Source organism: Streptomyces endocoffeicus (assembly GCF_016741935.1).
Classification (GTDB): domain Bacteria; phylum Actinomycetota; class Actinomycetes; order Streptomycetales; family Streptomycetaceae; genus Streptomyces; species Streptomyces endocoffeicus.
The window spans coordinates 114,560-227,331 of sequence record NZ_JAERRG010000014.1; the positions used below are offsets into that span (position 1 = coordinate 114,560).

The following is a 112,772-nucleotide window of genomic DNA, read 5'->3' on the forward strand; positions in this document are numbered from 1 at the left end:
CGCCTCCTTCGTGTCGGCGGGGCCGGGGGCGGCGGGACGGCGACGGCGCAGCGGCGGCGTGACCCCGAGGCGCTTGGGGTCCAGTCCGGACCACGAATGGCCGTTCCCGAAGAACGGACGGCGGGCGAGGATCGTCATCAGCGGCTTGGTGAAGAGGAACACCACGGCGACGTCGAGCAGCGTGGTGAGCCCCAGGGTGAAGGCGAAGCCCTGCACCTTGCCGACGGTGACGATGTAGAGCACCGCGGCGGCCAGGAAGGACACGAAGTCGGACACCAGAATGGTGCGCCGGGCCCGCGGCCAGCCGCGCTCGACGGCGGGGCGCAGCGAGCGGCCCTCCCGGATCTCGTCGCGGATCCGTTCGAAGTAGACGATGAACGAGTCGGCGGTGATACCGATGGCCACGATCGCGCCGCAGACCGCAGGCAGGTTCAGCGCGAAGCCGATACCCGGGCCGAGCAGCACCATGATCGTGTACGTCAGGATCGCGGAGACGCCGAGGCTGGCCATGGCCACGAGGGCGAGACCGCGGTAGTAGACGACCAGGTAGATCACGACGAGCGCGAGGCCGATGGCACCGGCGATCAGACCGGCGTCCAGCTGCTCACCGCCGAGCGCGGCGGAGACGGTGGTCTCGTCGGCGATGTCGAAGGACAGCGGGAGCGCGCCGAAGGACAGCACGTTGGCCAGGTCCTCGGAGCTCTGCTGGGTGAAACCGCCGGAGATGGTGGCCCGGCCACCGGTGATGGCGCCCTGGGTGACCTCGGGGTCGGAGACGACCTCGCCGTCCAGGGCGATCGCGAAGCGGTTCTGCGGGGACTGCTGCTTGGTCAGCTCACCGGTGGTCTTGGCGAACTTCTTGGAGCCCTTGCTGTTGAAGTCGAGCTGGACGATCCAGCCCGCCCCGTTCTGGCTCTCGAAGACCGCCGAGGCGTCGTCCACGTCGGTGCCCTCGACCTCGGAGGGGCCGAGGACGAATTTGGCGTCGCCCTTCTGGCTGCAGGCCAGCACCGAGTCGGTCGGCTTGGCGTTGGCCGCCTTCTCGGCCGCCGCGGCGCGTCCGGCCGGCTTGGTGCAGTCCAGCTTCGCGAACTGCTTGGCCAGCTCTTCCTGGCCGCTGGAGCCCGAGGGGCTCTTGGACGGGTCGGGCTTCGGGGTGTTCGACGGCGAGGGGCTCCCGCTGGGCTTCTCGTCGGCCTTCAGGCCCTTGGAGAGGGCCCGCCCCTGGGTGCTGGGGCTGGCGGAGGAGGACGAGGAGGCCGATGACGAGGCGGACGGCGTACCGGACGGCTTGCCGCCCTTGTCGTCGCCCTTGTCCTGGCCCTTGCCGCTGGCGCTGCCGGACGGGCTGGGGGTGGAGTTGGGCTTCTCGGGGGTCTTCTGGCCGCTGGTGGTCGTGACCACCGGCCGGAAGTAGAGCTGGGCGGTGGTGCCGACCTGCTGCCGGGCCTGCTTCGCGTTCGTCCCCTTGGGGATGTTCACGATGATGTGCTTCTCGCCCTGCGTCTGGACCTCGGCCTCGGACACACCCAGACCGTTGACCCGCCGCTCGATGATCCCCACGGCGGTGTTCATGTTGTCCGTGTTGATCGCGTTGGGCTTGCCCGGCTGGTTCTTGGCCTCCAGCGTGAAGCTGGTGCCGCCCGCGAGATCGATGCCCAGTCGCGGCGTGGTGTGACCGGAGACGAACATGCCTCCGGTCAGCGCCGCGATGGCGATCAGGATGACGGCCAAGGGGCGCCCTGGCCTGCCCTGTGACCCGGAGGACCTGCGGCCCTTCTTCGGTGCTGCCACCTTCTCGTATCTCCCTGTCCAACCGCCCCGCATCGGGTGTGCGCGGGGCGGCCACGAAGTCTTGTGGGGACAAGCCCCCGCCGGAGCCTAGACCGTCCAGGGAACCGCGGCGCACCGATCGAGGGCGCGCCGCGGTTCCCGGATGACGGACTTACTTCGCGTCGGTGCCGCCGTCCCGCTTGTCGTCCTCGGAAGTGCTCGCCGCGGCGGCGGCGTCGTCCTTGCCGAGATCGATCTTCTTGACGTCCGTCTCCCCTGCCTCGTCGTCCGCCTCGTCGGCCGCGTCGGCCTTCTCGGCCGCGTCGTCGCCGGCCTGGTCAGCCTTGTCGGCCTTCTTGAACTCGACCTTGTCGGCGGACGAGTCGGCGTCGGCGGCCTCGGTCAGCGAGGAGGCGTCGTCGGGAACGACAGGGGTGTCGTCGGCGTCCTCGTCGGGGTCGATGCCGTGCACGACGCGGTTGTACTCGTCGTCCGGCAGGACGGCTCCCACCGCGTTCTTCGCGTAGATCGCGTGCACGCCCGGGGCCACCTCGAGGAGGACCGTGTCGTCGTGGACCTCCTTGACCGTCGCGTACATGCCGCCGATGGTCCGCACGCCGGAACCCGGCTGCATCTCATTGCGCATCGACTGGGCCTGGCGCTGCTTGTTCTTGGCCGAACGCGTCATCAGGAACATGGCCCCGATAAGCACGATGAACGGCAGGAGAGTCACGATATTCACGGGACGGAAATTCCTTCGCACGACCGCGGGGAGCGGCCTGGTCTACGGGGATGGGTATACCGCACAGTGAGCGGACGGCATACGGACGGCATCGGCGGAGTCTAAGCGAGCCCACGCCAATGGAACAACGCCCGGCGCGGTACCGGGGTTCCTGACCCCGCCATTATTGGTCCTCTACGCCATGATGCAGGGTAAGCGAGCGCTTATGCCTTGCCGCGCCCCGTCCGGCCCGTCATGGCACGTCATGCGCCGTCCTGCCGCGGCCCCGGCTCGTCATGTCCCGAAGAGGCCCGCCTGACCACCGGCGGCGGTCTGCGGCGGTGGGGTGAGCCCCATATGCGCCCAGGCCGCCGGGGTGCCGATCCGCCCCCGGGGGGTACGGGCCAGCAGCCCCTCCCGGACCAGGAAGGGCTCGGCGACCTCCTCCACCGTCTCACGCTCCTCCCCCACCGCGACCGCCAGGGTCGACAGGCCCACCGGCCCGCCGCCGAACAGCTTGAGCAAGGCGCTGAGCACCGCCCGGTCCAGCCGGTCCAGACCGCGCTCGTCCACGTCGTAGACGGCCAGGGCGCTGGCGGCGATCTCGCGGTTGATCACGCCGTCCGCCTTGACCTGGGCGTAGTCGCGCACCCGGCGCAGCAGACGGTTGGCGATCCGGGGGGTGCCACGGGAACGGCCCGCGATCTCGGACGCGCCCTCGGGGTCGATGGTCACGTCGAGCAGCCCGGCGGAGCGGTGGACGACCCGCTCCAGCTCGACCGGGGCGTAGAACTCCATATGGCCGGTGAAGCCGAAGCGGTCGCGCAGCGGCGGCGGCAGCAGCCCGGCCCGGGTGGTGGCGCCGACCAGCGTGAACGGCGGCAGCTCCAGCGGGATGGCGGTGGCCCCGGGCCCCTTGCCGACGATGACGTCGACGCGGAAGTCCTCCATCGCCATGTAGAGCATCTCCTCGGCGGGCCGGGACATCCGGTGGATCTCGTCGAGGAAGAGCACCTCGCCCTCGGTGAGGGAGGAGAGGATCGCGGCCAGATCGCCCGCGTGCTGGATGGCGGGGCCCGAGGTGATCCGGATCGGGGCACCCATCTCGGCGGCGATGATCATCGAGAGGGTGGTCTTGCCCAGTCCGGGCGCGCCGGAGAGCAGCACGTGGTCGGCGGTGCCGCCGCGCTGCCGGGCCGCCTTGAGCACCAGGTCCAGCTGCTCGCGGACCCGCTCCTGCCCGACGAACTCGCCGAGGTCCTTGGGGCGCAGCGCGGCCTCCACCGCCTGGTCGTCGCCGTCGGCGTCGGCGCCCACCAGCCTGCCGTCCGCGCCGGACAGGGCGTCGTCGGCGGTGGCCGGTGGGGTCTCGTCCCAGTTCACTGCGTTTCGCCTCGCGATGTCGTCTCAGGTGGTGCCGCCGGGCGCGGCCTGCCGCGGCCGCGGTGGCTCACCGTGTGCGGTTCAGGGTCTGCAGGGCGGCCCGCAGCAGCTGAGCCACCTGGGGCGTACCGCCCGCGGCCACCGTCTCCTCGGCCCGCGGGGTGACGGCGGCCACCGCCTCGTCGGCCTCCCGGGTGGCGTAGCCGAGGCCGACCAGCGCGGTGTGCAGCTGGTCGCTCCAGCCGGGGGCGGCCGCGGAGCGGGCGCCGGGCACGGCGGAGGCGATCGGCTCGCCGAGCCGGTCCTTGAGCTCCAGCAGCAGCCGCTGCGCCCCCTTCTTGCCGATGCCGGGGACGGCGGTGAGCGCCTTCTCGTCCCCGGTGGACACCGCGAGCCGCAGCGCGTCCGGTGCGTGCACGGCCAGCATGGCCTGGGCCAGCCGGGGGCCGACCCCGCTGGCGGTCTGGAGCAGCTCGAAGACCTGGCGCTCGTCGTCGTCGGCGAAGCCGTAGAGGGTCAGCGAGTCCTCGCGGACGACGAGGGAGGTGGCCAGCCGGGCCGGCCGGCCGACGCGCAGCCCGGCCAGGGTGGCCGGGGTGCACTGGACCGCCATCCCGATTCCGCCGACCTCGATCACGGCGGTGTCCGGGGCGACGGCCGCCACCGGACCGGAGACGAACGCGATCATGAGGTACGGCCTTTCGTGGTGCGCGCGCTGCTCGGGGTGCGGGCGGGGCTCGGCGGGCGGGCGGGACTCGGCGCACGAGCGGGGCTCGTGGTGCGGTGGGCGGCGACGGCCTGCTGGAGGCGGTTGGTCGCGGGGGCCCGCCAGATGTGGCAGATGGCGAGCGCCAGCGCGTCGGCGGCGTCGGCCGGTTTGGGCGGTGCGTCCAGCCGCAGCAGCCGGGTCACCATCGAGCCGACCTGCGCCTTGTCGGCGCGCCCGGATCCGGTGACGGCCGCCTTGACCTCGCTGGGGGTGTGCAGCGCGACCGGCAGCCCGCGGCGGGCCGCGCACAGCATCGCGACGGCGCTGGCCTGCGCGGTGCCCATGACGGTGCGGACGTTGTGCTGGCTGAACACCCGCTCCACGGCGACGAATTCCGGCCGGTGGGCGTCCAGCCACTCCTCGATGCCACGCTCGATGAGGACGAGCCGGTCGGCGGTCGCGGCGTCCGCCCCGGTCCGTACCACCCCGACGCCGAGCATCCGCAGCGGACGGCCCGCGACCCCCTCGACCACGCCGACGCCGCACCGGGTCAGCCCCGGGTCCACGCCCAGCACACGCACCGCGCCCCTCCCCTCACCGCGCTTCGGTCATCTGTTCCTGCGCAGGCTAGCGGCTGCCGCCGACAACGCCCGCGGACAACGCCGACGGGCCGGTGGGGTGCTGCCCCGCCGGCCCGTCGGCGTTGACCGAAGGCGTCGGCCGCCGTGCCGATCCGCCGTCAGGCGTCCACCTTGGCCATGACCTCGTCGGAGACGTCGAAGTTGGCGAAGACGTTCTGCACGTCGTCGCTGTCCTCGAGAGCGTCGATCAGCTTGAAGATCTTGCGCGCGGCGTCTTCCTCGAGCTGGACCTGCATCGTGGGCACGAAGTTGGCATCGGCCGAGTCGTAGTCGATGCCCGCCTCCTGGAGGGCGGTGCGGACCGCGACCAGGTCGGTGGCCTCGCTGATGACCTCGAAGGACTCACCGAGGTCGTTGACCTCCTCGGCGCCCGCGTCCAGGACCGCGCCCAGTACGTCGTCCTCGGCGAGCTCGCCCTTGGGGACGATGACGACGCCCTTACGGTTGAACAGGTATGACACGGAGCCCGGGTCGGCCATCGAGCCACCGTTGCGCGTCATGGCGACGCGGACGTCGGAGGCCGCGCGGTTGCGGTTGTCGGTCAGACACTCGATGAGGACGGCCACGCCGCTGGGGCCGTAGCCCTCGTACATGATCGTCTCGTACTCGGCGCCACCGGCCTCGAGACCGGCACCACGCTTGACCGCGCTGTCGATGTTCTTGTTCGGGACCGAACTCTTCTTCGCCTTCTGGATGGCGTCGAAGAGCGTCGGGTTGCCCTCCGGGTCGGCACCGCCCATCCGGGCCGCGACCTCGACGTTCTTGATCAGCTTCGCGAAGAGCTTGCCGCGCTTGGCATCGATCACGGCCTTCTTGTGCTTCGTCGTAGCCCATTTAGAGTGGCCGGACATCCGCCTGTCTCCTTCGCGTAACCCATTGCTGTACGAACGCCTGAGATCCTACCGGGATCGGCCCAGCCCGCGGCGAGGTCTCCCACCGCCATCCTCGACGGAGCGCTACGCGCGCCGCACCATCTCGACGAAGAGTCGGTGGACCCGGTGGTCGCCGGTCAGCTCGGGGTGGAACGAGGTCGCCAGGACATTGCCCTGCCGGACGGCGACGGTGTGCCCGTCGAACGTCGCGAGCACCTCGGCACCGCCGCCCACGGACTCGACCCACGGCGCGCGGATGAAGACCCCCTCGACCGGGCCGTCCTCGATGCCCTGGATGTCGACCTCGGCCTCGAAGGACTCGTTCTGACGGCCGAAGGCGTTACGGCGCACGATCATGTCGATGCCGCCGATGGTCTCCTGGTCGTCCCGGCCGTCGAGGATCTTGTCCGCGAGCATGATCATGCCCGCGCAGGTACCGTACACCGGCATCCCGGCCCGGACCCGCTCGCGCAGCGGCTCCAGCAGCCCGAAGATGACCGCCAGCTTGGACATGGTGGTCGACTCGCCCCCGGGGATCACCAGGGCCGCGACCTCGGCGAGCTCCTCGGGCCTGCGGACCTGCCGGGGGGTGGCCCCGGCCGCGGTGAGCGCGGCGAGATGCTCGCGGACATCGCCCTGGAGGGCGAGCACACCGATCACGGGGGCGTCGGGGGTGGACGCCGGTATGGACGACGTAGTCACGGAAGCGAAGACCTCTCGAACGTCAGGGGCACCACGCGCCGGGCCGCTGGGCCGGGGCGCGTGGTGCCATGTGGTGCCGTACGGGCGCCGGTTACCAGCCGCGGCTGGCGTAGCGCTCGGACTCGGGGAGGGTGTCGCAGTTGATGCCGACCATGGCCTCGCCGAGGTTCCGGGACGCCTCCGCGATGACCTTGGGGTCGTCGTAGAAGGTGGTGGCCTTCACGATCGCGGCGGCGCGCTTGGCCGGGTCGCCCGACTTGAAGATGCCGGAGCCCACGAAGACGCCCTCGGCGCCGAGCTGGCGCATCAGCGCGGCGTCGGCCGGGGTGGCGACGCCACCGGCGGAGAACAGCACGACCGGCAGCTTGCCGGTCCGCGCGATCTCGGCGACCAGCTCGTACGGGGCGCGGATCTCCTTGGCGGCCGCGTAGAGCTCATGGTTGTCCAGGCCGCGCAGCCGGGCGATCTCGCCCTTGATCTGACGCAGGTGGCGCACGGCCTCGACGACGTTGCCGGTACCGGCCTCCCCCTTGGAACGGATCATGGCCGCACCCTCGGCGATCCGGCGCAGCGCCTCGCCCAGGTTGGTGGCTCCGCAGACGAACGGGGTGGTGAAGGACCACTTGTCGCTGTGGTTGACCTCGTCGGCCGGGGTGAGCACCTCGGACTCGTCGATGTAGTCGACACCGAGCGACTGCAGCACCTGCGCCTCGACGAAGTGGCCGATCCGCGACTTGGCCATCACCGGGATGGAGACGGCGTCGATGATGCCCTCGATCATGTCCGGGTCGGACATCCGGGCCACGCCGCCGTCCTTACGGATGTCGGCAGGCACCCGCTCGAGGGCCATGACCGCGACGGCTCCGGCGTCCTCGGCGACCTTGGCCTGCTCGGGGGTGACGACGTCCATGATCACGCCACCCTTGAGCTGCTCGGCCATACCGCACTTGACGCGGGCGGTGCCGGTCGCGGGGGCGTCGGAGTTGGACGTGCTGGCGGGCGTGATGGACACGGTTTGACCTCACTCGATAATGAAAAGTGCGATGAGCCCATCGTAGGGCCGTTCGATACCGATACATGACCCGGCCATCCGGTCCAGGTCACGAGCGTGTGTGCTACACGAATGACAAAACCGCGTCGAGGCGGGGAGCGGCAAGGGCCAATCAAAGGCCGGTGGCTCGAACCGACCGGTGAATCCTCGGTACGCGAAGGCTCGGTACGCGAAAGGCGGTCGCCCCCTCGGCACAGGGCCCCTCAGCGCTCGGCTTCCTCGGTGCCCGGCACCCGCCCGAGCGCCGCCGGCGGCTCGTCGTCCATCTCGAAGGCGAGCGGGAACGGAGCGTGGCCCGCCAGCCGGAACCAGCGCACCGTCCGATGGCGGCGCAGCGCCCGCGCCGCGCGCACCGCGTCGTTGTGGAACCGCCGGGCCATCGGCACCCGCCTTACCGCCTCCGTGAGCTCCCCCAGCGCGTCCTCGCCGCCCGGCGCCACCCGTACCGCCTCGGCCTGGGCACTGTCCTCGAAGACGGCCCGCAGCGCCTGGCTCAGCTCGCTCTCGGCGACCTCGCGCTGCTCCTCCTCGGACTGCCGGGCGGCGTGCGCGGCCTGGTACAGCACGATCGAGGCGGCGGGATCGAGCACTCCGGCGGTGCCCAGCTCCTGGGCGACGGAAGCACGCCGCAGCAGCTGCGCGTCCAGCGCGGCCCGTGCCGCGTCCAGACGGCTGTGCAGCCGGTCGAGGCGTCCCGCGGTCCAGCTCAGATAGACGGCGATGACGACCAGTACGACCGCGATCCAGATCAAGGTGCTCACGGCCCGCCACGCTACCGCCTGCCGCCCCCGGCGTCCGGAGCGGAGCCCTCAGCCGGGGCCGCCGCGCGCGGCGGTCCGCGGCGCCTCCGCGTGGAGCCATCAGCCACGACGGCGCCGCAGTCGGCCGACGACGCATCGCGACACTTCCCGCGGAGCGCTCAGGCCCTGTCCGGCAGATCTTCGCGGGCCCGCGACACCTGGCACGGCGCCCCCAGCTACCGCTGGGAGGTGCCCGCTACACCAGACGCCGCGGGCCCCGCGGCGTCAGCCGCTGATGTCACAGGCGCGAAGATCCGCCGGACAGGGCCTAGTCCCTCGCGAGCCCCAGCCGTGCCCACAGCCGCGTACGGTCGTCGGCGGCCACCGACGCCGCCCCGTCCGTCACCGTCTCGTAGACGGCGAGGACGTCCGCCCCCACCGTCGACCAGTCGAAGCGCCGTACGTGCCGGCTGCCCCGCTCCCGCAGCTCGGCCAGCCGCTTCTCGTCGCCCAGCAGCCGCACCGCGGCCGCCGCCAGGGCGTCGGCGTCCTCGTTGGCGAACAGCTCACCCGCCGCTCCCCCGTCCAGCACCTGGGCGAACGCGTCCAGATCGCTGGCGAGGACCGCGGCGCCCGCCGACATGGCCTCGACGAGGATGATGCCGAAGCTCTCGCCGCCCGTATTGGGCGCGATGTAGACATCGACGCTGCGCAGCAGCCGCGCCTTGTCCTCGTCGCTGACCATCCCCAGGAACTCCACGCGCTCCCGCAGCGGCGCGGGCAGATCGGCCACGGCCTCCTTCTCGTCACCGCGCCCGGCGATCAGCAGCCGCGCCCCGGGGCGGGCCTCGAAGATCTTCGGCAGGGCGCGCATCAGCACCGGCAGCCCCTTACGGGGCTCATCGATCCGGCCCATGAAGCCGATCGTCTCCCCCTGCCACTCCTCCTTCGGCTCGGCGTCGGCGAAGAAGTCCACATCGACGCCGTTGGGGATGACCACCGCGTCCCCGCCCAGGTGCTCCACCAGCGTCCGGCGCGCGTACTCGCTCACCGCGATCCGCGCGCTGATCTTCTCCAGCGCCGGCTGGAGGATCGGATACGCCGCGATCATGGCCCGGGAGCGCGGATTGGAGGTGTGGAACGTCGCGACGATCGGCCCCTGGGCCGCCCAGCAGGCCAGCAGCCCCAGCGAGGGCGAGGTGGGCTCGTGGATGTGGATGACGTCGAAGGCGCCGTCGTGCAGCCAGCGGCGCACCCGCGCGGCCGACAGGAACCCGAAGTTCAGCCGGGCCACCGAGCCGTTGTACGGCACCGGCACCGCGCGCCCGGCGGAGACCACGTACGGCGGCAGCGGCGTCTCGTCGTCCGCCGGGGCCAGCACGGAGACCTGGTGGCCGCGCCGGATCAGATGGTCGGCCAGATCTCGGATATGGAACTGGACGCCGCCTGGGACATCCCAGGAGTACGGGCAGACGATCCCGATCCTCAAGGCTTCTCCGTTTCAGGGCGCCCAGGGCTTCCGGGGCCCTCGGGACTTCCCGCGCTTCCGGGACCGCGGTCCAGGTCCGCGAGCCACAGCCGCTGCAGCATGTGCCAGTCCTCCGGGTGCTCGGAGATCCCCGAGGCGAAGGCGTCGGCAATCTCCTGGGTCATGACGGCGGTCCGCTCCTCGCGGTTCCCGTCCCCGGGCGCCTCGACGGGCGGATGCACCCGCCCCCGCATCACCGGCGACTCGTCGTACCAGAGGGTCACCGGCAGCAGCAGGGCGCCGGTCTGGAGGGCGAGCGCGGCGGGCCCGGCCGGCATCTTCGCCCGCTCGCCGAAGAACGACACCTCCACGCCCGAGGCGGACAGATCGCGGTCGGCGACCAGGCACACCAGACCGCCCGAGCGCAGCCGCCGCGCCAGCGTCCCGAAGGCGCTCCCGCCCTGGTGCGGCAGCACCTCCATGCCCAGCCCCTCGCGGTAGGCCACGAACCGGTCGTACAGCGACTCCGGCTTCAGCCGCTCCGCGACCGTGGTGAAGGGCACCCCCAGATGGGTGGTCACCCAGGCCCCGGCGAGGTCGTAGTTGCCCATGTGCGGCAGCGCCAGGATCACGCCCCGGTCCTCGGCGAGACCGTCCACCAGATAGTGCACGTCCTTGACGTCGAAGCCGCCCCGTATCCGCTCCGGGCTCCACGCCGGAAGCCGGAAGGACTCCATCCAGTAGCGCAGGTACGAGCGCATGCCCGCCCGCGACAGCTCGGCCAGCCGCCGGGGCGAGGCGTCCGGCACCACGCGCGCCAGGTTGGCCTCCAGGCGCAGCACGCCCTTGCCGCGCCGCTTCCACGTCTGGTCGGCGATGCGCTGCCCGAGGCGCACTGCGACCGGCTCCGGGAGCTTCTTGACCACGCTCCAGCCGAGTCCGTACAGCGCGTCGGTCAGCCTCTCCTTCACCGCGCCTCGCCCCCCTGGGGCACCGTCCGCTCCCCGGCGTCCGCCTCGGCGGCCTCCCGGCGCACCGTCACCACCCGCTGGACGAGGGTCACCGCGCTGCCGACGGCCACGATCCACAGCGCGATCGGGAGCAGGATCTCGATATGGGGCACGCCGAACTTGTGCAGCCCCGAGAGGCCGCACGCCACCAGCGAGATCACCAGCCGCTCGGCACGCTCCACCAGCCCGTTGACGTTCACCGGCAGGCCGATGCTCTCGCCGCGGGCCTTGGTGTACGAGACCACCTGGCCGCTGGCGAGGCAGAAAATCGTCACCGCACACAGCACATTGTCGTCCCCGCGGCCCGCGTACCACAACGTCAGACCGCCGAAGATCGCGCCGTCGGCCACCCGGTCCAGCGTGGAGTCGAGGAACGCCCCCCAGCGGCTGGAGCGCCCCAGCTGCCGCGCCATATTGCCGTCGACCAGGTCGGAGAAGACGAACAGCGTGATGACGACGGTGCCCCAGAAGAACTCCCCGCGGGGATAGAAGACCAGTGCGCCCGCGCACACGCCGGCGGTGCCGGTAAGGGTCACCGCGTCGGGGCTGACCCCGAGACGGATCAGCAGAGCGGCGAACGGTGTGAGAACACGCGTGAAGAATGCACGCGCGTACTTGTTCAGCATGGCCTTCCCGGGGGGTCGAAACGGGCCGGGTGGTCAAGAGGCCACCGGCGCGCCCATCGTAGCCAGGCCCCGGAGGGGCACCGTGCACCTGTCGGACGGCTCCGCGACCCCGCGCGTGGTACGGCCGCATGTGTGACGTATGGACGCACCGTTACAGGGGTGGAAAGCTCGAAGTATCGCAAGGTGTCGACCGGGAGGCGAGACACATGGGCGAGAAGATGAGTACACACCCAGGGGCCGCCGGAAGGGCAGTGGCGGCCGACCGGCCCAGCTCCCTGCGGAATGTGGTTCTGGTCGGCCACAGTGGGACCGGAAAGACGACGCTGGTGGAGGCCCTCGCACTGGCGACGGGCGCGGTCAACCGGGCAGGCAGGGTCGAGGACGGCGGCTGTCTCTCGGACTACGACGATATCGAGCACCGGCAGCAGCGTTCGATCCAGCTGTCGCTGGTCCCCGTCGAATGGGGCGGGATGAAGATCAATCTCCTGGACACCCCGGGCTATGCCGATTTCGTCGGGGAACTCAGGGCCGGTCTGCGAGCGGCGGACGCGGCCCTTTTCGTTGTCTCGGCCGCCCAGGACGCCCTGGGCATCACCGGGGCCACCCGCATGATCTGGGACGAGTGCGCCGCGGTCGGAATGCCGCGGGCCATCGTGATCACCCACCTCGAAGCGGCCCGCGCCAGCTTCGAGGACATGACCGAGCTGTGCCGGGACAGCTTCGGCGGCGACGACCCCGACGCCGTGCTGCCGCTGTACCTGCCGCTGCGCGGCGAACCGGAGCCGGACGGGCACGCCCCCGTGACCGGCCTCATCGGGCTGCTCACCCAGCGGGTCTTCGACTACTCCTCGGGGGTGCGCACCGAATCACCGCCCCGGGAGGACCAGCTGCCGCTGGTCGAGGAGGCCCGCGGCCGGCTCATCGAGGGGATCATCGCCGAGAGCGAGGACGAGACCCTCATGGACCGCTATCTCGGCGGTGCGGAGATCGACGTCAAGACGCTGATCGAGGACCTGGAGAAGGCCGTCGCACGCGGCAGCTTCCACCCCGTGCTGGCGGCGGCGCCCGCCGCGGCGGGGTCCAAGCAGGGCCTGGGCACCGTCGAACTGCTGGACCTGGTGACCGGCGGCTTCCCGTCCCCGCTGGAGCGCGAGACGCCCGACGTCACCACCCCGCAGGGCACCGCGCGCCCGCCGCTGAGCTGCGACCCGGACGGTCCGCTGGCCGCCGAGGTGGTCAAGACCTCATCCGATCCGTATGTCGGCCGGATCTCCCTGGTGCGGGTCTTCTCCGGCACCCTCCGCCCCGACGAGACCGTCCATGTGTCCGGACACGGTCTGGAGGACCGCGGCCATGAGGACCACGACGTGGACGAGCGGGTCGGTGCCCTGTCCGCGCCCTTCGGCAAACAGCAGCGCACCCTCCCCCAGGCCATCGCGGGCGATCTGGCGTGCGTGGCCAAGCTGACCCGCGCCGAGACCGGGGACACCCTCTCGGCCAAGGACCAGCCGCTCCTGATGGAGCCCTGGCAGATGCCCGATCCGCTGCTGCCGGTGGCCATCCAGGCGCACAGCAAACCGGACGAGGACAAGCTGTCGCTGGGCCTGTCCCGGCTGGTCGCCGAGGACCCGACGATGCGTCTGGAGCAGAACCCGGACACCCATCAGGTGGTGCTGTGGTGTCTGGGCGAGGCGCATATGGACGTCGCGCTGGAGCGGCTGCGCAGCCGGTACGGCGTCCAGGTGGACGCGGTACCGTACAAGGTCTCGCTGCGCGAGACCTTCGGGGCGAAGTCGGCCGGGCGCGGCCGCCATGTCAAGCAGTCCGGAGGGCACGGCCAGTACGCGATCTGCGAGATCGAGGTGGAGCCGCTGCCGGAGGGTTCGGGCATCGAGTTCGTGGACAAGGTCGTGGGCGGCGCGGTGCCCCGGCAGTTCATCCCGTCCGTCGAGAAGGGCGTGCGCGGCCAGGCCTCGCGCGGTGTCGCCGCCGGGTACCCCCTGGTCGATGTGCGGGTCACGCTGCTGGACGGCAAGGCGCACTCGGTGGACTCCTCCGACGCCGCCTTCCAGACGGCGGGAGCGCTCGCGCTGCGCGAGGCGGCCGCCGACGCCCGGATCGACCTGCTGGAACCGGTGGTGGAGGTGGGCGTGCTGGTCTCGGACGACTATGTCGGCGCCGTCATGAGCGATCTGTCCGGCCGGCGCGGCCGGGTCGTCGGCACCGAACAGTCCGGCGGCGGACAGACCTTGATCAGGGCGGATGTACCTGAGATCGAGATCGGTCGGTACGCGGTCGATCTGCGATCGCTTTCGCATGGCACGGGGCGGTTCAGCCGCTCCTACGCCCGGCATGAGCCGATGCCCCACCAGCTGGCCGAGCGGATGCGCGAACAAGTCGCCGCGGAGGCGTAGTTCACGACCCGTCCGTGGGGTAGTCCACGGCCCGTGCATGGGGTGGTCCACGCCCCGTGCACGGGGTGGTTCACGCCCTGTCCATGGGGTAGTTCACGGCCATGTCACGGCCCGTCCGTGGCGTAAGTCACGGCCCGCCCGCCCCAACCGCGCCGGGGCGGGCGGACCTCCGCCGTGGGCCGTCCACCGGCGGTTCCGCGGGCGGTCTTCTCCACGAGGGTTTTCCACAGGCCGCACACGCCCTGGCGACAGGCGGTGCACACCCCGGATACGCTGAGGTCGCAGCGCAAGAGCGTGCCGTATTGGGGGCGTTGGTGACGGACGGATTCGACTTCAGTCCCGGGGCGCAGGTTCCCCTGTCGGGAGCGGCGGGACAGACAGCGGCGACGCAGGCCCTTGCGTCGGCCGCCTACCGCGACGACCCCGTGGCAAAGTTGCTCGACGCCAATTCGGAGTGGACGGTCTCGGAGGTCAAGAAGCCGAGGATCTCGCTCTTCGAGCCGAATCTGGGCGAGGCGTTCGCACGCGCCGTCCAGACCAGAATGCTCGGCGGCGGCCGGGGCCAGGTGATCCAGTCCTTCGGCATAGAGCCCCAGACGGTGGTCGAGCACTGTCTGGCCGCCAACCGCATCCGCAAGACCCGTGACGCCCGGCTCACCGCCGTCATGGTGATCTTCGGGCTGCTGTTCCTGCCCGGAGTGCTGCTCTGGCTCGGCGCCTTCCAGCTGCGCCGCTCGGTCGCCGGTGCCCAGGACAAGCGGATGGGCGCGCTCGGCACGGCGCTGCTGGTGGCGCTCGGCGTGATGGTCGTCATCTTCCTGATCAAGCTGCCCTTCGGGGGCTTCTGGGGGATCTATCTCCGGGGCGTCGTGGTAGCCCCGATCATCGGCTGGTACATCGCCAAGCAGATCTGCGAGCGCACCGCCAAGGACCTCCGGGACTCCTGGGGCGGGCTGCTCTCCGGCGGCGGCGTCGGCGCCAAGGTGCCCGAGACGGTGCCCAACCACCCGGGCCAGACCGCTGCCGAGGAGCTCCGCAAGGCGCTCCACAAGCTCACCGCCGAGCAGCACAGCAATGTGGTCTTCTACGCCGGTCCCAAGGGCATATTGGGCATGGGCACCCGCTGGGGCAGCTGGCAGCTGGCCGAGGACCTGGTCTCGGCCGATCCCGACAAGGAGATCGACCCCTTCCGCAGCTGGGACGTCATACGGGCGATCCATGACCAGCTGCGCATGCTGGAGCGCACCCCGCTGCACACCGGCGGCTTCCCCACCCCCTCCGTGCGCCACTGGGTGGTCTCGCCGATCGGCGAGGGGGCCAAGGCGGTCGAGCGCGGCGGCACCTCCGAGGAGGAGGGCTTCCAGATAAAGGGCGTCGATCTCCAGCGGATCTGCGACACGCAGCAGTTCGGCGCCGGTGACCGGCACTATCTGGGTGTGCAGTTCGTGCTCTGGGACGGCCAGTTGGTGATCACCCTGATGATCACGGTGACCCTGCTGCACAAGACGCTGCGGATCGAGGTCACCGGGCATGCGCTGGGGCCGATACATCCGCTGTTCCACAACAAACCGTCGGCGCCCAGCAAGACGGTCGCCAAGACCTTCCGGTTCTGGGAGACCAAGTCCATCCCGCTGCCGCTGGTGAACACGAAGGAGGTCGTGCGGCTGACCGCGCGCGCCCCCTTCACCTGGTACCCGCCGATACTCGACCACCTCGGGGGCAAACTGGTCCTGCCCGAGCCGTTCGGTCTGCGGCACGCCTGGGCGGACAAGCCCTGGCGCCACCGCTTCATGGCGGACGACGCGCTGCGCGCCGCCACCCCCGTGCTGCGGGTGGTCCATGAGGCGGCCATCGGGGTGCTCAAGCACCACGGTGTGGACACCGAGCGCTTCGGCAACCGCTCGCTGGCCCTCAGCGGCCAGGTCCAGGACGTGGCCCCGAAGAAGGCCGATCTGTACGACGCGTAAGGGCACGACGTGTCGGGGCACGACGCGTAAGGCAGACGCAACGGGTCGGGCCCTGGCCACACGGCCGGGGCCCGACCCTGAGCGGCCGCTAGGCCCCCGGCCGGGGCCAGGCGTCGGCGAGCAACCGGCGGGTGTCGGCGAGGAGTTGCGGCAGCACCTTGGTGCTGCCGATCACGGGCATGAAGTTGGTGTCCCCGCCCCAGCGCGGCACCACATGCTGATGCAGATGCGCCGCGATCCCGGCACCGGCCACGGTCCCTTGGTTCATGCCGATGTTGAAACCGTGCGCACCCGAGGCGGTACGCAGCGCGGTCATGGCGGCCTTGGTGTACTCCGCGAGCTCCACCGTCTCCTCGGCGGTGAGGTCGGTGTAGTCGGCGATATGCCGGAACGGGACGACCATGAGATGGCCGCCGGTGTACGGATACAGATTGAGCACGGCGTAGACGGACTCGCCGCGAGCGATGATCAAGCCGTCCTCATCGGACTTCTCCGGAATGGAGCAGAACGGACAGCCATCGCCCGCGCCCGGGCCGGTCGGCTTGTTCTCCCCCTGGATGTAGGCCATCCGATGGGGCGTCCACAGGCGCTGGAACGCGTCAGGCGTCCCCACTCCGATCTGCTGTTCCGGCTCACTCGTCATGCGGGCCAGCATATTCGCCCCGCAGGGGTGAGGAAGAGCCGAGGGGCGGCCCTGGTCAGGGCCGCCCCTCGGAATCCTAGCCTCCGTGGAGACCGCTACTGGATCAGACCTGGATCCGGCGCTCCACGGCGTCGGCGATCTCGGTCAGCGCCTGGTCGATCGGGATGCCGTTCTTCTGCGAGCCGTCGCGGTAGCGGAAGCTCACCGCACCGTTCGCGACATCCTCGTCACCGGCGATCACCATGAACGGGACCTTGGCCTTCTGCGCGTTCCTGATCTTCTTCTGCATCCGGTCCGAGGACGAGTCCACCTCCATCCGCAGACCCTTCGCCTTGGCCTGCGCGGCGAACTCCTCCAGGTACGGCACATGGGTGTCGCCGATCGGGATGCCGACCGCCTGGACCGGGGCGAGCCACACCGGGAAGGCGCCCGCGTAGTGTTCCAGCAGCACCGCGAAGAAGCGCTCGATCGAGCCGAAGAGCGCCCGGTGGATCATGACGGGCTGCTGGCGGGAGCCGTCCGCGGCCGTGTACTCCAGGTTGAACCGGGCCGGCTGGTTGAAGTCGACCTGGATGGTCGACATCTGCCAGGTGCGGCCGATCGCGTCCCGGGCCTGGACCGAGATCTTGGGGCCGTAGAAGGCCGCGCCGCCCGGGTCCATGACCAGCTCCAGGCCCTGCTTCTCGGCGGCCTTGCGCAGCTCCTCGGTGGCCTCTTCCCACTGATCGTCGCTGCCCATGAACTTGTCGGAGTCGTCCCGGGTGGACAGCTCCAGATAGAAGTCGCTCAGGCCGTAGTCGCGGAGCAGGTCCAGCACGAAGGTGAGCAGATTGTCCAGCTCATCGGCCATCTGCTCCTTGGTGCAGTAGATGTGCGAGTCGTCCTGGGTGAAGCCCCGGGCCCGGGTCAGGCCGTGGACGACGCCGGACTTCTCGTAGCGGTAGACCGTGCCGAACTCGAAGAGCCGCAGCGGCAGCTCGCGGTAGGACCGCCCGCGCGCCCGGAAGACCAGGTTGTGCATCGGGCAGTTCATGGCCTTGAGGTAGTAGTCCTGGCCCTCGAACTCCATGGGCGGGAACATGCCGTCCATGTAGTGCGGCAGATGGCCGGAGGTCTCGAAGAGCTTGGCCTTGGTGATGTGCGGGGTGTTGACGAACTCGTACCCCGCCTCCTCGTGCCGCTTGCGCGAGTACTGCTCCATCTCCTTGCGGATCACACCACCCCGGGGGTGGAAGACCGCGAGGCCCGAGCCCAGCTCGTCGGGGAAGGAGAACAGGTCCAGCTCCGCGCCCAGCTTGCGGTGGTCGCGCTTCTCGGCCTCGGCGAGGAAGTCCAGGTACGCCTTCAGCTCGTCCTTGGTCGGCCAGGCGGTGCCGTAGATCCGCTGGAGCTGGGGGTTCTTCTCGCTGCCCCGCCAGTACGCGGCGGCGCTGCGCATCAGCTTGAAGGCCGGGATGTTGCGCGTGGTCGGCAGGTGCGGACCGCGGCACAGGTCCTTCCAGCACAGCTCGCCGGTCTTGGCGTCGAGGTTGTCGTAGATGGTCAGCTCGCCCGCGCCGACCTCGGCGGACGCGCCCTCGGCGGCGTCCGCGGCCGATCCCTTGAGCCCGATCAGCTCCAGCTTGTACGGCTCGGCGGACAGCTCCTCGCGCGCCTCCTCGTCGGTGACCGCGCGGCGGGAGAACCGCTGCCCCCGCTTCTGGATCTCCTGCATCTTCTTCTCGATGCGCTTGAGATCGTCCGGGTGGAACGGGGTCTCGACGTCGAAGTCGTAGTAGAAGCCGTCCTTGATCGGCGGGCCGATGCCCAGCTTCGCCTCCGGGAACAGCTCCTGCACCGCCTGGGCCATCACATGCGCGGTGGAGTGGCGCAGGATGTCCAGACCGTCCTGGCTGGTGATCTCCACCGGCTCGATCTCGTCGCCCTCGGCCGGCCGGTACGCCAGGTCCTTGAGCTGCCCGCCCACGCGCACGGCGACGATCGAGCGGTCGCCGGTGAAGAGGTCCGCCGTCGTAGTGCCCGTGGCCACCACGCGTTCTTCCCGCTCGGAATCGCGTTGGATGATCACACGGACGTCTGACACCGGTCTCTCCTGACTGATGGATGGCTCCCCGCGGCGAATGCCGCGCAGCGTGAATCGTACCGAGCCGACGGGCGGGACCGCGAAACGGTTGTGGACGCCGCCAGCGCCGCCGTCACCGCCCGGGGTGACGGCCGCCGGACGCCGTCACCGCCCGGGATCACGGTCACCGGACGCCGTCACCACGCGCGAGGGCCGTCGGACGGACGCCGTCACCGCCCGGGGCGGCCCCCGCCCGACGCCATCACGAGCTCGGGCGGCGGCGGTCAGGGGCCGCCGCCGCACGCCTCCTCGAAGAAGTCCAGGTTCTCCTGGAGCGACTTGACCAGCCGGTCCCGCTCGGCCTCGTCCACCTGGACCGGGGTGACGCCGCCGGCCCCGCTGAGCCGCCGGAAGCCGCCGCGGCTCTCCAGCCGCCCCCGCACCCGGATCGGCAGCCCCACCAGATGGGCATGGCCGGCGATGCGGTAGTCCTCCTCGTCCAGGGTGATCCGCACCTGCGCGACCTCCGCCCCGGAGAGCACCCGCAGCCGTAGCGTCCCGGGACCGCCGGGGCCGGTACGGCGCAGCCGCACCACCGCACCGGTGAGGCACACGGGAACGGACGGCTCATCCCGGACATAGCGGACACCCGCCTCCCTTAACCCCGGGAGATCGCCGGGCGAGAACTCCACCGGATCGGGCCGGGCGGCGAACCCCGGCGGCGGACCGGCGGCCGGTGACCACTCCAGCGCCACCCGCGCCCCCTCCGTGCCCTGGACCAGCCCGATCACCGCCTCGGTCAGCTCCCGGCTGGCACCCGCCGCGACCGCAGCGTCATACGCCTCCATGCCGCCGGTCGTCCGGTGGTAGTCGGCGGCGTCCCGGAGGGCGTACAGCGCGCGCAGCAGGGTGACGGCGGTGGCGCGGCCGTCCTCCTCGACGGGCACGAAGACGGTCAGCTCACGGCCGCCGGACTCGGCGCCCGGGGGCCCGGTCAGCACCCGCTCCAGGGATGCCTCGGCGGCGCGGCGGTGCCGGGCACCGTAGTAGCCCGCGCGGCCGCGGGCGGCGAGCGCTCCGGCCAGCAGGGTGTCCCGGGCGGCGGCGCGCAGCCGCTCCTGCGCGGTCCAGGCGGAGGTGCCGCCGGGGGATTCGGGCACCTCGCGCCGCCAGCGGATCTCGTCGCTGGGCACGGCGAGGCCGGTGAGCACCTCGCGGGCGGAGGGGGCGGCGCTGCGGCTGAGCGCCATCAGCGCCTCGCCGAGCAGATCGCCGCTGTCGGGGAAATCCCGGCTCTCGGGCACCAGCAGGCTGGTGCCTCCCGCGAGCCGGCCCGGCGGGGTCCAGCGGGCATAAGCCCCCGGGGTGCCGCCGCGGCGGCGCCAGCCGTGCCGGGCGAGCAGGGCGCCGAGGACGGCCGGATCCACCTCGTCGGGGCGCGGGACCGACAAGGGTGCCGGGTCGTCCTGGGGCCATGGTCGGTCCATCACGGTCTCCCTCCCGCCCCGACCCGGGTCATGATCTCGCAGAGCGCGCGGTCGTCGAAGATCCGCGAGGTCGGGATCCGCACGGTGGTCCGGCGGCGGCCCGTGACCGCGTGGCCGGCCAGATTGATCCAGTAGCAGCAGTGGCGCAGGGACAGGCGGTCATGCCCGGCTCGCAGCCAGTCCTCCTGGCCGCGCGGCACGATCATCACCACGAGGATCTTGTGCACGGAGACCGGGCTGCGGGCCAGCTTGACCAGGTGGTCGTTGTCGAGCGTGAAGGCGAAGGTCGGCCCCGGAGGGTCCGGCGCGATCTGGTACGTGGCCTTGAGCTGCACCTTGATGGTGACCTCGTCGTCCACGGCGTGGCCGCGGGCGCTGTGGCTGACGTGCCAGTCGATGCCGTGGTCGGGGAAGGGCTGGGCCAGTGAGCAGCCCGCGGCGGCGGCCACCGCGTGCAGATAGCCCACCTGAAGGGTCTCCATACAGGCGGTGGTGGCGATTTGGCCACGCACGGGAGGTGATCCGCTCAGGGCAAGGCCGCTCGCCGTCGGGGCCGGGTCGGGTGTTGCGAGCGTCATGTCCGTGACGCCTTCCGGTCGTCGCCGGCTTCGTACACCTGTGTTGTCTCCGCGTCAGGACCTCGGCAAACAGCGGCGGTTCGAGGTCCTCCCTCCGGGTATCACCTGGTCGGGGCGGGATCAGATGTCATCGAGGGGAAATGCACGAGGAGTTGAGGCCATGCCGTCCTGGTTCGAAGGGCCGCTCGCCGCCTTTGACACGGAGACCACGGGTGTCGATGTCGAGCATGACCGGATCGTATCGGCGGCCCTGGTGGTGCAGCGTGGGACCGGAAGTCTGCCGGAGATCCGGCGCTGGCTGGTGAGTCCGGGCGTGCCGGTGCCGCCGGCCGCCACCGAGATACACGGTCTGACCGACGCTCATCTCCAGCGGCACGGCAGATGGCCGGCGCCGGTGGTGGACGAGGTGGCGCGGGCGATAGCGGAGCAGGTCACCCGGGGCACCCCGCTGGTGATCATGAACGCGCCGTTCGATCTGACCCTGCTGGACCGGGAGTTGAAGCGGCATCGCAACTCCAGTCTGGCGGGCTATCTTTCGCTGCGCTCCATGACCGTTCTGGATCCGCGGGTGCTGGACAAGCATCTGGACCGCTATCGCAAGGGCCGCCGCACCCTGATCGATCTGTGTGAGCACTACGGCGTGGAGCTGACCGGCGCGCATGACGCGGCGGCGGACGCGGCGGCCGCACTGCATGTCGTACGGGCGGTGGGCCGCCGGTTCGCCTCCCGTCTGGAGACGCTCACGCCCGCCGAGCTGCACGCCCGCCAGACGGTCTGGTACGCGGCGCAGGCCCGGGGGCTGCAGGCGTGGTTCGCGCTCAACGGCTCGGACGAGGTCTGCGATCCGGCCTGGCCGCTGCGGCCGGACCTGCCGGCCGCGGCCTGATATTTCGAACCCGGCGCGCGCTCGACCACTCGGGTGTGGCGTCAGACCCGGCGGAGCGAGAAGGGGTGGCCGGCCGGGTCGGAGTAGATCCGTACGTCGCGCAGGCCACCGTTGTTCTTGGTGTCCAGCGGCCGCGCGCCCAGGTCGACGACCTGGCGCTCCGCGGCGTCCACGTCCTCCACCAGCAGGTCCAGATGGGCCTGCTGGGAGTCGTCCGGCCGTGGCCAGCTCGGCGGGGCGAAGCCGTGGTCCCGCAGGAAGGCCATCCGCGATCCGCCGGGTGCGACGATCTCGACCCGGTCGGGGGTGGTCAGCGGCTGGATCTCCGCGCCGAGCACCCGGGCGTAGAACTCGGCGAGCTCTTCGGGTTCGGCACAGTCCAAGGACAGGACGGCTGCGGTCGCGACGGCCATGAGTTCCCCTCCACATCGTCACCCACGGAAGCTCTATCCGATTACCCCGCTCCTGGCCGTACAAGCACACAAACATGAGGCCGGGCCGCCTGCTGGCGGCCCGGCCTCATGGATGGTGGGCGATACTGGGTTCGAACCAGTGACCTCTTCGGTGTGAACGAAGCGCTCTCCCACTGAGCTAATCGCCCGGGTTGTTCTCTTCGGGGTCTCCCCGGCGGAACGACCTGAACAATACAGGTCGCGACGGGTTTGGTTCAAACCGCATTTCCGCCGGAAGGCCCGGATGCCGGACCGGAAGGCCCGGCGGCCGGACCGGGCGGCGCCCCGGCCGGACCGGCGGGCCGCGCGGCGAGGTGCGCCCGCAGCCCCCGCAGCCCGGAGCGCATCATCAGGGCGTGGTTGGCCCGGAAGACGGGACGGCCGGGGAGCGCGAGCCGGCGCAGCAGCGGCTTGCGGGCGACCACCTCCTGTTCGAAGAGGGCGCGGGTGCCGGTCCCCTGGGGCAGCACCGTCCAGCGCGCCCATCCCTCCAGATCGCCCGCGAAGCCGATCTCCAGCACGCCGTCCACCGGGTCCTGGCGCGCCTCGCTGACGATCAGCCGCAGGTCGTACGGGACGAGGGAGCGGAAGCGGGCGGCGCCACTGCGCTCGTCGATCCGCCGGACCTCACGGACCTGGGGCCACCACCGCGGATAGTCGTCGCCGTTCGCCAGCACCGCGAAGACGGCGGCGGGCGGAGCGTCGAGGTCCCATCGGCTGCGGAAGCGGTAATGGCACCAGTCCATGCCCTCAAGTGTGGTCCGGCCATGACGGCCTGGCTAGCCCGGCAGCTTGTCACCGACGAGCGCGAGGTTCTGGATCGCGGCGAGGCCGTACTGCGCGCTGGCGTTGGTGCTCACCCAGGCCGCCTCGACGCCGGGCTCCAGCACGTCCGGACCCTCCACCCGCACCGACTTCCAGCTGATGGTGGCGTCCGGGTAGCCGTCGCCCTCGTGGTATTCGGTGAACTTCTGCCAGGCGCGGGCGGCCAGCTTGTCGTCCTTCAGCTGGACGGCGGCGTAGGCGTCGAGCCGGGAGTGGCCCTGGACCAGGATCAGCGAGCCGAAGTCGGTGCCGTAGCGGGCCTTCTGCTCGGCCTTGGTGGCGTTGAAGTAGCGGCAGTAGTCCAGCCATGCCTCCTTGAACTTCGGCAGGTCGATGAGGTCGATCACCTCGGCGCAGACCTCGACCAGGCCGAAGACCGCGGACAGATGGGAGACGCTGACCTTGGGCCGGTCGGCGATGGCGTACTTGCCGGTGTCGAGGTCGTACAGCCCGCTGCCCTGGACGAAGCCGTTGGGCTGGGCGGCGATGGTCTCCATGGTGGAGCGCAGCCGCGCCTCGGCCTTCTCAGCCTTCGGGCCGCGCCGCTCCCATTCGGTGAGCCAGGCCCCGGCGAGGCCGCTCCAGTCGGTGCCGAAGCCGATGTCCAGGGCGTGCGGATCGGGCTCGTAGTCGGGGTCGTCGCGGACCTTGCGCTGTGGATCGAGGACGAGGAAGGTCTCGTCGGAGTCGACGAGGGCGTGCATGATGTCGCCGATCCGCTCGTCCGCGGTGAGGAAGTAGTAGTAGCGGCGGTACAGGGCGGTGGAGATCCGCTGCTGTTTGGCGCTGTCGGCGAAGTGCTGGACGCCGTGGCGGGTGCCGAGCCCGGCCCATTTGCCGAGGTGGTAGGCGTCGACCTCGCCGGTGTGCCGGGTCATGGATTCGGCGAAGCGGAAGATGTCGGAGCGGCCGGAGCGCAGATAGGCCAGCCACAGCCACAGGTCGGGCGAGAGCTCGGAGTTGTCCCAGGCGTAGCCGCCGACGTCGTACCGCCACTGGTGCCGGTCTCCGTCGTAGGTGTGCATGATGTCGCCGTAGTCCCAGAAGCCATACCAACGGCGCTGTTCGACCTGGCCCTTGTGGTAGTCGAAGAGGAAGTCCAGCCGGTCCTCGACCTTCGCCTTGGCGGGGGTGGCGCGGTCGACGGGGGCGAAGAGGCCGCCGAAGACCTTGGCGCGGACCAGGTCGGCGGGGCCGGCGGCCAGTTGGGGCGGGGTGCGCACGGCGGCGGCCTGCCGGACGAGGGTGTCGGCGTCGGGGGTGGCCGCGTTGGCCCAGAAGGTGAGTTCGCTGGTGCGGGCGATGCCGTACGGGGTGCCGAAGCCGGGCTCGTAGTCCTCGTAGGTGATCTCGAGGCCCTCGAGCTGTTCTGGGTAGGTGTCCTGGCCCATGCCGTCGTGGTAGAAGCGCAGGTCCATGGGCTGGGCCTCGGGCGACCAGAGCCACAGGGTGACCTCGGCCTCGTCCCCGGCGGCGCCGCGGATGTCCAGCTGGGCGGGGAACTTCTCCCAGAAGTCGCGCAGTCCGAAGGAGAGTCCGCCGCTGACGCCGCCGACGTAGCCGAAGCCGCTCGCCCGGCCGCCGCCGCCCGCCGCGATCCAGCCGTGGCCGGGCTTGGTGCGCTTGCGCAGGGTGAAGCCGTCGGCGGAGAGCTGGGCGAGGGTGTAGTCGCCCCAGGTGGGGATGAGGTGCAGCCGGGAGGTGACGCGCTGGTCCCAGCCGGCCGGGTCGGGCAGCTTCTCGCCCTTGACCTGGGCGGTGCGGACGCCGGCCCCGGGGTCGCGGCGCAGCCCGGTGACGCCCTTGACGGCCTCGGTGAGGAATCCCTTGCCCTCGCCCGCGATGCGGATGTGGCGGTCGTACGCCTCGTCGCGCATCGGCACGGAGAAGCGGACGCCGAGGCCCCGGATGAAGTCTTTGTTCTGGTCGCCGTCGAACGTGATCGTGTGCACCATACGGAACGACTCGGCGCCCGCGTAGAAATAGAGCCGGACGCTGAAGGGGAGCCAGCCGCGGCGGCCCTTACGGTGCTTGCCGTCGATGCGGACCACGGCGCGGACTGGGCCCTTCTGCTCGACCCTCGCCCCGCTGATCTCGCCGTCGAACCGCTCCCACTCGGCGCGGCCGTGGTCGCCGTCGTCCACGTCGCCCTGGCGGAGCAGGACCAGCCGGCCGTCGCGGGCGATCTCGGTGGAGCCGCGGGTGACGGAGCGCACGAGCTGCTTGCCGTCCTTACCGATGACGGCCTTGATGACCCCGGTGTCGACGGTGATCCTGCCGCCGCTCTCGGAGACGGTGACCTTCTTGGCGGGTGCGGCGGGCGTGCCGGTGGTGAGCCGGTAGGCACTGCCGGTGAGGCCCTCCCCCGCCGCGTGGGCGGTCCACTTCAGCGAACCGTCGGGCCAGTAGGCGGTGGCCCAGGTCTGCAGGGGCACATGTGTGCCGTCGGCGGTGGTCAGCGCGAACGTCCGGTCGCCGGGGTGGGCGCCCTTGGGCCAGGGGACGCCGAAGGTGGAGCCCGCGGCCGCGCCCAAGCCGCCGTCCTCCAGCCAGGTGATGTCCACGGGCTCGTCGGCGGCCTTCTCGGCGGGGCTGTCGGCGGCGGCCTTCGGGGCGTTGTGGGCGAGCAGCCAGGAGAACGGTACGGCGGCGCCGGTGGCGGCCGCGGCCTTGAGGAGGTTGCGTCGAGGGATCGGGGGCATGTCCGGTTCACCTTTCGTACGGGGGCAGGTGCATGACATGAGTCGGCGGAGGAGGCGCCGGGGCGGGCGGCGCCTGGGGAAGAGCGATGCCTGGCCAGAGGGCGATGTCTGGCCAGAGGGCGATGCCTGATCAGGCGGCAATACCTGGTCAGACGCGGGCGCGGCGCTCCACCGCGACCGCGCAGCCCGCGAGGGCGCCCGAGGCCGGGGCGATCAGCGGCAGCATCTGCCAGGCGGCGACGGCGAGTACGGCGAGCCCGCCGATGAGCAGCAGCGATCCACCGGGGTCGGCGGTCAGCCCCTGGCGTGCGGCGGTACGGGCGGCGTCCGGCCATGCGGTTCCGGGCCGCCGTAAGGCCGCCGTCCGCAGCCCGAGGACGACCACCGCGAGCAGGCCCGCCACGCTCACGGCGATCAGCGCGGGCCCGCCCGGCAGGGCCCCGGAGCGGGCCACCCGCAGATCGAAGCCGAGCAGCGCGAGCGCCGCCCACCACAGCAGGGAGAACCGCCAGCCGCTGCGGGTCGCCTCCCGCAGCCCGGCCAGGAAGTCCCGCCAGGTGGACCGTTCACCGTCCAAATGGCGGCCCAGATGCGCACAACCGGCGGCGAACGCGGGCAGCAGGGTGATCACCGGCAGGGCGGCGAGCACCACCCAGACGCCGGTCAGCAGGCACTCGGCGAACAGCGCGAAGCGCAGCCGGCCGTGCGCAGTGGGCCTTACGGCTGCTCCTCCCCGGGCTTCCGGCCTGGCGGCTCTGGCGGCTCCGGCGGCTCCCATGGTCTTTCCCATGACGGCCTCAGCCCTTCAGCCCGGAAGTCGCCGCGCCCTCGACCAGATAGCGCTGGAAGGCCAGGAAGAACAGCAGCACCGGCAGCAGGGCGACCATCGACATGGCGACCATGCCGCCGTAGTCGGCGACGGAGTCCTGGTCGATGAAGAGCTTCAGGCCCATCGAGACGGTGTACTTGTCCGGTTCGTTGAGGTAGAGCAGCGGCCCGATGAAGTCGTTCCAGGACCAGATGAAGGTGAAGATCGCGCTGGTGATCAGGGCCGGGCGGCACAGCGGCAGCACGATGTTCCAGTAGATGCGCAGATGGCCACAGCCGTCCAGCCGGGCCGCCTCGTCCAGCTCCCGGGGCAGCCCGCGCATGAACTGCACCATCAGGAAGACGAAGAAGGCGTCCGCGGCCAGGTACTTGCCGAGCAGCAGCGGCACATAGGTGTTGATCAGGTCCAGCTTCTGGAACAGGATGTACTGCGGAATGATCAACACCTGGAACGGCAGCAGCAGGGTGGAGATCATGAGCGTGAACAGCGCGTTGCGCCCCGCGAAGCGGATCCGGGCGAAGGCGTACGCGGCCAGCGAGCAGGAGAACAGCACGCCGATCACCGAACCGACCGCCAGCAGCAGCGAGTTGGTGAAGAAGGTCGAGATCGGCACGTCCGCGATGCCGTCGCTGAGCCGGCGGTAGTTGTCGGTGATCGGATCGGTGGGCAGCAGCTGGAGGCTGCCGACGATCTGGTCACCGGGCTTGAACGAGCCGCCGATCACCCACACCACGGGGTAGAGGATCACCGCCAGCACGGCGAGCGCCCCCACATGCCAGATGACCGAACGCACCCGGCGCCGCCCGACCACCACAGAAGCACTCACCTGGCATCCTCCTCGTAGTGCACCCAGCCGCGCTGGGTCTTGAACAGCACGGCGGTCACCAGGCCGATGCCGAGCATCAGCATCCAGGCCATCGCGGCGGCGTAGCCCATGCGCAGATTGTGGAAGCCCTGCTCGTAGAGGTACCAGCCGTAGACCAGCAGGGAGTCGCCCGGTCCGCCGGTGTTGGTGCCCGACCCGGCGATCACCACCGCCGAGGTGAAGACCTGGAACGAGTGGATGAGCTCCAGCAGGAGGTTGAAGAAGAGCACCGGCGAGATCATCGGCAGGGTGATGGACCGGAACCGCCGCCAGCGACCGGCCCCGTCCATCTCGGCGGCCTCGTACAGCTCGCCCGGCACCTGCTTCAGCCCGGCCAGGAAGATCACCATCGGGGCGCCGAACTGCCAGACGGTCAGGGTGATGAGGGTGGGCAGCGCCCAGTCCGGGTCGCCGATCCAGCCTCCGACGTCCCACCCGAAAAGACTCATCGACTTGTCGACGATCGCGTCGTCGTTGAAGACCGCCCGCCAGACGACGCCGATGCTCACACTGGCGCCGATGAGCGAGGGGGCGTAGAACGCCGAGCGGTAGAAGCCCTGGCCCTTACGCGGCTTGACCAGCAGCAGCGCCACGGCGAGCGCCGCCGCCAGCTTCAACGGGGTGCCGATCAGTACGTACTTCAGCGTCACCTGGACCGAGGTCCACCAGCGGTCGTCCTCAAAGAGGTCCTGGAAGTTCTTGAACCCGATCCACCGGGGCGAGTCGAAGAGGTTGTAGTCGGTGAACGCCAGATAGAGCGAGACGAGCATCGGGCCGAGCGTGAGCAGCAGGATCCCGACGCACCAGGGCGTCAGGAAGAGATAGCCCGCGAGGGCCTCCCGGCGGCCCTGGCGCCGCCCCGCCGCCGGGGCGGGGCGGGCGCCGGGGGCGGCCTTCTCGGGGGTCGTCCCGCCGGGAGGCCGCACTCCGTCCGCCGCACGCGTCGTGGTCGGTGTCACGGAAGCTCTCCTCACGAGCCGAGCGCGGACTCGGCCTCGCTGAAGAACTGGTCGACCGCCTTGCCCATCGAGGTCTGCCCCAGCGCGACCTGGGTGTAGATCCTCAGGAAGGCGGCCTCGGCGACATCGGCGCCGGCCGGATGCGGGGTGATCGGCTCCAGCTTGGCGCCCACGCTCTTCTCATACGCGGCGATCTTGGCATCGACGCCCTGGGGCTGGTAGGCGTCGTACTGGGCGGTGGTCGCCGGGATGCCGCGGTTGTAGCCCATGATCTTGCCCACCTCGGGGTCATGGGTCATGAAGTCGATGAACTGGGCGACTTCCTTGGGGTGCTGGGTGCGGGCGGAGCCGCTGAGCATCAGCGAGGAGAGGTACTGGGCGGTGCGCTTGCCGTCCGTGGTCGGGATGGGCCCGAGGTCGAGGGTGGTCTTGGTCTCGGCGGCGAAGCGGACCAGGAAGTTGTCCCAGGTGAACTCGGAGGCCGACAGATCGGCGCTGATCGACGCCTTGGGCTTGGCCTGCTCGGACTTCTTGCCCGGCACCAGTTCGTCGGCCTTGGCGTGCTGCTGCCAGCGGCCCCACCACTCGGTGAGGTCGTCCTTGGTGAAGCCGAGCTTGTCGTCCTTGGTGAAGAACGCCTTGCCGTTCTGCCGCAGATACAGGTCGTAGAGATACATCACATTGGCGTTGTCGCTGGCACCGTAGAGCGTGTTGTCGCTTTTGCGCACCTTCTTGGCGGCCGCGAAGAAGTCATCCCAGGTCCACCCGTCCTTGACGGTCACCCCGGCCTTCCGATACGCGTCCGGGTTGTAGAAGAACGCGAAGGTATTGGCGCCGACCGGCACCCCAAGGAGCTTGCCGTCGATATCCCCGGCCTTCTCCAGTCCGTCACGGAATCCCTTGAGGCTGAGATTTCCGGCGTCGGCCTGACCGTTCAGATCCAGCAGAAGGTTCTTGTCGCCGTATTTGCGAAGGAAGGCGTAGGAGTTCTGGAAGACGTCCGGGGCGTTTCCGCCCGCGGCCTGGGTATTGAACTTGCTCCAGAAGTCGGTGTATTCGGAGAAGTCCGTCTTGACCTTGATGTTCGGGTGTTCCTTCTCGAAGAGCCCGACCGTCTTCTGGATCAGCTCCGCGCGGTCCTTGGCGCCCCACCACGAGTAGCGGATGGTCACCTTGCCGCCCCCGGAACCGCTTCCCCCGCCACAGCCGGTGGCCAGCAGCCCCAGCGCGGCCACCACGACCGCGGCCGCCCGGACCCCTCTCGCCCTCGCCGTCCATCGCCCAGCACCCATGACACGCCCCTCCCGGGCAGGTCGTCCGACTGCCCCCGCTAGTTTGAAACGTTTTAGGCAAGCGCTTGCCGGGACAAGTTAGGGACCAATGAGGCGTACGTCAACGGTTCGGACAGGATCACTCAGGATCGAGGTGAAGCGCTTCGACGAAAGCGCTTGGGAAGACCGTGCCGACCACCCGGCACCGAACACCTTCGGACATGCGACAACGCCGAGGGCCCGGAAGGCAGATGCCTTCCGGGCCCTCGGTCCAAGGTGGGCGATACTGGGTTCGAACCAGTGACCTCTTCGGTGTGAACGAAGCGCTCTCCCACTGAGCTAATCGCCCTGGCGCACGCCCAACATTAGCGCATGCGGGACCGTGCTCATGACCAGTCCTACGACGCCGGGCCGCTCACTGCTCGATCTTCCACGGCATCACGACACCGAACTTCCACACATAGGCCGACACCGCCACGGCGCAGATCACCACCGCGATCGTGGTCAGTATGAGATTGCGCCTGCGCACCCTCGGATCCAGGGCACGGTGGGCCGCCTCGGTGACCTTGCGCTTGGTCCAGGCCAGCACCAGCTGGGCCCAGACGAACTCGGTCGCCCAGATCGCCATTCCGGCGAAGATCACCAGCCATCCCGGGCCGGGCAGGGGCAGCAGGATGACACCCAGAACCACGACCGCGAGACCGACGATGAACACGCCGACCTGCCAGCTCAGGTGGAGCGGGCGGGACCGCTTGATGAACCGCGGCGCCCGGGAGCCCCATACCGGCCCCTTCTTCGGGTCATCGCCCCCCGTCGCGACCTGGGACCCCGCCTCGCCGGCCCCGTGTCGCTCGTCACTCTCCGCATTCATGTGACCCAACTTACCTGATCGTTTGAAGTCACCGGAACGGCGGTAGTGGCCGGCCTGGAGCTGGGCCGCATGAGCTACCAGAAGAGCCGCAAAACGGTCAGAGGGGTTTACAACGGCACCGTAGGTGGCATGTCGATTTCGCCGACGTGCGAATCCCCGAGCGCACACTGAGCGAAAGGCCCTGGCGCTTATGAACACCACGGTCAGCTGCGAGCTGCACCTGCGCCTCGTTGTGTCGAGCGAATCCTCACTGCCTGTACCCGCGGGCCTGCGGTATGACACGGCCGACCCTTACGCCGTGCACGCCACCTTCCACACCGGAGCCGAAGAGACGGTCGAATGGGTGTTCGCCCGCGATCTTCTCGCCGAGGGTCTGCACCGGCCCACCGGCACCGGCGACGTCCGGGTGTGGCCGTCCCGCAGCCACGGCCAGGGAGTCGTCTGCATCGCCCTGAGCTCCCCGGAGGGGGAGGCACTGCTCGAAGCCCCGGCGCGGGCCCTGGAGTCGTTCCTGAAGCGAACCGACGCCGCGGTGCCACCCGGTACCGAACACCGCCATTTCGACCTCGACACAGAGCTCTCCCACATCCTGGCGGAGAGCTGAGACCCGGCGAGAGCTGAGCGCTCGGCCGTCCGACTCGGGGAGACGGCGCGAGCCGGGGCGCGACCGCATCACGTACCGACGATCCCGACCATGGCAATCCCGACAACGGCAGAGGCAGGCGACGGTGCCGTCGCCGCGGCAGCGCCCGCGGTGACGGCACCGTCGCATGACCGCTCGGCACCATCGCGCGACCGTCCGGCACCGTCGCATGACCGCCCTGGGCCGCCTGGTGAACGTCCGGGGCCCGGCGGGACTAGAGTCGGGCAGATCGAGGGCAGCCCAGGGGCAGCCGCCGACCCAGCCGGCCAGGGAGCCAATCGTGCTGATCAACCACGACACCCGGTGCGCGCTCGACGCCGTCGTCGATCTGGTGAACACCGCGCCCGAGGGCGCGGACCAGGACGACCTCGCCGATGTCGACGCTCTGCGCCGGTTCGTCGGGCGCAATGCCATCAGCGACATCGGCACGCTCGGGGAGCGCGACCTCGCCGCGGTACGGGCCGTACGGACCCAGTTCGCCGAGGTCTTCGCGGCGGCCGGGAACGAGGCCGCCGCCCGCCGCACCGCGGAACTGCTCAACGCGATGATCGCCGCGGCCGGCACCACGCCCCGGCTCACCGACCACGACGGCTACGACTGGCATGTGCACTACTTCGCGCCCGGTGCCTCGCTGGCCGACCACCTCGCCGCCGACGGCGGGATGGCGCTGGCGTTCCTCGTGGTGGGTGGCGAGCGGGAGCGGCTGCGCCGCTGTGAGGCCCCGGACTGCCGCCACGCCTTCGTGGATCTGTCCCGCAACCGGTCCCGGCGCTACTGCGACAGCCGCACCTGCGGCAACCGGCTGCATGTCGCGGCCTATCGCGCCCGGCGCCGCGAGGCCGCGAGCTGACCGTCCGCGTACGGGGGTCGGAGGCCGGGCCGGGCCCCGTCTCACCATCGACCGGCGGTCACCATCGGTAACCGGACGGGCCGCCGCCTCACCACCGGTGGAGGTCGTGGACGGCGGTCACGAAGAGCAGGGTGCCGATGAACGCCAGGAACAGCATCAGCGGCGGCTGCGAGAGGGCGAAGAGACAGCCACGGGTCTCGTCGCTCGGCGGAACAGGGGGTCCTTCGATGGGGGATTGCTCCCCGGGCGGTGATTGCAACATCTCGCGGAGATCATGACCCAGCCATGAGCCCGCCTGCGACCGGTGATCGTTTTTTGATCGGTCGCTTGTCAGATCCCGTGCTTTTTGAGTATGGCCTCGATGTCGGAGAAGTCATCTGTGCCAGAGCTCGTTCCGCCCTTGGTCTTCGGCTTCTGCGACGCCTTGACCCCGGTGGCTCCCCGGCCGGGCCCCAGGGCGGGCTCCGAGGCCCCCGCGGACACCCCGCCGGCCCGTTCGGCGGCGGCCGCCGCGCGGCGCTCCTTACGGGTGCCGCCGGAGCGGTGCTCGACCGCCCGCGTGATCATGAACAGCGCCCAGGAGACGCCCAGCAGGCCGAAGCCCAGCCAGATGCTCGGCTTGAAGACCAGGTCGGTCAGCCAGTCCAGGATGCCGGTCATGGCCAGGCCCAGCGGGATCAGGGCGTAGGCGGCGATCCGCGTCGCCGCCAGGAACCGCTTGCGGTAGGCGGTCAGCCCGGCGATGCCCAGACCGGCCGCGGACAGCGCGGCGCAGATGGTGTCGGTCAGCATCGTTCCTCCCGCGAACTGGGCTTCCGGTAAGTCCATCGTGCACCCCGTAAGGCGGCCGGGGCCATGGCCCGAGCCCGGGATCAGGGACATCTCCGGGTATGGATCAGGGTCCGGGGGCTGGAAGACTGGCCTCATGAGCCACACCGACCCCTCCCCCCGCCCCGTGCTCGACGTCTGGTGCGAGTTGCAGTGCCCCGACTGCCGTACCGCCCTGGGCGATCTGCGCGCGCTGCGCGACCGCTTCCAGGACGCGCTGGACATCCGGCTGCGCCACTTCCCGCTGGAGCGCCACCGGCACGCCCACGCGGCGGCTCAGGCGGCCGAGGAGGCCATCGCCCAGGGGCGCGGCTGGCCGTTCGTCGAGGCCGTCCTGGAGCGCACCGAGGAGCTCGGGACCCGCGGTGAGCCGGTGTTGGTGGAGGTGGCCCGGGAACTGGGGCTGGACGCCGAGGAGATGGACACCGCGCTGGTCGACGGCCGGCACATCCTGATCGTGGACGCGGACCAGGCCGAGGGCCGGGCGATCGGGGTCACCGGCACCCCCACGTATGTGATCGGCGGCGAGCGGCTCGACGGCGGGAAGAGCCAGGAGGGGCTGCGGGAGCGCGTCGAGGAGATCGCCGCCCGGCTCGTCGCCGAGCGGTCCTGAGGCGCTGAAAGCCCTGGAAGCCCTGGAAGTCCGCGGGACAGGCCCTTAGAGCAGCGGCTTGTACAACTGGTACTCGATCGACTCGTAGCCCAGCGACTCGTACAGCCGCAGCGCCGGGGTGTTGCCGCCGAAGACGTGCAGGCCCAGGCTGTGGGCCCGGTGCGCCAGGCTCGCCCGCTCGGCGGCCAGCATCAGGGTGCGGCCGTGTCCGTGGCCGCGGTGCTCCTCGGCGACCTCGACGGCGTAGACGTACGCCTCACCGCTCTCGGCGGCGTCGGGCTCCCCCTCGCGCAGCGCGATCCAGATGGTGCCCACGTCCGTGCCGCCGTGGGCGAGGACGCGCAGCAGGGCCGTGGGGGTGTCCGGGCCCTGCGGCAGCAGCTGCGCGTAGTCGGTGTCCGCCTTGGTGTCGGCCTGCTGCCGGGTGAGCCCGCGCGCCAGCAGATCGGCGACGTATCCGGCCCGCTCGTGGGCGTACCACGCCGGGTAGTCGGCCTCCGTAAGGGGACGTATCGCGCTGCCCTCGGGCAGCTCGGGCGGGTCCGTGAGCCGCTTGAGCATGTTGCGGCCGCGCTCGCGGTAGCCGAGCGCGGCCGTGAGCCCGAGGGCGGTCGTGGCCGAGGCGGGGACGCTCACCATCAGCTGGGTGCAGCCCCAGCCGCGCAGCACCTCCTCGGCGGCGAGCGCGGCGACCGTGCCGCGGCCCCGGTGCCGATCGGCCTCGTCGATGTGCAGCTGCTCGATACGCCCGGCCGCCGGGCCCAGGCGGGCATCGGTGGCGAGGCGTACGGAGCCGACGGGGCGGCCGTTGACGCACACCTCGTACGCGCGGGCACGCCCGCCGCCGTCGGTGTGCCGTTCGGGCGCGGTGGGCCGCAGAGTGGTGGTCACGAAGGTGTTCTACCGGCCCGCCGGGCGATCGTCACCCGTTTTCCGGCGCGGATCCGCCGCGACCGGCCGGTCAGGTCCCTGGCTTGCCCACTCACGGCCCGATGGTCCCGCCGCCCGCTCAGGGATCGATGCCGGCGGCGGCCCGCTCAGGGGTCGATGTCCCCGCCGCCCGCTCAGGGGTCCATGCCGGCGGCGGCCCCGTCAGGGGTCGATGTCCGCGGCCGCCCGCTCGACGAAGATCCGCAGGGCCTCGGCGGTGACCGGGCCGGGGGCGCCGGGCAGGGTGTGGCCGTCCACGCGGTGGACGGCCTGTACGTCGCGGGTCGTGGAGGTCACGAAGACCTCCTCGGCCCGGTACAGCGTGTCCAGCGGCAGATCGGTCTCCTTCGCGCCCACCCACTCCAGCACCAGGGCCCGGGTGATCCCGGCGAGGCAGCCGGAGGAGAGCGGCGGGGTGTGCAGCTGGCCGTCGAGGACCACGAAGACATTGGAGCCGGTGCCCTCGCAGAGCGCGCCGACCGTGTTGCCGAAGAGGGCCTCGGTGGCGTCGTGCTCGCGGGCGCGGGCGAGCGCGACCACGTTCTCGCCGTACGAGGTGGTCTTCAGACCGGTGAGCGCTCCGCGCTCGTTGCGCGCCCAGGGGACGGTGACCACGGCCGTGGCGTCGGGCCTGCGGGCCGCCTCGACCAGCGCGACCACCACGGTGGGCCCGGCCGTGCCCCGGTCGGAGCCGAGCGGTGAGATCCCTCCGGTGTAGGTGATCCTCAGCCGTCCGAACGCCACGGGGTGGGCCTTGAGCACCTCCTCGCAGCCCCGCCGCACCTCGTCCAGGTCCGGCTCGGGGAGCCCCAGGCCCGCGGCGGAGCGGGCCAGCCGCCGCAGATGGCGGGTGAGGGCGAACGGCTGCCCCTCGGTGGCCTTGACGGTCTCGAAGACGCCGTCGCCGACCGTGAGCCCGTGGTCGAACACGGACACCATGGCGCTGTCCGGGTCGCAGAGGGATCCATCGAGCCAGATGGCCGGTTTCATCGCGTCGCCCTTCCCATCGTCTGCTGTACACCCGTCGTCTGCTGTACACCCGACGCTACCGCGAGCAGCCGGGCGGCCTTGAGTTCCGTTTCGTCCCATTCGCGCTCCGGGTCCGAGCCCCAGGTGATGCCCGCCCCGGTGCCGAACCGCAGCACGGCCCCGGCCGCGCCGCGGTCGATCCAGAAGGTCCGTATCCCGACCGCCAGCTCACCGGTGCCGCGGTCGGCGTCGACCCAGCCGATACCGCCGCAGTACGGGCCGCGGGGCACGGTCTCGAGCTCCTCGATCACGCGCAGCGCGCTGGACTTGGGCGCGCCGGTGACCGAGCCGGGCGGGAAGGTGGCCGCGAGCAGTTCCGGCCAGCCGGCGCCGGGGGCGAGTTCGCCCCGCACCGTGGAGACGAGGTGCACCAGACCGGGGTGCGGTTCGACCGCGCACAGCGCCGGGACGGTCACCGAGCCGGTGGCGCAGACCCGGCCCAGGTCGTTGCGGACCAGGTCCACGATCATCACGTTCTCGGCGTGGTCCTTCTCCAGCAGGTCCTCCGGGGCGCGGCCGGTGCCCTTGATGGGGCCGGACTCCACGGTGCGCCCGGTGCGCCGCAGGAATAGCTCGGGCGAGGCCGTGGCGACCTCCACCCCGTGTCCCGGCAGCCTTACGGTGCCCGCGTACGGGGCGGGGTTGCCCAGCGCCAGCAGCGCGGTCAGCGCGTCCACATCGGCCCCGGCCGGATCGGGCAGCGGTGCGGACAGCACCCGGCAGAGGTTGGCCTGGTAGACCTCGCCGGCCGCGATCCGCCGCCGGACGGTGCGCACCCCCGCGGTGTAGGCGGCCCGGTCCAGTGACGAGGTCCACTCCCCCGCCGTGGGACCGCGCCAGCCGCCGGGCGCGGGCGGCGGCACCGGCTCGGTCCGTACGTCCCCGAAGCGAGCGCAGACCAGACGGCCCTCGAAGTCCGCGACAACGGCCCAGAAACCCTGGGTTTCCAGGGCCGACGGGTCGCTGGTGACATCCCGTAGATCGGTGGCGAGCAGGCCGCCGAAGCGGGCGAGCGGGGGCAGGTGGTGCACGGTTGCGAGTCTATGGTGCCCAGGTCAGGGCGGCCTCGGGAGGGAGTGCGGCGCGCGAGCAGGGCAGCACGCTGCGGAAACGGAATTTGAGCTGGCCCCGGAATCCGCTAGAGTTCAACACGTCGCCGGGACGCGGAAGCGCCCCGGAGAAACGACACCTGCGGACGTGGCTCAGTTGGTAGAGCATCACCTTGCCAAGGTGAGGGTCGCGAGTTCGAATCTCGTCGTCCGCTCGGTGTGGGGGTTTCGACCCCCACGGCTGGTGGAGTGGCCGAGAGGCGAGGCAACGGCCTGCAAAGCCGTCTACACGGGTTCAAATCCCGTCTCCACCTCGGACGATTAGCTCAGCGGGAGAGCGCTTCCCTGACACGGAAGAGGTCACTGGTTCAATCCCAGTATCGTCCACTCGGATCCTCACGGATCCATCCTGCGCGATTAGCTCAGCGGGAGAGCGCTTCCCTGACACGGAAGAGGTCACTGGTTCAATCCCAGTATCGCGCACGCAGTCCTGCGGACGATTAGCTCAGCGGGAGAGCGCTTCCCTGACACGGAAGAGGTCACTGGTTCAATCCCAGTATCGTCCACATCGATCGGCGGAGGGCCGGAGCGAAAGCTCCGGCCCTCCGGCGTTTCTCGGACCAGGAAGCTTCTCAGGACGAGAAGAGCATGTGCCCGAAGCCGCGCTTGTGGTGGCCGTGGTGGCCGCCGTGGTGCCCGTGCTGCGGAGCGCCCCAGGCGGGTGCGGCCGGGTACGCCTGCGGGGCACCGGGCGGGGCGGGCGGCATCGCTTGCGTCCACTGCGACTCAAGGCGGGTCAGCGCCTCCAGCTCCCCGTAGTCCAGAAAGATCCCCCGGCAGCCGCTGCACTGCTCTATCTGCACGCCATTGCGGTTGTACGTGTGCATCGGCGCATGGCACTTGGGACACTGCATGGTCCGCTCAACTCCTCATGCTTCTGACAGAGCGCGCCGGAACATGCGTCCGGACGCGTGGACTTCACCCTACGGCCTCATCCCGCGGCCTCCATGAAGTGGGCGATGCGGACGGACGCCTCCACCATCGCCTCCTCCGCCTCGTCCAACGCCCGTCCGGCGGCAGCCGCCTTGGCGAGCGCGAGCGCGGCGGTCTGGACGGTGAGGGCACGGGCGGGCACGTCCAGCCGCGGCCAGGGATCGCGCTCCCCCGCGGCGGAGCCGCCCGCGGCCCGGTACGCCCCCAGGAACCGCTCCCAGTCCTCGGCGGCGAGCAGCCCGGCGGCGTACCAGGCGGCGGGGCGGGCGAGGTCCCACGCCGGGTCGCCGAGGCCGAGGTCGTCGATGTCGATCAGCCGCCAGTCGCTGGCGCGGTGGCGGATGAGCTGGCCGAGGTGGAGATCGCCGTGGCAGAGCCGGTTGTCCTCGCTGCCGGCGCCAATGCCAACGCCGTTGCCTTCGCGTGGGTCCACGCGGTCGCCGCGGTCCCGGCCTTCCACGCGGTCGCCGCGGTTCCGGCCTTCCACACGGTCGCCGCGGTCCCGGCCTTCCACACGGTCGCCGCGGTCCCGATGATCCGGGCGGCCCACGCGATCCTTACGGTCGATACGGTCCATACGGTCCACACCCCGGGCCCAGCCGGGCAGTCCGGCCCAGGCCCGCAGCACGGCCCGGGTGGCCACGCTGTCGGGAAGCGCCGCCGCCCGCAGCCGGTCGATGGCGCGGGCCGCCTTGACCGGGCCGCGCATCGCCGGGAGCGGGCCGGGCAGTTCGGCGACCGGTACGGCGTGCAGCCGGGCCAGCAGCTTCCCCGCCTCGCCCCAGGGGGCGGCGTCCGGCGCGTCGGGTGCCACGGGTTCGCCGTACGGCCAGAGGGTGACCTGCCGCCCGTCGGGCAGCGCTCCCATGCCGTCGACCGGCGGCAGCAGTATCTCCGCGCACCGGGGATGGGCCGCGACGCCGAGCCGGACGGCCAACTCGGCCGGGTCCGTACCGGGCGGATGCGCCTTGGCGACGACGTGGCCGCACCGGACGACGGTGCCGTCGGGCCGGTCGGCCAGGACGGTCACCTCGGCGGTGGCGTCGCGCTGGGCCCGGCGGAGGGCGGTGACGAGCTGCGCCGCGGTTCGGCTCACGGCTCCCCCCATGTCATCGGCTGCCCCGGGATCGTAGCTCCTGCCGGGCGGGCTGCCGGGGCTCGGGCCTCCTGGTGTCGGGCGATCACCCGGGCGCGAGCCGCACGTTCCCCCACCCTATCTGGGTTACAAACTTTGAACTCTGTAACCCATGGCGGTACGTTTCGACGGCATGGACACACAACACACGGGAACCGACGCGCCGGAGGACCTGCCGAGCAACTGGGGCCGGTGGGGCGAGGACGACGAGCGCGGCACGCTCAACCTCATCACCGGGGAGGCTCGGGCCAGGGGCGCGGCGGAGGCCCGCACCGGGCGGTCGGTGTCACTCGCGCTTCCGATCCGGCCGGCGCCGCTCATCAGCGGCCCCTTCGCGCCCTCCACCCAGGACGCCTCGCCGGTCCAGCAGATGATGGTCTACGTCGGTTCCCCGGCGCCCGCCACGGCGGATGTGATGCTGGTGACCAACCACCACCCGCGCTCGACCCACCTCGACGCGCTGGGGCACACGATCCGGGACGGGCGGGTCTATCCGGGGCGGCCCGTGGACGAGGCCGTGACCCCGGCCGGTGCCCGGCACGGCTCCACGGCGGCGTACGCCGCCGGGATCGCCACCCGGGGAATCCTGCTCGACCTGGCGGCCGACGGCCCGCTGCCCAGTGGTCATGCGGTCACCGCACGGGACTTCGAGGCGGCCGAGGAGCGCCAGGGCGTACGGCTGGAGTCCGGGGACGCCCTGGTGGTGCGCTGCGGCTGGCCCATGACACCCGACCCCGACCGGCCGATGCCGGGGATGAGCCTGGACGCGGTGCGCTGGATGCACCGGCGCGGCGTGTCGCTCTACGCGGGCGACATCGGCGACGCGCACCCGGACCTGGACCCCGCCTGCCCCTCGCCGCTGCACCGGGTCGCCCTGCCGATGATGGGCCTGCCCCTGATCGACGCCGCCGAGGTGGACGAGCTCGCCGCCGTCTGCGCGAAGCTGGGCCGTTATGCTTTCCTGCTCACCGTGGCGCCGCCGCGTATCCACGGGCTGACCGGGGTGCCCGTCAACCCGCTCGCGGTCTTCTGACGAGCCACTAGGAGGAGAGGAACTGGCAGTGAGCGAGCAGTCGGTGCCCGCCGCCGGAGCCGGGAGCCACGCGGAGCGGTTCGTACGGAACGGCGAGCCCTGATGCGTTCGGGCCCCCTCGACGCCGAGACCATCCTGACGGCCACCGAGGACGTGCTGCGCCGCCATGGACCGGCGAAGGCCACGGTGCTGGACGTGGCGCGGGCTCTGGGAGTCAGCCACGCCAGCGTCTACCGCCACTTCCCGTCCAAGGCGGCCCTGCGCGAAGCCGTCACCCGGCGCTGGCTGGGCCGGGCGCGCGACCCCCTCGCGGCGGTCGCGGCCGACACCCGGCAGGCCCCGCCCGAGCGGCTCCGCACCTGGTTCACCACGCTCTTCACCGCCAAGCGGACCCTGTTGTCCGAGGACCCGGAGCTGTTCGCCACCTACCGGGTCCTGACGGCCGAGCACAGCAGCGCGGCCGCCGACCATGTGACCGCCCTGATCGAGCAGCTGCGCGTCATCATCGCCGACGGCGTCACCAGCGGGGACTTCACCTCCCCCGACCCCGCCGCGACGGCGCGAACCGTCTTCGCCGCCACCATGGCCTACCACCACCCGGCGCACGCCCCCGAATGGCAGGCACCGGGGTCCGAGGCCGCCTTGCGGTCCATCTGCACCTTGCTCATCGACGGCCTGCGCCCGCGCTGATCCCCGGCGAATGCGTGGCGGAACCGGACCATCCGCTACCTGGCAACCGTCCACCTCGCCGCCATCAACCGATGGCTCAGGCCGAACGGCTCTCCTGCCACCGCTGTACCGCCGTTTGCACCGCCTCTTCGTCTTCGACAGCATGGGCGCCGGACGCACCCGCGGCACCGAGGATCAACTCACCGTCGGTGACCAGAACGCCACCGGCCCACGGGACGAAGTCGCCACCGTAGAGGTGCTGGATGCTGTCAACGATCCCCCCGGGTAGCTTGATCTGACCGGAGGGCCGCAGTGCGAGCAGTGCGGTGCGCGCCTTGGCCACGGCGATTCGGCTGGTCATAGGCATACCACCATCGCCCCGGCGCAGGACGATCACTTCTCCGGCAACGTCGACAACCGCCACCGCGAGCGGAGGGAACCCGCGCTCCGCACCGACCTCCAGCGCGGCTTGCACCAACCAATCCGCCTCGGTCAACGTGAGCCCAGGAAGGCGTGGAGTATCAGACACGAGCGCGAAACTAGCGGCGACAGCCCCGGCGGTCAAAGCAATTGCCCTCCCTCCATGCCCGGCAATCATCCACCTCGCCACTGGACAGGCGGAAGGAGACTCAGCGCCCGGTCCGGTTGACTGGTTCCCGCTCAACTCGGTTAGATCGCCGGACAAATCTCACTCGCTCGCACCGAGAGTCCGCGCAAGCGCGTCGAGGGTCACGTCGACGATGACACGCAGCTGCTCCGCGCTCGTTCCGGCTCTGCTCATGACGGCGAGGGACTGGTTCACGGCCGCAAGGTGGGTCGCGAAGGACTCGGCCGCCTCGTCGTCCAGCCGACCGGCCTTCAGCGCGGCGCGTAGCCGGGCGTGCTGGAAGCCGATCGCCTCCCGCGCACGCGCCGCGACGCTCGCGCTCAGCACTGGGGTCGCCATGACAGTTTGGGCCACCAGGCATCCGTCGGGCAGACCGGGGTCCGCGATGCGCTCCAGGGTGATGTCGAAGAACGCCCGCGCGGCCGCCAGAGGCCGGTCGGCGGCGCAGGACAACGCGGCGTCGTACTTGTCTCCGTAGCGCCTGGTGTAGCGCTCCAGGCAACGCATGAAGAGCGTGTCCTTGTCACCGAGGGAGGAGTAGATGGAGCTGCGGTTGAGCCCGGTCGCCCGGGACAGGTCGTCCACCGACGTGTCCGCGTAGCCGGCCCGCCAGAACTGGATCATCGCGGCGTCGAGCGCCGCGGCGATGTCGAACTGCTTCTTGCCTGCCATGCAGGCACCTCACCTCCCTCCTGCTCCGCCTTCTCAGTGGAGACCATCATTCCATCTTGAACTAATCAGTTCAAGATGGCTTAGGGTGAAGGCGTGATCATGCCCGGATACCCCGCGAACCTCGCAGCGCAGCGCCACGCGCACCGCGTGCTGTCCACCGCGCTCGTGGGCCTGGCCCTCGGCCGACGCGCGGAATCAACCAGCGCGCCTGACATCTCCGGCAGACCGTCAACACACCTCTCACCAGTGGAGGAGAACCATGAATGACCCCGCAAGCGCCCCCCGCGACTGCGGCAACCCGGTCCGCGACCTGCCGCTGCCCGACTTGGCCGGTTTCACCCACCGTTGGGTCGACGCGGGCGGCGTCCGGCTTCACGCGGTGGAAGGCGGTCAGCCGGACGGTCCAGCCATCGTGCTGCTCGCCGGGTTCCCTCAGACCTGGTGGGCATGGCGCAAGGTGATGCCGAACCTGGCCGACCGATTCCACGTCATCGCGATCGACCTGCCGGGCCAGGGCCACTCCGAGCGCCCGGACATCAGCTACGACACGCACACGGCCGCTGCGCACGTCCACGCCGCGGTCAAGGCGCTCGGAGTCTCGACATACTGGCTGGCCGCCCACGACATCGGCGCGTGGGTCGCCTTTTCCCTCGCCTTGAAGTACCAGAGCCAGCTGCGTGGCCTGGCACTGCTCGACGCCGGCATCCCGGGCATCACACTCCCTGACGCCATCCCGACCGACCCCGAGCAGGCGTGGAAGACCTGGCACTTCGCCTTCCACCTCGTGCCCGACCTGCCCGAGACACTGCTCGCCGGCCGCGAACGGGAGTACGTCAGCTGGTTCCTGAAGGCGAAGACCCTCTCCTCCGACACCTTCGACGACGCCGAAATTGAGCAATACGCCGCGTCCGTGGCCGCCGACGGCGGTCTCCGCGCATCCCTGGCCTACTACCGGGACGCCGCCGAGTCGGCGCAGAAGAACCACGAAGCGCTGGCACAACAGCGCCTGACGGTCCCGATTCTCGGGATCTCCAGCAGCCACGGCTCCATCCCCGACATGGCAGCTTCCATCAGGCCGTGGGCCGACCGCGCCACCGGGATCGTCGTGCCGGACGCAGGACACTTCATCCCCGATGAACAGCCCGATGCCGTCGCTGCCGCGCTGACCGACTTCATCACCGAAGACGACTGAGGGTACGGGGCCGCCCTCGCCGCTCGCCGACTGAGCGACGAGCAGGTGACGAGCGTCGACGTCGACCCCTACCTGACCGAGGCCGTCCGCAAGCGGCCTCGTCACGGCCGAGAAGGACCAGGACGGGGGCGCGACCGGGCGCGTCGAGTGGGACCGGGCCACGGCGGCCGGGAACGAGCGGCCCACCGTGCGCCAAGGCGGCCCCCGCCGGCTATGGGACGCGCTCGACAAGGTCCGCGACTACTGGCTCAGCGACGGCGAGCTACCGGTGCGAGGGGCCCGGGTGGACATCACACCCGATGGTCGTACGTTCCTCGGCCGTGGAAAGTGGTCTGCCGAGCTGGACTGATCACGCACAAGCGCGAGGGGGTCCTTACGACGGCGGTCCGCACGGGCCCCAAAAAGGCGCGATGCCCGGACAGCTCCCCAGCTGTCCGGGCATTCGTGCCGTCCGCCGCACCCCCGTCCCCACGGGGTTATATGGCCGGAAGTCCCCGGCCCGGGCCGCTCTCCCGGGCCCGGGGCGCTCAGCGCCCCAGCATTCCGGCCACGGACGACGCTTGTGTGACGACGGCTTCCCAGCCGCCGAAGGTGATGATCAGGAGGATGGCCATCGGCAGCACCATCGCCGCCGCGACCAGAGGGTGGCGGGTGCCGGTCTGCGGGCCGCCGAACGCGTCCACCGCCGCGCTCACGGACCTGCGACGACGTGTTCCGATGAGCGTGCGTCCAGCCGTGTCCGCCATCGTCCCTCCTCCGTCACATCTGGGGGCGGCGAGCGTCTGACCTCGGGGGACGAGTGCTGCGCCCGCCGCTTGACCACAACATTAGGTGCGCGCCCCGGTCCTCGGCGTCATGCCTTCGTACCGATTGCCGGGCCTCCCGGAGGATGACCCCGGGAGGCGTCGACTACTCCCCTGGGTGGAGATGCGCCCTCACGCCTTGGGGTCTTCCCGGAGGGGACCGCGGAAGAGATCCCTCCGGAGGCCCTCCGGAGCCGGCGGAGGGTGCCCCTCCGGGCGGGTGCGAGCCCTACTCTCCCTCTCCCTCCTCGCTCCGCTCCACCGGCTGCTCGACCAGGGCCAGGACCCGGTTGCCCATGAAGCGGGCCGTCCGCACAACGGACCCATTACGGGTGACTTCGCTCACTTCCACCACCCCCCGCCGGACCGCCGTCTCGACCCTCCGGCCCGCCCTGGTGGCCACCACTTCATACGTCCGCGTCGTGTCCCCCGCGTCCACGACTATCTCCACACGATCACCCTTCACGGTCTCAATCCCCCTTCTGAGACGGCCTTTTGAGATCACGCAGCAGCGGGCCCGAGCGCGGATTGCCACGATTCCGGCCCACTTCTCCAGGATCTCAGGCACCACTGACAATCCATCCGCCGACGCATGCGCGGCCTCTCAGCGCGAGGGGCCGTCAATCCGTAAGCTGTGCACGTCAGACGGACGGCAACGGAACCACAGCGGCGAACCGGCGGCAGTTCGACGGCAAACGGCAAGCAGACGGCAGCGGATGGGGCTCCCCACCAGGGGTTAGGGCCTGTCTGGAGTTGTGATCTGGATCAGGGAGCGGGGCGTGGTGCGTGCGATCGCAAGGCGCCGGAAGGCCCTCGTAGCGGAGCTACTAGGGCATTTCGGCAACGCCGCGAGCGTGCGTGCCACGCCCCGCGAGCCCAGATCACAACTCCAGACAGGCCCTCAGGGAAGGGGCCTCCCCACCGGAGGTAGGGGACGGACATGGCGATGATGCGGCTCCGGCGCGAGGACCCGCGTGTCGTCGGCTCCTTCCGCCTCCACCGGCGGCTCGGCGCGGGCGGCATGGGGGTGGTCTACCTCGGCTCCGACCGGCGCGGACAGCGGGTGGCCCTGAAGGTGATCCGTCCGGACCTCGCCGAGGACCGGGAGTTCCGGTCCCGGTTCGCCCGGGAGGTCTCCGCCGCCCGGCGGATCCGCGGCGGCTGTACGGCCCGGCTGGTGGCCGCCGACCTGGAGGCCGACCGCCCCTGGTTCGCCACCCAGTACGTACCGGGCCCCTCCCTCCACGACAAGGTGAACGAGGAGGGCCCGCTGCCCGCCGCCCAGGTCGCGTCGATCGGGTCGGCGCTGGCGGAGGGGCTGTTGGCGGTCCATGAGGCCGGGGTCGTCCACCGCGACCTCAAACCCTCCAACATCCTGCTCTCCCCCAAGGGCCCGCGCATCATCGACTTCGGCATCGCCTGGGCGACCGGGGCCAGCACCCTCACCCACGTGGGCACGGCGGTCGGCTCGCCCGGCTTCCTCGCGCCCGAGCAGGTGCGGGGCGCGGCGGTGACCCCGGCGACCGACGTCTTCGCGCTGGGCGCCACGCTCGCGTACGCCTCGACGGCGGACTCTCCGTTCGGGCACGGCAGTTCCGAGGTGATGCTGTACCGGGTGGTCCATGAGGAACCGCAGCTGCTGGGCGTCCCCGACGCGCTGGCGCCGCTGCTCCACGCCTGTCTGGCCAAGGACCCGGAGGACCGGCCGAGCACCCTGCAACTGTCGCTGCGGCTGAAGGAGATCGCCGCGCGCGAGGCGCACGGCCACGGTGCTGGTGCCGGTGCTGGTGCTGGTGCCGGTGTCGGGGGCTACGGCGGCGGGCCGGGCCGTCCCCCGGCGCGGCGCCCCGAGGCGTACGCCGACCAGCACACGGAGCGGCGCTCCGGCGGTACGCCCGCGCCGCGGAGCGGGCCCCCGTCCCAGCGGCCGGGAGCCAGTACAGGCGGCTCGGGTCGGCCCTCGGGGCGGAATACGCCCGCGCGCCCGGCGCAGCGCCGGGGTGGCCCGAGGCCACCCGCGCGTACGGGGCGCCCGGCCCAGACCGTGCGCACCTCGCCGAACGGACGCCGCCCCAGCGGGCCCAACCGTCGGTTGCTGCGGCAGCGGCTGACGGTGTTCGTCGTGGTGACGCTGCTGGTGGCGCTGGGGATCGCGGCGGCGCAGGGCTGCCAGGGGCCGGCGAACGGCCTGGGCGCGCCGTCGAAGCCGACGGCGACGGGGTCGGGGGCGGTCTCGTCGGCGGCACCGGGCTCGGTGGCGGCATCGGGCTCGGTGGCGGCCGAGCCTGACGGTCGCTAGTTGCGGAGTGTCCGACGGGGCTTGGCGCCTGCGGCGGGCTGTTCCCCTCCCCGCCCCTTCCCGAAACTGGGGCTCCGCCCCAGACCCCGCTCCTCAATCGCCGGAGGGGCTGGAAGGGGGCTCCGGCCCAGACCCTGCTCCTGTACCGATGCCGCGGGGAGGGGCGGGGAGGGGAGCGCCGAGATACGGCTCCGCCACGTGCGGGGCCTCCCCGCGTGCGGGGCCTCCCCGGGTGTGGGGCTCTGCTCCAGACCCCGGGGCCCACGGGCGGACCCCCTGGCCACGCGGCGGAGCCCCGCACCCCTGGTCATGCGGCGGAGCCCCGTAGCGGTCAGAGTCCCGGTCTGCCCGAGGTGACCGCGTAGAAGGCGACCGCCGCCGCCGCGCCCACGTTGAGGGAGTCCACGCCGTGGGCCATGGGGATCCGGACCCACTCGTCCGCGGCCATCAGCGCCTGGGTGGAGAGCCCTTCGCCCTCCGCGCCCAGCATCAGCGCGACCCGCTCCAGGCGGTGCGGGGCCGCGTCGTCGATGGTGGTGGCCTTCTCGTCGGGGGTCAGCGCGAGGATCTTGAAGCCCGCCTCCCGGACCGCCTCCAGCCCGCGCGGCCAGCTCTCCAGGCGGGCGTACGGCACGGAGAAGACGGCGCCCATGGAGACCTTGACCGAGCGCCGGTAGAGGGGGTCGGCGCAGTCCGGGGAGAGGAGCACGGCGTCCATGCCGAGTGCCGCCGCGCTGCGGAAGATGGCGCCGGTGTTGGTGTGGTCGTTGACGGACTCCATGATGGCGACGCGCCGCGCGTCCGCCAGGATCGTCTCCGCGTCCGGCAGCGGCTTGCGCTGCATGGAGGCGAGGGCGCCCCGGTGGACGTGGTAGCCCGTCACGCGTTCGGCCAGTTCGGGGCTGACGGCGTAGACGGGGGCGGGGACGTCCTCGATCACGTCCCGCATCACATCGACCCACTTGGACGACAGCAGCATCGAGCGCATCTCGTAACCGGCGACCCGGGCGCGCCGGATCACCTTCTCGCCCTCGGCGATGAACAGGCCCTCGGCCGGCTCTCGCTTGCGTCGTAGCTCCACATCGGTCAGACCCGTGTAGTCGCTCAGCCGCGGGTCGTCCGGATCATCGACGGTGATGAGATCAGCCACTTAAGTGATACTGCCTTGTCCTGGATGCGGTGCCAATGAGCCCGACGTGAATAAGTTACCGGCGGTTACGTCCGATGACGTACGTCCGGTGACATCACCGGTGGTCACGGGCCGAGAGGGCGACCACCTCGCCGATCACCACGACCGCCGGGGGCCGTACGCCCTCGGCCGCGACCGTCTCCCCGACGGTGGCGAGGGTCGCGTCCACCCGGCGCTGGGCCGCGGTGGTGCCCTCCTGGACCACGGCGACGGGGGTGTCGGCGGCGCGGCCGTGGGCGACGAGGGTCGCGGCGATGGCGCCGATCTTCTCGACGGCCATGAGCAGCACCAGCGTGCCGCGCAGCCTCGCCAGCGCCGCCCAGTCCACCAGGGAGCTGGGGTCGTCGGGGGCGACATGGCCGCTGACCACCGTGAACTCATGCGCGACGCCCCGGTGGGTCACCGGGATCCCGGCCGCGCCCGGGACGCTGATGGAGCTGGAGATGCCGGGCACGACGGTGCACGGGATCCCGGCCTCGGCGAGCGCCTCCGCCTCCTCCATGCCGCGCCCGAAGACGAAGGGGTCGCCGCCCTTGAGGCGGACCACCGACTTGCCCGCCTTGGCGTGCTCGATCAGCGCGTTGTTGATCGCCTCCTGGGCCATGAAGCGGCCGTACGGGATCTTCGCCGCGTCGATCACCTCGACATGCGGCGGCAGTTCATCGAGCAGATCGCGCGGGCCGAGGCGGTCGGCCACCACCACGTCCGCCTCGGCGAGCAGACGGCGGCCGCGCACGGTGATCAGATCCGGATCGCCGGGTCCGCCGCCGACCAGCGCCACATGGGGGCCGCGGGTGCGGTGGCGGGGCGCGCCGAGCGTGCCGTCGCGCAACCCCTCCACCACGGCGTCCCGTACGGCGGCGGAGCGGCGCGGGTCCTGTCCGGTGAGGACGGCGACGGTGACGCCCTCGCTGCGTCCGGTGGCCGGGGTCCAGGCGGAGGCGGCCTCGGCGTCGTCGCTGCGCACGCACCAGACGCGGCGCGCCTCGGCCTCGGCGGACGCGGCGGCGTTGGCCTCCGGGTCGTCGGTGGTGATCAGGACGTACCAGGCGCCCTCGAAGTCGCCCTCCTGGTAGCGGCGGCGCTCCCAGCGCACCTCCCCCGCCTCGGCCATGGCCTCGACGGAGGCCGTGGCGGACGGCGAGATCAGCAGGATGTCCGCACCGGCCGCTATCAGCGCGGGCAGCCGGCGCTGGGCGACCTGACCCGCCCCGAGGACGACGACACGCCGCCCGGAAAGGCGCAGCCCGACCGGGTATGCGAAGTTTTCGGACATGGCGGTGCGGCTCTCCTCGTGCGAAGCAACGGCCGCTGCGGCGCTGGAGCGGCTGATCGACTGTGGGGCGGAGCCCCCGCCGACACCCTACGCGGCGGGGGCACGCATCAGTTCTTCTCCGTGACCCCCGCGGAGTCGAACGTGGCCACCTCGTGCATCGCCCGTGCGGCGCTCTGCACCACCGGGAGGGCGAGCAGCGCCCCGGTGCCCTCGCCGAGCCGCAGATCCAGGTCGACCAGGGGGCGCAGGCCCAGCTTGTTCAGGGCCGCCACATGGCCCGGCTCGGCACTGCGGTGGCCCGCGATGCAGGCCGCCAGCACCTCGGGCGCGATGGCGCGGGCGACCAGCGCGGCGGCGCCCGCGCTCACCCCGTCCAGGATCACGGGCGTGCGCAGCGAGGCGCCGCCCAGCAGCAGCCCGGCGATCGCGGCGTGCTCCAGACCGCCGATCGCCGACAGGACGCCGATGGGGTCGGCCGGATCGGGCTGGTGCAGTTCGAGCCCGCGCCGTACGACATCGATCTTGCGCGCGTGCATCTCGTCGTTGATGCCCGTGCCGCGCCCGGTCACCTCGGCCGGGTCGGCGCCGGTGTAGACGGAGACCAGGGCGGCCGACACGGTGGTGTTGGCGATCCCCATCTCCCCGGTGAGCAGCGCCTTGTTCCCGGCGGCCACCAGGTCGCGGGCGGTCTCGATGCCCACCTCGATGGCGCGCAGCACCTCCTCGCGGGTGAGCGCGGGGCCGACGGTGAAGTCTCCCGTGCCCGCCCGCACCTTGCGCGGCAGCAGCCCGGGGGTGCTGGGCAGATCGCTCGCCACCCCGACGTCCACGATGCACACCTCGGCGCCCACCTGGCCGGCGAAGGCGTTGCAGACCGCGCCGCCGCCCAGGAAGTTGGCCACCATCTGGGTGGTGACCTCCTGCGGCCAGGCGGTGACCCCCTGGGCATGCACCCCGTGGTCGCCCGCGAAGATCGCGACGGCGGCGGGCTCCGGGATCGGCGGCGGGCACTGCCGGGACAGCCCGCTCAGCTGGGCGGAGATGATCTCCAGCATGCCGAGCGCGCCGGACGGCTTGGTCATCCGCTTCTGCCGCTCCCACGCCTCACCGAGCGCCTTGGCGTCCAGCGGGCGGATGCCCCGCAGGGTCTCCTGGAGCAGATTGTGCGGGTCCCCGCCGGGCAGGGTGCGGCGGCCGTACGCCTCCTCGTGGACGACCCAGGACAGCGGGCGGCGCTTGGACCACCCGGCCTTCATCAGCTCCGGCTCCTCCGGGAACTCGTCGACGTATCCGACGCACAGATACGCCACGACCTCCAGATGCTCGGGCAGCCCGAGCTCCCGGACCATCTCGCGCTCGTCGAAGAAGCTGACCCAGCCGACGCCGAGGCCCTCGGCACGGGCGGCGAGCCAGAGGTTCTCCACCGCGAGCGCGGAGGAGTACGGCGCCATCTGCGGCTGGGTGTGCCGGCCGAGGGTGTGGCGGCCGCCGCGGGTGGGGTCGGCGGTGACGACGATGTTGACCGGGGTCTCGAGGATGGCCTCGATCTTCAGTTCCTTGAACTGCTTGGCCCGGCCCTTGGGGAGGGACTTGGCGTACGCGTCCCGCTGGCGCACGGCCAGCTCGTGCATGGCCCGCCGGGTCTCCTCCGAGCGGATCACGACGAAGTCCCACGGCTGGGAGTGCCCCACGCTGGGCGCGGTGTGCGCGGCCTCGAGGACGCGCAGCAGCACTTCGTGCGGGATGGGATCGGGCCGGAAGCCGTTACGGATGTCCCGGCGCTCGCGCATCACTCGGTGGACGGCGGCGCGCTCGGCCTCGGCGTACCCCTCGGCGCGGGGGCCGATGGGGATGGGGACCGCCTCGGGCTCGAGTTCCGGCTCCGGCTCCGGCTCGGATTCCGATTTGGGGTTCGGCTCGGGGTCCGGCTCCGCGGCGGATTCGGGGGCCGTCTCGGGGTCCGATTCGGGCTCGGGCTCCGGCTCGGGGGCGACGGCCTCGGCGTCGATGGTTTCGGAGTCAGCGGCTTCGGAGCCAGCTTCGGGGGCGCCGGCGTCGGGCTCCGTGGCTTCGGGCTCGGCGGCTTCCGCGTCCGTGGTCTCCGGTTCGGCGGTCCCGGCCTCGGACTCGGTGGGCTCCATCGCGTTGGCCTCGGGCTCGGCGGCTTCCGGAGCGTCGGATTCCGGGGTACCGGCCTCCGGCTCCGTGGCGTCCTGCTCGGTGGCCCGGGTCTCGGACTCGGTGGCTACGGCTTCGGCTTCGGCTTCGGGGGCCGTTTCGGGGGCCACGGCCTCGGGGTCGGCGGGCTGGTCCTCCGCCCCTGCTTCGTCCATGGGCTCGGCGGCCTCCGTACCGGTCTCCGGCGCTGCCTCGGCGACCGCTTCCGCCTCCGGCTCGGCGGGCGTCGCCTCGGCCTCGGCCGTCTCGGGCGCCTCCGCCTCGGGCGCTTCGCTCGCGGCGGCCTCGGCGTCCGGGGTGTCCGGGGTGTCCGCCGCTTCGGCCTCGGGAGCCCGCTCCTCCGGTGGCGGCTCCTCAGCCATGGACTCGGCCACTGTCTCGGGGGTCTCCGCCTCAGCAGCGATCGGCTCGGACTCCGCCTCGGCCGCCGCCTGCTCAGGCGCCTCGGCCGCCGCCTGCGCCTCGGCGGGCTCCTCCGGCGTCGCGGCCTCGGCCTCCCGCGCGGCCTCCGCCCCAGCCGCCGCCTCAGCCTGCGGCTCGGCGGGCGCCTCCTGCTGGGGCGTCTCGGCGGCGGCCGGTTCCCCGGCGTCGGACGCCTCGGGCTGAGGCGTCGCGTCGGCCACTATCGAGTGACCCGGGTCCACGGCGGTCTCCTCCACCGTTTCGGCGGGCTGCTCCGGGAGTTGCTGAGCGGCCTCATCGGCGGGACCCTCGGCAGCGGGAGCGGGCGGCATCTCGATCGCGATCGGCTCATGGGCCAGTTGCGCCGGGATCTCCGGCGCGGCCTCCGCGACCGGAGCCGGGACGGGCTGGGCCTCGGACAGTTCGGTGACGGGCTCGCTCTGGGCCTGGGCCGGGATGTCGACGACCTGCTCGTCGGCCACGGCCGCCTGCGGGGCGGGCTCCACGACGGGCGCCCCGGCCTGGGCCGGGATGGTCGCACCCGTCTGGTGCGGGTCCACGGCGGCCAGGTCCACGGCGGCCGGATCCACATACGTCTGGTCCATCGGGACCGGCTGCGCCTCCGGCGCGAACGCCTCGGGCTGGGCGAACTGCTCGGGAGCGGGCTCCGCTTCGGGCACCTCCGCGACCTGGGGCTCCTCGACCGGAACGCCCGTCTCCATGGGAACGACCTGCCGCACCGGCGGCGTGGAGTCCCACGCGTCCCCCGGCGGCGGGGCGTCGACGAGCTGCGAGAGGTCCGCGAGCTGGGGCCCGGGGAGCTGACCCGAGTCGTCGGGCTGCGGGGTGAAGTACTGCGGCCCGGCGGCGTACTGGGGCGCGGTGGAGTAGTCCGCCGCCAGCGGCTGCTCTTGCATGACGGGCTGCTGCTCGGGCATGACCGGCTGCGGCTCGGGAACGACGAACAGCTCAGGCGCGGCGAACGGCTGCTCAGGCATGACGAACTGCTCGGGCCCGGCGAACTGCTCAGGCCCGGCAAACTGCTCAGGCCCGGCGAACTGCTGCTCGGCCATCCCGCCCTGCTCGGGCGCCGGGACGCCGTGCTGCGCCCCCGCCCCGTACTCCGGCTGTGGCTCGGGCAGCACCTCGGGCTGGGACGCGACCTGGTGCGGCACCTGCGGCTGCGGCTCGGGCGCGCCCTGCTGCTCCGGGGCCTCCGGGAAGGCCTGCTGCTCGGGCGCCGACTGCGGCTGGGGCTCCGGATGGCGTACGGGCGCGGCGTGCCGACCCGCCGCCGGACCCCGGTCGGCGAGCGAACGCACCACGCCACTGGAGGTGTCGGGCACCGGCGGGCCCATGTGGAGCGGCCGCCTGGCGGGGGCGGCGGGCGCCGCGTAAGCGGCCGGGGCGGGGGCCTGCTGCGGTACGGGCTGCTCCGCCACGGGCTGTGGCTCGGGCATCTGGGTCTCGGCGTACGCGGCGGGGTCGAGCACGCCCGCCTCGTACGCCCCGGTCTGGTACTGGGCCTGCTGCTCGCTCCAGGCGCCCTGGGCGCCGGGCATCAGCAGCAGGTCGTCCTCCTCGCCCACGTGTTCGGAGCCGTCGAGGAAGGTGTAGGCGGCGCCGGGAGGGACACCGGGCTGCGGCTGTTCGATGTAACCGGCGTCGGCAGGCGGGGCATGGACATCCGCCGGGTGCGGGTGTCCGAGTCGTCCGCCTGCGTTCTCCGGCAGTCCCTCGCCCGGGACCTGGCCGGTGTCGGTCATGCGTACCCCTCGCCCATCGCTAGTGCTCCTTCCAACCGCCTACCGCCGAGAGCAAACCCCCTGAGCAAGAACGAGCGTGCGCCGTGCGCGGCACGTAGACACGCCCGAGGCTTGCCTACCGCGGCCCCACCAAGGGAGGGGCACATTCCGGCCTTTGGCCAATAAAGCACCGAACGCCGGGCAGCGGTGAAGGCAGTACAACGATCCGCCAGCCTACCCCGGGCGGTGCCCGGAGCAGGTCACCGGGGCGAAGGTCGGGGCGAACGTCACAAGGACAAAATCACTGGTGCGGACGGTGGCCGCACAGCATGAAGGCGACCGCGCGCTCCCGTTCGGTCCAGCCCCGCGTGTCCAGTTCGACGGACTGCGACAGCACGCATTCGACGGCGTAGCCGCCGTCCTCCAGCGCCGCGCCGATGGCCTCCGCCTCGTCCCGGGTCGCGGCCTGCGTGACGATGCGCTCGGGGCGGCGCGCGGCGCACGCGGCGACCACGGGCGCGCCCCCGCCGCCGATCCGCACCACATCGGGCTCCGGCAGGTCCTCCAGCACCTCGGGGGCGACGCCCTGGACCACTTGGAGCTGTACGGCGAAGCGGCGGGCCAGGGTGGCGGTGCGCTCGCAGGCGTCCGGGTCGCGGTCGACGGCGATGACGGCGGCGCCGAACCCGGCGGTCTCGACGGCCGCCGCGCCGCTGCCCGCTCCGATGTCCCAGACCAGGTCGCCCGGGCGGGGACCGACGCGGGCGAGTTGGAGGGCGCGCAGCTGCGGGGACTCGCTCTCGCTCAGCGCGGTCCCGTACGCGGGGCCGGGCAGCGCCCAGCCGCGGACGGCGCCCGGGTAGCCGGGGTCGCGTCCGGCGATCCAGCCGCCGCCCTGGAGCGCGCCGCGGGCGGCACCGGCCGATGAACCGCCGCGGACGGGCGCTATGCCGGAGCCGCCGATGACGATGACGACGTTGGGGTCGCGCCAGGCGTGGTCGGCGGCCTTGTCGGAGGTCAGCACGGTGACCTGCTCGCGTTCGGTGCCCAGGGCCTCGCAGATGACGAAGGTGCGGTGCACCGGGCCGAGCAGCAGCGCGAGTTCGGCGGGACCCGCGCCGGGCGAGGTGAGGACGGCGACCTTGGTGTGGGCGCGGCAGACGTTGACCGCGCGGCGCAGATCGCGGCTGTGGGCGACGACGACCTGGGCGTCGTCCCAGGGCATCCCGGCCCGCGCGAAGGCGGTGGCGACGGAGGAGACGGCGGGGACGACCTCGACCTCGAGCCCGTGCTCGGGGGCGCGCAGGGCGCGGACGACGCCGAAGAAGCCGGGGTCGCCGTCGGCCAGGACCACGGCGGAGCCGCGGTGCTGGGCGATCCTGCGGGCCGCGAGGTCCACGCTGCCGAGCCGGATCCGCTCGGCGCCGGGCGGGACTTCGGGCAGCGCCAGGTGATGGGCGGCGCCGGCCACGAGGGTGGCAGCGCCGAGGGCGGAGCGGGCCGCGTCCGTGAGCGGGGTGCCGTCCCAACCGATCACCGTGACGCGGTCGGCCATCGTCCTTGTTCTCCCCTATGTGTGGCGGGTCGGGTCTGTCGGGTGCGTCGCGGTGGGGTGCGGATGCGTCGCGGTGGGGTGCCCGCGAGGGTCCACGGGCGGGTCGCGGCCGGTGCGCCGCGGATGCGCGGGGCACGGCCCCGGACGCCGCCGAGGCGCGGGTGCTCGGCGCGCACAGAGACTACCCCGGCTGGTCCGGACCGCCGGAGCGGGGGCGGGCGCTGGGGTGGTGTGCCGAGGGCGCGGACGGCGCGAATGCGCCGGATGTCCGCCCCGGCCGGGGTGCGGCGGGGTGTCAGCCCCAGTCGGAGTAGCTGGGGTAGACGCCGTAGCCGTCGGGCCCGGAGATCTGGCCGGGGGCCCCGTCGAGGTCCTCGGCGAGCAGGCTCCAGACGATGAGGTCGGTGCGCAGATCGGTCCAGCCGCCGTCCTCCGTCTGGGTGCGGGCTATCCAGGCGTGGCGCAATACGCCCTCGCTGATGCAGCCGACCTTCTGGGCGACCTGCTGGGCGGCGGTGTTGCCGGCGGCGGTGCGCAGCTCCAGGCGCTCGAACTTCTGGTCCTGGAACAGCCAGCGGGCCACGGCCAGCACGGCCTCCGAGGCATAGCCCTCACCCCGCGCCCAGTGGGCGACGATATAGCTGGCCTCGGTGGCCAGCAGCCGCCAGTCGGTATTGCGCAGATGCACGATGCCGACGAGCCGCTGGGTGAGGAATTCGGCGACCGCGAAGACGATTCCGCGGCCGGTGGTCCGTTCCGCCGGGGCGAGCCGCAGCGCCTGGTCGCGGGCGTCGCCGAGGTTGTACGGATAGGGCGCCCGGGTCCAGGCGATGACGCTTTCGTCGTTCATCATGTCCGCGAGCGCGGGTATGTCCGCTTCCTCGAACGGGCGCAGCACCAGCCGTTCCGTACTGATGGAGATGTCCGGGAAGGTGGATGTCATGCGCCGCTCCGTAACCGGGGATCGTTGTCTGGGCCGTGGAAAGGCCCAGCATGCAGCATCACGCAGGGGAAATGCAGCACGGGGGGTGAATCGGGAGGCTCCGCATCCGGTGGTAGGTCCGGATGCGGAGCCTCGGGGATCCGCCGGCGGGCGGGAAACGTTGGCGAATTCGTTGCGGTGGTGACGGGGTGCCGCGGATCAGAAGGACGGCAGCACGGAGCCCTGGTACTGGTCCTTGATGAACTTCTTCACCTGCGGAGAGGTGAGGAGCTTGGCCAGCTTCTTCACCCGCGGGTCGTCCTCGTTGCCCTTCTTCACGGCCAGGAAGTTGGCGTACGGGTTGTTCTTGGGCGACTCGAGGATGAGGGCGTCCTTGGCGGGCTTGAGGTGCGCCTCGATGGCGTAGTTGCCGTTGACGACCGCGGCGTCCACGTCGTCGAGCGACCGCGGCAGCTGGGCGGCCTCCAGCTCCTTGAACTTCAGGCCCTTGGGGTTGGCGGTGATGTCCTTGGGGGTGGCCTCGTTGCCGACGCCGCTCTTGAGCTTGATGACGCCGTTCGCGTCCAGCAGCTTCAGCGCGCGGGCCTCGTTGACCGTGTCGCTCGGGACGGCCACGGTGGCGCCCTTCTTGAGCTCGTCGGCCTTCTTCACCTTGTGCGAGTAGAGGCCGAGCGGCTCGAGGTGCACGGTGACGACGGGCACGATGTCGGTGCCCTTCTTCTTGTTGAAGTCGTCGAGGAACGGCTGGTTCTGGAAGTAGTTGGCACCCACCGAGCCATCCTGGGTGGACAGATTCGGCGTGTTGTAGTCGGTGAACTCCTTGACCTCGAGCTTGAGGCCCGCCTTGTCGGCCAGGTGGTCCTTGACGTAGTTGAGGATCTCCGCGTGCGGGACGGGGCTGGCGGCGACGACCAGCGCGCCGTTCTTGTCGTCCGACGAACCCGGGGCGCCGCACGCGGCGACACCGAGGGCGAGCGCTCCGGCGGCGAGGACGGTGGTGACGGTCTTGGTGGTGTTACGCACGAAAAGTGCCTTTCTTCGGGGACGCACGAATCCGCCGCGGGTGCGGAAGCGGAATTCGGGCGGGGCGGTACGGGGGTGAAGGGGTGGGGGCTCAGGGGACCTTGGTGGGCTCCACGGTCTCGATCTCGGCGGGCGCGGCCCGCTGCTCCGGCACGGGCCTCCCGGCCCGGGACGCGCCGCCGCGCAGCAGCACCAGCCGCGGGGCGACCGAGGAGCGGCCGCGGTGCGACAGGCCGCGGGCGGCGAGGTCGCCCGCGAACTGGATGATGGCGATGACCACCGCGAGGATGGCGACGGTGATCCACATCAGCTTGGTCTCGAACCGCAGGTAGCCGTAGCGGACGGCGAGGTCACCGAGGCCGCCGGCGCCGACCGTGCCGGCCATCGCGGAGTAGCCGATGAGCGCGACGATCGTGGTGGTCGCGCTGGAGATCAGCGACGGCAGCGACTCGGGCAGCAGCACCTTGCGGACGACCGTCCAGGTGGAGCCGCCCATCGACTGCACGGCCTCCACCAGCCCGCCGTCCACCTCGCGCACCGAGGTCTCCACGAGCCGGGCGTAGAAGGGGATGGCGCCGATGGCCAGGGGCACGATGGCGGCCTCGGGGCCGATGGTGGTGCCGACGATCGCGCGGGTGAAGGAGATCAGGGCGACCATCAGGATGATGAACGGCATCGAGCGGGCGATGTTGACGACCTGCCCGACGACCTTGTTCACCACCACGTTCTGGAGCACTCCGCCGCGGTCGGTGAGGACCAGCAGCACGCCGAGCGGCAGTCCGCCGGCGACGGCGATCAGCGCCGACCAGCCGACCATGTAGAGGGTGTCCCAACACGCCTGCTCCAGCAGGGGCTCCATCTCGGACCAGGTCACTTGGCGCCCTCCTTGAGCAGCGGGGTCGGGTTCGCGCGCGGGCCGTCGGCGATGGCCGCCACATCGACCTGGAGGCCCTGCTCCCGCAGGAAGCCGATCGGGACGACGTTCTCCTCGAACCGGCCGGGCAGCTCGATCCGCATCCGCCCGACCTGGTGGCCGCCGACGGTGTCCATGGCGGCGCCGAGGATCGAGATGTCGATGTTGTACGTACGGGACAGCTGGGAGATGACCGGCTTGGTGGCCGCCTCGCCCTGGAAGGTGACGTCCACGACCGTGCGGTCCTCGCCCGAGGGCACCCCGCCGACCGGGAAGAGCTCCTGGGCCAGCTCGGAGCCTGGCGTGGCCAGCAACTCGCTGACCTTGCCGGACTCCACGATCCGCCCGTCGCGCATCAGCGCGGCCGAGTCGCAGATCCGCTTGACGACGTCCATCTCGTGGGTGATGAGCAGCACGGTCAGGCCCAGCTGCTCATTGAGGTCGCGCAGCAGCTGGAGGATCGAGCGGGTGGTCTCGGGGTCCAGTGCGGAGGTCGCCTCGTCCGAGAGCAGCACCTTGGGGTCGCCGGCGAGCGCGCGGGCGATGCCGACGCGCTGCTTCTGGCCGCCGGAGAGCTGTGCGGGGTACGCCTTCGCCTTGTCGGCGAGGCCCACCAGCTCCAGCAGCTCCAGGGCCTTGCGGGTGCGCTCCTTGCCGGAGACGCCGAGGATCTCCAGGGGCAGCTCGACGTTGTCCCGCACGGTGCGCGAGGAGAGCAGGTTGAAGTGCTGGAACACCATGCCGATGCGGCTGCGGGCCTGGCGCAGCGCGGACCCGGCCGCGCCCCGGCCCCGGCCGGTCAGTGCGGTCAGGTCCTGGCCGGCCACGCTGACCGTGCCGGAGGTGGGGCGCTCCAGGAGGTTGACACAGCGGATGAGGGTGGACTTCCCGGCGCCGCTCTGGCCGACGACGCCGTACACCTCCCCCTCGCGGACATGCAGATCGACGCCGTCGAGGGCGGTGACCTCGCGGCCTCGTGAGCGGTAGACCTTGGTCAGGTCCGTGGTGGTGATCACAGGGTTTCCGTCACTGTTGAGTGCACGGCGGTTGGTGCCGCCGGGCACGGCTCGTTCATTTCGGAACGCGGCAGGGCGGACCCGAGGGCATGCCCGGTGTGTGGGCGCGGTTCGGGTTCCGGTGACGCGGGGCGGCGCGGTCCGGCGCGATGGACGCACGGATCCGGCTCAGCGGGTCTCGCTTCGGGGCGCGAGGCTCAGCAGGGGCCCTCAGCAGTCACACATTCGACACCGACAACGAGCACCGGGCGCGGGAATCGCCTCGGTCGCAGGGATGCGGCAGCTCGTCGTGGTCATGGCTGCAAGTAAAACAGACACCGGTGCGGACCCATCAAGCATGTCCGTATAGCGGACGGCGCTGCTCGGTCCGTGGACAACCGGCGGGGTGGCCGGGACCCGGTTCAGACCCGGCAGGTGATCTCCACTCCCCCGTCGGAGACCTGTACGGACACGGCCGACAGGTCCTCGACCACGACATCGGCGACCAGCTCCGCCCGGTCGGTCGTTGTGGCCAATGCCACGGTCCGCATCCCGGCCGCGCGGCCCGCGGCGAGCCCGGCCGGGGCGTCCTCGAACACCACACAGCGTGCCGGGTCGACTCCGAGCCGCTCGGCGGCCAGCAGGAACGGCTCGGGGTGGGGCTTGCCACGGGTTATGTCATCGGCGCTGATCAGCGTCCCCGGCCGGATCGCCACCTCGGCGAGGCGGGCCTCGGCCAGCTCGCGGTTGGCGGAGGTGACCACGGCCCAGCGCCCGGCGGGCAGCCCCGCCAGCAGCTCGGCGGTGCCGGGGAGCAGCTTCACCCCGCCCGGTACATCCTCCAGCTCCAGCTCGTCGATGCGCGCCCGGGCCCGCGGGGCGCGGTCGGCGGGGAGCAGATCGGCGATGATGTCGTCCGCCGGGCGGCCGTGCAGCTCGACCCGGGCGAAGTCCTCCGCCGCGATCCCCTGCTCCTCGGCCCAGCGGGTCCAGCAGCGATGCACCGAGTCCAGGGAGGAGACGAGGGTTCCGTCGTTGTCGAACAACAGCGCGTCAGCGGAGATCTTCATGAGCCGCAGCGTACGTGGGGGTGGCGGAGGCCCTCGGGCGCGGGGCCGAGCGCGGTGCGCCGGGCCGGGCCGATTACCCTCGTCCCATGCTTGTCACTCCCTGTGTGCGCCGCCGTCGGGTGCGCCGCCGCACCGCGCGGAGGTCCCGTTGATCGACGCGCTGACGGTCGCGCTTGGCGTGACCGCGCTCCTCCTCGCCGCGTGGTGCGGCTTCGCCGCCTACCGGGACCAGCCGACCAAGGACTGGCACTTCATCGGCATGGCCGTGGTGGCCCTGCTGGCGATCGTGCAGCTGGGCATAGGAGTGGTGCGGCTGGCGGGCGGGGCCGACCCCCAGCAGGGGGTGGCCATCTTCGTGGCGTATCTCATCGGCTCGGCGCTCGCGGTGCCGATCGCGGCGTTCATGTCGCTGACGGAGCGGACCCGCTGGGGGTCGGCGACGGTCTCCGCGGCGGCCGTGGTGCTGGCCGTGCTCGAGGTGCGGCTCTATGACATCTGGGGAGGCGTCGGTGGCTGAATCACGGGAGGCGTCGATGACCGAGGACTCGACGGCCGGGGAAGCGGCCGGGACGACAGCCGGGAAGGCAGCCGGGAAGGCGGCCGGGAAACCGGAATCCGCCGCGCGCACCGGGCTCGGTCAGGGCCCGGGGCGGCTGCTGGTGATGCTCTACGGGGTCTTCACGGTGGCCGCCGCGTCCCGCTCGGTCTACCAGCTGATCGCGCAGTACCGGGAGGCCCCGCTCGCCTACATCCTCTCGGCGGTCTCCGCGGTGGTGTACGCGTTCATCACGGTCTCGCTGGTGCGCGGCGGCGAGGGCGCCCGTAAGGCGGCGATCGTCTGCTGTGCGCTGGAGCTGGTGGGGGTGCTGACCGTGGGCACCTGGACTCTCGCCGACCCGTCGGCCTTCCCGGACCAGACGGTGTGGTCCGACTACGGGATGGGCTATCTGTTCATCCCGATCTTCCTGCCGGTCACGGGCCTGCTGTGGCTCAGGAAGGCCCGCCGGGGCTGACCCCGGCGGGCCCGTGCCCGTGCCCTGCGTCCCGTGTCAGGCGCTGGCGGCGTACGCGGTGGCCGTGGCGTCCTTCTCCAGGGTGACCAGGCTCAGTCGGCGGTTGACCTCCTCGGTGCCCACCTGGGCGTAGCCGTAGCGGCGGTACAGCCGCAGATTGCCCTCGCTGCGGTGGCCGGTGAACAGGCGGTACCGCTTGGCTGCCCGCTCCCCGGAGAGCCGCTCCTCGATCGCCGCGAGCAGCCGTCCGCCCAGGCCGTGCCGCTGCATCCGGGGGTGGACGATCAGCTTGGCGATGGCGGCGGTCCCCTTGTCGTCGACGACTCCGCGGACCGAGCCGACGACCTCCGCGCCGAGCCGGGCGACGAGCACACAGCCCTCGCTCAGTTCGGCGCGCAGGTCGTCGAGCGACTGCGTCAGCGGTTCGATCGAGAAGTCGCCGTAGAGCTCCGCCTCGCCCTGGTAGCACAGATACTGCAGCTTCAGGATCTGCTCGGCGTCGTCCGCGGTCGCCGCGGAGATGGTCACGCTCATGCCCATGTGCGCATGCCTCCCCATATGTCGTCAGTCCACCGGTCGCGGTGAGGGTAGGAGTGCGACCGGGGGTTCATGGCCTGGGTGGAGGCGCCGCGTGGTCGGCGTCCGCCTCCGAGGCGCCGGTTGTCTATCGCTCCTTTCCCCATGGTTCAGGAGCCGCAACCTCCGCCGTGAGCATTCTGCGCAGGCAACCCAGACATCGGGAACGTACCGGGCCCAGACTGCCCTGTGACATTCCCAACTGACCGGCGATTTCGCGATACGTGGGATCCGCGCGGGAGAGCATCGCCGTGAGCAGCGCGGGGCAGCGTCCGGGCAGCCGCCGCACCGCCGCGCGCAGCGTCCGGCGGGTCTCCGCGGCCAGCACGGCGTGTTCGGCCGGACGGGGCTCGGGGCCGCTGGGCGGGCCGCCGGCCACCGGGTCGTACGGCACCTCGCGGCGCGCCCGGCGCCTGGCCCCGCGCACCTCGGCCCGGACGGCGCGACGCAGCCAGCGGGCGGGGTGGGGCGGCGGTCCGGCGTCCCGGGTGCGTTCCAGCAGCCGTAGCCAGACGGCCTGTTCGAGTTCGGCGGGCTCGACGCCGACGCCGTGTGCCTCGGCCGCCGCTTCGGCGGCCAGCAACGGGCCCAGCTGCTTCACAAGGTCCATGCCGGGCGGGACGAGGACCGATCGTGGGGTGGTTGCCCGGTGACCGCGGTCTCACCCGACCGGGGAAGCGGCGGGGCCGCGCCTTGACGCTCGCGCGCCCCCGCCGCCGCCTCTCACAGACGGATCGTTCGCCTTACGGACGGATCATTCGCCCTACGGCCGGATCATTCGCCCTACGGCCGGATCGCTCGCCCTACGGGCGGATCACTTGCGGAAGTCCGCCGCCGCGAGCAGCGCGGTGTCCGCGTTGTCGGAGAAGATGCCGTCGATTCCGGTCGCGAAGTATGCCTTGAACGCCCCGAAAGCGTCACCGTAGGCGTTGGGGTCCGTGCCGCGGCGGAAGTCGGCCGGGAGGAAGGTGTTCTCGTTGCGCATGGTGTACGGGTGCAGGATCAGCCCCGCCGCGTGGGCGTCCTTCACCACGCTGGTGGGCGTGCCCAGCTTGCCGTCCGGCGTCCGGGGGATGATGACCGACAGATCGGGGCCGATGCCCTGGGCGTAGCTCGCGATCCACTTGAGCCCCTCGGGCTTGACCAGGTCCGCGACCGTCCGCGGGTCGTTCGCCTCGACGAAGTCCCAGGGCCGGCTGTCCATGGTCGACAGCAGCACGACGGACGGGGTGTCCACCAGCTTGCGCAGCCGCTGGATGCTGCTGGGCTCGAAGGACTGGAGGAACAGCGCCGAGTCCTTGCGGTGGCGGCCGTAGCGGCGCAGCAGCTTGGCCACCCGCTCCTCGAGCCCGAGGCCGAGCTTGCGGAAGTAGGTGGGGTGCTTGGTCTCCACGTACAGCCAGATCCGGCGGCCGCGCTCGCGGCCCTCGCGCTCGGCCCACTGGAGCACCTCTTCGAAGGTGGGCACGTCCCAGCGGCCGTCGTAGAGGGTGTTGCGCTGGCGGTTGCCCGGGATGCGCTCCTTGGCGCGCAGCGTCTTCAGCTCGGCGAGGGTGAAGTCCTCGGTGAACCAGCCGGTGAGCTTGGTGCCGTCGACCGTCTTGGTGGTCTTGCGGTCGGCGAACTCCGGGTGGGCGGAGACGTCCGTGGTGGCCGTGATGTCGTTCTCGTGGCGGCAGACCAGATGGCCGTCCTTGGTGGGGACCAGGTCCTGCTCGATGATGTCCGCGCCCATGTCCAGGGCGAGCTGGTACGAGCCGAAAGTGTGCTCGGGCCGGTAGCCGCTGGCGCCGCGGTGGCCGATCACGGTCGGAACCGGCAGCTCATGGCCCCGGCCGGACGCTCCCGCGGCCGCGTCCGGCGCGGTCCGCGGCTCCGCGGCCGTCGCCGTGCCCGCACCGCTCAGCGCCATCGCTCCCGCGCCGAGGGCCGCGGCCCCCAGCAGGGCGCGCCGTCCGGGCTTCTGCTCCCGCTCCATGCAGCACTCCTTGATGTGGTGTTCAACACCTGTCAAATCCAGTCAGAGAACGGCCTGATGGTAGGCGTGGGCGGCTTTCCTACGGGAGACATCGGGCGAAACGTGTGGGGAACGGGGGTCAACACCGCGTACGGACCGCATACCAGGTGGGTGAACCTGGTGTGCGCCGGAGTGCGACCGGCGAGTATCGTCCTCATCGGCGCTCGGGTGCGGTACGAGGTTGACGGACCGTACACGGTTGCGTCCCAGACCTTGACCCCGACCGGAGGGCCCGTGTCCCGATTCGCGTTTCTGAAGGCAGTACTCGGTCCGCTGATGCGCCTGATGTTCCGCCCACGGGTCGAGGGGGCCGAGGGCATTCCGGGCTCGGGCCCGGTGATCCTCGCCGGGAACCATCTCACCTTCATCGACTCGATGATCCTGCCGCTGGTCTGTGACCGTCAGGTCTTCTTCATCGGCAAGGACGAGTACGTCACGGGCAAGGGCCTCAAGGGCCGGCTGATGGCCTGGTTCTTCACCGGCGTCGGCATGATCCCGGTGGACCGGGACGGCGGACGCGGCGGCGTCGCGGCGCTGATGACGGGGCGTCGGGTGCTGGAGGAGGGCAGGGTCTTCGGCATCTACCCCGAGGGCACCCGCTCCCCCGACGGCCGCCTCTACCGCGGCCGCACCGGCATCGCCCGCCTGGCGCTGATGACCGGCGCGCCCGTGGTGCCGTTCGCGATGATCGGGACCGACCGGATCCAGCCGGGCGGCAAGGGGCTGCCGCGGCCGGGCAAGGTCGAGGTCCGCTTCGGCGAGCCGCTGGAGTTCACCCGCTACGAGGGCATGGACCGCGACCGCTATGTGCTGCGGGCCGTGACCGACGAGGTGATGAGCGAGGTCATGCGGCTGTCGGGGCAGGAGTACGTGGACATCTACGCCACGAAGGCGAAGTCGGCCGCATAACGGCTGACGCCTGATGTTTCGGGCGAACCGCGGCGGTCCGGTGTTTCCGGGCCGCCGCGGTTGTGTGGGCGGGCGTGCGGAGTTCCATCCGGGCCGCCGGGGCTTGGTGCCCGGGGCACGGCGGGTTTTGTGCGAAGCGCGGCGGGTTTTGTCCGGGGCGCGGTGGTTCGGTCCGGGGCGCGGAGGTTTGGTCCGGCGAACCGCCGGGGCTCGGTCGCACGGGTCGGCGGCCGGGCGCCATACGTTCGGGCACAACGTCCGCCTCGCGGTCCGGCGAGCCGACGTTCCGGCCGCTGTCGCGGGGCGCCAGATGTGCGGAAGATCTGATTCCGCTACCCGCTGGTCACCACCGGGCCCGGCCACTATGGTGCCGCGGGTGACCACGATGACCGTGCCCTCCCCCGACTTCGTGATGCTGCGCGGTCGGCGGTTCGCCGTGACCGATTTCGGCGGACCGGGCGACCCGGTCCTGGCCCTGCACGGCCACTTCGGCCGGGGCCGGATGTACGCGCCGCTGGCCGCCGCCCTCGCCCCCGAACGGCGGGTGATCGCCCTCGATCAGCGGGGGCACGGGCTGACCGGCGGCGGTGGCCCCTTCACGCTGGACGAGTACGTGGCCGACGCCGCCGCGCTGCTGCGGGAGCTGGGGCTCGGCCCGGTCCCGGTCATCGCCCACTCCACCGGCGCGGTCGGCGCGTACGCGCTGGCCGCCCGCCATCCGGACCTGGTGAGCGCGCTTGTCGTCGAGGACATCGGCGCGGTGACGGACCGTCCGGTGGTCAGCCATCCGGTGCTCGATGTCTCCGGGTGGCCGACCTGGGCCGTGGACCGGGAGAAGCTGCGCGCCGCCATCGAGTCCCGGGGCATTCCGGACGCCTCGTACTTCCTGGACAGCGCCGAGCCGGACCCGCAATCGGGCGGCTGGCGGCTGCTGTTCGAGCCCAGCCACATGATGGCGTCGCAGCAGGCGATGTGCGGTGACTTCTGGGACGACTGGCTGGGCTCCTCCTGTCCCGCGCTGCTGATGCGCGGCGAGCACAGCTCGCTGCTGCCACCGGGCCACGCCCACGAGATGTCCACCCGCCGCCCCAACACCAAGCTCCGCGAATTCGGCGGGTGCGGTCACTGGATCCATGACGACGCGCCCCGGCCGTACGCCCGCGCGGTCCGTTCGTTCCTGAGCCTGCTCTAGGGCGTGTCCAGCGGGTCGTGGCGCCTGCGGCGGGCTGTTCCCCTCCCCGCCCCTTCCCACAACTGGGGCTCCGCCCCAGACCCCGGGGTCCAGGGGCGAAGCTCTGCCACACGGCGGACACCCCCGCAGCCGCGTCTTTCCCGTCCCCCCGCACGCCCTCCGGGCGTGGCCTCAATCGCCGGCCGGGCTGGAAGGAGCCGACGGTCAGGCCCAGGGCAGCTCCGAGCGGTGCCGCCAGTAGGTCTCCGGGGGCTCGGCCAGTCGCTCCAGCCGGGCCGACCGGGACTCGTCCAGGCGGAGGTCGGCGGCGGCCAGGTTGGAGCGCAGCTGGTCCATCGTGGCGGCGCCGGAGAGGACGACCGTCACCCAGGGCCGATCCAGCACCGCGGCCAGGGCGACGGCGTCCGGAGCGGCGCCCGTCTCCTCGGCCACCTGGCGCAGGGCCTCAGGAAGCCGCTCGGCGGCCTCGGTGAGCCGGCCGTTGGCCACGGCTTCCTTGACGATGACCGCCCGGCCCGCCTCGTGGGCCTCGGCCAGCGCCGCCCCGGCCGACGGCTCCAGCAGGTTGTAGGTGGACTGGACGGTGCGGAAGAGCGGCCGGCCGTCGACCTCCACGGCCAGCGCGGCCCGGATCGCCTCGGCCTGGCGCGGACCGCTGGTGGACACGCCGACCGTCACGCCCTCCGCGGCGAGCCCGGCCAGCCGCGCGTGCAGCTCGGGGTCGGTGAGGGCCGGGCTTTCGGGGGTCACCGAGTGGATCTGGTAGAGGTCCAGCCGGTCGCCGAGCAGCGCGTCGGTCAGCTCGCGCTGCCGGTCGAAGGTCTCGACGCCATGGTCCTTGACCTCGTGGGTCTCGGCGTCCGTACGCCACTCGGCGACATACGTATAGCCCCACTTGGAGCCGACGACCACGTCCCGGGCGGCGTCCGGGCGGTCCCGCAGCCAGTCGGCGAGGAACTCCTCGGCCCGGCCGTAGGAGCGCGCCGCGTCCAGATAGCGCACTCCGGCGGCGTACGCGGCGTCCAGCAGCTCATGGCTGCGCCGCCGCATCACCTCGACCGGGCGCTCGGCCGGGAGGTCGCGGTCCCGGCCGAGGTTGATGTAGGCGGGGCGGCCGACCGCGGCCAGGCCGAGCCCGATCCGGGCCGCCCCCGCTCCGGGGGCCGCGATCTCCGTGAGACGTTCGACGCCCATACTCCGTGTCCCCACCTCTCCCTTTCGGTCTGTCGCTGTCAGCGCTTGGCGCCCGCCCACGCGTACTGGGCGGCCAGATCCTCCTTGACCTCCGCGAGCTGGGCCCGCACCGCCTTGGGGGCGGTGCCGCCGCGTCCGTCGCGCGAGGCCAGCGCGCCCCGCACATTGAGAACGCCGCGGACCTCCGGCGTCAGATGCGGGGAGATCTTGGCGAACTGCTCATCGGTGAGCTGGTCGAGCTCGATGCCCGTCAGCTCGCACTCCTTGACGCATTCCCCCGCGACCTCGTGCGCCACCCGGAACGGCACGCCCTGCCGCACCAGCCATTCGGCGATGTCGGTGGCGAGCGAGAACCCGGCCGGGGCCAGCTCCTCCATGCGCTCGCGGTTGACGGTCAGCGTGGCCATCATCCCGGTGAAGGCCGGGAGCAGCACCTCGAGCTGGTCGCAGGAGTCGAAGACCGGCTCCTTGTCCTCCTGGAGGTCGCGGTTGTACGCGAGCGGCAGGGCCTTGAGCGTGGCCAGCAGCCCGGTGAGGTTGCCGATCAGCCGGCCGGACTTGCCGCGCGCGAGCTCCGCGATGTCCGGGTTCTTCTTCTGCGGCATGATCGAGGAGCCGGTGGAAAAGGCGTCGTGGAGGGTCACGAAGGAGAACTCCTTCGTGTTCCAGAGGATGATCTCCTCGGCGATCCGCGACAGATCGACGCCGATCATCGCGGTGATGAACGCGAACTCGGCGACGAAGTCACGGGAGGCCGTGCCGTCGAGCGAGTTGGCGGACGAGCCCCGCTCGAAGCCGAGGTCGGCGGCGACCGCCTGCGGGTCGAGGCCCAGCGAGGACCCGGCCAGCGCGCCCGAGCCGTACGGCGAGACGGCGGTGCGCTCGTCCCACTGCCGCAGCCGCTCCGCGTCCCGCGACAGCGCCTGGACATGGGCGAGGACATGGTGGGCGAACAGCACCGGCTGGGCGTGCTGGAGGTGCGTACGGCCGGGCATCGCGACGTCCGGGTGCGCCTCGGCGAGCCCCACCAGGGCCTGCTGGAGGTCGGCGATCAGCCCGCCGACGATCCGGGCGTGGTCGCGCAGATACATCCGGAAGAGGGTGGCGATCTGGTCGTTGCGGGACCGTCCGGCCCGCAGCTTGCCGCCGAGGTCCGGGCCCAGCCGCTCCAGCAGTCCGCGCTCCAGGGCGGTGTGGACGTCCTCGTCGGCGATGGTGCCGGTGAAGTCACCGGAAGCGACATCGGCCTCCAGCCGGTCCAGGCCCGCCAGCATCCGCTCCAGCTCATCGGCGGTGAGCAGCCCCGCCGTGTGCAGCACCCGGGCGTGGGCGCGGGATCCGGCGATGTCGTACGGCGCCAGGCGCCAGTCGAAGTGCACGGAGGCGCTGAGCTTCTCCAGTGCCTCGGACGGGCCGTCGGCGAAGCGGCCGCCCCAGAGCCGGACGTCACCGCTGTTGCCGTTGCTCACGCTGTTGCTCCTGTCGGCTGTGGGTGTGCGACCGCCTCCCCGCCGCGGGGCGGGGAGGCGGCTCGTGACGCGTCGCGTACGTCGGGTACGCGGGCATGACGCTGGTGCGAAGGCTACTGCCGCAGGTCCCGCTTCGCGGCGATCTTGCTGGACATCCCGAAGATCTCGATGAAGCCCTTGGACAGCGACTGGTCGAAGGTGTCGCCGGTGTCGTAGGTCGCCAGGTGGAAGTCGTACAGCGAGGTGTGCGACTTCCGTCCGGTGACCACGGCCCGGCCGCCGTGCAGGGTCATCCGGATCTCGCCGGACACGTGCTCGTTCGCCTCGGCGATGAATCCGTCCAGGGCCCGCTTGAGCGGCGAGAACCACAGACCGTCGTAGACCAGCTCGCCCCAGCGCTGCTCGACCTGCCGCTTGTAGCGGGCCAGCTCGCGCTCGACGGTGACGGCCTCCAGCTCCTGGTGGGCGGTGATCAGCGCGATGGCGCCGGGCGCCTCGTAGACCTCCCGCGACTTGATGCCCACCAGCCGGTCCTCGACCATGTCGATCCGGCCGACGCCCTGGGCACCCGCCCGCTCGTTCAGCCGCTGGATGGCCTGGAGCACGGTGACGCGCTCGCCGTCGATCGCGACGGGGACGCCCTTCTCGAAGGTGATGATCACCTCGTCGGCCTCGCGCGGGGTGGCCGGATCGGAGGTGTACTCGTAGACGTCCTCGATCGGCGCGTTCCAGATGTCCTCCAGGAAGCCGGTCTCCACGGCCCGCCCGAAGACGTTCTGGTCGATCGAGTACGGGGACTTCTTGGTGGTCGCGATCGGCAGGCCCCTGGCCTCGCAGAAGGCGATCGCCCTGTCCCGGGTCATCGCGTAGTCCCGGACCGGCGCGATGCAGGTCAGATCGGGTGCGAGGGAGGAGATACCGGCCTCGAACCGCACCTGGTCGTTCCCCTTGCCGGTGCAGCCGTGGGCGACGGTCCCGGCGCCGTGCTTGCGGGCGGCGGCCACCAGGTGTTTCACGATGGTCGGCCGGGACAGCGCGGAGACCAGCGGGTAGCGGTCCATGTACAGCGCGTTGGCCTTGATCGCCGGAAGGCAGTACTCCTCGGCGAACTCGTCCTTGGCATCCGCGACCTCCGCCTCGACCGCCCCGCAGGCGAGCGCGCGCTTACGGATGACGTCCAGGTCCTCACCGCCCTGGCCGACATCCACGGCGACGGCGATGACCTCGGCATCCGTCTCCTCGGCGATCCAGCCGATGGCGACGGAGGTGTCCAGGCCGCCCGAGTAGGCGAGTACGACGCGCTCGGTCACGGGTGCCTCCTTACGATCCATACGCTTCTTCTGCATGAGTATGCACTGGTCCGTATGTTTCGTCAAAATCGGCGGGCGTTTGACCGCCGAACGCCGCGGCGCGTTCGCGGTAGCACCTGCCCATTCGGCCGCCGGGCTGAGACCATGGCGGGGCGGGGAGCGCAGCTGCGGACCGAGGGGGAGTCGGGGCCGGTGCAGAAGAAGCAGATGATGGTGCTCGGCGCATTCGTGGTCGGGGTCCTGTGGATCAACAACCACGGTGACGGCAACACCCGCGACGACAAGTCGCCGAATCCCCATCAGACGGCCCGGTATCCCGTCCACTTCGAGAGGGACGACGGGAAGGACGACGGGAAGAAGGGCGGTGGGAAGGGCGGCAAGAAGCAGCCCGAACCGCGCTCAACGGTGTCCTACCCGATCAAGTTCCACCATCGATGACATCCGTACCGGTACGGACGGGGGACCGCTCCGGCCGAGACGACTCCCACCCGCCCAAGGCCGTTCATGGCGCCGTGGGAAGGCGTTCGGAACCGGAACGCACGCTAACCGCCATGAATCACCTGAACACTGCCCCCAGCCGCCGCCGGTTCCTCGCCGCGGCGGTCGGCGTCGGCGCCACCGCCGCCGGGACGTCCGGGGTGGCGGCCGCCGCCACCGGCCCGCGGCCGCTGCGCGTGGCCACGTTCAACATCCACCACGGCGCGAGCCCCGCCGACGTCCTGGACCTGGAGCGCGTGGCCCGGGTGATCCAGGCCATGCGGGTGGACGTCGTCGGCCTGCAGGAAGTCGACCGGTTCTGGAAGCGCAGCGGCTTCGTCGACCAGCCCGCCTGGCTGGGCGAGCGGCTGGGGATGCGGCACGCCTTCGGCGCCAACCTCGACCTGGACCCGGAGGAGCCCGGCCGGCCGCGCCGTCAGTACGGCACCGCGGTGCTCTCCCGCCGGCCGATCCGGTCCTGGACCAACACCCATCTGCCGCTCGTTCCCGGCCATGAGCAGCGCGGTCTGCTCCAGGCGACGCTGGACGTGCGCGGCGGCTGCGTCGAGTTCGCCGTGACGCATCTCCAGCACAACGACAGCCAGGAGCGCGAGCGGCAGTCCGCCCGGATCGTCGAACTCCTCGGGTCCTCCCCGGAGCGCACCATCCTGGTCGGCGACCTGAACGCCACGTCCGAGACCCCGGAGATCCGGACCCTGACCGACGTGCTCGGCGATGTGTGGCCCCAGGCCGGCACCGGCGACGGCTTCACCTACGACTCCGTCAACCCGCACGCCCGGATCGACTTCCTCCTCCCCTCCCGCGACCTGCGCCCGCTCACCGCCCAGGTGTTCACGGCGGACCCGGAGGCGTCGGACCACCTGCCGGTGGTGAGCGAGCTGCTGCTGCCCGTGCGCCACCGCCGGCGACGCCCGGGACCTGTGAATCCTGAGCCGGACCTGTGAGCCACGGCCGAAACCTGTGAATCCCGGCGGCCTTTGAGTCATCCCGCGCTCGGGGCCGTATTCCCTTGCGCCGGAGCCCAAGGGAAGGGGACAGGCCGTGACGACGCTACTGAACAGCCGGGCCGGGCGGCGGCAGGCCATGCGCCGCATCCAGCCTCGCCGTTCGCATGCCGTGCCGTTGATCCTGCTGAGTCTGGCGGGTGCGGCGGCGGTGCTGTCGCTGTGGTGGCAGAACACTCCGAACGTCGAGGGCACCGCGCAGTGGCTGACCCACGCCGGGCGGCTCAGCGGGCTGCTCGGCGGCTATGTCCTCGCCCTCGTCGTCCTCCAGATGGCGCGCGTTCCGGCGCTGGAGCGGCGGGTGGGGTCGGACCGGGTCTCGCGGTGGCACGCGTTGAGCGGGCGGTACGCGCTGTGTCTGATCGTGGCGCATGTCGGGCTGATCATCGCGGGCTACGCGGAGCAGGCGGGCACCGGCTTCGTCGACCAGTCCGTCACCGTGGTCATGGACTACCCGGACATGATCAAGGCGGTGATCGGCACCGGGCTGCTGGTGGTGATCGGGCTGATCTCGGCGGGCATGGTGCGCCGCCGGATGTCGTACGAGGTCTGGTACTACCTGCATCTGCTCACCTATCTGGCGGTCTTCCTGACGTTCTGGCACCAGCTCGCGACCGGCGCGGAGTTCGTCGGGAACAAGACCGCGGAGACCGCCTGGTACGCGCTGTACGGCACGGTCACCGCACTGGTGGTCTGGTACCGGCTGCTGGTGCCGCTGCGGCTGAACCTGCGGCACCGGATGCGGGTGGAGGCCGTCGTACCGGAGGCGCCCGGAGTGGTGTCGGTGCTGATCAAGGGGCGCAAGCTGCACCGGATCGGGGCGCAGGCCGGACAGTTCTTCCGATGGCGGTTCCTGGCCCCGGGGATGCGCTGGGGCTCCCATCCGTACTCGCTCTCCGCGCCGCCCCGGCCGGAGCTGCTGCGGATCACGGTGAAGGCGGTGGGCGGCCACAGCACGGGGCTGGCCTCGCTGGAGCCGGGGACGCGGGTGTGGGCGGAGGGGCCGTACGGGGCGATGACCGCGGCGCGGCGCAGCCGCGGCAAGGTGCTGATGATCGCGGGCGGCGCCGGGATCACCCCGATCCGGGCGCTGTTCGAGACGCTGCCGGGCAAGGGCAGCGACCTCACCCTGCTCTACCGGGCCCGCAGCGTCGGGGACCTGGCGCTGTGGAACGAGCTGAAGCAGATCGCGACCGAGCGCGGGGCCCGGCTGCTGTACGCGGTGAACGGCCCGGACGGCGCCCGGCCGGAGATCACCGCGGAGCGGCTGGGCCATCTGCTCCCCGACATCGAGGACCACGACGTCTATCTGTGCGGCCCACCGGGCCTGGCCGAGCACGCGTACGGGGCGCTGCGCGAGGCGGGGGTTCCGGATCGCCGGATCCACCACGAATCCTTCGAGCTGTGACCGAGACGTCCGGGCCGTGCCCCAGTCGTCCGGGCCGTGCCCCAGTCGTTTGAGCCGTGACCCAGTCGTTCGAGCTGTGACCGAGGTGAAGCCATGAAGAGGAAGCATCCGCTGCGCCGCATCGTCGTGGGAACGGCCGCCACCGTCTCCGGTGTGGTGCTGTTGCTCGCGCTGAAGCAGCCGGGTTCGGGGGGCGGCCAGACCGTCGCCGAGAACCAGCCGGGGCAGGCGCCCCCCGTCGCGGCCACGGCACCGCCGGGCGGGGGCGGCGCGAGGGCCGGGGCGGGTGCGGGCGGCGCCCGTACGGTCACCGGCGACGCCGTACAGACGCAGTACGGCCCGGTCCAGGTGAGCCTCACCGTCAACGGTGGGAAGATCACCGGCGCGCAGGCGGTCAAGACGCCGGACTCCGGGCCGCGCAGCGAGCAGATCGCCAAGGACTCCATACCGAAGCTCAACCAGCAGGCGGTGTCCGCGGCGAAGGTGGACACGGTCTCCGGAGCCACCTACACCAGCGAGGGCTACGCCAAGTCGCTGCAGAGCGCGCTCGACAAGGCGGGTGCCAAGTGATGTACGGAATGGGCGAACCCGAGCCGCTGCGCCATGTCGAGCACGTCATGGGCACGGTCTTCTCCTTCGACGTCCGCGAGGTCGCGCCCGCCGACCGGCCCCGGGTGCAGGCCGCGCTGGACGGGGCCGTGGTGGGGCTGCACCGGGTGGACGAGCTGTTCTCCACCTATCGCCGGGACAGCCAGATCAGCCGGCTGGGGCGCGGTGAGCTGACGCTGTCGCGCTGCGATCCCGAGGTCCGGGACGTACTGCGGATGTGCGAGGACGCCGAGCACCGCAGCGGCGGCTGGTTCACCGCCCGCTACGCCGGTGGCCGCCTCGACCCGACGGGCCTGGTCAAGGGCTGGGCGGTGGAGCGCGCCGCCCAGATGCTGGTCTCCTCGGGCGCCGGGTCGGTATGTGTGAACGGCGGCGGCGACGTCCAGGTGCACGGCGGCCCCTGGCGGGTGGGCATCGCCGATCCACTGCGCCGGGGCGAGCTGGCGGCGATCGTGGAGGCCCGCGGCGAAATGGCCGTGGCCACCTCGGGCCCGGCCGAGCGGGGCTGCCACATCCTGGACCCCCACACCGGGCGCCCCCCGGCGCAGGGCCTGGCCTCGGTCACCGTGATCGCCACCAGCCTGGCCGACGCGGATGCCGTGGCCACCGCGGCCTGCGCCATGGGCGCCGAACGCGCCCGCCCCTGGCTGGGACGGCTCCCCGACGCCGAGGCATTCGTCATCACCGCGGACGGCTCCACCTGGCACACCAGCGGCTTCGCCCGCTATTCGGCGGAGCTATGTGTATAAGGCGATCCCTCTGTATCAGACGATCGCTCGGTATAAGGCGATCGCTCGGTAGAGGACGATCCCTCAGCGGCGCTCACTCCTTGCCGCGGATCGCCTCGGCCAGGACCTGGACATGGCCGTGGTCGAGGTCCTTCACGGCCGTGAGGAGGGTCAGAGGGCCGGAGGCGGTCAGCTCGCGGAGGTGGGCGACGGCCTCGTGGCGCTCCGGGGTGGTGAGCTCGGCGCGGTAGCGGCGGGTGAATTCCGGGAAGAGGTCCGGGTCATGGCCGTACCAGCGGCGCAGCTCGGTGGACGGGGCGGCGTCCTTGGCCCATTCGTCCAGCTGGGCGTCGGCCTTGGCGAGGCCGCGCGGCCAGACGCGGTCCACCAGGACGCGGGTGCCGTCGTCCGGGTCGGGGGCGTCGTACACCCGGCGGATCCGGATCGCGGGCTCGGTCGCGGACGCTCGCGCGGAGGCTTTCCTGGTGGCCATACGCCCATGGAAACATCGACCCGGCGACCACCCGCAGGGATAATGCGCCACATGGGAAAGGTGTACGAACGCATCGACGGCAGACTCCGCACCTTCATCGAAGAGCAGAAGATGTTCTTCACCGCCACCGCCCCGCTGGCCGGGGACGGCACGGTGAATCTCTCCCCGAAGGGGCTGGCCGGCTCCTTCGCCGTGGTCGACGAACTGACCGTGGCCTATCTGGACTTCGCGGGGAGCAACGCGGAGACCATCGCCCATCTGCGGGAGAACGGCAGGATCACCCTGATGTGGTGCGCCTTCACCGGACCGCCGAACATCGTGCGCGTCCACGGCCGGGGCGAGCCGGTGTTCCGTGACGATCCGCGCTTCTCCGCGCTGCTGGCGCACTTCCCGGACATCGATGTCGACGACCACGGGCTGCGGGCGATCATCGTGGTGACGGCCGAGCTGATCCGGGACACCTGCGGTTACGCGGTTCCGTATCTGGACTACCGCGAGGACCGCCCGCTGCACGCCTCCCGCTTCCGGCGGGAGGACGACGAATCGCTGGACCGCTACTTCCACAAGAAGGAGCACATCGCCAGCAGCATCGACGGTCTGCCGGGGCTTCCGCTGCCGCTGCCGCCGCTCGGTTCGGCATAGTGGGTGTAGTGACCACATAACGAGACGGTGTTGCGGAAGGCGGCTCCGGAAGCGTTCCATCACGCGGTGCGATCCGAATCGAAGAGCTCCGCGGCCAACTCCTCGACGACGGCGGGGCAGGTGCCCTCGCCGTCACCGGAGCCCGCTGCCGCCGACCGGGCGGCCCGGCGGGCCGTCACCGTCTTCCCCCTCCTCGTCCTCGCCGCCGGTGCGGCGGGCCTCACCACGCCCGGCACCTTCAGCGGCTGGGCGCCGAACGTGCCCTATCTGCTCGGCGTGGTGATGTTCTGCATGGGGCTCACCATGACCCCGCGGGACTTCTCCGGTGTGGTCAAGCGGCCGTGGGCGGTGGCGCTCGGGCTGGTCGCGCACTATGTGATCATGCCGGGTCTTGGCTGGCTGATCGCCAACGCCCTCGGTCTCTCCCCGCAGTTGGCGGCCGGTGTCATCCTGGTCGGCTGTGCGCCGAGCGGAACGGCCTCCAATGTGGTGACGTATCTGGCGCGCGGCGATGTGGCGCTGTCGGTGTCGGTCGCCACCGTCTCCACGGTGCTCGCGCCGCTGGTCACCCCGCCGCTGACGCTGCTGCTGGCCGGGGAGTTCCTGCCGGTGGACGCGGAGTCCATGGTCACCGACATCCTCAAGACCGTGCTGTTGCCGGTGGTCGGGGGGCTGATCGTACGGCTGGTCGCCGGGCGGTTCATCCAGCGGGCGCTGGGGCTGCTGCCCTGGCTGTCGGCGGTCACCATCGGCGTGATCGTGGCCATCGTGGTGGCGGCCAGCGCGGACGCCATCAAGTCGGCGGCGGCGCTGGTACTGCTCGCCGTGGTGCTCCACAACGGGCTCGGCCTGGCGCTGGGCTACGGGGCCGGCAAGCTGGCCCGGCTGGGCGCGCCCGCCAGCCGGGCCATGGCCTTCGAGGTCGGCATGCAGAACTCCGGGCTCGCCGCATCCCTGGCCGCCGCCCACTTCAGCCCGCTGGCCGCGCTCCCGGCCGCGGTGTTCTCCGTCTGGCACAACGTCTCGGGGGCGGTGGTGGCGGCCTGGATGTCGTACCGCGCGCGAAGCCGCAGCGCCTAAGCGCTCCGCGGGAAGTGCCGCGAAGTGGGGTCGTTCATCCGCGGCTGCATCGTGGCTGGTCGCGCCCACGCGGCGGAGCCGCACATCGACACAGCCCCGCGCCCCTATGGGGCGCCTCAGCGCTCCTTCTGGGCCAGCCGCAGCAGGTGGTCCGCGAGCGCCTGGCCGCCCAGCGGGTCGCGGCTGATCAGCAGGAGCGTGTCGTCGCCCGCGATGGTGCCGAGGATGTCGTGCAGCTCCGCCGAGTCGATGGCCGAGGCGAGGAACTGGGCGGCGCCCGGCGGAGTGCGCAGCACCACGAGGTTGGCCGACGCCTCCGCCGAGATCAGCAGCTCACCCGCCAGCCGGGCCATCCGCGCCTCGCTCGCCGACTCGCCGAGCGGGGCGCGCGGCGTCCGGTCGCCGCCCTCGCTCGGCACCGCGTAGATCAGCTCACCGCCGGTGTTGCGGATCTTCACCGCGCCCAGCTCGTCCAGGTCCCGGGAGAGCGTCGCCTGGGTGACGGAGAGCCCGTCGTCCGCGAGCAGCTTGGCGAGCTGGCTCTGGGAGCGCACGGCCTGCCGGTTCAGGATGTCCACGATCCGGCGGTGGCGTGCGGTGCGGGTCTGCGGCACGGCCGGTCCGCCGTGGTTGGCGTCCTGCGCGTCGGTGTGCTGCGCCTCGGTCATCGGTGTCGTCAGTCTCCGGCTCGTCGTTCCCCGTCTCCCTCATGTGCGGCGTCCAGGACGGCGGGCAGCTCCCGGAGGAAGGTGTCCACCTCGCCGTCGGAGATGACGAGCGGCGGGGCGAGCCGGACCACATCCGGCGCGACCGCGTTCACCAGGAGTCCCGCGTCCTGAGCCGCCTTCTGCACCTGCGGCGCGAGGGACTCTGTGAGCACGATACCGAGCAGCAGCCCGGCGCCGCGGACCCGGGCGACCAGTGCGTGGTCGAGCGACTCGATTCCGTTACGCAGCCGCTCCCCCGCCCGCTTGACCCGGTCCAGGAGGCCGTCGGCGGCGATGGTGTCGAGGACGGCGAGACCGGCGGCGCAGGAGACGGGGTTGCCGCCGAAGGTGGATCCGTGCTGCCCCGGGGTCAGCAGATCGGCCGCGGGCCCGAAGGCGAGGGTGGCGCCGATGGGCAGCCCGCCGCCGAGCCCCTTGGCGAGGGTGACGACATCGGGCTCGATGCCCTGCGCCTGGTGCTCGAACCAGTGCCCGGTCCGCCCGATCCCGGTCTGGATCTCGTCGAGCACCAGCAGGGTGCCGGTGGCCCGGGTGATCTCCCGCGCCGCGGCCAGATAGCCGGCCGGCGGCACGATGACGCCGTTCTCGCCCTGGACGGGCTCCAGGATGACGAGGGCGGTGTCGGTGGTGACGGCCGCGCGCAGCGCCTCCACGTCCCCGTACGGCACGTGCGTCACATCGCCGGGCAGCGGAAGGAAGGGCTCCTGCTTGGCGGGCTGGCCGGTCAGGGCCAGCGCGCCCATGGTGCGGCCGTGGAAGCCGCCCTCGGTGGCCACCATATGGGTGCGCCCGGTCCGCCGCCCGATCTTGAAGGCGGCCTCGACCGCCTCCGCGCCGGAGTTGGAGAAGTAGACGCGTCCGGAGCGGCCGAAGAGCTGGAGCAGCCGCTCGGCGAGCGCCACCGGGGGTTCGGCCACGAAGAGGTTGGAGACATGGCCGAGGGTGGCGATCTGGTCGGACACCGCCCGGACGACGGCGGGGTGGGCATGGCCGAGGGAGTTGACGGCGATACCGCCGACGAAGTCGAGGTACTCCTTGCCGTCCGCGTCCCAGACCTTGGTGCCCTCGCCGTGGGTGAGCGGGAGGCGGGGGGTGCCGTAGTTGTCCATGAGCGCCCCCTGCCAGCGCCGCTTCAGCTCCGCGTTGCTCACTGGTCCTCCCCCTTGTCGCCGTGGTTGCTCTTGTCGTCGATCACGGTCCCGTCCGGCAGGACCATCGTGCCGATGCCCTCGTCGGTGAAGATCTCCAGCAGGATGGAGTGCGGTACCCGCCCGTCGAGCACACGGGCGGTGGTGACCCCGTTGCGCACGGCGTACAGGCAGCCCTCCATCTTCGGCACCATGCCGCTGGCCAGCTCCGGGAGCAGCTTCTCCAGCTGGCTCGCGGTGAGCTTGCTGATCACCTCGTCGCTGTTGGGCCAGTCGGCGTAGAGGCCCTCGACATCGGTGAGCACCATCAGCGTCTCGGCGCCGAGCGCGACGGCGAGGGCGGCCGCGGCCGTGTCGGCGTTGACGTTGTAGACATGGCCGTCGTCGGCGCTGCGGGCGATGGAGGAGACGACCGGGATCCGGCCGTCGTCCAGCAGGGCCCGGACCGCGCCGGTGTCCATCTCGGTGATCTGGCCGACCCGGCCGATGTCCACCTGCTCGCCGTCGATCTCGGCGAAGTGCTTGGTGGCGGACATCAGATGGGCGTCCTCGCCGGTCATGCCGACGGCCAGCGGGCCGTGCCGGTTGAGCAGCCCGACCAGTTCGCGCTGGACCTGTCCGGCCAGCACCATCCGTACGACGTCCATGGCGTCGTCGGTGGTGACCCGCAGCCCGGCCTTGAACTCGCTCACCAGGCCGTGCCGGTCCAGCTGTGCGCTGATCTGGGGGCCGCCGCCGTGGACGACGACGGGGCGCAGGCCCGCGTGGCGCAGGAAGACGACGTCCTGGGCGAAGGCGGCCTTCAGCTCTTCGTCGACCATGGCGTTGCCGCCGAACTTGACCACCACGGTCTTGCCGTGGTGGCGGGTCAGCCAGGGCAGCGCCTCGATGAGGATGCGGGCCTTGGGCAGGGCGGTGTGTTTACGGGTGGTGGTCGGCTGGCTCATGATGAGTAGGCGCTGTTCTCGTGGACGTAGTCGGCGGTGAGGTCGTTGGCCCAGATGACCGCCGAGGCGCTGCCCGCGGACAGGTCGGCGGTGATGCGGACCTCGCGGTAGCGCATGTCGACCAGCTCCCGGTCCTCGCCCACCGAACCGTTCTTGCACACCCAGACGTCGTTGATCGCGACATTGAGCTGGTCCGGTTCGAAGGCGGCCGAGGTGGTGCCGATCGCGGCGAGCACCCGGCCCCAGTTGGGGTCCTCGCCGTGGACGGCGCACTTGAGGAGGTTGTTGCGGGCGATGGAGCGGCCCACCTCCACCGCGTCGTCCTCGGTGGCCGCGCCCACGACCTCGATCCGGATGTCCTTGGAGGCGCCCTCGGCGTCCCCGATCAGCTGACGGGCGAGATCGGCGCAGACCTCGCGGACCGCCTCGGCGAGCTCCGCGGCGTCGGGGGCGGCACCAGAGGCGCCGGAGGCCATCAGCAGCACCATGTCGTTGGTGGACATGCAGCCGTCGGAGTCGACCCGGTCGAAGGTGGTGCGGGTGGCGGCGCGCAGCGCGGTGTCCAGCCCGGGGGCGTCCACGTCGGCGTCGGTGGTGAGCACGACGAGCATGGTGGCCAGGCCCGGGGCCAGCATCCCGGCGCCCTTGGCCATACCGCCGACGGTCCAGCCGGCGGGGCTCTGTACGACGGCCGTCTTGTGGACGGTGTCGGTGGTCTTGATGGCGATCGCGGCCTTCTCGCCGCCGTGCGGGGAGAGCGCCTCGGCGGCCTTGCCGACCCCGGACAGCACCGCGTCCATGGGCAGCCGGACGCCGATGAGCCCGGTGGAGGCCACGGCGACCTCGCCCGCGCTGTGGCCGAGGGCCTCGGCGACCTTCTCGGCGGTGGCGTGGGTGTCCTGGAAGCCCAGCGGGCCGGTGCAGGCGTTGGCGCCACCGGAGTTGAGGACGACGGCCGAGACCTGACCGCCCTTGATGACCTGCTCGGACCACAGGACGGGGGCGGCCTTGACGCGGTTGGAGGTGAAGACGGCCGCGGCGGAGAGGCACGGGCCGGTGTTCACCACGAGGGCGAGGTCGGGGTTTCCGTTCTCCTTGATCCCTGCCGCGACGCCGGAGGCCGTGAAGCCCTGGGCTGCCGTAACGCTCATGGAGCGACTCCGATCGTGGAAAGTCCCAGCTCCTCGGGGAGGCCGAGGGCGATGTTCATGCTCTGCACCGCGCCGCCCGCGGTGCCCTTGGTGAGGTTGTCGATGGCGCTGATCACGAGGGCGCGGCCGGCCGCCTCGTCATGGGCGACCTGGAGCAGCGCGGCGTTGGATCCGCAGACGGCGGCGGTGGAGGGCCACTGGCCCTCGGGGAGGAGGGTGGCGAACGGTTCGTCCCGCAGCGCCTTGTCGTACGCGGCGCGCAGGCTCTCCCCGGTGACTCCGGGCCTGGCCTTGGCGCTGCAGGTGGCGAGGATGCCGCGGGGCATCGGGGCGAGGGTCGGGGTGAAGGAGACCGACACCCGCTCCCCCGCCGCGGCGGACAGGTTCTGGATCATCTCGGGGGTGTGCCGGTGGCCGCCGCCGACGCCGTACGGGCTCATCGAGCCCATGACCTCGCTGCCCAGCAGATGCGGCTTGGGCGCCTTGCCTGCGCCCGAGGTCCCGGAGGCGGCGACGATGACCGCCTCGGGCTCCAGCAGCCCGGCCGCGTACGCCGGGAAGAGCGCGAGGGAGACGGCGGTGGGGTAGCAGCCCGGCACCGCGATGCGCTTGGTGCCCTCCAGCGCGGCGCGGGCGCCGGGCAGCTCGGGCAGGCCGTAGGGCCAGGTGCCGGCGTGCGGCGAACCGTAGAACCGCTCCCAGTCCGCCGCGTCCTTCAGCCGGAAGTCGGCGCCGCAGTCGATGACCAGGACCTGGTCACCGAGCTGCTCGGCCACGGCGGCGGACTGCCCGTGCGGCAGCGCCAGGAAGACCACATCATGCCCGGCCAGCGCCTCGGCGGTGGTGGGCTCGAGCACCCGCCCGGCCAGCGGGAGCAGATGGGGCTGCAGCCCGGCGAGGGGCTGTCCGGCGTTGGAGTTGCCGGTCAGGGTGCCGATCTCCACCTCCGGGTGGGCGAGCAGCAGCCGCAGCAGTTCCCCGCCCGCGTATCCGCTCGCGCCCGCCACCGCAGCACGTATGGCCATCGCCGTCGTCCTCCCTAGATGATGGCATGACTATACGATTCACGACAGCTTTATGCAAAAGGTGGCCGGATTCCCACCCCGAGGTGACGGAGCTCAGATGATCAGGACCCGGCGCCCGCGCGTGTGACCGGCCTGGCTGTCGATATGCGCCGCCGCGGCCTCGGCGAGCGGGTACGACTTCTCGACCGGGATGTGGAGCTTCCCCCGTGAGATGAGGCCGACGGCCTCGGCGAGCGCTTCCGGCACGCTCCCGGCCACGCCGGAGAATCGGACGCCGAGCTCCGGCGCCCCGAGATCGGCGATGGAGATCACCTTCCGCGGATCCCCGGTCAGCTCGATGAGCTCGCGGATCACCCCCGAACCGGCCAGATCGAGAGCCGCGTCGATTTGGCCGAGCCGCCGCACCCGCTCGACCCAGCCCTCGCCGTACGTCGCGGGGACGGCACCCAGGCTCCGCAGATAGTCCTGGTTCGCGGCCCCGGCCGTGCCGATCACCGTGATGCCGCGGTCGCGGGCGATCTGCAGCACCGCCGATCCGACTCCCCCGGACGCACCGCTGACCAGCAGCGTCTGCCCGGACCGCACCCCGACCTCGCGGATGACGCGCAGCGCGGTCTCCACCACGGAGGGGTATCCGGCCGCCTCCTCGAACGTCAGCCCCTCGGGCATCCGGGCCCAGGCCGACAGCACGGCGAACTCGGCATAGGTGCTCGAACCCTCGCCGAACACACGGTCGCCGACCTCGACCCCTTCGACGCCCTCGCCGATCTCGTCCACCACCCCGGAGGCGTCAAGACCGACTCCGGAGGGCAGCTCGATCGGATGGGCGCCCAGGACCTGGCCTTCACGGATCCGCCAGTCGACAGGGTTCACGCCCGCCGCCCGTACGGCGACGCGTATCTGGCCGGGGCCCGCGTGGGGCTCCTCGGCATCCAGCAGTTGCAGAACGTCCGGACCGCCGAACTCGGCGAAGCTCACTCTCTTCATGCCGCCGACCGTAGCACTAACAGTTAGCGTTTAAAAACGGTTCTGGTTTTGCATCTGATAGCGTGAGTCCATGACCGTGCCGCCCGGACGCCGTGAGCGCAAGAAGGCCGCGACCCGCCAGAAGATCGCCGATACCGCCCTGCGGCTCTTCCTGGAACGGGGGTACGAAGCGGTGGGCATCCGTGATGTGGCCGCCGAGGCCGACGTGGCCGTCACCACGCTCTTCTCCCACTTCGCCGCGAAAGAGGCCCTGGTGTTCGAGCAGGACCAGGACTTCGAGCGACGCCTCACAGAGGCGGTCACCGGCCGGGCGCCGCACGAACCGCTCCTCCCGGCGCTGCGCCGCGAGATCCAGGCCCTGGTGCGCCATTGCACGGCGGACAGCGCCGCCCCGATCTGGCACATGATCGACGCATCACCCGCCCTGCGGGAGTACGAGGAGTCGATGAGGCTGCGCCATGCGGAGTCGCTCGCAACGGCCATCGCCGCCGATCCCGGCCTGTCGCGGACCACGACGGCCTGCCGGACGATCGCGAGGTTCGTGATCGACGCCTATGCGGTGGCCCGTGAGGCGGCCGAGCCGGAGGCCGCGGTGGACGAGATCTTCCGGATGATCGAGGCGGCCTGGGAGGTCGCCTCACCGTCCCGGCGTACGTGAGGAACCGTTCCTCCGGGTAGAACAGGAACCGCCCCCGGCCGGGCGAGTGCCGGCCGGGGGCGGTGTGGTGCGGTCGTGCGGTGGTGCGTCAGGCGTGCCAGGTGTGCCAGGCGGGTCAGCCGAGGGTGGCGAGGGCCTGGTTGAGGGTCGCGGACGGGCGCATGACGGCCGCGGCCTTGGCGGTCTCGGGCTGGTAGTAGCCGCCGATGTCGGCCGGGGAGCCCTGGACCGCGAGCAGCTCCTCGACGATCGTCTGCTCCTGGGTGGAGAGCGCGTCGGCGAGCTGGGCGAACGCCTTGGCCAGGTCGGCGTCGTCGGTCTGCTGGGCCAGCTCCTGGGCCCAGTACAGGGCCAGGTAGAAGTGGCTGCCGCGGTTGTCGATACCGCCGACGCGACGGCTGGGCGACTTGTTCTCGGCCAGGAAGGTGCCGGTCGCCCGGTCGAGGGTGTCGGCGAGGACCTGGGCCCGCGCGTTGCCCGTCTTCTGCGCGAGGTGCTCGAAGCTGACCGCGAGGGCCAGGAACTCGCCCAGGCTGTCCCAGCGCAGGTAGTTCTCCTTGACCAGCTGCTGGACATGCTTGGGCGCCGAGCCGCCCGCGCCGGTCTCGAACAGACCGCCGCCGTTGATCAGCGGGACGACCGAGAGCATCTTGGCGCTGGTGCCCAGCTCCAGGATCGGGAACAGGTCGGTCAGGTAGTCACGCAGGACGTTGCCGGTGACCGAGATCGTGTTCTCGCCGCGGCGGATCCGCTCGAGGGAGAGCTTGATCGCCTCGACCGGGGCCAGAATCCTGATGTCCAGACCCTCGGTGTCGTGCTCCGGCAGGTACGCCTTGACCTTCTCGATGAGGTTGGCGTCGTGGGCGCGGCCCTCGTCCAGCCAGAAGACGGCCGGGTCGCCGGTGGCGCGGGCGCGGGTGACGGCCAGCTTGACCCAGTCCTGGATCGGCACGTCCTTGGTCTGGCACATCCGGAAGATGTCACCGGCGCCGACGACCTGCTCGATGACCGCGTTGCCCGCCCCGTCCAGGACGCGGACGGTGCCGGTGGTGGGGATCTCGAAGGTCTTGTCGTGGCTGCCGTACTCCTCGGCCTTCTGCGCCATCAGGCCGACGTTGGGCACCGAGCCCATCGTGGCCGGGTCGAAGGCGCCGTGGGCGCGGCAGTCGTCGATGACGGCCTGGTAGATCCCGGCGTAGCTGCTGTCCGGGATCACCGCGAGGGTGTCGTGCTCCTCGCCGTCCGGGCCCCACATGTGGCCGGAGGTGCGGATCATGGCCGGCATGGAGGCGTCGACGATGACGTCGGACGGCACATGCAGGTTGGTGATGCCGCGGTCGGAGTCGACCATGGCCAGCTCCGGGCCCTCGGCCAGCTCGGCGTCGAAGGACGCCTTGATCGCCGCGCCCTCGGGCAGGGCCTCCAGGCCCTTGAGGATGCCGCCCAGACCGTCGTTCGGGGTCAGCCCGGCGGCGGCGAGGGTCTCACCGTGCTCGGCGAAGGTCTTGGGGAAGAAGGCGCGTACGCCGTGGCCGAAGACGATCGGGTCGGAGACCTTCATCATCGTGGCCTTCAGGTGCAGCGAGAACAGCACGCCCTCCGCCTTGGCGCGGGCCACCTGCGCCGAGAGGAACTCGCGCAGCGCCGCGACGCGCATCACGGAGGCGTCCACGACCTCGCCCGGCAGCACCGGTACCGACTCGCGCAGCACGGTCGTCGAGCCGTCATCGCCCGCCAGCTCGATGCGGAGCGAGCCGTCCTCCGGGATCACCACGGACTTCTCGGTGGAGCGGAAGTCGTCGGTGTCCATGTGGGACACATTGGTCTTGGAATCGGCCGTCCAGGCGCCCATGCGGTGCGGGTTGGCCTTGGCGTAGTTCTTCACCGAGGCCGGGGCGCGGCGGTCGGAGTTGCCCTCGCGCAGCACCGGGTTCACCGCGGAGCCCTTGACCTTGTCGTAACGGGCGCGGATCTCCCGCTCCTCGTCGGTCTTCGGGTCGTCCGGGTAGTCCGGCAGCGCGTAGCCCTGCTCCTGCAGCTCGGCGACCGCGGCCTTCAGCTGCGGGATCGAGGCCGAGATGTTCGGCAGCTTGATGATGTTGGCCTCGGGGGTCTTGGCGAGGTCACCCAGCTCGGCGAGGGCGTCGGGGATGCGCTGGCCCTCTTCCAGGTGCTCGGGGAACTGGGCGATGATCCGGCCCGCCAGGGAGATGTCCCGGCTCTCCACGCTGACCCCTGCCGTGGAGGCATAGGCCTCGATCACCGGCAGGAACGAGTACGTCGCGAGGGCAGGGGCCTCGTCCGTGTGCGTATAGATGATGGTCGAGTCAGTCACCGGGTGCTCCGCTCCACGTCTGCAACATTGCTCGACATCAAGATATCTGGTGCCGAGTGCTTTCCCGAAAGGGCCCTGGGCAGAAAGCTGCGCCCTGGTCACGGACCGCGCTCCGATGGGATCGTCCGGTCCATGCCGATGACTCTGCGGGGCGCGCGGGTGGCGCTGCGCCCCACCGTCCCTTCCGATGTTCCCTCCCTGGCCGCGATCCGCGCCACGCCCGAGGTGTACGCGCGCTGGCGGGGCGGCGAGGACCTGGTGGCGGCGGTGCGCGAGGATCTGGCCGAGCCGGGCGCCGAGCAGCTGACCATCGAGGACGAGGGCGTCGTGATCGGCTTGATCCAGTGGTCGGCCGAGGCCGATCCGGAGTACCGGCACGCGAGCATCGACATCTATCTGGACCCGGCGGTGCACGGGCGGGGGCTGGGCACCGACGCCGTACGCACCCTGGCCCGCCATCTGATCACCGACCACGGCCACCACCGCATCGTGATCGACCCGGCGGCCGACAACGCCGCAGCGATCCGCTGCTACCGCAAGGTCGGCTTCCGGCCCGTCGGCGTCATGCGGTCCTACGAGCGCGGAGCCGACGGTACGTGGCATGACGGGCTGCTGATGGATCTGCTGGCCGAGGAACTCACACCGTGAGCGGAGCCCCGGGGAGCGTTCGTGTCACGTACCGTCCACGCGCAGCCGCCACTCGCCCGCCCGGCCGGTGAGGGTGACCGTGGAGAGCGGACGGATGTCGACGTTCCAGTAGCAGTGCGGCGGCGCCTTGATCGCGTACATCAGGGCGGCGCGGACCACCCCGGGGTCGGCCACGGCCACCATCTTGGCGTGGTCCTCGGCCGGGCGGGTGTCCAGCCAGCCGCCGATCCGCATGATGAACGCGTGCAGCGACTCCCCGCCGTGCGGTGCGGAGCGCGCATCGCCGAGCCAGGCGTCCACCTCCGTGGGTTCGCGCGCCATCACATCGGTGAGGGAACGGCCCGCCCAGCGGCCCATGTCGCAGTCGCGCAGGGCGAGTTGGACCAGTGGCGTGAAGCCCAGCGCGTCGCCGGTCTCCCGGCTGCGGGTCGACGGCGAGCAGTAGCGCAACTCCGCCGCGGCCAGCGGCAGCAGCCCGGGGGCCGCGCGCTCGGCGGCGAGCCGGCCCTCCGGATCCAGCGGCCGGTCGTCGCCGAAGCGCTCCCCCAGCCGGGAGGAGCTGCGGCCGGCGGCGACCAGCGTCAGCCGAAACGTCATCCCGGCATCGTACGGTCACGGCCGCGGCCAGATGACCCGCTACCGGCAGTAGACCGGACGATCCGGTGTGCGCCGGATCACCTGGGCGGCTCGAAGCGGCCGTCTCATGAACACCGTGCGCATCGGGGGTGGCGGGCAGAATGCGGGCGCCCCGAAGGGGCGGGGGGCTGTTCCCCGCTACCAGGGGCTCCGCCCCCGGACCCCGGGTCCGGGGCCTGGGGGCAGAGCCCCCGAGGTCTGGGGCGGAGCCCCAGTTGTGGGAAGGGGCGGGGAACAGCTCGTCGCAGACGTCCCGGCCCCCCGCCCCCTACGTCAGCACCTCCTCGCACGCGGTGCGCAACCGCCGCGCCCCCTCGGCCAGTTCACCGATGCCCGCCACCGACGCGAAGCTCAGCCGCACATGCGGCGCGGGCGGTTCGGCGCAGAAGTACGGGCGGCCGGGGGCGACGGCGACCCCGGCGCGCAGCGCGGCGGAGGCCAGGGCGGCCTCGTCGGTGCCCTGGGGCAGCCGCAGCCACAGGTGGTAGCCGCCGGGCGGGACATGGCGCAGCTCCAGCGCGGGCAGCTCCCGCCGTACGGCGGTGACGAGCGCCTCGCGTCGGGTGTGCAACTCGGCGGCCACGGTACGCAGATGGCGGGGCCAGGAGGGCGCGCCGACGAGTTCCAGGGCGGTCTCCTGGAGCGGGCGGGACACGAAGAAGCTGTCGACGACCTGGATCGCGCGCAGCCGCTCCAGCACGGGGCCGCGGGCGGCGAGTGCGGCCACTCGCAGGCTGGGCGACGTGGCCTTGGTGAGCGAGCAGACGTGGACCACCACCCCGTCGGGGTCGTCGGCGGCGAGGGTGGCGGCCAGCGGGCCCGCGTCCTCGTGGACGAGCCGGCGCGCGAAGTCGTCCTCCACCACGAACGCGCCCGCCTCACGGGCGATCGCGAGCACCTCGCGGCGCCGCTCGGCGGAGAGCGTCGCACCGGTGGGGTTCTGGAACAGCGGCTGGCAGACGAAGACCCTCGCGCCGGTCGCCCGCAGCGCCTCGGCGAGCAGATCGGGGCGCACCCCGTCGGCGTCCACCGGGACCGGGACGGGGCGCTGCCCGGAGGCGCGGGCGGCGGCGAGTATCCCGGGGTAGGTCGGGGATTCGACGAGGACGGGCGCGCCGGGTGGGGCGAGGGCGCGCAGCGCGCTGGTGAGCGCGGACTGGCCGCCCGCGGTGACCAGGACGTCGGCGGCACCGAGGGCCCCGGCCGGACCGCCGATCTCCCGGGCGAACCAGGCGCGCAGTTCGGGGAGTCCCTCCACCGGCGGGCGGCCCCACGCCCCCGGCCGCCGCCCGGCGCGGGCCAGGGCGGCGGCCAGCGCCCGCTCGGGCTGGAGCGAGGAGTGCAGATAGCCGTTGTTGAACTCCAGGATCCCGGGCGGCGGGGCGGCCAGCGTGGCCAGGACGCCGGTGGCGTCCACCGAGCGCGGCACCGACTCACCGGCCGTCTCCACGCTCAGCGCGACCTCCTGCCAGGAGGTGTCCCCGGGCCGGGGCGCCCCGGCCCGGCGGCGCTCGGCGCGGAATGCACCGGCGCCCGGGCGGGTGACCACCAGCCCTTCGGCGGCCAGCGCGGCGAGGGCGCGGGAGACGGTCACCGGGCTCACCCGGTGGCGCTCGACCAGGGCCCGGCTGGATGGCAGCTTCTCTCCAGGAGAGTAGCGGTCCAGATCCCTCCGCAGTGATTCCGCCAGATCAACCACACTGCTACGCTGTTGCATGACAGCCCAGGATAGCGCTACTGACAGCAGTGCGATAGCGGTAAGCGGTGACCCCGCCGTGGGTGATGACACTGCCCGGGGTGATGACCCCGCCCCGGGCCGGGGCGACACTCACGCGACCCCGGCGCTCCCGACACCGCTCGCGCTCCGCACCGGCACCCTGCTCGCCGCGCTCGGCGTGGCCGCCTTCTCCCTCACCTTCCCCGCCACCGCCTGGGCGCTCACCGGGCTCGGCCCCTGGTCGGTGACCACCTGCCGGGTGGTGCTCGCGGCGCTCATCGCGGGCGGGGCCCTGGCCGCCCTGCGGGTCCCGGTGCCGGACCGCCGCCACTGGCCGGGGCTGCTGGTCGTCACGGCCGGGGTCGTCGTGGGCTTCCCGCTGCTGACCACGCTCGCCCTGGAGACCTCCACCACCGCGCACGCGGCCGTGGTGGTCGGTCTGCTGCCGCTCACCACCGCCGCCTTCTCGGCCGTACGCACGGGAGTGCGGCCCTCGCGGGTGTTCTGGGCGGCGGCGCTGGCCGGGGCGGCGGTCGTGATCGCCTTCGCGGTGCAGCAGAGCGGCGGCGCGCCCACCACCGGCGATCTGTATCTGTTCGGAGCGCTGCTGTTGTGCGCCGCGGGCTACACCGAGGGCGGCCGGCTGGCCGGTCATATGCCGGGCTGGCAGGTGATCGGCTGGGCGCTGGTGGGCTGTCTGCCGCTGTCGGTGCCGGGCGCGGTGCTCGCGCTGTCGGCCGAGGACGTCCACCTCGGCGGCCGCGCGGTGGCCGGACTGCTGTGGCTGGCGGTGGGTTCGCAGTTCGTGGGCATGGTGGTCTGGTACCGGGGGATGGCCGCCATCGGGGTGACCAGGGCCAGCCAGCTCCAACTGGCCCAGCCGCTGCTCACCCTGGTGTGGTCGGTGCTGCTGCTCGGCGAGACGCTGACCCCCGCCGCCCCGATCGCCGCCGTCGCGGTGCTGGTGTGCATCGGGGTGACACAGCGGGCCCGGGTCCCGGCGGGCGTGGTACGGGCTTCCGGCCCCGGCCGGACGGGTCGGTCCGGAACCGCCGAAACGGGCCGGCCCGAAACCGTCGAAACGGGTCGGTCCGAAATCGTCGAAGGGGCCGGCCGGATCCCCGAAGCGGTGGACCGGAATCACTCCTCGGCGGGAGCAAACCAGGACAACCAGCCATAGACTGGCCTCAGGGATCGCATTGTCCTCAGCAGAGCATTGCCCTCCAGCGGACAGGAGGTCACGCACATGGAGGCGACCGTAGGCGACAAGCTGCTGGTGCACGGCAGGGTTGTCGGAATTCACGATCGTGTAGCGGAGATCATCGAAGTGCTCGGGGATAACGGGGAACCGCCCTACCGCGTGCGTTATGAGGACGACGGACACGAGTGCCTGTTCTCCCCCGGGCCCGACTCGGTCGTCCGCCACCTGGCCGCCGGACCCGGGCAGCGTTAGGGAGGGTCCGACGGTCCGCCGGACACCCCGTAGCCGTCCCCACGGGACGGGGCCCGGGTCAGCGGGGCGGACGGACGCGATACGGATAGTGGTCGGCGACCACACGCGCCATGGCGCCGTTGCGGTCGGCGGCCACTTCCTTCGCCGAGAAGTACACATTGCCACGCACCTGGGGAAAGCCCCGGTCGAAGGTGAGGTGCCGGGACAGCTCCGCCGGGTCCTGCCAGGGCGCGGGCTGCGCCGGATCGCCCGCCTTGTAGAGCGCCTCGCCGATGTAGAGGTTCACCCCGGTGCCCCGGACCGCCTCCGACCACCAGGGGACGAGCACGGCGTAGTCGGCGGCGGCGAAGCCGATGTTCCAGTAGACCTGCGGGACGACGTAGTCCAGCCATCCCCGCCGCACCCAGCCACGGGTGTCCGCGTAGAGGTCGTCGTAGGTCTGCACCCCCGCCGTGGTGGCGGAGCCGAGCGGGTCGGTGGCCTGGTTGCGCCAGACGCCGAAGGGGCTGATGCCGAACCGCACCCGCCGCCCCCGGCGTCTGACGCGCACGGCCGTCTCGTACACCAGGCGGTCGATGTTGTTCCGCCGCCAGGCCGCCCGGTCCGGGAAGCCCGCGCCGTAGCGCTCGTACGCCGCGTCGTCGTCGAAGACCTGACCGGCCACCGGATACGGGTAGAAGTAGTCGTCCCAGTGGACGGCGTCGATGTCATAGCGCGCGACCGCGTCCAGCATGGCGTCCTGGACGAAGCGGCGGACCTCCGGCAGCCCGGGGTTGTAGTAGAGCTTCCCGCCGTACGGCACGACCCACTCGGGGTGCACCCGGGCCGGATGGGTGGGAATCAGCCGCGAGGGGTCGGTGTGGTTGGCGATCCGGTACGGGTTGAACCAGGCGTGCAGCTCCAGACCGCGCCGGTGCGCCTCGCGCACGGCGGTGCCCAGCGGATCCCAGCCCGGGTCCTTGCCCTGGACGCCGGTGAGGCACTCCGCCCATGGCTCGTACGGTGAGGGCCACAGCGCGTCCGCCGTCGGCCGCACCTGGAAGACCACCGCGTTGAGCCGGCGGCTCACGGCGGTGTCGAGGAAGCCCAGCAGTTCGGCGCGCTGCTGCTCCGCGGGGAGACCGGGCCTGGACGGCCAGTCGCGGTTGGCGACGGTGGCCAGCCACATCCCGCGGAACTCGGGCCGGTGCCCATCGCCCCGCCCCTCCGCCAGCGCGTCACCCGCCGTGACAGTGGCGGCCAGGGCTCCGGCGGCCGCCACCGTGAGACTTCTGCGCGTGATCCGACCCATGAAACTCAACTCCTCGCCCCAGGGACCTGCACGGCAACTCCCGCTGATGATGGGGCCCTTGTGGGGCGCCCGGCAATGCTTACCGCGAATCCGGGACGGTCAGTCCCAACACCCCTTGAGGACCCCTTGACTTCACCCTTCTCGCACGGCCATCCGGCCGCTAGCATCGGATGACGCACGCATGGGAGCGCTCCCAAATACCCTCGCCCGCATGGCCCTCACGCCTCACTACCCCCACGTCCGGAGAGGAAGTTCCCGTGCGCAGCAACGGCAGAAGACCGGTCGGCGCGCTCATGGCCGCGCTGGCACTCGTCGGCGGCTTACTCACCGCGGCGGCCTCCCCCGCCGCCGCCCGCCCCGAGGCCGCCCCCGCCCGGGGCACCGCCCAGGCCGACGCCTACACCTGGAAGAACGTCCGCGTGGACGGCGGCGGCTTCGTCCCCGGCATCGTCTTCAACCGCAAGGAGAAGAACCTCGCCTACGCCCGCACCGACATCGGCGGGGCGTACCGCTGGGACCAGTCCGGCAAGCGGTGGGTGCCGCTGCTGGACTCGCTGGACTGGGACCACTGGGGCTGGACCGGGGTGGTGAGCCTGGCCAGCGACTCGGTGGATCCCAACAAGGTCTATGTGGCGGCCGGTACGTACACCAACAGCTGGGACCCGGGCAACGGCGCGATCCTGCGCTCGTCCAACCGGGGCGCCAGCTGGCAGTCCACCGCCCTCCCCTTCAAGCTGGGCGGCAATATGCCCGGCCGCGGCATGGGTGAGCGACTGGCGGTGGACCCCAACCGGAACAGCGTGCTCTACCTCGGCGCGCCGAGCGGCAACGGGCTGTGGCGCTCGACCGACTCCGGTGTCACCTGGTCGAAGGTGACGTCCTTCCCCAACCCCGGCACATACGTCCAGGACGCGAGCGACACCAGCGGCTATCTGAGCGACAACCAGGGCGTGGTGTGGGTGACCTTCGACGAGCGCACCGGCTCCGCCGGCAGCGCCACGAAGACCGTCTACGTGGGGGTGGCCGACAAGGACAACACCGTCTACCGCTCGACCGACGCGGGCGCCACCTGGTCGCGGGTGGCCGGGCAGCCCACCGGATTTCTCTCCCACAAGGGCGTCCTGGACGCCAAGAACGGCTATCTGTACCTGACCACCAGCGACAAGGGCGGCCCGTACGACGGGGAGAAGGGCCAGGTGTGGCGGTACACCACGGCCACCGGGGAGTGGAAGAACATCAGCCCCATGGCGGACGCCGACACCTACTTCGGCTACAGCGGACTCACGGTGGACCGCCAGCGGCCGGGCACGCTGATGGTGACCGGCTACAGCTCCTGGTGGCCGGACACCCAGATCTTCCGCTCCACCGACTCCGGTGCCACCTGGACCCGGGCCTGGGACTTCACCAGCTATCCGAACCGGTCCTTCCGCTACACCCAGGACGTCAGTGCCGTCCCCTGGCTGACCTTCGGCACCAACCCCACCCCACCCGAAGTCACCCCGAAGCTGGGCTGGATGACCGAGGCGCTGGAGATCGACCCGTTCGACTCCAACCGGATGATGTACGGCACGGGGGCGACGGTCTACGGCACGGAGAACCTCGGAAACTGGGACACCGGCGGCAAAATCGCCATCACGCCCATGGTCAAGGGCCTGGAGGAGACGGCGGTCAACGACCTGGCCAGCCCGCCCACCGGCGCCCCGCTGCTCAGCGCGCTCGGTGACATCGGGGGCTTCCGCCACACCGATCTCGACGCGGTGCCCGCGAGGATGTACACCTCGCCGACGTTCACCACGACCACCAGTCTGGACTACGCCGAGACCAATCCGAACACCGTGGTCCGGGTGGGCAACAACGACTCCGCGCCGCGGATCGCGTTCTCGACCGACAACGGCGCCAACTGGTTCCAGGGCAGCGAGCCGTCCGGGGTCACCGGCGGCGGCACGGTGGCCGCGGCGGCCGACGGCAGCGGCTTCGTCTGGGCCCCGGAGGGCACCTCGGCCGTCTACCACACCACCGGTTTCGGCAACTCGTGGTCCGCGTCGAGCGGCATCCCGGCCGGGGCGGTCGTGGAGTCCGACCGTAAGAACCCCAAGAAGTTCTACGGCTTCAAGGCGGGCACCTTCTACGTCTCCACCGACGGCGGCGCCACCTTCACGGCCAGGGCGTCCTCCGGACTGCCGGCCGACGGCCCGGTGCGGTTCAAGGCGCTGCCGGGCGCCGAGGGCGACATCTGGCTCGCGGGCGGCGGCACGGGCGGGGCGTACGGGCTGTGGCACTCCACGGACTCCGGAGCGACCTTCACCAAGCTGAGCGGTGTCCAGCAGGCGGACACCATCGGCTTCGGCAAGGCGGCGCCGGGCGCCTCGTACCAGGCGCTCTACACCAGCGCGAAGATCGGCGGCGTACGCGGCATCTTCCGCTCCACGGACGCCGGGGCGAGCTGGACCCGGATCAACGACGACGCCCACCAGTGGGGCTGGACGGGCGCCTCCATCACCGGCGACCCACGGGTCTACGGACGGGTCTACCTGGCCACCAACGGGCGCGGCATCCTGCGCGGCGACATCTCCTGACGGCGGGGGCGGGCCGGGGCCGGGTTCCCGGCCCCGGCCCGCCCCCTACCGGTAACCGGAGGGTAACGTCTGGGGCGACAGGGGGACGGCACGGACAGTTGGACCAGCGAAAGGCACGATGTGACCGACATCGAACGCGTCGGAGTGGTGGGCTGTGGCCAGATGGGTGCGGGGATCGCGGAGGTGTTCGCCCGATCCGGCCTGGACGTCATGGTCGCGGAGACCACGGGCGAGGCCCTGGAGATAGGGCGTACCCGGCTCACCAACTCCCTCGGGAAGGCCGCGGAGCGCGGCAAGATCACCGAGGAGCAGCGCGACGCGACGCTGGACCGGCTGAGCTTCACCACCGATCTGGGGGAATTCGCCGACCGTGATCTGGTGATCGAGGCGGTCGTCGAGAACGAGCAGATCAAGACGGAGATCTTCCAGGTCCTCGACCAGGTGGTGACCCGCCCGGACGCGATCCTGGCCTCCAACACCTCCTCCATCCCGCTGGTCAAGCTGGCCGTCGCCACCTCCCGCCCGGACCAGGTGATCGGCATCCACTTCTTCAACCCGGCCCCGGTGCAGGCGCTGGTGGAGCTGATCCCGGCGCTCACCACCGGCGACGAGACCATCAAGCGCTCCGAGGCGCTGGTCGCCGACATCCTGGGCAAGCACGCCATCCGCGCCCAGGACCGCGCGGGGTTCGTGGTCAACGCGCTGCTCATCCCGTATCTGCTGTCCGCCATCCGGATGTTCGAGTCCGGAATCGCCAGCCGCGAGGACATCGACAACGGCATGGAGCTGGGCTGCGCCCATCCGATGGGCCCGCTGAAGCTGTCCGATCTGATCGGCCTGGACACCATCGCGGCGATCGCCGACTCGATGTACGAGGAGTACAAGGAGCCGCTGTACGCCTCTCCCCCGCTGCTGCTGCGGATGGTGGACGCGGGCCGCATGGGACGCAAGTCGGGCTCGGGCTTCTACGCGTACTGATGACCAGCACTAACGCCCGCCCGAAGAGGTAGCCCATGAGCTCCTGCGGACACCAGTAGGGCGGTCATCCCGGACCACGGATAGCCGCCCTCACTGATCATTTACCGCGCCAGGGAGTTCTCAGAGGGTTTCGGCGGGAGCTCACGCACCTCCCTCGCCGCCGCGACCGTGACCCGCGCGGTACGGCCGGACGCTGGCCGGGTGCTGGGCGCTGAGATTCTCGACGCACACCACGGCCAGTCCGAGGCGCTCGCAGTGCTGCCTGACCCAGGCGAGGCCGGCAGCGAGAGCGCGGTCCGGCTCGGCACTCGGCTACAAGCACTGAGCCATCACTCCCGGCAGCACGAGGAGCGACCTTCTTACTTAGGAGGTCGTCAGGAGGCTCACATCGCTTCCGGTAGCCCACATCGTTGCGCTTTGGCCCACGCCTTCAGCAGCCGTTCGTACTCCGCGCGCTCCTCCGCGAACAGCGGCCGCCCCGCGCGCTCGAGCATGAACACACGTATCGCCTCATTCGCGGACGCGGCAGCGCACGGCCGTGCCGATCAGGCTGCGGCCAGGAACCCGACGGCCCGCTCCTCCAGCTCAGCCGCAGACCGCACCCCGCGGGCCCGGAAGTGTACGAGATCACTGCGCATCCGGTTCACAGCCTTGCGGGTGCGGACGGACCGCACACCGTCCATGTGGTCCATCGCCCTGTTCCAGGTGGCGCATGCCTCTTCGATGCCGCCCTGCTTGAGTTGGGACTCGGCGGCGGCGACCAGATCCAGAGCGACGATGCGAGCGTAACAACCGGCCGGGCGGGAGGCGGCGGCGTGGGCGTAGTACTGGCTGGCACGCCGGTGATCGCCGAGGTCCTCGAAGACCTTGGCGGTGCGGGAACCGACGGTCGCCTCCGGCGGCCCCCAGGCCAGTGCCCAGAACGGGACCTGGTCGCCGCGGCCTGTGTCCAGGGCGGTGCGAGCGGCTTCGATCTCGGCGACGGCCTGGCGGCGTTGACCGGTCTTGGCGAGGGCGTGGGCGTGGGTGATGTGGAACAACGCCTGGGCGGGGGCCGGCACCTGGTCGTGGGCACGGGCAAGGGCACTTGCGGCCAGGTCGAGGCAGTGCTCGGGGCGGTGCAGCTTCATGCCCTGCTGGGACATGGTGCGCATCACGAACCCGTCCTGGCCGGGCTCGCCGGACTGCACCGCCAGGGCGAAGGACTGCAGGTAGTACCGCTGGGCCAGACCTTGCTCTCCGGAGTCGTACGCCTTCCAGCCCGCCAGGTGGGCGGCGGAGGAGGCGACAGAGAGCATCTGGCGGCGCAGGTCCTCGTTGTGGAAGCGGGCCTTGCACAGCGGCGTGATGTCGGTGATGAGGTACTGCACGAACGCGGCCCGTCCGTGCTGTCCGCCGAGGCGTTCGTCCATCTCAGTGAACAGCCCCACCATGTCGCGCACCGCGGCGACTTCCGCGGCGCCGATGGCGGCTCCGCTGCGGGCGGCGGCGGTACGTTCGGCCATCTCCTTGACATAGGCCAGCGGCAGCACGGTGGCGGCCATGGAGTAGGCGGAGGCAGTCAGGAACCGGCGTCGGTGCATGTCAGCCTCTCCGATCGTCGTGAGCACCTCGACCGGATCCGGGCCGAGGGTCAATCCGATGCTGTCATCCTCGCCCGGGGGCGGGGAAGGTAGCCCAAGCTCCTGGAGGGTGATGCGGCGTCCGAGGCGGCGGGAGAGGGCTTCGGCGAGGCAGTGAGCGGTGGGCCCGTCGGGCACGGCGCCGTAGCTGACCCAGTGGTGCACGGCGGACTTGTTGGTCTGAAGGTGCTCGCCTCGTTCGGCCGCGACTGCGCGCACGGATCTGGCGGTGGACTCGTACGTCAGTCTGCCCTCGGCGAGGAGGTCTTTGAGCTGCGTGTTCGGTGTGCGCTTCGGCACCGGCGCCCGCCTCGTATACCTGATATACCGATCCGCTGGCCTCTCACGGTACCGGCGGACTCCCCGGCCCGGTTCACTCTTTGCAGAACACAGGTGACGGAGAGTCCGTTACCTGACAAGTGTGAGGAGGTGAGCGCGATGAAGCAGCGGCAGACGACTGTCCCGGTCACCGCGCCCGTCGTGCTGGACGCCGGTTCCACCACTGTCGTGAGTGGCGGGCTCAGCCCCGCTGGCGCCCCGCCGTATGAGCCGCCGGCCGCGGTCCGGGCCGGGACGCTGAGCTCGCTGGCCGCCGGTAGCTACTCCGAGGGCCAGCAGGACGACGGCGACTACCACACCACCAAGTGGCACGCCTGACATGAGCTTGACGCTCACTGAGTGGTTCGCTGTGCTGCCGGGGACCTCCTCGGCAGCACAGCGAACCACCGCCCGTCTAAGAGCGGCCGACCCTGGAGCCTGTGTTCTGGCACGCCGCGACGGACAGCCCTGGATCATCGGCCGTTCCACCCGCGCGCTGACCGTTGCGCACAGCGCCGGGCGAACGGCCGCGCTGATTGGGGCTCACGACGTCGGCGAGGGCCAGCTGGCCCAGGCTCTGTCTCCGGCTGCCGCAGACGGTTCCGTGGGGGCCCTGATGCGCTGGGCGGGCAGCTACCACGCGGTGCTGGCCACCAACGATGAGACATGGGCCTGCGGCGACGTGGCAGGGATGCGGCCGGTGTTCTGGGCCGAATGCGCCGGCGTCGTGCTGATGGGTGACCACGCCCGGCTCCTCGCCGAGGCCACCGGGACCGTCACCATCGACACCTCGTACCTTGCACTGCACCTCCTCGGGCCGGTTCCGCCTCTGGCGCTGACTGAATCCGGTGCCACCGGGTATCGGGGCGTCCGGGCGGCGCCGCCCGGCACTGCCCTTCGTCTGGATGGCGACGGGCGCACGAGGGTGCGGCAGTGGTGGAGCGTTCCCGACGACGAGCACACCCTTCCCGAGGGCGCCCCGGTGCTGAAGGACGCGCTCCGCAGCGCGATTGCAGTGCGCACCCATGGCGAGTCAGTGGTGGGCTGCGAGCTGTCCGGTGGCGCGGACAGCACCGCGCTCTCCGCCCTGGCGTACGGGCACGTCGGCGGTGAGCGTCTGGTCAACCTCACCCGTGCGCCGGCCGATCCGGGTAACGACGACCTCGACTGGGCACGCAGCGCGGCCGGGTCCCAGCCTGGCGCCCGGCACGACATTCTGGACGTGGGGGTTGTCCCTGCCCAGTTCGTAGGGCTGGAGGCGCCGTTCGCGCTCGATACCCCATCACCGTCTGCTGCCAGCCCGCGCAGGGCAGCCTTCTGGTGGGAGCATGCGGCTTCCGCTGGGGTCCGGGTGCTGCTGTCGGGCAAGGGCGGGGATGAGTTGATGCCTACCGCTCTGTCCTATCTGGCCCACGCACGCCGCCGGGACAGGGCCACCGCTCGCCGCCACGTCATAGGCTGGGCTGCCCTGTGGGGTGTGCCCGCGCAGCACGTGAAGGTCCAGGCTGCGGATCCGGGCCCGTACCAGAGGTGGCTCGCCGGCTGTCTCACCCACGGCCGCGATGATTCCTTCGGGTGGGAGGCCGGACCGTATGTGCCGCCGTGGCTGACCGGATGGGCCCGCACGATGCTGGCCGACACCCTCCGCGCTGCGGCGGAAGGCGCGGAGCCGTTGCACGAGCGGCCACACCAACACTCCACGATGGCGGCGATCAGAGCACTCGCCCGCTGGAACAGGCTCCAGGCCGATGCCGCCAGCTCATTCGGCATCCAGCTCGTCTACCCCTACGCCGATCAGCAGGTGATCGAGGCGGCGCTGGCCACTCGCGCCGAGGCCCGCACCAGCCCGTATCGGAACAAGCCGCTGCTGACGGCGGCGGTGAGCGGCCTCGTACCCGCCGCCAATCTCACCCGCCGCACCAAGGGCGGCTACAACGCCGACACCTCCCGTGCAGCCCGGCCCGCGCGGGCGATGTTCACCAAGCTCCTGTCCGACGACTGCGAACTCGCCCGATCCGGTCTCATCGACCCTGATCGCCTGCGCACGGCGGTGCGCGGGTGGGACCGTACGGACGACCGCACCGACCTGCTGCTGCATCTGACCCTGATGTGCGAGGTCTGGGCCCGCACCACGAGCAACCGCCCGCTGCCTGCCCCCGTTCCCTTCGAGGAGACAGCATGTTGAATCTGGCGTCCGGAGCACGGGTGGTGACCGACCCCGTGACGGGCCGCGGAACGCTGACCGCCTCCGACTCCGGCGTATGGACTCTCAACCCGACCGCCGCGGTGGCGTTGACCGAACTTGCCGACGGAGGCACCGTCGCCGGAGCCGAGGAGGAGCTGGCGCGACGCTGGCCCGACGTCTCCGCGGCCGTGCTCCGGGCCGACCTCGACACGCTACTCGCCGAGTTGCAGGCGGCTGGGGTGGTGACGCGCTGGTGAGCTTCCCCGTCGCTCTGCCGCCCGCGATCCACCTCCGGCCTCGGCAGTTCGTCCTCGCCCGCTCGGCCGGGACGCTCGCCACCCGCATCAGCGCAAGCACGCCCCGGCTGGAGAGCGCCATGCACCGCGTCCTTCGCGGAGCACGCCGTCCCTCCACGGTCACGGAGGCCGAGCATGCGGTCCTGGCGGTCTGCACCGCACACCTCCGCCTCGGCGGCAACCGCGCCTGTCTGCCCCGCTCGGTGGCGGCCCTGCTGTACTGCCGCGCCCACGGCCATGCTCCCGCGCTGGTCCTCGGCATCAAGCCGGGCACCGCCCAGGTCCACGCGTGGCTCATGGCCGACGGCCGGCCCGCCGGGGAGCCCAGCGACCCCACCCGCACCTACACGCCCATCGTCCGCTACAGCCCGCAGGAGAACCCGAAATCATGACCGCGACTGTCGACTGGGCGCCGAAGGCCCAGGCCCTGGCCGCCGACTTGCGGGCGAAGAACGCGATCCGCTCCGACACGGTGGCCCACGCGATCCAAGCCGTACCCCGACACCTGTTCATCAAAGGCCACTACGCCACCGGACATCACACCCCGGTCGACCCGGCCCAGCCCACCGATGAGCTGCTGGACCTCGCCTACGCCGACCGAGGCATCATGACCCACACCCCCGCCGACGGCGCCGGCGGGTTCTCCAGCACCTCCCAGCCGTCCATCGTCGCCAAGATGCTGGAAGCCGCCCATCTGCAACCGGGCATGCGGGTCCTGGAAGTCGGCGCGGGCACTGGCTGGAACGCTGCCCTGATCGCCCACATCACCGGCGCACAGACCCACACCGTCGAGGCGTCCCCGCTGGTGGCGGCCGAAGCCCGGGAGGCGCTGGCCCGCGCCGGAGCCGAACGCGTCACCGTCCACACCGGCGATGGATACCTCGGCCACCCGGACAGCGGCCCGTTCGACCTGGTCATCGTCACCTGCGGTATCGCCGGGATCTCCCCGGCCTGGCTCGACCAGCTCAGCCCCACCGGCACCATCCTGGCCCCCATCGCACACGGCGGCCTCCATCCCCTGACCCGCATCATCACCACCGAAGGCAGCCCCACCGGCCAACTGGTCGCCAACGCTGACTTCATGACCGCTACCGGACCGCTGTACGCCGGAGCCACCCCGCCACCGGCCACCCGCGGCCAGCATTTCGCCACGCCGGACCCCGCCGCCGCCCGCACCGGCGCGGTACCCGCCGACCTGGACCCACGCGGCTCCTATGTGGATCTATGGATGCACCTGGCAGCCCACCAAGCAGGCACCACCTGCGCCGGCGTGAAGGACACCAGCGACTACACCGGATGCGCGGTCGTTGACGGCGACGCCGCGGTGTTCGTTCAGCCCGGTGGGCTCCACCTCACTCCGGGCTCTGAGCCCGAGCTGCTGGCCGACCAGGTCCAGCAGCATGTCAGCGAATGGGACCACAACGGGCGCCCCGGGCTCACCGCCTGGCGATGCTCGCTCGTGCCCGCAGGGGATACCGGTCACCCGCTCCTCGCCCCGGCCTATTGGCGGCTCGCAACCGGAAGTAGCCCGGCGCCTGAGCGTATGTGATCACTCCTCCTCCCCTTCCCCGGACCGCCCCGGCCGGGCGACGTGTCGGTATCCCGGGCGTGCTTGGTGATGGCGGTCCGGATCTCGAGGGGGGCGCACGGCTCGGCCGGGCGAGTCGAGTCACTTCGTCGGGCATTGTCGAGGGAATCCCGAGCGCTGTGCAGTACGTTGCGCTTCCAACTGATCACATACTGTGACCAGTTCGGAGCGGAGGAGTCCTTCATGCGCATTCGATCTGCTTGCGCCATGCTCGCCGTGGCGCTGAGTGCGACCGTGCTCGGGGTGGGCACCGCCGACGCGGTGGGGCCGTTGAGCGGCACCAAGGTCCGCGCCTGGCAGAGCGGTCACGTCCTCGGTGTCGCCGGCAACTCAACGGTCGGCGGTGCCACCGTCCAGTACCAGACCGACACCGACGACTTGGCCCAGAAGTGGGCCATCGACCCGGTCACCACCAACACCTTCATGCTGCGCAACCTGAACAGCGACATGTGCGTCACCGCTGTCGACGGCGGCGCCACGGAAGCCCTCCAGCAGCGTCCGTGCGATTCCCGGTGGCAGGAGCAGACCTTCACCATGGCGGACTCCAGCAAGCCCAATCGGTACCTGCTGCGCAACCTGGCCCACAACAAGTGCATGCAGCAATACAACGTCAGCGCGCCCACCTACGCCCTGGTGCTCGGCTGTAACAGCGCCAACAACTACCAGACCCACTCGTTCGACGTCCGTTGATCTCACTTCAGGGCGGGGTCACACAGCAATCCAGCACCAACTGACCGGGCCCGACCCGAAGAAGGGGGCGTCCGAAGCCACCTCTTATGGCTCCGGGCGCCCGTTTCGACCGTAGCGGCAGGGGTCAGCAGGCCACGGCGACGGCGAGCACCCCAAGATCGGGAAACGGCCCTCGGAATCTACCGACGGGTTGCGGCGGACGGCGGTGCTGACCGGATCGTTCCGTCACCGGCCCCGATCGTGTCTGGTCGGTGGCGTTCGTCCCTGGTCAGACTGGGGACCATGAAGCGAGCGCTGATCGTCATCGATGTCCAGGAATCCTTCCGCGCCCTCCCGTCCTGGGAGCGGATCGCCAACCCGAAGATCGCGGATCCGGTCAACCGGCTGGTCGGCCTCGCCCGTGCCGAGGGGGACCAGGTGATCTGGGTGCTGCACACCGAACCCGGCAGCGGGGGCGCGTTCGACCCGGAGCAGGGGCGGACCCGGCTGCTGGAGGAGCTTGAGCGGCCGGCTCCGGGTGAGCCGGTCCTCCACAAGACCGCCCACAACGCCTTCACCACCACCCGGCTCCAGCGGCTGCTGACCGAGGCGGGCGTGCGCGAGCTGGTGGTCTGCGGGATCCGCACCGAGCAGTGCGTGGAGACCACCGCCCGGGTCGGCAGCGATCTGGGGTACGGGGTCGTGTTCGTCACCGACGCCACCACGACCCATCCGATCGGCGCGTTGAGCGCCGAGTCGATCGTGGAGCGTACGGAGGCGGTGCTGCGCGACCGGTTCGCCCGGATCGCCACGGTGGCCGAGCTGGAGGCGGAGTCGGGAGCCTTCACGGCATGAGCCGGGTGGTGTTCGTGCTGGTGCCCGGGGTCCATCTGCTCGACCTGGCCGGACCGGCCCAGGTCTTCGGCACCGCGGCGGATCTCGGGCTGTCCTACGAGCTCGGCTATGTGGCCGAGCGGGAGCTGGTCCCCACCGCTCAGGGCCTGACGCTCAACGCGCGGACCGAGTGGCCCGCGACGGGCCCGGACGACCTGGTCGTGGTGCCGGGCTGGCGGATCTCACCACCGCACGACGGCCGGGTTCCCGGGCCGGAGTCGCTGGAGCGGCTGTGCGCCCACCACACGGCCGGGGGCACCGTGGCCAGCGTATGCGCCGGGGCGCTGGCGCTGGGACGGGCGGGACTGCTGGACGGCCGCCGGTGCACCACCCACCATGAGCTGCAGGACGAGCTGGCGGCCCGGCACCCCCGGGCGACGGTGGTCCGGGATGTGCTGTTCACGACCGATGACCGGGTCGTGACCTCGGCGGGCATCGCCAGCGGTATCGATCTGACGCTGCATCTGCTGGCCGTGCGGCACGGACCGGCGCTCGCCGCCCAGGTGGCCCGGAACATGGTCGTCTACGCCCGCCGCAACGGCGATGAACCGCAGACCAGCGCCATGCTGCGGCACCGCTCCCATCTGGACGACGTGGTCCACCGGGTCCAGGACGTCATCGACACGCGGTTCACCGAACCGCTGTCGCTGGCGCGTCTGGCCGTCGGGGCCGGGGTCAGCGAACGCACCCTCACCCGGCTGTTCACCCGCGCCACCGGCGGGCTCACCCCGCTGCGCTATCAGCAGACGCTGCGGCTGGAGCGCGCGGAGCATCTGATCGGCCAGGGCTCTACGGTGGCGGCCGCGGCGCGGGACGTGGGGTTCGACGACGCGCGGATGCTGCGCCGCCTCCGGGCGCGGGCGCTCTGACCTCGTCAATGCGAGCTCGTCAGTCCGAGCCGTCGAGGTCGTCAGTCCGAGCCGTCGAGGTCGTGGCCCGCGTCGGCGCCGAGGACGCCGTCCAGCTCGGAGATCTCCCCGACCAGCCGGAGGACGTCCCCGGTGCCCTCGAGGGCGAGCATCACCTCGGCGACGCCCGTATCGGCGGGCCGGGCCTCCTCCTCGGCCCGGACGATCCGGGCGGTGCGGTCCCGGCCCTTCCACGGCGCCCGGTCCACCCGGACCCGGCCCACCTTGTACCCGGCGGCCGTGCACAGCTCCAGCACGCGCGGCAGCAGTCCGGCGCCCACCCGGTACGAGAGGCTCAACTCCACCCGTTCGGCCGACCAGACGGTCGGCAGCCGGCGGGTGACCAGCGGATAGCCCCGGATCACCAGGAAGTGCACCGCGGTGGCGGCGGTGGCCAGCAGGGCCAGACCACCGCCGCAGGCCATGCCCACCGCACAGGTCAGCCAGACGGTCGCGGCGGTGGTCAGTCCGCGGACGGCGTCCCGCCGGACGAAGATCAGGCCGCCGCCGATGAAGCCGATGCCGGAGACGACCTGCGCCGCCACCCGCGAGGGGTCGAGGCCGACGTGGTCGCGGAACAGCACATCGCTGAAGCCGTACTGGGAGACCTGCATGAACAGCGCGCTGCCCACACCCACCAGGGTGTGGGTGCGCAGCCCGGCGCTCTTCTGCTGCACCGCCCTCTCGAGTCCGATCAGGGTGGACAGCACCAGCGCGACGCCGAGCTCGGCGAACTGCCGCACTCCCTGGTCGGCGCCGAACTCCCACATCGGAGCGGCGATCAGTCGCACATCCGTCCCTTCTGTCCGGCCTGCTGTGGATGGATCCGCTCCATCCGGTCCGCCCGCCCCTCGCGGTCCCTTCTCCCGACCGCCGTCCCCCATGAGTACCCGCTGAGTACGCCCTGAGTACGCGCTGAGTACCGCCTTTCGCACGGGGTGTGCGCCGGTGACTCACACACCATCCCCACACACGCTCCCGCACCACCTGGGCATGCGCTTGACTCGGAGCGTCACCACTGCATGGACGTTACATCCGGAAGGGGATCAACCCGTGACCACCGAGCCCGAGCAAACCGCGTTAGCCGTGGAGCTCGCGGAACTGCGCCGGACCGTCGAAGTGGGCTTCACCCGCGTCGACGGCCGGCTCGCCCTGCTCGACCACCGCGGAGAGCAGGCTGAGGAGGACGTGAACCAACTGGGCGGGCGGATGCGGATACTGGAGCACGGACGCTGGCCGCTGCCCTCCATCGCCGCCCTGACCGGGCTGTCCGCCCTGGCCGTCGCGGTATGGCAGGCGGCGGGGCACTAGCCCGGACGGCCGGCGGCCCGGCCTAGCCGAGCCTGATGTGGTGGAGCAGCAGCAGCGCGGCCGCCATGTTGGCCGCGGGCACCTCGCCCCGCGCCACCAGGTCGGGCACGAGCTTCAGCGGCACCCACTCGCGGCGGTCCGACTCGAAGTCGTCCTCCGGGTGCCCGACGTACGACGCCTCCTCGGCCCAGTAGATGTGGTGCCGTGCGTCGGTGAGCCCGTTGGACGGCTCGACGGAGAGCAGATGGCGCAGCGGGCCGGGCCGCCAGCCGGTCTCCTCCTCCATCTCCCGGGCCGCCGCGTCGGCGATGTCCTCACCGTCCTCGACGACGCCCGCGGCCAGCTCCCAGCCCCAGGCGTCGGTGATGAACCGGTGCCGCCACAGCAGCAGCACCTCGTTGGCCGCGTTCACCACGGTGGCCACGGCCACCGGGCGCAGCCGGATCAGATAGTGATCGAGTTGACGTCCGTCCGGGAGCCGGACATCGGCGAGGTTGACCCGGAACCATCGGTTCTCGTACACGGTCCGCTCCCTGAGGTTCTTCCAGCGCACTGTCAGCCACCTTTCGTCGCACGGGAGGCCATCCTGGGCCACCCGCTGACGAGAGTGCGGACCCGCGAGCGGAACCGCGGTCACAGAGGAACGCGCAGTGCCCCGTCGATGAGTTCGGCGGCCTCGGCCGTCGCGGCGCTTCCGCTGGCCGCGAGGTGTTCCCGTACCGCCCGCAGTCGGTCGCGTAACCGCTGGGACTCCATGCCCCGTGCCCGCTCGGTCATCTCCACCGCGGTGGCGCCCGCCCGGTCCGCCTCGCCCTGGCGCAGCTCGATATGGGTGAGCATGGCGAGCCGGTGCACCCGGCCCCGGTCGTGGGCGGGGGTGCCGACCGCGGCGGTGGCGTGCTCGCGGGCGCCACCGAGGTCGCCGAGGCTCAGCAGCGCCTCGGCCACCTGGACGTTCACCAGACCTGGCTGGACATAGCCGGTCTCGTCGGGCTCCTGGCCCGGTCTGATCCGGTCGGCGGCGGTCTCGGCGCGCCGGATGCAGGACAGCGCCCCGGCGCCGTCGCCGAGCCGGGCGTACGCCTTGGCCTGCATGGCGTAGAGGTCGGCGGCGAGCGCGGGGGTGATCTGGGAACCCGCGGCGCGCAGCGCCGACTCGGCGAAGGCGACCGCCTGCCGGTACTCCTTCATGAAGAGGGACTGGTTGACCAGCAGCGCTATCACATACGCGCCCAGGCCCCGGTCACCGCTGGCCTTGGCGAGCCGCAGCGCCTGGTGGAAGTAGCGCTGGGCCAGGCCGTGCGCGTTGGAGTCGTACGCGCAGATCCCGGCGATGGCCACCAGGCCGCCGGTCGTCCGGTGCAGCTGGCGGCCGGTGTCGTCGGCGTACGCCCCGCGCAGCAGCGGCGCGGCCTCGGAGTTGAGGAACCCCACCACCCGGGTCCGGGTCGCGACACCGCCGGCCTTGCGGTACATCTGCTCGTAGTGGGCGCGGGCGGCGCGCAGCGTCTCGATGTCGGTCATGCTGACGCGGGTCAGCCCGCGCCGGGAGACATCGGAGTCCTCGGGAGGGTTCTCCCACTCCCACACCGGGATGACGGCGGGGGTGCCGGTGACCGCCGGGGCCTCGACGACATGCGGGCGCTGCTGTTCGTCCGAGCGCCACAGCGCGGTGGCGCGCTCGACGAACCCGGAGAGCGAGGTGGCGGGGGTGCGCACGCTGCCGGGGGTGCCGAGACCGATGTCATCCAGGGTGAGGGCGCGGTGCAGCCGCTCGCCCAGCACCTCGCAGATGAGGTCGGGCACCTGGCCGCGCGGCCGCTGGCCCTTCAGCCACCGGGCCACCGCGGTGTGTTCGTACCGCAGCTTCATCCCCCGGGCCCGGCCCGCCTCGTTGACATGCGCGGCCAGCCCCGCGTGGGAGACCCCGGCCTCGTCGAGCACGGAGTCGAGCAGTGTGTTGGGCTCCATCTCGCCCTCCCGAAGCGCTCGGTGGCGCCAGCGTAATGGAGGGCGATTCGCACGGGGTGTGAATCGGGTGGCCGTATCAGGCAGTTCTAGGCCCGGTGGGCATCGGCGGCGGGGCGGCTGAGGGCCGTGGGGGGCGAGAGCGGGCAGTGGTCGTAGCGCAGGGCGAGCAGCGCGACGTCGTCGGCGAGCCGCCCGCCGGTGTGGCGCAGCAGCGCCGAGCGCACCCCCGCCACGACCGCCGCCGGAACGAGCGGTCCGGCGCCCGCGGCCTCGGACAGGGCGCGGCGCAGCGGGAAGAACGTGCCGTGGGCGTCGCGGGCGTCCTCGGCGCCATCGGTGTGCAGCACCAGGGTGTCGCCGGCGCCCAGGGAGCCCCAGTGGGCGGTGGGGAGTTCGGCGGGGAGCGGGAAGAGGCCGAGCGGCGGCAGCACCTCACCGGGCGCGGTCTGCCGGGCCAGGGCCGGGCCGACGGGCTGTTCGCGGAGGCGGTACGGCCAAGGGTGGCCGCAGTTGAGCGTGGTGACCTCGCCGTCCCGCCCCACCTCCAGCAGCAGGACGGTCACGAACTCCTCGTCCACATGGCTGTCCAGCGGGCACTCCCCGTCGGCGCGGGCCCGCAGATGGCGCTCCAGGGTGCGGTCGAGCCGCCGCAGCACCTCGCTGAGCCGGGGTTCCTCATGGGCGGCCTCGCGGAAGCCGCCGAGGACGGCGGCCACGGTGCCGATCGCGGCGAGGCCGTGCCCGCGGACATCGCCGATGATGACGCGGACGCCGTACGGGGTGGCCAGCGCCTCGTAGAGATCGCCGCCGACGACGGCGCCCCGGCTGGCCGACAGATGGCCGCCCGCCAGCTCGATGCCCTCCAGCCGGGCCGGGAGCGGCCGCAGCACCACGTCCTGCGCCGCGGCGGCCACCGCCCGTAGCTCCTCCAGCTCGCGGACCAGCCGCATCTTGCGGCCCGCCGTGAGATAGCCGCCGAGGGCCACACCGACGATGGCGCAGCAGGTGATCAGCGGGGCGTGGGGATCCGTCACCTCGCCCTCGGGCTCCGGCGCGGTCGCGGGGGCGAAGGCGAACAGCAGACCGGCGCCGCCGAGCAGCAGCACGCATCCGCGGCGGCCGCCACTCGCGCAGGCGATGGCGGGTGCCGCGGCGATGAGGGGGACGACCTCGGTGTGGTGCGGGGTCAGCAGCTCCCAGCAGATGACGCCGAGCACCCACAGACAGGCGACGGCGCGGGCGGCCGCCCGCAGACTCCGTGCCCTCCGTACGAACGCGCCGCCGACTGCCGATGTCCCGATCATGTGTCGCCCCCAACGCCGGCCAATGAGGCGGTCGGCCGGGCCTCCGGACGGTCGGTCCCGTATGGGCCGTACGACCGGCACGATTCTTGCGACAGCTTCTGCCAATTGGACCGGCCGCCTCCGCATCTCACCTGATCGGGTGACCGCGGCCTGGGCGCCCATCCGAACACCCCGGCGTGCCGCGGACGGATGTCGGCTGTTTGCCGTTGACCGGGTGGGGCGGCGGGCTCGGCGACTCGTGCCGCCTACGGCGGGCTGCTCCCCTCCCCGCCCCTTCCCGACACCTGACGATATGCGGCTCCGCCGCGTGCGGGGCTCCGCCCCCAGACCCCGAACCGGAGCTCCGCCCCTTCCCGCGGCATCGATATGCGGCTCCGCCGCACCGCAGAGGCTCCGCCACACGGCAGAGGCTCCGCCCCTGGACCCCGGGGTCCAGGGGCGGAGCCCCTGGTATCGGGAAGGGGCGGGGAGGGGAAAGCATCGCTACCCGGCTCCGCCGCGTGGTCCGCCGGACACCCCGTAAGCCGCCACCGCGGCGGCCCGCGCAAGCCGAGCAGGCGAGCGCGCGGGAAGGCCCGGAGCACTCCGAAGCGCTGCGCGCCCGCGGTCCCGGGACACCCGCGGCGCGGCGTGCGGCCGCCGTCCCGGGACACCCGCGGCGCCGCGTGGCGCGTGCGTTCGCCGTCGCGGGGGCCGGGGTACGGCGATGGGGCGCTCCCGGGTCGGGGGCGCCCCATCTGTTGGTGCGGCGGTCGGCGGGAGCCGGGTGCCGGGTGCCGTCAGGCTCCGCGCAGGGTGGCGCCCGTACGGTCGGCGGCCGCCGACACCGCGGCGTCCCGGGACGCGGCGATCTCCTCGGCGGTCAGCGTGCGGTCCGGGGCGCGGAAGCGCAGCGCGTAGGCCAGCGACTTCCTGCCCTCGCCGAGCTGCTCACCGGTGAAGACGTCGAACAGGCGGAGGGATTCGAGCAGTTCCCCCGCGCCCTCGCGCAGCGCCGTCTCGACCTCGGCCGCGGGCACGGACGCGTCCACGACCAGCGCGACGTCCTGGGTGGCCACCGGGAAGGTGGAGACGTGGGGCGCCTCCACCCGGCCGGCCCCGGCCTGCTCCAGGCGGTCGAGCTCGATCTCCATCGCGCAGGTGCGCTCGGGCAGCCCCAGGGCCTTGGTGACCCGCGGATGCAGCTCACCGGCGTTGCCGACGAGGATCTCCTCGCCGTCGACGACGGCCAGCAGCGCGGCGCAGCGGCCCGGGTGCCACGGATCCTGCTGGTCCTGGCGGACGGTCAGCTCGGCGCCCGCCTCGCGGGCCACGATCCGGCCCGCCTCGACGGCGTCGGCCCAGCTCACCGGGGTGCCCTCGCCCCACCAGCCGGCCTGCTCACGGTCGCCCGCGAGGACGACGGCGGCGCGGCGCGGCTGGTGCGGCAGCGCCGCGTCGAGCCCGGCGATCTGCTCGTCGGTGGGACGGCGGTCGACGGGCAGGACGGCCGCGGGCGGCTCGTCACCGGTGGCGCGGAAGACCAGACCCGTCTCGAAGAGCGCGAGGTCGTGCTCGCCGCGTCCGGCGTTGCGGCGCAGCGCGCCGAGCAGCCCGGGCAGCAGTGTCGTACGGAGCGCGGGCTCGGTGTCCGACAGCGGGTTGACCAGCCGGACCACATCGCGCCGCGGGTCGTCGGCGGCCAGCCCGAACTGGTCGAGGACCTCCTCGCCGAGGAACGGGTAGTTCAGCGCCTCGACGTAGCCGGCCCCGGCCAGCGCCCGGCCGACCCGGCGGTGCAGCCGCTGACGCTCGGTCAGCCCGCGCCCGGCGGGGGGCCGGGGCAGGGTCGAGGGGAGGTTCTCGTACCCCTCGAGCCGGATGACCTCCTCGGCCAGGTCGTTGGGGTCGGTGAGGTCCGGCCGCCAGCTGGGCACGGTGACGGTGAGATCGTCGGCGCCGTAGACATCACAGCCGATCTGCTGCAGCCGGCGCACCACGGTCTCGCGGCCGTAGGACACCCCCGCGACCTTGTCCGGGTGGTCGGCGGGCAGCGTGATGGTGTGCGGGGCGCTGGGCGCGATGATCTCGGTGACGCCCACCTCGGCGGTGCCGCCCGCGAGCAGCACCAGCAGATCGACGGTGCGCTGCGCCGCCGCCGAGGTGGCCTCGGGGTCGACACCGCGCTCGAACCGGCGGGACGCCTCGGAGGACAGCTTGTGGCGGCGGGCGGTGCGGGCGACCGAGACGGGGGCGAAGTGGGCGGCCTCGATGACGACCTCGGTGGTGCCCGCCACCTGGCCGGACTCGGGGTCGGCGGCGGTGTCCGCGATCTCGGTGTTGGCGCCGCCCATGACACCGGCGAGGCCGATGGGGCCGCTCTCGTCGGTGATGACGAGGTCCTCGGCGTCCAGGACGCGCTGGGTGCCGTCGAGGGTGGTGAGCTTCTCGCCGGGCTCCGCGCGGCGCACCCCGATCGCCCCGGTGATCCGGGAGCGGTCGTAGGCGTGCAGCGGCTGGCCCAGTTCGAGCATCACGTAGTTGGTGACGTCGACGGCGAGCGAGACCGGGCGCATCCCGGCCTTCTGGAGCCGGCGCTGGAGCCAGATCGGGGAGTGCGCCTCGGGGTCGAGCCCGGTGACGGTGCGGGCCGTGAAGCGGTCGCAGCCGATCGGGTCGGCGACCTTGACCGGGTAGCCGTGGCTGTTGGGCGCGGGCACGTCGAGGAGGGCCGGGTCGCTCAGCGGCAGCTCGTAGGCGGTCGCGGTCTCGCGGGCGACACCGCGCATCGACAGGCAGTAGCCCCGGTCGGGGGTGACGGCGATGTCGAGGACGTCGTCGACCAGCTGGAGCAGCTCGATGGCGTCGGTGCCGACCTCGTGCTCGGGCGGGAGCACGATGATGCCGTCGTGCTCGTCGGACATGCCCAGCTCGCTGGCGGAGCAGATCATGCCGTGCGAGACCTTGCCGTAGGTCTTGCGCGCGGAGATCGCGAAGCCGCCGGGCAGCTCGGCGCCGGGCAGCACGACCACGACCTTGTCACCGACCGCGAAGTTCCGGGCGCCGCAGACGATCTCCTGCGGCTCACCGGTGCCGTTGGCCTGGCCGACGTCCACGGTGCAGAAGCGGATCGGCTTCTTGAAGCCCTCCAGCTCCTCGATGGTCAGCACGTGCCCGACGACCAGGGGGCCCTTGAGCCCCGCGCCGAGCTGCTCGACCGTCTCGACCTCGAGCCCGGCGGCGACGAGTTTGGCCTGTACGTCACGGCCGGTCTCACCGGCGGGCAGGTCGACGTACTCCCGCAGCCAAGAAAGCGGGACCCGCATCAGATCTCCATCCCGAAGGGCCGGGTGAAGCGCACATCACCCTCGACCATGTCTCGCATGTCTTCCACGTTGTGCCGGAACATCAGCATCCGCTCGATGCCGAAGCCGAAGGCGAAGCCGCTGTACCTGTCCGGGTCGAGACCGCAGGCGATGAGCACCCGCGGGTTGACCATTCCGCAGCCGCCCAGCTCGATCCAGCCCTCGCTGGAGCAGGTGCGGCAGGGCCGGTCCGGGTTGCCCACGGACTCGCCGCGGCACACGTAGCACAGCATGTCCATCTCGGCGGACGGCTCGGTGAACGGGAAGAAGTTCGGCCGCAGCCGGGTGGACATGCCCTCGCCGAACAGCGCCCGCACCATGTGGTCGAGCGTGCCCTTGAGGTCGGCCATGGTCAGGCCCTCGTCGATGGCGAGCAGCTCGACCTGGTTGAAGACGGGGGTGTGCGTGGCGTCCAGCTCATCGGTGCGGTAGGTGCGGCCCGGGCAGATCACATAGATGGGCGGCTCGCGGTCGATCATCGACCGGATCTGCACCGGCGAGGTGTGGGTGCGCAGCACCACACCGGAGCCCTCGCCGTCCTTATCGCCCTTCGCGCCGCGCACGAAGAAGGTGTCCTGCATCTCGCGGGCGGGGTGGTCGGGCGGGAAGTTGAGCGCGTCGAAGTTGAACCACTCGGCCTCCACCTCGGGGCCCTCGGCGACCTCGTAGCCCATGGCCACGAAGACGTCCTCGATGCGCTCGGAGAACGTGGTGATCGGATGGCGGGCGCCGGCCGGGGTGCGGTCGTACGGCAGGGTGACGTCCACCGCCTCCTCGACCAGCACCCGGGCGTCACGCTCCGCCTCCAGCTCCTCCTGCCGGGTCTTCAGCGCCTGGTTGACCTGGCCGCGGGCCTGGCCGACGCGCTTGCCCGCGTCCGCCTTGGCGTGCGGCGGCAGGGCGCCGATCTCGCGGTTGGCGAGCGCCAGCGGCGAGCGGTCACCGGTGTGGGCGACCTTCACCTCGCGCAGCGCCTCGAGATCCCCGGCGGCGGCGATGGCGGCGAGCGCCTCGTCCCGCCTGCGGGCGATCTCTTCCGGTTTCAGTGCCTCGACCTCGACAGGGTCGTACGACTTATTCGGTGCCGACATCTCTTCCCGTGCTTCCGATTGTCCCCCAGCTACCGCTGGGAGGTGCCCCCTGGCTTCGCGACCCGGGCTCGACTGGCTGCGACCGCTGCGCCCCGAGGGGGACGCCAAAGGTGCCAAAGCCCGAGTCTAAGGGGCGCGAGAGGGGTGCTGTTCCTGGGGACGCCGCGCGACGGCCGCCGCCGCGCCCGGGGTCCGCCCCGTGCTGCCGGTGCTGGAGAAGCCCGCGGGTGGCTCAGGCCAGATAGGCCGGGGTGCCCACGGGCAGGGTAAATCGGAACTCCGCGCCGCCGCCGCGGGCCCGGTCGACGGTGATCGCGCCGCCGTGGGCCTCGACGATGCCCTTGACGATGTAGAGCCCCAGGCCGGTGCCGCCGCGCTTGCTGCCCCGCCAGAAGCGGGTGAAGACACGGCTCATCGACTCCTCCGGGATACCGGGGCCCTCGTCGCTCACGGTGACGGCGGTCCTTTCGACAGTGGGGCCATCAGTGGGGCCTTCCGCGACCGGCTTGGCCGGTGCGGGCGCGATATCAATGGTGACCGTTCCCTCGCCGTGGCGCACCGCGTTTTCCAGCAGGTTGCCCAGCACCTGATCGATCTTGTCCGGATCGGCCCACAGCCTGGGCAGCGGCCCCCTGACCCTGATCAGGAACCGCTCGGCGGTATGGCCCGCCGCGGTGAGCGCCTGCACATGGCGGCGGACGGCGGCGGCGAGGTCCACCGGCTGACGGCGCACCTCCAGCCGGCCGGAGTCGATCCGGGAGATGTCCAGCAGCTCGGCGATCAGCCGGGTGACCCGGTTGGCGTCGGCGTCGACGGTCTCCAGCATCAGCCGCTTCTGGTCGTCGGTGAACCGCTCCCACTTGGCCAGCAGCGTCGCCGTGAACCCCTTCACGGACGTCAGCGGCGAGCGCAGCTCATGGGCGACGGTCGCGATCAGCTCGGCATGGCTGCGCTCGGTGCGGCGGCGGGCCTCGGTGCCGCGCAGACAGACCACCACCCGGCGCACCGGCCCGGTCGGCCGCTCGCGCACATAGCGGGCCGAGACCAGCACCTCGCGGCCGCCCGGCAGCAGCAGGTTCCGCTCGGGCTGACCGGCCCGGATGGCCAGCCCTCCATAGGGATCGGTCAGCGCCCACCAGCGCCGGCCGTCCAGGTCCTCTAACGGCAGGGCCACCTCGAGCCGGCGGCCGATCGCGTCCGCGGGGTCGGTGGCGGTGATCCGGGCCGCCGCCGCGTTGAAGCACGTGACCAGGCCGGTCTCATCGGCCACGACCAGGCCGTCGGGCAGCTCGTCGGGGTGCGGTCCGAGCGCGTCCGGCACACCGCCGGGTACGCCGGGGTCCTCCCCCGTGTCCTCCCCGGCGGACGGGCGGCCGTGCCCGCCGGGCGCATGGGCTTCGGCCGCCCTGGCGCCGGAGGTCCTGACGTCCATCCCCACACCCCCTCTCGGGTCCCCTCCCAGAGGGGGCAACCCTACTAGGTCGATGTGACGGAGCGGCACCCTGCGGGAGCGCGCTGCGCACGAGCGGAGGCATAGAGGCACACGGCGGCGGCCGTGGCGAGGTTGAGGCTCTCGGCCCTACCGTGAATCGGAACGCGCACCACCTCGTCCGCGAGTGCGCGGGTAGCCTCCGGCAGGCCCCATGCCTCATTGCCGAAGATCCAGGCGGTGGGGGCGCCCAGCAGCCCGTCGTCCAGCTCCGAGTCCAG

The 112,772-nt window shown here is 71.7% G+C and carries 107 protein-coding genes and 7 tRNA genes (2 of these 114 running past the window's edge); 42 read left to right on the top strand and 72 right to left on the bottom strand.

Translation table 11 applies throughout. The features are described from left to right. The 12 genes from secD to pgsA form a co-directional block, all read right to left on the bottom strand. On the bottom strand, positions 1-1,794 hold the 5' portion of the coding sequence (gene secD, locus JK364_RS30505) for a protein translocase subunit SecD (protein ID WP_201854571.1). It extends 3 nt beyond the left edge of the window; 1,794 of the gene's 1,797 nt are visible here — the first part of the coding sequence; its start codon is at positions 1,792-1,794; the stop codon falls past the left edge of the window. 151 nt (positions 1,795-1,945) lie between these two features. Further along, positions 1,946-2,515, bottom strand: coding sequence for a preprotein translocase subunit YajC (gene yajC / locus JK364_RS30510; RefSeq protein ID WP_201854572.1), 570 nt, complete (start codon positions 2,513-2,515; stop codon positions 1,946-1,948). A gap of 273 nt (positions 2,516-2,788) precedes the next feature. After that, the gene (gene ruvB / locus JK364_RS30515) at positions 2,789-3,877 is read right to left on the bottom strand and encodes a Holliday junction branch migration DNA helicase RuvB (protein WP_201854573.1); all 1,089 of its coding nucleotides are present in this window, start codon (positions 3,875-3,877) and stop codon (positions 2,789-2,791) included. A 67-nt stretch (positions 3,878-3,944) separates the two neighbouring features. Then, positions 3,945-4,565, bottom strand: coding sequence for a Holliday junction branch migration protein RuvA (gene ruvA, locus JK364_RS30520; protein ID WP_201854574.1), 621 nt, complete (start codon positions 4,563-4,565; stop codon positions 3,945-3,947). Then, positions 4,562-5,167 (bottom strand): crossover junction endodeoxyribonuclease RuvC, encoded by a 606-nt coding sequence (gene ruvC / locus JK364_RS30525; RefSeq protein WP_201854575.1) that lies wholly within the window; start codon positions 5,165-5,167, stop codon positions 4,562-4,564. Before ruvC ends, ruvA begins: the two co-directional genes overlap by 4 nt. A gap of 158 nt (positions 5,168-5,325) precedes the next feature. Continuing rightward, entirely contained in the window at positions 5,326-6,078 is a 753-nt protein-coding gene (locus JK364_RS30530; RefSeq protein WP_201854576.1) for a YebC/PmpR family DNA-binding transcriptional regulator, read from the bottom strand. 105 nt (positions 6,079-6,183) lie between these two features. Then, a complete protein-coding gene (gene pdxT / locus JK364_RS30535; protein WP_307841425.1) occupies positions 6,184-6,801 on the bottom strand; it encodes a pyridoxal 5'-phosphate synthase glutaminase subunit PdxT in 618 nt (205 codons plus the stop codon). Between the two features lie 91 nt (positions 6,802-6,892). Then, positions 6,893-7,813 (bottom strand): pyridoxal 5'-phosphate synthase lyase subunit PdxS, encoded by a 921-nt coding sequence (pdxS, locus tag JK364_RS30540; protein WP_201854577.1) that lies wholly within the window; start codon positions 7,811-7,813, stop codon positions 6,893-6,895. 242 nt (positions 7,814-8,055) lie between these two features. Continuing rightward, positions 8,056-8,613: a hypothetical protein gene (locus JK364_RS30545; RefSeq protein WP_201854578.1), complete on the bottom strand. Its 558-nt coding sequence runs from the start codon at positions 8,611-8,613 to the stop codon at positions 8,056-8,058. A 307-nt stretch (positions 8,614-8,920) separates the two neighbouring features. Continuing rightward, positions 8,921-10,081, bottom strand: coding sequence for a glycosyltransferase family 4 protein (locus JK364_RS30550; protein ID WP_201854579.1), 1,161 nt, complete (start codon positions 10,079-10,081; stop codon positions 8,921-8,923). Then, positions 10,078-11,031 carry a phosphatidylinositol mannoside acyltransferase gene (locus tag JK364_RS30555; protein ID WP_201854580.1) on the bottom strand — a complete coding sequence of 318 codons (954 nt, stop codon included), beginning with the start codon at positions 11,029-11,031 and terminating at the stop codon, positions 10,078-10,080. Before JK364_RS30555 ends, JK364_RS30550 begins: the two co-directional genes overlap by 4 nt. Continuing rightward, a complete protein-coding gene (gene pgsA, locus JK364_RS30560; protein WP_201854581.1) occupies positions 11,028-11,696 on the bottom strand; it encodes a phosphatidylinositol phosphate synthase in 669 nt (222 codons plus the stop codon). Before pgsA ends, JK364_RS30555 begins: the two co-directional genes overlap by 4 nt. Positions 11,697-11,902: 206 nt before the next feature. Here pgsA and JK364_RS30565 point away from each other — a divergent pair, with 206 nt between their 5' ends. Together JK364_RS30565 and JK364_RS30570 are read left to right on the top strand one after the other, a co-directional pair. Beyond that, positions 11,903-14,110, top strand: coding sequence for an elongation factor G-like protein EF-G2 (locus tag JK364_RS30565; protein WP_201854582.1), 2,208 nt, complete (start codon positions 11,903-11,905; stop codon positions 14,108-14,110). 314 nt (positions 14,111-14,424) lie between these two features. Beyond that, positions 14,425-16,077, top strand: a complete 1,653-nt coding sequence (locus JK364_RS30570) for an AbeC-like domain-containing protein (RefSeq protein WP_201854583.1) — start codon at positions 14,425-14,427, stop codon at positions 16,075-16,077. A gap of 88 nt (positions 16,078-16,165) precedes the next feature. Here JK364_RS30570 and JK364_RS30575 read toward each other — a convergent pair whose 3' ends face one another. From JK364_RS30575 to JK364_RS30590, 4 genes are all read right to left on the bottom strand, one after another. Next, positions 16,166-16,732, bottom strand: coding sequence for an HIT family protein (locus JK364_RS30575; protein WP_201854584.1), 567 nt, complete (start codon positions 16,730-16,732; stop codon positions 16,166-16,168). Between the two features lie 91 nt (positions 16,733-16,823). Then, the gene (gene thrS / locus JK364_RS30580; protein ID WP_201854585.1) at positions 16,824-18,803 is read right to left on the bottom strand and encodes a threonine--tRNA ligase; all 1,980 of its coding nucleotides are present in this window, start codon (positions 18,801-18,803) and stop codon (positions 16,824-16,826) included. Positions 18,804-19,066: 263 nt separating this feature from the next. After that, positions 19,067-20,269 (bottom strand): hypothetical protein, encoded by a 1,203-nt coding sequence (locus JK364_RS30585; RefSeq protein WP_201854586.1) that lies wholly within the window; start codon positions 20,267-20,269, stop codon positions 19,067-19,069. Further along, entirely contained in the window at positions 20,269-20,847 is a 579-nt protein-coding gene (locus JK364_RS30590) for a DUF4365 domain-containing protein (RefSeq protein ID WP_372462015.1), read from the bottom strand. The genes JK364_RS30585 and JK364_RS30590 overlap by 1 nt, the downstream gene beginning before the upstream one ends. Positions 20,848-21,007: 160 nt before the next feature. Between JK364_RS30590 and JK364_RS30595 the strand changes: the two genes are divergently transcribed. Beyond that, entirely contained in the window at positions 21,008-21,733 is a 726-nt protein-coding gene (locus JK364_RS30595; RefSeq protein WP_201854587.1) for a 3'-5' exonuclease, read from the top strand. Between the two features lie 41 nt (positions 21,734-21,774). Here JK364_RS30595 and JK364_RS30600 read toward each other — a convergent pair whose 3' ends face one another. The 10 genes from JK364_RS30600 to JK364_RS30645 form a co-directional block, all read right to left on the bottom strand. Beyond that, positions 21,775-22,146, bottom strand: a complete 372-nt coding sequence (locus tag JK364_RS30600; RefSeq protein WP_201854588.1) for a VOC family protein — start codon at positions 22,144-22,146, stop codon at positions 21,775-21,777. Between the two features lie 113 nt (positions 22,147-22,259). Continuing rightward, positions 22,260-22,334, bottom strand: a tRNA-Val gene (locus JK364_RS30605). Positions 22,335-22,400: 66 nt separating this feature from the next. After that, positions 22,401-22,931, bottom strand: a complete 531-nt coding sequence (locus JK364_RS30610) for an SRPBCC family protein (protein WP_230992732.1) — start codon at positions 22,929-22,931, stop codon at positions 22,401-22,403. 33 nt (positions 22,932-22,964) lie between these two features. After that, entirely contained in the window at positions 22,965-25,712 is a 2,748-nt protein-coding gene (locus tag JK364_RS30615) for an exo-rhamnogalacturonan lyase family protein (RefSeq protein ID WP_201854589.1), read from the bottom strand. Between the two features lie 148 nt (positions 25,713-25,860). Further along, on the bottom strand, positions 25,861-26,490 hold the full coding sequence (locus JK364_RS30620; protein WP_230992733.1) for a YesL family protein: 630 nt from the start codon (positions 26,488-26,490) through the stop codon (positions 25,861-25,863). A gap of 19 nt (positions 26,491-26,509) precedes the next feature. After that, positions 26,510-27,367 (bottom strand): carbohydrate ABC transporter permease, encoded by an 858-nt coding sequence (locus JK364_RS30625; RefSeq protein ID WP_307841426.1) that lies wholly within the window; start codon positions 27,365-27,367, stop codon positions 26,510-26,512. Next, positions 27,364-28,365, bottom strand: a complete 1,002-nt coding sequence (locus JK364_RS30630; RefSeq protein ID WP_201854591.1) for a carbohydrate ABC transporter permease — start codon at positions 28,363-28,365, stop codon at positions 27,364-27,366. The genes JK364_RS30625 and JK364_RS30630 overlap by 4 nt, the downstream gene beginning before the upstream one ends. An 11-nt stretch (positions 28,366-28,376) precedes the next feature. Next, positions 28,377-29,657 (bottom strand): ABC transporter substrate-binding protein, encoded by a 1,281-nt coding sequence (locus tag JK364_RS30635; protein WP_201854592.1) that lies wholly within the window; start codon positions 29,655-29,657, stop codon positions 28,377-28,379. Positions 29,658-29,913: 256 nt separating this feature from the next. Then, positions 29,914-29,985 (bottom strand) — tRNA-Val (locus JK364_RS30640). 66 nt (positions 29,986-30,051) lie between these two features. Then, entirely contained in the window at positions 30,052-30,507 is a 456-nt protein-coding gene (locus JK364_RS30645; protein ID WP_201854593.1) for a TIGR02611 family protein, read from the bottom strand. Positions 30,508-30,697: 190 nt separating this feature from the next. On the opposite strand from JK364_RS30645, the gene JK364_RS30650 reads away from it, so the two are divergent. Both JK364_RS30650 and JK364_RS30655 read left to right on the top strand, forming a co-directional pair. Beyond that, positions 30,698-31,111 (top strand): SsgA family sporulation/cell division regulator, encoded by a 414-nt coding sequence (locus tag JK364_RS30650; protein ID WP_003959770.1) that lies wholly within the window; start codon positions 30,698-30,700, stop codon positions 31,109-31,111. Positions 31,112-31,430: 319 nt separating this feature from the next. Further along, positions 31,431-32,000, top strand: a complete 570-nt coding sequence (locus tag JK364_RS30655; RefSeq protein ID WP_201854594.1) for a CGNR zinc finger domain-containing protein — start codon at positions 31,431-31,433, stop codon at positions 31,998-32,000. 88 nt (positions 32,001-32,088) lie between these two features. Here the strand turns inward: JK364_RS30655 and JK364_RS30660 are convergent, their stop codons facing one another. Both JK364_RS30660 and JK364_RS30665 read right to left on the bottom strand, forming a co-directional pair. Continuing rightward, a complete protein-coding gene (locus JK364_RS30660) occupies positions 32,089-32,262 on the bottom strand; it encodes a hypothetical protein (protein WP_165455915.1) in 174 nt (57 codons plus the stop codon). Between the two features lie 68 nt (positions 32,263-32,330). Continuing rightward, the gene (locus JK364_RS30665) at positions 32,331-32,792 is read right to left on the bottom strand and encodes a hypothetical protein (protein ID WP_201854701.1); all 462 of its coding nucleotides are present in this window, start codon (positions 32,790-32,792) and stop codon (positions 32,331-32,333) included. A gap of 133 nt (positions 32,793-32,925) precedes the next feature. On the opposite strand from JK364_RS30665, the gene JK364_RS30670 reads away from it, so the two are divergent. Next, a complete protein-coding gene (locus tag JK364_RS30670; RefSeq protein ID WP_201854595.1) occupies positions 32,926-33,441 on the top strand; it encodes a DsbA family protein in 516 nt (171 codons plus the stop codon). A gap of 45 nt (positions 33,442-33,486) precedes the next feature. Here the strand turns inward: JK364_RS30670 and JK364_RS30675 are convergent, their stop codons facing one another. The 3 genes from JK364_RS30675 to JK364_RS30685 all read right to left on the bottom strand — a co-directional run bounded on the left by JK364_RS30675 (position 33,487) and on the right by JK364_RS30685 (position 36,431). Further along, positions 33,487-34,332: a GNAT family N-acetyltransferase gene (locus tag JK364_RS30675; RefSeq protein ID WP_201854596.1), complete on the bottom strand. Its 846-nt coding sequence runs from the start codon at positions 34,330-34,332 to the stop codon at positions 33,487-33,489. Between the two features lie 201 nt (positions 34,333-34,533). Continuing rightward, entirely contained in the window at positions 34,534-35,361 is an 828-nt protein-coding gene (locus tag JK364_RS30680) for an aminotransferase class IV (protein ID WP_201854597.1), read from the bottom strand. After that, positions 35,358-36,431, bottom strand: a complete 1,074-nt coding sequence (locus JK364_RS30685; protein ID WP_201854598.1) for a chorismate-binding protein — start codon at positions 36,429-36,431, stop codon at positions 35,358-35,360. Before JK364_RS30685 ends, JK364_RS30680 begins: the two co-directional genes overlap by 4 nt. Positions 36,432-36,591: 160 nt before the next feature. Between JK364_RS30685 and JK364_RS30690 the strand changes: the two genes are divergently transcribed. The 5 genes from JK364_RS30690 to JK364_RS30710 all read left to right on the top strand — a co-directional run bounded on the left by JK364_RS30690 (position 36,592) and on the right by JK364_RS30710 (position 37,015). Next, positions 36,592-36,664, top strand: a tRNA-Gly gene (locus JK364_RS30690). A 28-nt stretch (positions 36,665-36,692) separates the two neighbouring features. Further along, positions 36,693-36,763, top strand: a tRNA-Cys gene (locus JK364_RS30695). Position 36,764: 1 nt separating this feature from the next. Further along, positions 36,765-36,836, top strand: a tRNA-Val gene (locus JK364_RS30700). Between the two features lie 24 nt (positions 36,837-36,860). Beyond that, a tRNA-Val gene (locus JK364_RS30705) sits at positions 36,861-36,932 on the top strand. Positions 36,933-36,943: 11 nt separating this feature from the next. Next, positions 36,944-37,015 (top strand) — tRNA-Val (locus tag JK364_RS30710). A gap of 66 nt (positions 37,016-37,081) precedes the next feature. On the opposite strand, the gene JK364_RS30715 is transcribed toward JK364_RS30710, so the two are convergent. Together JK364_RS30715 and JK364_RS30720 are read right to left on the bottom strand one after the other, a co-directional pair. After that, on the bottom strand, positions 37,082-37,363 hold the full coding sequence (locus JK364_RS30715) for a TFIIB-type zinc ribbon-containing protein (protein WP_201854599.1): 282 nt from the start codon (positions 37,361-37,363) through the stop codon (positions 37,082-37,084). 77 nt (positions 37,364-37,440) lie between these two features. Beyond that, positions 37,441-38,538 carry a phosphotransferase gene (locus JK364_RS30720; RefSeq protein ID WP_307841427.1) on the bottom strand — a complete coding sequence of 366 codons (1,098 nt, stop codon included), beginning with the start codon at positions 38,536-38,538 and terminating at the stop codon, positions 37,441-37,443. A 172-nt stretch (positions 38,539-38,710) separates the two neighbouring features. Between JK364_RS30720 and JK364_RS30725 the strand changes: the two genes are divergently transcribed. Continuing rightward, positions 38,711-39,610, top strand: coding sequence for a cyclase family protein (locus JK364_RS30725; RefSeq protein ID WP_201854601.1), 900 nt, complete (start codon positions 38,711-38,713; stop codon positions 39,608-39,610). Between the two features lie 102 nt (positions 39,611-39,712). Next, positions 39,713-40,300, top strand: coding sequence for a TetR/AcrR family transcriptional regulator (locus JK364_RS30730; protein WP_201854602.1), 588 nt, complete (start codon positions 39,713-39,715; stop codon positions 40,298-40,300). Between the two features lie 76 nt (positions 40,301-40,376). On the opposite strand, the gene JK364_RS30735 is transcribed toward JK364_RS30730, so the two are convergent. Together JK364_RS30735 and JK364_RS30740 are read right to left on the bottom strand one after the other, a co-directional pair. After that, the gene (locus tag JK364_RS30735; protein WP_230992734.1) at positions 40,377-40,877 is read right to left on the bottom strand and encodes a GlcG/HbpS family heme-binding protein; all 501 of its coding nucleotides are present in this window, start codon (positions 40,875-40,877) and stop codon (positions 40,377-40,379) included. A 90-nt stretch (positions 40,878-40,967) separates the two neighbouring features. Then, entirely contained in the window at positions 40,968-41,558 is a 591-nt protein-coding gene (locus JK364_RS30740) for a TetR/AcrR family transcriptional regulator (protein ID WP_201854604.1), read from the bottom strand. A 259-nt stretch (positions 41,559-41,817) separates the two neighbouring features. Between JK364_RS30740 and JK364_RS30745 the strand changes: the two genes are divergently transcribed. Together JK364_RS30745 and JK364_RS55645 are read left to right on the top strand one after the other, a co-directional pair. Continuing rightward, positions 41,818-42,750 (top strand): alpha/beta fold hydrolase, encoded by a 933-nt coding sequence (locus JK364_RS30745; RefSeq protein WP_201854605.1) that lies wholly within the window; start codon positions 41,818-41,820, stop codon positions 42,748-42,750. A 187-nt stretch (positions 42,751-42,937) separates the two neighbouring features. Next, positions 42,938-43,099, top strand: a complete 162-nt coding sequence (locus JK364_RS55645) for a hypothetical protein (RefSeq protein ID WP_230992735.1) — start codon at positions 42,938-42,940, stop codon at positions 43,097-43,099. Between the two features lie 178 nt (positions 43,100-43,277). On the opposite strand, the gene JK364_RS30755 is transcribed toward JK364_RS55645, so the two are convergent. Then, complete coding sequence (locus tag JK364_RS30755; protein WP_201854606.1) at positions 43,278-43,496, bottom strand: hypothetical protein; 219 nt, start codon at positions 43,494-43,496, stop codon at positions 43,278-43,280. Positions 43,497-43,782: 286 nt separating this feature from the next. Continuing rightward, positions 43,783-44,019 (bottom strand): DUF8836 family protein, encoded by a 237-nt coding sequence (locus JK364_RS30760; protein WP_201854607.1) that lies wholly within the window; start codon positions 44,017-44,019, stop codon positions 43,783-43,785. 474 nt (positions 44,020-44,493) lie between these two features. Here JK364_RS30760 and JK364_RS30765 point away from each other — a divergent pair, with 474 nt between their 5' ends. After that, positions 44,494-45,852, top strand: coding sequence for a serine/threonine-protein kinase (locus tag JK364_RS30765; RefSeq protein WP_201854608.1), 1,359 nt, complete (start codon positions 44,494-44,496; stop codon positions 45,850-45,852). Positions 45,853-46,183: 331 nt separating this feature from the next. Here JK364_RS30765 and JK364_RS30770 read toward each other — a convergent pair whose 3' ends face one another. The 9 genes from JK364_RS30770 to JK364_RS30810 all read right to left on the bottom strand — a co-directional run bounded on the left by JK364_RS30770 (position 46,184) and on the right by JK364_RS30810 (position 59,141). Then, positions 46,184-47,002: a TrmH family RNA methyltransferase gene (locus JK364_RS30770; RefSeq protein WP_201854609.1), complete on the bottom strand. Its 819-nt coding sequence runs from the start codon at positions 47,000-47,002 to the stop codon at positions 46,184-46,186. A gap of 94 nt (positions 47,003-47,096) precedes the next feature. Next, on the bottom strand, positions 47,097-48,317 hold the full coding sequence (gene cobA / locus JK364_RS30775; RefSeq protein ID WP_201854610.1) for a uroporphyrinogen-III C-methyltransferase: 1,221 nt from the start codon (positions 48,315-48,317) through the stop codon (positions 47,097-47,099). Positions 48,318-48,424: 107 nt separating this feature from the next. Beyond that, the gene (gene cobT / locus JK364_RS30780) at positions 48,425-52,663 is read right to left on the bottom strand and encodes a nicotinate-nucleotide--dimethylbenzimidazole phosphoribosyltransferase (protein ID WP_201854611.1); all 4,239 of its coding nucleotides are present in this window, start codon (positions 52,661-52,663) and stop codon (positions 48,425-48,427) included. A 280-nt stretch (positions 52,664-52,943) separates the two neighbouring features. Continuing rightward, on the bottom strand, positions 52,944-54,197 hold the full coding sequence (gene cbiE, locus JK364_RS30785; protein WP_201854612.1) for a precorrin-6y C5,15-methyltransferase (decarboxylating) subunit CbiE: 1,254 nt from the start codon (positions 54,195-54,197) through the stop codon (positions 52,944-52,946). Between the two features lie 295 nt (positions 54,198-54,492). After that, entirely contained in the window at positions 54,493-55,140 is a 648-nt protein-coding gene (locus JK364_RS30790; RefSeq protein WP_201854613.1) for a GNAT family N-acetyltransferase, read from the bottom strand. Positions 55,141-55,338: 198 nt separating this feature from the next. Beyond that, complete coding sequence (locus tag JK364_RS30795) at positions 55,339-56,163, bottom strand: MetQ/NlpA family ABC transporter substrate-binding protein (RefSeq protein WP_201854614.1); 825 nt, start codon at positions 56,161-56,163, stop codon at positions 55,339-55,341. A gap of 91 nt (positions 56,164-56,254) precedes the next feature. After that, positions 56,255-57,037 carry a methionine ABC transporter permease gene (locus tag JK364_RS30800; protein WP_201854615.1) on the bottom strand — a complete coding sequence of 261 codons (783 nt, stop codon included), beginning with the start codon at positions 57,035-57,037 and terminating at the stop codon, positions 56,255-56,257. After that, positions 57,034-58,092 (bottom strand): methionine ABC transporter ATP-binding protein, encoded by a 1,059-nt coding sequence (locus JK364_RS30805; protein WP_201854616.1) that lies wholly within the window; start codon positions 58,090-58,092, stop codon positions 57,034-57,036. Before JK364_RS30805 ends, JK364_RS30800 begins: the two co-directional genes overlap by 4 nt. 401 nt (positions 58,093-58,493) lie before the next feature. Next, positions 58,494-59,141, bottom strand: a complete 648-nt coding sequence (locus JK364_RS30810; RefSeq protein ID WP_201854617.1) for an HAD-IA family hydrolase — start codon at positions 59,139-59,141, stop codon at positions 58,494-58,496. Between the two features lie 148 nt (positions 59,142-59,289). Here JK364_RS30810 and JK364_RS30815 point away from each other — a divergent pair, with 148 nt between their 5' ends. Next, positions 59,290-59,658: a hypothetical protein gene (locus JK364_RS30815; protein ID WP_198280134.1), complete on the top strand. Its 369-nt coding sequence runs from the start codon at positions 59,290-59,292 to the stop codon at positions 59,656-59,658. A 16-nt stretch (positions 59,659-59,674) separates the two neighbouring features. Beyond that, complete coding sequence (locus JK364_RS30820) at positions 59,675-60,154, top strand: hypothetical protein (protein ID WP_201854702.1); 480 nt, start codon at positions 59,675-59,677, stop codon at positions 60,152-60,154. A gap of 36 nt (positions 60,155-60,190) precedes the next feature. On the opposite strand, the gene JK364_RS30825 is transcribed toward JK364_RS30820, so the two are convergent. The 3 genes from JK364_RS30825 to JK364_RS30835 form a co-directional block, all read right to left on the bottom strand. Beyond that, positions 60,191-60,694, bottom strand: a complete 504-nt coding sequence (locus JK364_RS30825) for a GNAT family N-acetyltransferase (RefSeq protein WP_201854618.1) — start codon at positions 60,692-60,694, stop codon at positions 60,191-60,193. Positions 60,695-60,818: 124 nt separating this feature from the next. Further along, a complete protein-coding gene (locus JK364_RS30830) occupies positions 60,819-61,340 on the bottom strand; it encodes a sigma-70 family RNA polymerase sigma factor (protein WP_201854619.1) in 522 nt (173 codons plus the stop codon). 204 nt (positions 61,341-61,544) lie between these two features. Continuing rightward, complete coding sequence (locus tag JK364_RS30835) at positions 61,545-62,708, bottom strand: glycerophosphodiester phosphodiesterase (RefSeq protein WP_201854620.1); 1,164 nt, start codon at positions 62,706-62,708, stop codon at positions 61,545-61,547. A gap of 273 nt (positions 62,709-62,981) precedes the next feature. Here JK364_RS30835 and JK364_RS30840 point away from each other — a divergent pair, with 273 nt between their 5' ends. Both JK364_RS30840 and JK364_RS30845 read left to right on the top strand, forming a co-directional pair. Further along, positions 62,982-63,656 (top strand): lysophospholipid acyltransferase family protein, encoded by a 675-nt coding sequence (locus JK364_RS30840; RefSeq protein ID WP_020867138.1) that lies wholly within the window; start codon positions 62,982-62,984, stop codon positions 63,654-63,656. Positions 63,657-64,041: 385 nt separating this feature from the next. Then, a complete protein-coding gene (locus JK364_RS30845) occupies positions 64,042-64,848 on the top strand; it encodes an alpha/beta fold hydrolase (RefSeq protein WP_201854703.1) in 807 nt (268 codons plus the stop codon). A 204-nt stretch (positions 64,849-65,052) separates the two neighbouring features. On the opposite strand, the gene JK364_RS30850 is transcribed toward JK364_RS30845, so the two are convergent. From JK364_RS30850 to JK364_RS30860, 3 genes are all read right to left on the bottom strand, one after another. Next, entirely contained in the window at positions 65,053-66,042 is a 990-nt protein-coding gene (locus JK364_RS30850) for an aldo/keto reductase (protein ID WP_201854621.1), read from the bottom strand. 38 nt (positions 66,043-66,080) lie between these two features. Beyond that, positions 66,081-67,511 (bottom strand): argininosuccinate lyase, encoded by a 1,431-nt coding sequence (gene argH / locus JK364_RS30855; protein ID WP_201854622.1) that lies wholly within the window; start codon positions 67,509-67,511, stop codon positions 66,081-66,083. Positions 67,512-67,624: 113 nt separating this feature from the next. Then, a complete protein-coding gene (locus tag JK364_RS30860) occupies positions 67,625-68,821 on the bottom strand; it encodes an argininosuccinate synthase (RefSeq protein WP_201854623.1) in 1,197 nt (398 codons plus the stop codon). A 144-nt stretch (positions 68,822-68,965) separates the two neighbouring features. On the opposite strand from JK364_RS30860, the gene JK364_RS30865 reads away from it, so the two are divergent. From JK364_RS30865 to JK364_RS30885, 5 genes are all read left to right on the top strand, one after another. After that, positions 68,966-69,259: a hypothetical protein gene (locus JK364_RS30865; RefSeq protein WP_201854624.1), complete on the top strand. Its 294-nt coding sequence runs from the start codon at positions 68,966-68,968 to the stop codon at positions 69,257-69,259. Between the two features lie 113 nt (positions 69,260-69,372). Continuing rightward, positions 69,373-70,263, top strand: coding sequence for an endonuclease/exonuclease/phosphatase family protein (locus tag JK364_RS30870; protein WP_201854625.1), 891 nt, complete (start codon positions 69,373-69,375; stop codon positions 70,261-70,263). A gap of 139 nt (positions 70,264-70,402) precedes the next feature. Further along, complete coding sequence (locus JK364_RS30875) at positions 70,403-71,731, top strand: ferredoxin reductase family protein (RefSeq protein WP_201854704.1); 1,329 nt, start codon at positions 70,403-70,405, stop codon at positions 71,729-71,731. 93 nt (positions 71,732-71,824) lie between these two features. Further along, the gene (locus tag JK364_RS30880) at positions 71,825-72,301 is read left to right on the top strand and encodes an FMN-binding protein (RefSeq protein ID WP_201854626.1); all 477 of its coding nucleotides are present in this window, start codon (positions 71,825-71,827) and stop codon (positions 72,299-72,301) included. 8 nt (positions 72,302-72,309) lie between these two features. Continuing rightward, positions 72,310-73,089 carry an FAD:protein FMN transferase gene (locus tag JK364_RS30885; protein WP_230992737.1) on the top strand — a complete coding sequence of 260 codons (780 nt, stop codon included), beginning with the start codon at positions 72,310-72,312 and terminating at the stop codon, positions 73,087-73,089. A gap of 73 nt (positions 73,090-73,162) precedes the next feature. Here the strand turns inward: JK364_RS30885 and JK364_RS30890 are convergent, their stop codons facing one another. Next, positions 73,163-73,561, bottom strand: a complete 399-nt coding sequence (locus tag JK364_RS30890; protein ID WP_201854627.1) for a DUF488 domain-containing protein — start codon at positions 73,559-73,561, stop codon at positions 73,163-73,165. A 51-nt stretch (positions 73,562-73,612) separates the two neighbouring features. Here JK364_RS30890 and JK364_RS30895 point away from each other — a divergent pair, with 51 nt between their 5' ends. Next, entirely contained in the window at positions 73,613-74,203 is a 591-nt protein-coding gene (locus tag JK364_RS30895) for a pyridoxamine 5'-phosphate oxidase family protein (RefSeq protein WP_201854628.1), read from the top strand. A gap of 120 nt (positions 74,204-74,323) precedes the next feature. Then, entirely contained in the window at positions 74,324-75,283 is a 960-nt protein-coding gene (locus JK364_RS30900; protein WP_201854706.1) for a bile acid:sodium symporter family protein, read from the top strand. A gap of 116 nt (positions 75,284-75,399) precedes the next feature. Here JK364_RS30900 and JK364_RS30905 read toward each other — a convergent pair whose 3' ends face one another. The 6 genes from JK364_RS30905 to JK364_RS30930 form a co-directional block, all read right to left on the bottom strand. Further along, positions 75,400-75,951: an arginine repressor gene (locus JK364_RS30905; RefSeq protein ID WP_201854629.1), complete on the bottom strand. Its 552-nt coding sequence runs from the start codon at positions 75,949-75,951 to the stop codon at positions 75,400-75,402. Positions 75,952-75,959: 8 nt separating this feature from the next. Beyond that, entirely contained in the window at positions 75,960-77,162 is a 1,203-nt protein-coding gene (locus JK364_RS30910; protein ID WP_201854630.1) for an acetylornithine transaminase, read from the bottom strand. Next, positions 77,159-78,106, bottom strand: a complete 948-nt coding sequence (gene argB / locus JK364_RS30915) for an acetylglutamate kinase (protein WP_201854631.1) — start codon at positions 78,104-78,106, stop codon at positions 77,159-77,161. The genes JK364_RS30910 and argB overlap by 4 nt, the downstream gene beginning before the upstream one ends. After that, positions 78,103-79,257, bottom strand: coding sequence for a bifunctional glutamate N-acetyltransferase/amino-acid acetyltransferase ArgJ (argJ, locus tag JK364_RS30920; protein ID WP_201854632.1), 1,155 nt, complete (start codon positions 79,255-79,257; stop codon positions 78,103-78,105). Before argJ ends, argB begins: the two co-directional genes overlap by 4 nt. Further along, entirely contained in the window at positions 79,254-80,282 is a 1,029-nt protein-coding gene (argC, locus tag JK364_RS30925) for an N-acetyl-gamma-glutamyl-phosphate reductase (protein ID WP_201854633.1), read from the bottom strand. The genes argJ and argC overlap by 4 nt, the downstream gene beginning before the upstream one ends. Positions 80,283-80,375: 93 nt before the next feature. Next, complete coding sequence (locus JK364_RS30930) at positions 80,376-81,269, bottom strand: NADP-dependent oxidoreductase (protein WP_201854634.1); 894 nt, start codon at positions 81,267-81,269, stop codon at positions 80,376-80,378. Between the two features lie 70 nt (positions 81,270-81,339). Between JK364_RS30930 and JK364_RS30935 the strand changes: the two genes are divergently transcribed. Next, the gene (locus JK364_RS30935) at positions 81,340-81,927 is read left to right on the top strand and encodes a TetR/AcrR family transcriptional regulator (RefSeq protein WP_201854635.1); all 588 of its coding nucleotides are present in this window, start codon (positions 81,340-81,342) and stop codon (positions 81,925-81,927) included. Positions 81,928-82,042: 115 nt separating this feature from the next. Here the strand turns inward: JK364_RS30935 and JK364_RS30940 are convergent, their stop codons facing one another. Then, positions 82,043-84,262 (bottom strand): NADP-dependent isocitrate dehydrogenase, encoded by a 2,220-nt coding sequence (locus JK364_RS30940; RefSeq protein WP_201854636.1) that lies wholly within the window; start codon positions 84,260-84,262, stop codon positions 82,043-82,045. Between the two features lie 138 nt (positions 84,263-84,400). On the opposite strand from JK364_RS30940, the gene JK364_RS30945 reads away from it, so the two are divergent. After that, positions 84,401-84,910: a GNAT family N-acetyltransferase gene (locus tag JK364_RS30945; protein ID WP_201854707.1), complete on the top strand. Its 510-nt coding sequence runs from the start codon at positions 84,401-84,403 to the stop codon at positions 84,908-84,910. A 24-nt stretch (positions 84,911-84,934) separates the two neighbouring features. On the opposite strand, the gene JK364_RS30950 is transcribed toward JK364_RS30945, so the two are convergent. Next, positions 84,935-85,507: a histidine phosphatase family protein gene (locus JK364_RS30950; RefSeq protein ID WP_201854637.1), complete on the bottom strand. Its 573-nt coding sequence runs from the start codon at positions 85,505-85,507 to the stop codon at positions 84,935-84,937. A gap of 307 nt (positions 85,508-85,814) precedes the next feature. Continuing rightward, complete coding sequence (locus JK364_RS30955) at positions 85,815-87,263, bottom strand: aminotransferase-like domain-containing protein (RefSeq protein ID WP_201854638.1); 1,449 nt, start codon at positions 87,261-87,263, stop codon at positions 85,815-85,817. On the opposite strand from JK364_RS30955, the gene JK364_RS30960 reads away from it, so the two are divergent. Together JK364_RS30960 and JK364_RS30965 are read left to right on the top strand one after the other, a co-directional pair. Beyond that, entirely contained in the window at positions 87,262-88,443 is a 1,182-nt protein-coding gene (locus JK364_RS30960) for a DMT family transporter (RefSeq protein WP_201854639.1), read from the top strand. The two genes, JK364_RS30955 and JK364_RS30960, sit on opposite strands and share 2 nt — an antisense overlap. Before the next feature lie 66 nt (positions 88,444-88,509). Then, positions 88,510-88,716 (top strand): DUF1918 domain-containing protein, encoded by a 207-nt coding sequence (locus JK364_RS30965; RefSeq protein ID WP_020867170.1) that lies wholly within the window; start codon positions 88,510-88,512, stop codon positions 88,714-88,716. Between the two features lie 58 nt (positions 88,717-88,774). Here the strand turns inward: JK364_RS30965 and JK364_RS30970 are convergent, their stop codons facing one another. Then, positions 88,775-90,007: a glycoside hydrolase family 10-like protein gene (locus JK364_RS30970; protein WP_201854640.1), complete on the bottom strand. Its 1,233-nt coding sequence runs from the start codon at positions 90,005-90,007 to the stop codon at positions 88,775-88,777. A 257-nt stretch (positions 90,008-90,264) separates the two neighbouring features. Between JK364_RS30970 and JK364_RS30975 the strand changes: the two genes are divergently transcribed. Together JK364_RS30975 and JK364_RS30980 are read left to right on the top strand one after the other, a co-directional pair. Then, positions 90,265-92,583 carry a xyloglucanase gene (locus JK364_RS30975; protein ID WP_372462016.1) on the top strand — a complete coding sequence of 773 codons (2,319 nt, stop codon included), beginning with the start codon at positions 90,265-90,267 and terminating at the stop codon, positions 92,581-92,583. A 120-nt stretch (positions 92,584-92,703) separates the two neighbouring features. Next, positions 92,704-93,561: a 3-hydroxybutyryl-CoA dehydrogenase gene (locus tag JK364_RS30980; protein WP_201854641.1), complete on the top strand. Its 858-nt coding sequence runs from the start codon at positions 92,704-92,706 to the stop codon at positions 93,559-93,561. 545 nt (positions 93,562-94,106) lie between these two features. Here JK364_RS30980 and JK364_RS30985 read toward each other — a convergent pair. Then, positions 94,107-95,483, bottom strand: coding sequence for an NsdA family TPR-like regulatory protein (locus JK364_RS30985; protein ID WP_201854642.1), 1,377 nt, complete (start codon positions 95,481-95,483; stop codon positions 94,107-94,109). Positions 95,484-95,621: 138 nt separating this feature from the next. Between JK364_RS30985 and JK364_RS30990 the strand changes: the two genes are divergently transcribed. The 8 genes from JK364_RS30990 to JK364_RS31025 all read left to right on the top strand — a co-directional run bounded on the left by JK364_RS30990 (position 95,622) and on the right by JK364_RS31025 (position 102,002). Next, positions 95,622-95,840 (top strand): hypothetical protein, encoded by a 219-nt coding sequence (locus JK364_RS30990; protein ID WP_201854643.1) that lies wholly within the window; start codon positions 95,622-95,624, stop codon positions 95,838-95,840. Positions 95,841-96,105: 265 nt separating this feature from the next. Continuing rightward, positions 96,106-97,686, top strand: coding sequence for an asparagine synthase-related protein (locus JK364_RS30995; RefSeq protein ID WP_201854644.1), 1,581 nt, complete (start codon positions 96,106-96,108; stop codon positions 97,684-97,686). Next, complete coding sequence (locus JK364_RS31000) at positions 97,680-97,943, top strand: PqqD family peptide modification chaperone (RefSeq protein ID WP_201854645.1); 264 nt, start codon at positions 97,680-97,682, stop codon at positions 97,941-97,943. The genes JK364_RS30995 and JK364_RS31000 overlap by 7 nt, the downstream gene beginning before the upstream one ends. Continuing rightward, positions 97,940-98,374, top strand: a complete 435-nt coding sequence (locus tag JK364_RS31005) for a lasso peptide biosynthesis B2 protein (RefSeq protein ID WP_201854646.1) — start codon at positions 97,940-97,942, stop codon at positions 98,372-98,374. Before JK364_RS31000 ends, JK364_RS31005 begins: the two co-directional genes overlap by 4 nt. Then, a complete protein-coding gene (locus JK364_RS31010) occupies positions 98,371-99,531 on the top strand; it encodes a protein-L-isoaspartate O-methyltransferase family protein (protein ID WP_201854647.1) in 1,161 nt (386 codons plus the stop codon). Before JK364_RS31005 ends, JK364_RS31010 begins: the two co-directional genes overlap by 4 nt. A 222-nt stretch (positions 99,532-99,753) precedes the next feature. Then, complete coding sequence (locus JK364_RS31015) at positions 99,754-100,260, top strand: RICIN domain-containing protein (protein WP_230992738.1); 507 nt, start codon at positions 99,754-99,756, stop codon at positions 100,258-100,260. A 282-nt stretch (positions 100,261-100,542) separates the two neighbouring features. Continuing rightward, on the top strand, positions 100,543-101,094 hold the full coding sequence (locus JK364_RS31020; RefSeq protein WP_201854648.1) for a cysteine hydrolase family protein: 552 nt from the start codon (positions 100,543-100,545) through the stop codon (positions 101,092-101,094). Further along, entirely contained in the window at positions 101,091-102,002 is a 912-nt protein-coding gene (locus JK364_RS31025; protein ID WP_201854649.1) for a GlxA family transcriptional regulator, read from the top strand. The genes JK364_RS31020 and JK364_RS31025 overlap by 4 nt, the downstream gene beginning before the upstream one ends. Positions 102,003-102,043: 41 nt before the next feature. Here JK364_RS31025 and JK364_RS31030 read toward each other — a convergent pair whose 3' ends face one another. After that, positions 102,044-102,811, bottom strand: a complete 768-nt coding sequence (locus JK364_RS31030) for an MgtC/SapB family protein (protein ID WP_201854710.1) — start codon at positions 102,809-102,811, stop codon at positions 102,044-102,046. A gap of 283 nt (positions 102,812-103,094) precedes the next feature. Here JK364_RS31030 and JK364_RS31035 point away from each other — a divergent pair, with 283 nt between their 5' ends. Next, a complete protein-coding gene (locus JK364_RS31035) occupies positions 103,095-103,352 on the top strand; it encodes a hypothetical protein (protein WP_201854650.1) in 258 nt (85 codons plus the stop codon). 22 nt (positions 103,353-103,374) lie between these two features. On the opposite strand, the gene JK364_RS31040 is transcribed toward JK364_RS31035, so the two are convergent. The 7 genes from JK364_RS31040 to JK364_RS31070 all read right to left on the bottom strand — a co-directional run. Next, on the bottom strand, positions 103,375-103,905 hold the full coding sequence (locus JK364_RS31040; protein WP_037961561.1) for an NUDIX hydrolase: 531 nt from the start codon (positions 103,903-103,905) through the stop codon (positions 103,375-103,377). A gap of 80 nt (positions 103,906-103,985) precedes the next feature. Continuing rightward, positions 103,986-105,323, bottom strand: coding sequence for an NsdA family TPR-like regulatory protein (locus JK364_RS31045; RefSeq protein ID WP_201854651.1), 1,338 nt, complete (start codon positions 105,321-105,323; stop codon positions 103,986-103,988). 86 nt (positions 105,324-105,409) lie between these two features. Continuing rightward, on the bottom strand, positions 105,410-106,627 hold the full coding sequence (locus JK364_RS31050) for a PP2C family protein-serine/threonine phosphatase (RefSeq protein ID WP_201854652.1): 1,218 nt from the start codon (positions 106,625-106,627) through the stop codon (positions 105,410-105,412). Between the two features lie 779 nt (positions 106,628-107,406). Then, positions 107,407-109,932 (bottom strand): phenylalanine--tRNA ligase subunit beta, encoded by a 2,526-nt coding sequence (gene pheT / locus JK364_RS31055; protein WP_201854653.1) that lies wholly within the window; start codon positions 109,930-109,932, stop codon positions 107,407-107,409. Next, positions 109,932-111,062 carry a phenylalanine--tRNA ligase subunit alpha gene (pheS, locus tag JK364_RS31060; protein ID WP_201854654.1) on the bottom strand — a complete coding sequence of 377 codons (1,131 nt, stop codon included), beginning with the start codon at positions 111,060-111,062 and terminating at the stop codon, positions 109,932-109,934. Before pheS ends, pheT begins: the two co-directional genes overlap by 1 nt. Before the next feature lie 232 nt (positions 111,063-111,294). Next, positions 111,295-112,494: a sensor histidine kinase gene (locus JK364_RS31065; RefSeq protein ID WP_201854655.1), complete on the bottom strand. Its 1,200-nt coding sequence runs from the start codon at positions 112,492-112,494 to the stop codon at positions 111,295-111,297. A gap of 44 nt (positions 112,495-112,538) precedes the next feature. Next, a protein-coding gene (locus JK364_RS31070) for a TrmH family RNA methyltransferase (RefSeq protein WP_201854656.1) crosses the window boundary here: on the bottom strand, positions 112,539-112,772 show its 3' end. The gene runs 600 nt beyond the window's last position; 234 of the gene's 834 nt are visible here — the last part of the coding sequence; its start codon lies off the right edge, out of view; it ends in the stop codon at positions 112,539-112,541.

Excerpts from the sequence above, each read along its gene's own strand:
- JK364_RS30660 (WP_165455915.1), bottom strand. The coding sequence starts at position 32,262 with ATGTTGCAATCACCGCCCGGGGAGCAATCCCCCATCGAAGGACCCCCT.
- JK364_RS30990 (WP_201854643.1), top strand. The coding sequence starts at position 95,622 with ATGAAGCAGCGGCAGACGACTGTCCCGGTCACCGCGCCCGTCGTGCTG.
- JK364_RS30740 (WP_201854604.1), bottom strand. The coding sequence starts at position 41,558 with ATGGCAGGCAAGAAGCAGTTCGACATCGCCGCGGCGCTCGACGCCGCG.
- JK364_RS31020 (WP_201854648.1), top strand. The coding sequence starts at position 100,543 with ATGAAGCGAGCGCTGATCGTCATCGATGTCCAGGAATCCTTCCGCGCC.
- JK364_RS30950 (WP_201854637.1), bottom strand. The coding sequence starts at position 85,507 with ATGACGTTTCGGCTGACGCTGGTCGCCGCCGGCCGCAGCTCCTCCCGG.
- JK364_RS31065 (WP_201854655.1), bottom strand. The coding sequence starts at position 112,494 with ATGGACGTCAGGACCTCCGGCGCCAGGGCGGCCGAAGCCCATGCGCCC.
- argB (WP_201854631.1), bottom strand. The coding sequence starts at position 78,106 with ATGAGCCAGCCGACCACCACCCGTAAACACACCGCCCTGCCCAAGGCC.
- JK364_RS30715 (WP_201854599.1), bottom strand. The coding sequence starts at position 37,363 with ATGCAGTGTCCCAAGTGCCATGCGCCGATGCACACGTACAACCGCAAT.
- JK364_RS31000 (WP_201854645.1), top strand. The coding sequence starts at position 97,680 with ATGTTGAATCTGGCGTCCGGAGCACGGGTGGTGACCGACCCCGTGACG.
- JK364_RS30905 (WP_201854629.1), bottom strand. The coding sequence starts at position 75,951 with ATGACCGAGGCGCAGCACACCGACGCGCAGGACGCCAACCACGGCGGA.
- JK364_RS30835 (WP_201854620.1), bottom strand. The coding sequence starts at position 62,708 with ATGGAGCGGGAGCAGAAGCCCGGACGGCGCGCCCTGCTGGGGGCCGCG.
- JK364_RS30645 (WP_201854593.1), bottom strand. The coding sequence starts at position 30,507 with ATGAATGCGGAGAGTGACGAGCGACACGGGGCCGGCGAGGCGGGGTCC.
- JK364_RS31025 (WP_201854649.1), top strand. The coding sequence starts at position 101,091 with ATGAGCCGGGTGGTGTTCGTGCTGGTGCCCGGGGTCCATCTGCTCGAC.
- JK364_RS30585 (WP_201854586.1), bottom strand. The coding sequence starts at position 20,269 with ATGGACCGACCATGGCCCCAGGACGACCCGGCACCCTTGTCGGTCCCG.
- JK364_RS30745 (WP_201854605.1), top strand. The coding sequence starts at position 41,818 with ATGAATGACCCCGCAAGCGCCCCCCGCGACTGCGGCAACCCGGTCCGC.
- JK364_RS30670 (WP_201854595.1), top strand. The coding sequence starts at position 32,926 with ATGAGCCACACCGACCCCTCCCCCCGCCCCGTGCTCGACGTCTGGTGC.
- argC (WP_201854633.1), bottom strand. The coding sequence starts at position 80,282 with ATGGCCATACGTGCTGCGGTGGCGGGCGCGAGCGGATACGCGGGCGGG.
- JK364_RS30650 (WP_003959770.1), top strand. The coding sequence starts at position 30,698 with ATGAACACCACGGTCAGCTGCGAGCTGCACCTGCGCCTCGTTGTGTCG.
- JK364_RS30820 (WP_201854702.1), top strand. The coding sequence starts at position 59,675 with ATGACCGAGGACTCGACGGCCGGGGAAGCGGCCGGGACGACAGCCGGG.
- cbiE (WP_201854612.1), bottom strand. The coding sequence starts at position 54,197 with ATGGCCGACCGCGTCACGGTGATCGGTTGGGACGGCACCCCGCTCACG.
- cobA (WP_201854610.1), bottom strand. The coding sequence starts at position 48,317 with ATGTCCGAAAACTTCGCATACCCGGTCGGGCTGCGCCTTTCCGGGCGG.
- JK364_RS30610 (WP_230992732.1), bottom strand. The coding sequence starts at position 22,931 with ATGGACTGGTGCCATTACCGCTTCCGCAGCCGATGGGACCTCGACGCT.
- JK364_RS30665 (WP_201854701.1), bottom strand. The coding sequence starts at position 32,792 with ATGCTGACCGACACCATCTGCGCCGCGCTGTCCGCGGCCGGTCTGGGC.
- JK364_RS30725 (WP_201854601.1), top strand. The coding sequence starts at position 38,711 with ATGGACACACAACACACGGGAACCGACGCGCCGGAGGACCTGCCGAGC.
- JK364_RS30945 (WP_201854707.1), top strand. The coding sequence starts at position 84,401 with ATGACTCTGCGGGGCGCGCGGGTGGCGCTGCGCCCCACCGTCCCTTCC.
- JK364_RS30565 (WP_201854582.1), top strand. The coding sequence starts at position 11,903 with ATGGGCGAGAAGATGAGTACACACCCAGGGGCCGCCGGAAGGGCAGTG.
- JK364_RS30730 (WP_201854602.1), top strand. The coding sequence starts at position 39,713 with ATGCGTTCGGGCCCCCTCGACGCCGAGACCATCCTGACGGCCACCGAG.
- JK364_RS31010 (WP_201854647.1), top strand. The coding sequence starts at position 98,371 with ATGACCGCGACTGTCGACTGGGCGCCGAAGGCCCAGGCCCTGGCCGCC.
- JK364_RS30825 (WP_201854618.1), bottom strand. The coding sequence starts at position 60,694 with ATGGGCATGAGCGTGACCATCTCCGCGGCGACCGCGGACGACGCCGAG.
- JK364_RS30530 (WP_201854576.1), bottom strand. The coding sequence starts at position 6,078 with ATGTCCGGCCACTCTAAATGGGCTACGACGAAGCACAAGAAGGCCGTG.
- JK364_RS30970 (WP_201854640.1), bottom strand. The coding sequence starts at position 90,007 with ATGGGTCGGATCACGCGCAGAAGTCTCACGGTGGCGGCCGCCGGAGCC.
- JK364_RS30955 (WP_201854638.1), bottom strand. The coding sequence starts at position 87,263 with ATGCAACAGCGTAGCAGTGTGGTTGATCTGGCGGAATCACTGCGGAGG.
- JK364_RS30600 (WP_201854588.1), bottom strand. The coding sequence starts at position 22,146 with ATGGCCGTCGCGACCGCAGCCGTCCTGTCCTTGGACTGTGCCGAACCC.
- JK364_RS30575 (WP_201854584.1), bottom strand. The coding sequence starts at position 16,732 with ATGCTGGCCCGCATGACGAGTGAGCCGGAACAGCAGATCGGAGTGGGG.
- JK364_RS30965 (WP_020867170.1), top strand. The coding sequence starts at position 88,510 with ATGGAGGCGACCGTAGGCGACAAGCTGCTGGTGCACGGCAGGGTTGTC.
- pheS (WP_201854654.1), bottom strand. The coding sequence starts at position 111,062 with ATGTCGGCACCGAATAAGTCGTACGACCCTGTCGAGGTCGAGGCACTG.
- JK364_RS30845 (WP_201854703.1), top strand. The coding sequence starts at position 64,042 with ATGACCGTGCCCTCCCCCGACTTCGTGATGCTGCGCGGTCGGCGGTTC.
- JK364_RS30755 (WP_201854606.1), bottom strand. The coding sequence starts at position 43,496 with ATGGCGGACACGGCTGGACGCACGCTCATCGGAACACGTCGTCGCAGG.
- cobT (WP_201854611.1), bottom strand. The coding sequence starts at position 52,663 with ATGACCGACACCGGCCAGGTCCCGGGCGAGGGACTGCCGGAGAACGCA.
- JK364_RS30865 (WP_201854624.1), top strand. The coding sequence starts at position 68,966 with ATGGCGGGGCGGGGAGCGCAGCTGCGGACCGAGGGGGAGTCGGGGCCG.
- JK364_RS30765 (WP_201854608.1), top strand. The coding sequence starts at position 44,494 with ATGGCGATGATGCGGCTCCGGCGCGAGGACCCGCGTGTCGTCGGCTCC.
- JK364_RS30960 (WP_201854639.1), top strand. The coding sequence starts at position 87,262 with ATGACAGCCCAGGATAGCGCTACTGACAGCAGTGCGATAGCGGTAAGC.
- JK364_RS30595 (WP_201854587.1), top strand. The coding sequence starts at position 21,008 with ATGCCGTCCTGGTTCGAAGGGCCGCTCGCCGCCTTTGACACGGAGACC.
- JK364_RS30895 (WP_201854628.1), top strand. The coding sequence starts at position 73,613 with ATGGGAAAGGTGTACGAACGCATCGACGGCAGACTCCGCACCTTCATC.
- JK364_RS30810 (WP_201854617.1), bottom strand. The coding sequence starts at position 59,141 with ATGAAGATCTCCGCTGACGCGCTGTTGTTCGACAACGACGGAACCCTC.
- JK364_RS30790 (WP_201854613.1), bottom strand. The coding sequence starts at position 55,140 with ATGACATCCACCTTCCCGGACATCTCCATCAGTACGGAACGGCTGGTG.
- JK364_RS30885 (WP_230992737.1), top strand. The coding sequence starts at position 72,310 with ATGGGCGAACCCGAGCCGCTGCGCCATGTCGAGCACGTCATGGGCACG.
- JK364_RS31030 (WP_201854710.1), bottom strand. The coding sequence starts at position 102,811 with ATGTGGGAGTTCGGCGCCGACCAGGGAGTGCGGCAGTTCGCCGAGCTC.
- JK364_RS30880 (WP_201854626.1), top strand. The coding sequence starts at position 71,825 with ATGAAGAGGAAGCATCCGCTGCGCCGCATCGTCGTGGGAACGGCCGCC.
- JK364_RS30890 (WP_201854627.1), bottom strand. The coding sequence starts at position 73,561 with ATGGCCACCAGGAAAGCCTCCGCGCGAGCGTCCGCGACCGAGCCCGCG.
- JK364_RS30735 (WP_230992734.1), bottom strand. The coding sequence starts at position 40,877 with ATGATTGCCGGGCATGGAGGGAGGGCAATTGCTTTGACCGCCGGGGCT.
- JK364_RS31045 (WP_201854651.1), bottom strand. The coding sequence starts at position 105,323 with ATGGAGCCCAACACACTGCTCGACTCCGTGCTCGACGAGGCCGGGGTC.
- JK364_RS30875 (WP_201854704.1), top strand. The coding sequence starts at position 70,403 with ATGCGCCGCATCCAGCCTCGCCGTTCGCATGCCGTGCCGTTGATCCTG.
- JK364_RS30870 (WP_201854625.1), top strand. The coding sequence starts at position 69,373 with ATGAATCACCTGAACACTGCCCCCAGCCGCCGCCGGTTCCTCGCCGCG.
- JK364_RS30615 (WP_201854589.1), bottom strand. The coding sequence starts at position 25,712 with ATGCCCCCGATCCCTCGACGCAACCTCCTCAAGGCCGCGGCCGCCACC.
- pgsA (WP_201854581.1), bottom strand. The coding sequence starts at position 11,696 with ATGCTGAACAAGTACGCGCGTGCATTCTTCACGCGTGTTCTCACACCG.
- JK364_RS30830 (WP_201854619.1), bottom strand. The coding sequence starts at position 61,340 with ATGGACCTTGTGAAGCAGCTGGGCCCGTTGCTGGCCGCCGAAGCGGCG.
- JK364_RS30930 (WP_201854634.1), bottom strand. The coding sequence starts at position 81,269 with ATGAAGAGAGTGAGCTTCGCCGAGTTCGGCGGTCCGGACGTTCTGCAA.
- JK364_RS31015 (WP_230992738.1), top strand. The coding sequence starts at position 99,754 with ATGCGCATTCGATCTGCTTGCGCCATGCTCGCCGTGGCGCTGAGTGCG.
- JK364_RS30620 (WP_230992733.1), bottom strand. The coding sequence starts at position 26,490 with ATGGGAGCCGCCGGAGCCGCCAGAGCCGCCAGGCCGGAAGCCCGGGGA.
- JK364_RS30935 (WP_201854635.1), top strand. The coding sequence starts at position 81,340 with ATGACCGTGCCGCCCGGACGCCGTGAGCGCAAGAAGGCCGCGACCCGC.
- pheT (WP_201854653.1), bottom strand. The coding sequence starts at position 109,932 with ATGCGGGTCCCGCTTTCTTGGCTGCGGGAGTACGTCGACCTGCCCGCC.
- JK364_RS30635 (WP_201854592.1), bottom strand. The coding sequence starts at position 29,657 with ATGGGTGCTGGGCGATGGACGGCGAGGGCGAGAGGGGTCCGGGCGGCC.
- JK364_RS30590 (WP_372462015.1), bottom strand. The coding sequence starts at position 20,847 with ATGACGCTCGCAACACCCGACCCGGCCCCGACGGCGAGCGGCCTTGCC.
- argJ (WP_201854632.1), bottom strand. The coding sequence starts at position 79,257 with ATGAGCGTTACGGCAGCCCAGGGCTTCACGGCCTCCGGCGTCGCGGCA.
- JK364_RS30850 (WP_201854621.1), bottom strand. The coding sequence starts at position 66,042 with ATGGGCGTCGAACGTCTCACGGAGATCGCGGCCCCCGGAGCGGGGGCG.
- JK364_RS31050 (WP_201854652.1), bottom strand. The coding sequence starts at position 106,627 with ATGATCGGGACATCGGCAGTCGGCGGCGCGTTCGTACGGAGGGCACGG.
- JK364_RS30680 (WP_201854597.1), bottom strand. The coding sequence starts at position 35,361 with ATGAAACCGGCCATCTGGCTCGATGGATCCCTCTGCGACCCGGACAGC.
- ruvA (WP_201854574.1), bottom strand. The coding sequence starts at position 4,565 with ATGATCGCGTTCGTCTCCGGTCCGGTGGCGGCCGTCGCCCCGGACACC.